This window comes from Streptomyces sp. NPDC017246, from assembly GCF_044331325.1.
Taxonomy (GTDB): domain Bacteria; phylum Actinomycetota; class Actinomycetes; order Streptomycetales; family Streptomycetaceae; genus Streptomyces.
This window is the reverse complement of record NZ_JBIRMW010000006.1, coordinates 168,089-282,078: the sequence shown is the minus strand read 5'-3', so window position 1 is coordinate 282,078 and position 113,990 is coordinate 168,089. Positions and strand designations below refer to the sequence as shown.

Sequence of the window (113,990 nt, the reverse complement as noted above, 5' to 3'; positions counted from 1 at the left end):
GGCGAACGCGGCGGCGTGCGCCCAGGACGCGGGGAAGTTCACCGCGTACCACGACACGCTCTACATGAACCAGCCGCCGGAGACGGACGACGCCTTCGGCGACAACGCCAAGCTGATCGAGCTGGCGGCGAAGGTGCCGGGGCTCGACACCCCCGCCTTCCGCGGCTGTGTCGACGACGGCACCCACGACAGCTGGGTGGTGAAGTCGAACGAGGCCTTCCAGAACGGCGGCTTCCGCGGCACGCCCACCGTCCTCCTCGACGGAGAATCGATCTTCCCGCAGAAGGGGAACGAGCAGATCTCCCCGGAGAACCTGAAGAAGTGGGTCGCCGAGGCCAACAAGGGCAAGAAGCCGGGCACGGCCTCGCCGGCCGTTCCGGCCTCCCCCTCGGCGGGCTGAGCCGCCCACCCGGGCGGAAAGTCCGGGGTTAGTTACCCATACGTTGCCGGGTGGGCTGCCGTCCCGCCCGCCCGGCAGGGTAGCGTCGGTCCTGCCATGGACCTTGCCTATATTCCCAGCCCGTCGACCGGCGTGATCAACCTCGGACCGATCCCGCTGCGCGGCTATGCCTTCTGCATCATCATCGGTGTCTTCGTCGCCGTCTGGTACGGCAACAAGCGCTGGATCGCCCGGGGCGGCACTGCCGGCACCGTGGCCGACATCGCCGTCTGGGCGGTGCCCTTCGGCCTCGTCGGCGGACGCCTGTACCACGTGATCACCGACTACCAGCTGTACTTCAGCGAGGGTGAGAACTGGGTCGACGCCTTCAAGATCTGGGAGGGCGGCCTCGGCATCTGGGGCGCCATCGCGCTCGGCGCGGTGGGTGCCTGGATCGGCTGCCGCCGCCGGGGCGTCCCGCTCCCGGCGTACGCCGACGCCATCGCCCCCGGAATCGCCTTCGCCCAGGCCATCGGCCGCTGGGGCAACTGGTTCAACCAGGAGCTGTACGGCCGGGAGACCGATCTGCCCTGGGCGCTGAAGATCACCGAGAGCGCGAACCGCGAGGCCGGGTACTACCACCCGACCTTCCTGTACGAGTCGCTCTGGTGCGTCGGCGTCGCCTTCCTGGTCATCTGGGCCGACCGCCGCTTCAAGCTCGGCCACGGGCGCGCCTTCGCGCTGTACGTCGCCGCGTACTGCGCGGGCCGGGCCTGGATCGAGTACATGCGCGTCGACGAGGCGCACCACATCCTCGGTCTGCGCCTGAACGTGTGGACGGCGATCATCGTCTTCGTGCTCGCCGTGCTCTACATGGCGATCTCGGCGCGGATCCGTCCGGGCCGCGAGGAGATCGTGGAGCCGAAGGCCGCCAAGGACGCCGTAGCGACGTCCGAGGACGCCGACGGGACGGACGGGCCGGCGGACGCCGACCTCCGGGACGCGGCTCCGGACTCAGACAAGAACACCGCCAAGGACTCCGACACCTCCGACGGGGACGTGGAGCACGGGGCCGACAACGGCGCCGGGTCCGCCGCCAAGAGCTGATCCCCCGCAACCGGTCGAAGGGCCGTCGGGACCGAGAGGTCCCGGCGGCCCTTTCGCATGCGGGGGGGGGTACGGGGGTCAGGCCGTCCGGGCCGCCAGGGCGAGGACCCGGTGGGCGCCCTGCACCACCGCCGCGTCGACGAAACGGCCGTCCGGCAGGGCCAGCGCGCCCGGTTCCGTCCCGGCCGCCTCGACCACCTCCCGGGCCGCGTCGATCTCCTCGGGGGTGGGGAGGTAGGCGCGCTCGATGACCGGGAGCTGGCGGGGGTGGACGGCCGCCCGGCCGAAGAAGCCCAGGGCCCGGCCCCGGGCACAGCCGGCTGCCAGCGCCTCCAGGTCGGCGATGTCCGGGTGGACCGACTGGGCCGGGGGCGGGAGGCCGGCCGCCCGGGCCGCGACCACCACCCGGCCGCGCGGCCAGTCGAGGCCGCTGTCCTCCCGTACCCCCAGGTCGGCGCGGAGGTCCGCCTCGCCGAGCGCGATGCCGCGCACGGCGGGATGGGCGGTGGCGATGGCGTACGCGTGCTCCACGGCGAGGGCGTTCTCCAGGAGCGGGTAGAGGGGGAGGCCCGGGGCGAGCTCGGCGATCCGGTGGATGTCGGTGGCGTCTGTCACCTTGGGAACCCGGAGACCGTGCAGGCCGGGGAGGAGGGCCAGGGCGGGGATGTCGCGCGGGGTGTGGACACGGACGTGGATCGGGACGGGGTGCGGGTCCGCGAGGAGATCGGCCGTGGCGTCGAGGGCGTACGCCTTGCGGTGCGGGGCGACCGCGTCCTCCAGGTCGACGATCACGACGTCGGCGCCGGAGACCAGCGCCTTGCGGACGACCTCGGGACGGTCGCCGGGGGCGTACAGCCAGGTGAGGGGGGAGGCGGCACGGCTCCCGCCGGTCGCGTCCCCGGTGCGGCTCGTCGGGCTCATACCGCTCCCTGCTCGCGGAGGGTGTCGATCTCGGCGGGGGTGAGGCCTAGTTCGGAGAGGACGGCGGTGGTGTCGGCGCCGTGGGGGCGGCCGGCCCAGCGGATGCCTCCGGGTGTCTCGGAGAGGCGGAAGAGGACGTTCTGCATCTTGATCGGGCCGAGCTCGGGGTCCTGCACCTCGGTCACGGTGCCGAGCGCCCGGTACTGGGGGTCCTCCACGACGTCCCGGACGTCGTAGACCGGAGCGATCGCCGCCTCCGCCTTCTCGAAGGCCGTCATAGCCTCCTCGCGGGTGCGGCGGGCGATCCACGCGCCGACCGCCTCGTCGAGGACGTCCGCGTGCTCGGCCCGGCCCGTGCCGTCGGCGAACCACGGCTCGTCGATCAGCTCGGCACGGCCGACCAGGACCATGACCCGTTCGGCGATGGACTGGGCGGAGGTGGAGACGGCGACCCAGGAGCCGTCGGAGGTCCGGTAGGTGTTGCGCGGGGCGTTGTTGCGGGAGCGGTTGCCCGTCCGGGGCTGGACATAACCGAGCTGGTCGAACCAGAGGGCGTGGGGCCCGATGACCGCGAGCATCGGCTCGATGATCGCCATGTCGACGACCTGGCCGCGCCCGGTCGTGGTCCTCGCGGTCAGCGCGGTCATCACCGCGTACGCCGTCGCCAGGGCCGCGATCGAGTCGGCCAGACCGAAGGGGGGCAGGGTGGGCGGACCCTCCGGCTCGCCGGTGATGGCGGCGAAGCCGCTCATCGCCTCGGCCAGGGTGCCGAAGCCGGGGCGATGGGCGTACGGGCCGAACTGGCCGAAGCCGGTCACCCGGGCCAGGACCAGACGCGGGTTGACGGTGGACAGCTCCTCCCAGCCCAGACCCCAGCGCTCCAGGGTCCCCGGGCGGAAGTTCTCCACGATCACGTCGGCGTCGGCGGCCAGCGCGAGAAGGGTGTCCCGGCCGCCGGGCGAGGACAGATCGAGGGTGATCGCCCGCTTGTTGCGGCCCAGGACCTTCCACCAGAGACCGATGCCGTCCTTGGCGGGGCCGTGGCCGCGGGACGGGTCGGGCTTGCGGGGGTGCTCGACCTTGACGACGTCGGCCCCGAAGTCGCCGAGCATCGTCGCGGCGAGCGGGCCGGCGAACAGGGTCGCGAGATCCAGGACGCGCAGACCGTGCAGGGGAGCCTGAGGTGGGGGTGCCGGCGCGGGTGTGGGGAGGGGGGCGGCTGCGGTGGGGGGGCTGTGGCGTGATGGTCATGCGGGGTCGGTCTCCCTCGTGTCGAGGGAGCCGAAGGCCGCCTCGATCTCGGTGCGGAACGGCATCGACGTCGACGCGCCCTCGCGCTGCACGGAGAGGGCGGCGGCGGCCTGCGCCCAGGCGAGAGCCTCCGGGGCCGGGCGGCCCTCGCCGAGGGCCACCGCGAGCGCGCCGACGAAGGTGTCACCGGCCGCGGTGGTGTCCACGGCCCGGACGCGGAGTGCGGGCACCGTGACCGGATCGGCGCCCCGCACCGCGTGGAGGCTGCCCGCCGCCCCCAGGGTGACGACCACCTCGGGGACGTCCCTCAGCAGGGCCAGGGCGGCCTCGCGCGGGTCGGAAAGCCCCGTGAGCGCGGCGGCCTCGTGCTCATTGGGCACCAACAGATCCGTGACGGCGAGGAGTCCGGGAGGCAGTGGCCGGGCGGGAGCGGGGGTGAGGACGGTACGGACGCCCAGCCGGCGGGCGGTCGCGGCGCCCTCCACGACCACGGAGAGGGGCAGTTCGAGCTGCAGGAGCAGGGCGTCGGCGGTGCCGATGAGGGCTTCGTCGCCATGGGTGAGGGAGGTGACGGTGCCGTTCGCGCCGGGGACGACGACGATCGCGTTGCCGCCCTCGTCGTCGACGACGATATGGGCGGTGCCGGAGGCGCCCTCGGAGGTGCGCAGGAGATCGGTGTCCACCGCGCAGTGCTCCAGGTTCGCCCGGAGCCGTTCGCCGAAGTCGTCCGCGCCGACCGCGCCGATGAACGCCACCTCGCCGCCGGCGCGGGCGGCGGCGACCGCCTGGTTGGCACCCTTGCCGCCCGGGATCGTACGGAAGGAACGGCCGGTGACGGTCTCGCCGAGGGCCGGGGCCCTCGGCACATAGGCGACGAGATCCATGTTCGTGCTGCCGAGGACGACGATGCTGGTCATGGGCGTACTGCCTCCAGATGGGTCAGTTCGGCCAGGGAGTCGAAGCCGATGCCGTCGAAGGACGCGACCGAGGTCGCGAGTCGGTTCTTGAGCGGAGAGGTCCAGTGCTCGGGCAGCCGGTCCGGGTGGCCCGCGAGCAGACCGGCGACCGAACCTGCGGTCGCACCGTTGGAGTCCGTGTCCCAGCCGCCGGAGACGGCCGCGCAGACGGAGCGGGAGAAGTCGCCGTCGGCGTGGGTGAGGGCGGCGGCGAGCAGGGCGGCGTTGGGAACGGCATGCACCCAGTGGTACCCGCCGAGTTCGGCGTGCAGCCGGTCGACCACCGTGTCGAAGTCGGCCGTGTCGCGCGCGTACCCGATCCCGCGGCGGACGGCCCGCGCGAGGCGGGAGCGCGGCGGGATCACGGCGAGTCCCCCGGCGAGCGACCGATGGACGTCGGCGGTGCCGGTCGCGGCGACGGCGAGGGTCGCGGCCACGAACATGGCGCCGTACACGCCGTTCGCCGTATGGGTGAGCACCGCGTCCCGGTACGCCTGCCCGGCGGCGCCGACCGGGTCGCCCGGGCGGGTCCAGCCGTGGACGTCGGCCCGGATCTGGGCGCCGATCCACTCCCGGAAGGGATTGCGGTGGACGGCCGTCAGCGGCGGTTCGACGCCGTCGAGGAGATTGCGGTAGGCGACGCGCTCGGCCGTGAAGGTGCGGCCGGCGGGAAGTTCGTCGAGCCAGAGGCGGGCGACGTCCGCGGTGGTGAAGTCGCGGCCGTACCGCTGGAGCAGCAGCAGATTGAGAAGGGGGTAGTTGAGGTCGTCGTCCTCGGGCATCCCGTCGATGTTCTCGGCGAGGGAGGTGGGGGCGGAGCGCCGGTTCCAGGGGTGGGCGGCGAGCAGCTCGGGCGGGACGCCGCGGGAGGTGAACCAGGTGGAGAGCGGCCAGTTGCCGGTGGCGCGGGCGAGGGCGCGGATCGCGGGGAGGGGGAGCTTCTCGACGGGCTTGCCGAGGAGGCAGCCGGCGGCGCGGCCGAGCCAGGCGGCGTGCAGACGGTCGCGGAGGGCGTGTGAGGTGGGGCCGGGTGGCGCGGGTGGGGGCTGGTGGGTGTGGTGCGGGGGCGTCACCGCCCTGATCTCGCTCAGGGCCGTCGGTTCGTGGAGGGACAGCGGGGTCGGGAGGGTCGACAGGGCGTCCAGGAGGGTTTCGGCCAGGGGGCGGAGGTCCGGGCGGGGAGTGGGCGACGCGCCGGCCGTGGGCGGGGCCGGGGGACCGCCCGCCTCCCGCCAACGGGCTTTGACCTCCCGTGCGTCACGGCCGTCCTCGCCCGCCTGGCGGAGCTCGTGGCCCACCAGGTCCTCCGGCTGGACCCAGGTCAGACGGAGGTTCATCGAGGCGCGCTCGTCAGGGCGGCGAAGGCCGACTCATGGGCCCGGCGGCGCTCCCCGTCACGGGCGAAGATCTCCCGGGTCACCTCCGTCAGGGCCCTCGCCGGGGCATGGAGATCCAGGCGGCTCGCCTCCGCCACCTGCTTCGCCCAGTCCGACGGCACCGCCGCCTCCCCGTGCAGCGCGCCCACGATCGCGCCCGCCATCGTGGCGATCGAGTCGCAGTCCCGGCCGTAGTTGACGGCGCCGAGCACCGTACGGCGATAGTCGCCCTCGCCGACGAGCAGCATGCCGAGGGCGATCGGGAGCTCCTCGATCGCATGGAGCCGGGACGGGCGCCGGGCGCCGAGCGAGGGCGAGCGGTAGTCGGGGCCGACCGAGTCGAACGGTGCCACCGCCTTGCGGAGCGGGGTCAGCGCCGACTCGAAGTCCCGGTGCCGCGACGCCACTTCCGCCACCGCCTCGATCGCCGACCGGGTGCCGTCCTTCGCCAGGGCGAGGGCCGTGCCGACCACCGACGAGGCCGTGGCGTCCGGTGCGCACGCCGCCGCCACCGCCGCCGCGAACACGCCCGCCGCCTCACGGCCGTACGAGGACTGGTGCGCTCCCGCGACGTCGAGGGCCTCGGCGTACGCGGCCTCCGGGTGGGCCGCGTTCACGAGCCCGACCGGCGCCATGTACATCGCCGCACCGCAGTTGACGATGTTGCCGTCACCCGCCTCGCGCGGGTCCGCATGACCGTAGTGGAGCCGGGTCACGATCCACTTCTCGGCGAGGAAGATCCGCTGGAGCGGCAGCGCCTCCGCCTCCAGCTCCGGGATCCAGACCGGCGAGCCCATGAGTTCGGGGACGAGGTGGTCCGCGACCGCGTACGCGTCGAGGTGGCCGCGGACCTTCTCGTACACCCGGATCAGGGCGTGGGTCATCAAGGTGTCGTCGGTGACGTGCCCGTCGCCCTTGTGGTACGGGGCGATGGGGCGGGCGGTCCGCCATTCGCCGCCGTTCCAGGGGCCGACGATCCCGGTGACGCGGCCGCCGTGGCGCTCCAGGATCTGTTCGGGGGTGTAGCCCTCGACGGGGCCGCCGAGCGCGTCGCCGACGGCGGCCCCGACGAGACTGCCGGTGATCCGGTCATCCAGTGTGGGTGTCATGTCGGAATTGTCCACCCGGGGTGGCCGGTTCCGTGGCTGCGAGCAGCCCGGCGAGTTCGACCAGATCCGTCCCCGCGAGCCGGGGCAGCGCACACCCCGCCAGCGTGCGGCAGGCCTCGCGCCAGGTCCTCGGCACCGAACGGCCTCCGCCCAGCGCCCCGGTGAGCGCGCCCGCGAGCGCGGGGGCGGAGTCGGCGACCCGGGAGAGACAGGCCGCGGCCGGTACGGCGGCCGTCATCTCGCCCCGGGCGGCGGTCGCGAGGGCGAGCGCGACCGGAACGGTCTCGGCGGCGGCGATGCCGTAGCTGTAGACGTGGTCCACGATCTGGTGCTCCAGGAGCGGGACGAGCTCGAAGGCCGAACCCGCGGTCCGCGCCAGCTTCACCGCGTACCGGGCGTTGCGGCCGATCTCGGTGACGGGCGGGAGTTCGGCGAGCGCCTCCTCGACGGCCTCCTCGGCCGTCGCCCCGCCGAGGGCCGCGGCGACGGCCGCGGCCATCGCGCGGGCACCGTGGACTCCGTCGCCGTCCTGGGTGTACCGGGCGTCGAACTCGGCGAGTCCGGCGGCGGCACGCGGGTCGCCGGGATGGACGACGGCCAGGACCGAGGCCCGGACGCAGGCCGCGTCGTCGAAGAAGTGCGGGTTGTCGTGGCCGGTGGCGGGCGGGCGCAGACCCGTCGCCAGATTGCCGAGGCCCGCGCGGACGGAGATCCGGGCGCGGAGCGGGAGAACGGCGGACTCGACCTCCGGGGCGCGGTCGGCCGCGGCGGCGACCTGCCCCGCGAGGGCGTTCCAGGCGAGGTCGACGGCGGCGCGGAGCCGGCGCTCCGGGGGGAGGCCGGCGAAGACCGGGCCCGCGGCGGTGAGGATCGCCTCGGCGGTGAAGGCTGCCCACTCGGCGTCGTCGGAGGGGCCGAGGCGGAGGGGCTCGGGGGGCTGGTTGAGGGCGATGGGGACGGGGAGGGTGGTCGTGGCGTTCTGCTCGGCGAAGGTGTCGAGCTCACGGGTGAGACGGCGGGTCCACTCGGGCATACGGGCGGCGCGGTGCCGGGCGGCGGGCCAGCCGGCGGCGTCACCCGCGGCGAGGCCGAGGAGAAGCCCCTCGACGGCGTCGCGGCCGGCCCTGCGGGGGGAGTCGGGCGGGGGTAGGGGGCGGGCGGCGCCCCAGGTGCCGGTGCGGTAGGCGGGAGCGGGGTCCAGGGGGTCGGTGGGTGTCTGTGGGGCGAGGTCCAGTGGGGTGGTGCTCGGCACGGGGGTGGTGGTGGGTGCCTGTGGGGCGAGGCCCAGTGGGTCGGTGTCCCGCAGCGGGGTGGGGTCCGGCCGGGCACCGAGCAGGGGACCGGAACCCGGCACCGGGGGTTGTGCCCACCCGTCCCGCCCTGCGGGACGATCGCCCACAACGGTGGGGGAGGGGGCGGCCGCGGTGGGGCCCGCGTCCACAACGGTGGGGCCTGGGGTGGCCGCGGTCGCGCTTGGGCCCGAAGCGGTGGGGGCGGGGGTGTGAGCGGTGGGGGCCGTGCCCACCGTGGTGGGAGTGGGGGTGGCCGTGGTGGGGCTCATGCCCGTGGTGGTGGAGCTTGTGCCCGCAGCGGTGGGGGCCGTGCCCACCGTGGTGGGAGTGGAGGCGGCCGCGGTGGGGCTCATGCCCGCGGTGGTGGAGCTTGTGCCCGCAGCGGTGGGGGCCGTGCCCACCGTGGTGGGGCTCGCGGTCGGAGTCGTGGGGTTCTCGCTCGTGGCGGTGCTTGTCGTCGTGTCTGCGCTCATCAGGACTCTCCGTCCGGGGTCAGAAGGTCTGCCACGTCCAGGACGTGGTAGCCGCGCATGGAGGGGAGGCAGCTGCCGGTGACGGGGGTGATGGCCGAGGCCCACTCCTCGGGGATCGACCGCAGTCCGCCCGCCGCGCCGGCCAGGGCGCCCGCCACCGCCGCCGTGGTGTCGGCGTCGCGGCCCATGTTGACGGCCGTGAGGACCGCCGTACGGAAGTCCCCGCGCGCGGCGGCGAAGGCGCCGAAGGCCAGGCCCACGGCCTCCGGGGCCAGGTCCGTCCACGGGTAGCCGCCGATGACGACGGCCGAGCGGACCTGGCGTTCGCGGGTGAGCGGGTCCGGCTGGACGCGCTGGGCGGCGACGACCGCGCGGCGCAGCGAGCGGGCCGTCCACGAGTCCATCGGGACTGCCGAGAGGGCCGCGGCGATCACCGAGGTCACCCCCGCTCCCGCCATCGCCGCCGCGACGCCCGCCGCGACGGCCTGGCCGCCGTAGATGCCCTCGCCGTCGTGGCTGACGCTGCCGTCGATGGCGACGAGCCGGGCCGCCTCCGCAGGGCGTCCGGCGGCGAACACCCCGAACGGCGCCGCGCGCATGGCGAGACCGTCGCTCCAGGCGTGCCGGTGCTGGGCGGAGATGGGGGCGGCGAGGCCCCGGCGGAGGTTCTCCAGGGTGCCGCGCTCCGAGAAGCCCGCGCCGCGGAACGGGCCTTCGTCGAGGTCGGCGATCCAGTGGTGCCAGGCCCGTTCGACGTGGTGGACGGTGAGGGCCGAGCCGTGCCGGGCGAGGAGCAGTGCCGAGAAGATGGCGTACTCGGTGTCGTCCGTGCCCGCCGGGCTGTCCGTGACGAAGCCCTCGATCCGGCCCCAGCGGCGGCGGATCTCGGAGGGCCGCATGTTCTCGGCGGGCGCGCCGAGCGCGTCGCCGACGGCGAGGCCGAGAAGTGCCCCTCTCGCCCGTTCACGCGTGTCGCGTGCCGTGGTGGTCACCATGGTCGTGGCCCCTTCCTCGGTGGGGGCGCGTCGATGGCGCCCCGATGCCTGGATCTGTGCCACCACGGGCCGCGAACTCGCCGAAGAAACGTCTCTGTCACCCGCCTGACACCTCGCCAGGACCCGCTGCCCGCAGCAAGGTACGCCTTAGTAAGTACGGCCTGCCTTGCTGGCACGCCCCTTACATCACGCGTATTTTCGAGGGTGTTGGGGGCGGCGGGAGCAACCCGGCCCGCCGGATCGAGGGGAGAGTCATGTCCATCATCGAAGCTCAGGCGTCACTGCACGAGGCCCACCGCGACAACCACACGCACCGTGATGTGAACGGCGGTTGGCTGCGCCCGGCGGTGTTCGGCGCGATGGACGGACTCGTCTCCAACCTCGCCCTGATGACCGGCGTCGCCGGTGGCGCGGCCTCCACGCAGACCGTCGTCGTCACCGGCCTCGCCGGACTCGCGGCCGGCGCCTTCTCGATGGCGGCCGGCGAATACACCTCCGTCGCCTCCCAGCGGGAGCTCGTCCAGGCGGAACTGGACGTCGAGCGGCGCCAGTTGCGCAAGCACCCGATCGACGAGATGGAGGAGCTCGCCGCGCTCTACGTCTCCCGCGGTGTCGAGCCCGCGCTCGCCCGCGAGGTCGCGATGCAGCTGTCGCGGGACCCGGAGCAGGCGCTGGAGATCCACGCCCGCGAGGAGCTCGGCATCGACCCGGACGACCTCCCGTCGCCCACCGTCGCCGCCGTCTCCTCCTTCGGCTCCTTCGCGCTCGGCGCGCTGCTCCCCGTGCTGCCGTATCTGCTCGGGGCGACCGCGCTCTGGCCGGCCGTGCTGCTCGCGCTCCTCGGGCTCTTCGCCTGCGGCGCGCTCGTGGCCCGGGTGACCGCCCGCGGCTGGCTCTTCAGCGGGATGCGCCAGCTCGTCCTCGGCGGCGCCGCCGCAGCCGTCACGTACGGGCTCGGCATGCTCCTCGGGGCCGCGCTGTAACGCGTGGGGCCGGTGCGGATTCCGTACCCTCACAGAAGGCCGAGAGGCTCCCGAACCGGGCTTCTCGGCCTTTTCGTGCCCTCATTGCGGGAGATAGGCCGCGAAACGGCTGTGACGTATATCCCTGGTCCGATCCGCCGCGGCGATGAGACACTATGCGGGACGCCACATATGTAGCCGGTTACTCGGCGGTTTCGAACCCGTGACCAACGGGAATGAGGCATGAGCGTCGCTGGGCAATGAAGCCCACACAGTGACGGGTCGCCGCAGACCCGGAGATCCTCCGGATCGCTTCGATCCGTCCCCGCGAGACAGACCTCTGATTTCGCAAACCACAGGTGAACCCGCACCACCGCTCCGTGTCGGTGGTGTCCGCATGCTGGAACGAGCTATCCACTTCGCGAGAAGCCAGCCATCATGTAACCTGCACGAAATTTCGCGGAGGGCCAACGTCGTCCCTCGGCAGCAGCTCCCCCAGACGTGGTCTGGGAGGTGCCCCCAGCCACGACGACGACGGGAGAGCCGATGCGTTCCGACGCCTGGTCGCCCATGGACGGTCGCCCTGCTCCGCAGGGGATGTACGACCCCCGTAACGAACACGACGCCTGCGGTGTCGGGTTCGTGGCCACCCTCACCGGTGTAGCCAGCCACGCGCTGGTCGAGCAGGCGCTGACCGTACTGCGCAACCTCGAGCACCGCGGCGCCACCGGCTCCGAGCCCGACTCCGGTGACGGCGCCGGCATCCTGTTCCAGGTCCCCGACGCCTTCCTCCGCGAGGTCGCCGGATTCGACCTCCCCGAAGCCGGCGCGTACGCCGTCGGCATCGCCTTCCTCCCCGAGGACGGCACCGACGAGACCACCGCGAAGATCGAGGCGATCGCCGCCGAAGAGGGCCTGAACGTCCTCGGCTGGCGTGACGTCCCCGTCGCCCCCGAGCTGCTCGGCGCCTCCGCCCGCGCCACCATGCCGGTCTTCCGCCAGCTCTTCGTCGCCGACGGCGAGACCTCGGGCATCGCGCTCGACCGCAAGGCCTTCGTCCTGCGCAAGCGCGCCGAGCGCGAGGCCGCGACCTACTTCCCGTCGCTCTCCGCCCGCACCATCGTCTACAAGGGCATGCTGACCACCGGCCAGCTGGAGCCCTTCTTCCCGGACCTGTCGGACCGCCGCTGCGCCACCGCCGTGGCCCTGGTCCACTCCCGGTTCTCCACCAACACCTTCCCGAGCTGGCCGCTGGCCCACCCGTACCGCTTCGTCGCCCACAACGGTGAGATCAACACCGTCAAGGGCAACCGGAACTGGATGACCGCCCGCGAGGCGCAGCTCGACTCCGAGATCCTCGGCGGCGAGGGCAAGGACCTCTCCCGGATCTTCCCGATCTGCACCCCGGACGCCTCCGACTCGGCCTCCTTCGACGAGGTCCTGGAGCTGCTCCACCTCGGCGGCCGCTCGCTGCCGCACGCGGTCCTGATGATGGTCCCGGAGGCGTGGGAGAACCACGAGACCATGGACCCGGCCCGCCGCGCCTTCTACCAGTACCACTCCACGATGATGGAGCCCTGGGACGGCCCGGCCTGCGTCACCTTCACCGACGGCGTCCAGGTCGGCGCGGTCCTCGACCGCAACGGTCTGCGCCCCGGCCGCTACTGGGTCACCGACGAGGGCCTCGTCGTCCTCTCCTCCGAGGTCGGCGTCCTCGACATCGACCCCGCCAAGGTCGTCCGCAAGGGCCGCCTCCAGCCCGGCAAGATGTTCCTCGTCGACACCGCCGAGCACCGCATCGTCGAGGACGACGAGATCAAGGCCGGCCTCGCCGCCGAGAACCCGTACGCGGAGTGGCTGGAGACCGGCGAGATCGAGCTCTCCGACCTCCCCGAGCGCGAGCACATCGTGCACACCCACGCCTCGGTCACCCGCCGCCAGCAGACCTTCGGCTACACCGAGGAAGAGCTGCGCGTCATCCTCGCCCCGATGGCCCGCACCGCCGGCGAGCCCCTCGGCTCCATGGGCACGGACTCGCCGATCGCGGCCCTGTCCGCCCGCCCGCGGCTCCTCTTCGACTACTTCACCCAGCTCTTCGCGCAGGTCACCAACCCGCCGCTGGACGCCATCCGCGAAGAGCTCGTGACCTCGCTGCGCTCCTCGCTCGGCCCCCAGGGCAACCTGCTGGAGCCGACCTCCGGATCGTGTCGCAGCGTCACGCTGCCCTTCCCGGTGATCGACAACGACGAGCTGGCCAAGCTCATCCACATCAACGCCGACGGCGACATGCCCGGCATGAAGGCCGCGACCCTCTCCGGCCTCTACCGGGTCTCCGGCGGCGGCGAGGCCCTCGCCGCCCGCATCGAGGCCATCTGCGCCGAGGCCGACACCGCCATCGAGGGCGGCGCCCGCCTGATCGTGCTCTCCGACCGGCACTCCGACGCCGAGCACGCGCCGATCCCCTCGCTGCTGCTCACCGCGGCCGTCCACCACCACCTGATCCGCACCAAGCAGCGCACCAAGGTGGGTCTGCTGGTCGAGGCCGGTGACGTCCGCGAGGTCCACCACGTCGCCCTGCTCATCGGCTACGGCGCCGCGGCGGTCAACCCGTACCTCGCCATGGAGTCCGTCGAGGACCTGGTCCGCGCCGGCACCTTCATCGAGGGCCTGGAGCCCGAGCAGGCCATCCGGAACCTGATCTACGCCCTCGGCAAGGGCGTCCTCAAGGTCATGTCCAAGATGGGCATCTCCACCGTCGCCTCCTACCGCGGTGCCCAGGTCTTCGAGGCCGTCGGCCTCGACGAGACCTTCGTCGCCACGTACTTCAACGGCACGGCCACCAAGATCGGCGGCGCCGGTCTCGACGTCGTCGCCAAGGAGGTCGCCGCCCGCCACGCCAAGGCGTACCCCGTCTCCGGAGTCCCCTCGGCGCACCGCGCCCTGGACATCGGCGGCGAGTACCAGTGGCGCCGCGAGGGCGAGCCGCACCTGTTCGACCCGGAGACCGTCTTCCGCCTGCAGCACGCCACGCGCAACAAGCGGTACGACGTCTTCAAGCAGTACACGGACCGGGTGAACGAGCAGTCGGAGCGCCTCATGACGCTCCGCGGCCTCTTCGGCTTCACCTCGGACCGCCCCGCGATCTCCGTCGACGAGGTCGAGCCGGTCTCCGAGATCGTCAAGCGCTTCTCCACCGGCGCGATGTCGTACGGCTCCATCTCCCTGGAGGCGCACGAGACCCTCGCGGTCGCCATGAACCAGCTGGGTGCCAAGTCCAACACCGGTGAGGGCGGCGAGGACCCGGACCGCCTCTACGACCCGGCCCGCCGCTCCGCGATCAAGCAGGTCGCCTCCGGCCGCTTCGGCGTCACCAGCGAGTACCTGGTCAACGCCGACGACATCCAGATCAAGATGGCCCAGGGCGCCAAGCCCGGCGAGGGCGGCCAGCTGCCCGGCCACAAGGTCTACCCGTGGGTCGCCAAGACGCGTCACTCGACGCCCGGCGTCGGCCTCATCTCGCCGCCGCCGCACCACGACATCTACTCCATCGAGGACCTGGCTCAGCTGATCCACGACCTCAAGAACGCCAACCCGGTCGCCCGCATCCACGTGAAGCTGGTCTCCGAGGTCGGCGTCGGCACGGTCGCCGCCGGTGTCTCCAAGGCCCACGCGGACGTCGTCCTCATCTCCGGCCACGACGGCGGAACGGGCGCCTCGCCGCTCACCTCGCTGAAGCACGCCGGCGGTCCCTGGGAGCTCGGCCTCGCCGAGACCCAGCAGACCCTGCTGCTCAACGGGCTGCGCGACCGGATCGTCGTCCAGACCGACGGCCAGCTCAAGACCGGCCGTGACGTCGTCATCGCCGCGCTGCTCGGCGCCGAGGAGTTCGGTTTCGCGACCGCGCCGCTCGTCGTCTCCGGCTGCGTCATGATGCGCGTCTGCCACCTGGACACCTGCCCGGTCGGCATCGCCACCCAGAACCCGGCCCTGCGCGACCGCTTCGCCGGCAAGCCCGAGTTCGTCGTCAACTTCTTCGAGTTCATCGCCGAGGAGGTCCGTGAGCTCCTCGCCGAGCTGGGCTTCCGCACCATCGAAGAGGCCGTCGGCCACGCGGAGCTGCTCGACACCAGCCGCGCCGTCACGCACTGGAAGGCGCAGGGTCTCGACCTGGAGCCGCTCTTCTACGTGCCCGAGCTGCCCGAGGGCGCGGTCCGCCACGCGCTGATCGAGCAGGACCACGGTCTGGAGAAGGCCCTCGACAACGAGCTGATCCAGCTCGCCGCCGAGGCCCTGAACGCCGCCTCCGCCGAGGAGGCCCAGCCGGTCCGCGCACAGGTCGCCATCCGCAACATCAACCGCACGGTCGGCACCATGCTCGGCCACCAGGTGACGAAGAGGTTCGGTGGCGCCGGCCTCCCGGCCGACACCATCGACATCACCTTCACCGGCTCCGCGGGCCAGTCGTTCGGCGCCTTCCTGCCGAGCGGTGTCACCCTCCGTCTGGAGGGCGACGCCAACGACTACGTCGGCAAGGGCCTCTCCGGCGGCCGGGTCGTCGTCCGCCCCGACCGGGGCGCCGACCACCTCGCCGAGTTCTCGACCATCGCGGGCAACACCATCGGCTACGGCGCGACCGGCGGCGAGCTGTTCCTCCGCGGCCGCACCGGCGAGCGCTTCTGCGTCCGCAACTCCGGCGCCCTGGTCGTCTCGGAGGGCGTGGGCGACCACGGCTGCGAGTACATGACCGGCGGTACGGCGGTCGTCCTCGGCGAGACCGGACGCAACTTCGCGGCCGGCATGTCCGGCGGCGTCGCCTATGTCGTCGACCTCGACCGGGACAACGTCAACTCCGGCAACCTGGGCGCGATCGAGGCCCTGTCGGACACCGACAAGGCGTGGCTGCACGATGTCGTGCGCCGTCACCAGGAGGAGACCGGTTCCACGGTCGCCGAGAAGCTCCTCGCCGACTGGGCCGTGAACGCGGACCGGTTCAGCAAGATCATCCCCACCACGTACAAGGCAGTGCTCGCCGCCAAGGACGCCGCTGAGCTCGCCGGTCTCTCCGAGACCGAGACCACCGAGAAGATGATGGAGGCGGCGACCCATGGCTGACCCCAAGGGCTTCCTGACCACCGGTCGCGAGGTCGCCGAGACCCGCCCCGTGGGCGAGCGCGTCAGGGACTGGAACGAGGTCTACGTTCCCGGCTCCCTGCTGCCGATCATCAGCAAGCAGGCCGGCCGCTGCATGGACTGCGGCATCCCGTTCTGCCACAACGGCTGTCCCCTCGGGAACCTCATCCCCGAGTGGAACGACTACGCGTACCGCGAGGACTGGTCGGCGGCGCAGGAGCGTCTGCACGCCACCAACAACTTCCCGGAGTTCACCGGCCGCCTGTGCCCGGCTCCGTGCGAGTCCGCGTGTGTGCTCGGCATCAACCAGCCGGCCGTCACCATCAAGAACGTCGAAGTCTCCATCATCGACAAGGCCTGGGACGCGAACGACGTCAAGCCGCAGGTGCCCGAGCGCCTCTCCGGCAAGACCGCCGCCGTCATCGGCTCGGGCCCGGCGGGTCTCGCCGCGGCCCAGCAGCTGACCCGGGCCGGCCACACCGTGGTCGTGTACGAGCGCGCCGACCGCATCGGCGGCCTGCTGCGCTACGGCATCCCCGAGTTCAAGATGGAGAAGCGGCACATCAACCGCCGCATCGAGCAGATGCGCGCGGAGGGCACCAAGTTCCGCACCGGCATAGAGATCGGCCGCGACCTGACGTCGACGGACCTGCGCAAGCGGTTCGACGCCGTGGTCATCGCCGCCGGCGCCACCACCGCCCGCGACCTGCCCGTCCCGGGCCGTGAGCTGGCCGGCATCCACCAGGCGATGGAGTACCTGCCGCTCGCCAACAAGGTCGTCGAGGGTGACTTCGTGGCCCCGCCGATCACGGCCGAGGGCAAGCACGTCGTCGTCATCGGCGGCGGCGACACCGGCGCCGACTGCGTCGGTACGGCCCACCGCCAGGGCGCGGCCTCCGTCACCCAGCTGGAGATCATGCCCCGTCCGGGCGAGGAGCGGAACCCGGGCCAGCCCTGGCCGACCTTCCCCATGCTGTACAAGGTCACCTCCGCGCACGAGGAGGGCGGCGAGCGGGTCTACTCCGTCTCGACCACCCACTTCGAGGGCGACGAGGACGGCAACGTGCAGTTCCTCCACCTCGTCGAGGTGGAGTTCGTCGAGGGCAGGCTGACCCAGAAGCCGGGCACGGAGCGCAGGATCCCCGCCCAGCTGGTCACGCTCGCGATGGGCTTCACCGGCACGGACGTGGAGAACGGCCTGGTCGCCCAGTTCGGTCTGGACCTCGACGAGCGCGGTAACATCGCCCGTGACGCGGACTTCGCCACCAATGTCGATGGCGTGTACGTCGCCGGAGACGCCGGCCGCGGCCAGTCGCTCATCGTCTGGGCGATCGCCGAGGGCCGCTCCGCCGCCCGCGGCGTGGACCGCTTCCTGACCGGTGCGAGCTCGCTGCCGGCCCCGATCCGCCCGACGGACCGTTCGCTGATGGTCTGATCCGACCGGATCACCCGATGGACGTCCCGTACAACGACGTACGGAACTGAGCGCGGCGCCCCCCGAATGTCCCCGACCGGACGACTGGGTGGGCGCTGTTGCGCGTCCGGAAGGCGCCGGTGAGCAGCCCGACGGCGCTCCACCGCGGCCCCGGTGTCAGCCGGAGCCGCTCGCCCCCTGATTTCCCGCCCCGTGCTCACGCGGTGCGGGGCGGGACGGATCCGATCGCGGACAGCCAGGCCGCCGCCGCGTCCAGCGCCGCGTCCGCCTCGGGGAGCAGCCCGGCCCCGCCGAGGAAGCCGTGGAACACGCCGGTGTGGAGGTGGACCGCGGTCCGGACGCCCGCGGCGGAGAGGCGACGGGCGTAGGCGAGGCCCTCGTCGCGCAGGGGGTCGCAGTCGGCGAGGACGAGAAGGGCCGGGGCGGTCCGGTGACCTCGGCCGTCAGACCGGGGGAGGCGGCGAGGGGGTCGCCGTCCGGTCCCAGGTACTGCTGCCAGTACCAGCGCATATGGGCCGTGGTGTGGAAGTAGCCTTCCGCGAAGGTCCGGGCCGAGGCCCCCTCCAGGCGGTGGTCCAGGGCCGGATGGGCCAGGAGCTGGCCCGCGAGCGGCGGGCCGCCCCCGTCGCGGGCGCGCAGGGCCGCCGCCGCTGCCAGGCCGCCGCCGCTGGAGTCGCCCGCCAGGACGAGGGGACGGCCCGGATATCTGCCGGCCGCCCACCCCAGGGCCGTCCACACGTCGTCCTCGGCCGCCGGGAAGCGGTGCTCGGGCGCGCGCCGGTAGTCGACGGAGACGACGGTGGCACCGGTACGGGAGGCGAGCGAGCGGCACGTCCGGTCGTGGGTGTCCGGATCGCACAGGACCCAGCCGCCGCCGTGGGCGAAGACGACGACGAGGTCGGCCGTGCCTTCGTACACACGGACCGGGACTCCGTCCGCCGAGGCGGAGGGGGTGGGCGGGATCTCGCCGAGACGGGGCGCGGGCCGCCGCCCGGAGCGCTTCCGCGCCCGCCTCGGGGCCGGGGAAGCCGGCCGCAGGCGGGCCGGGACCCGGGCCTGATCCCGCACGCGGGCCGGGACCCGGGCCTGATCCCGGACGCGGAGCTGTACGACAGGCTCGTCGCCGAGTTCCCGGCCTGGCTCGCGGAGGCGCGGCGGCAGGGCATCGTCCGCTCCTGAGGCCGGCACCGGCCGAACGGCGGTGCGGGAGAAGTCGTTTGTCGCGGCCGTGCGCGGCGGAGATCATGACGGCATGACTTCCCTTGTGCGACACGTGACCATCGACTGCGCCGACGCCTACGCCCTGGCCACCTTCTGGGCGAAGGCCCTGGACTCCAAGGTCTCCGACGACGATCGCCCCGGTGACGAGGAGGCGCTCGTCGAGACGCCCGGCGCCGGACTGCTCTTCATCCAGGTCCCGGAGCCGAAGTCGGTGAAGAACCGCGTCCACCTCGACCTCCAGCCGCAGGACCGGACCCGCGACGAGGAGGTCGAGCGGCTGCTCGGCCTCGGCGCCACCCTCCTCGACGACCGCCGGAACCCGGACGGCACCGGCTGGGCGACCCTGGGGGACCCGGAGGGCAACGAGTTCTGCGTGGAGCGCAGCGCGGCGGAGCGCGCCGCCACCTCCTGACGCCTCCGGAGTAATCCGGACAGTGGATGTCGGGTATCCGGTGTTTCCTGGATCCATGGGAGACACCGGAACCGGAACCACCTGGTCGGCCTTCGAGGCCGCCGAACCCGAACTCGCCGCGACCGTGCGCGAGCGCTTCGGGCAGTACACCCACCACGCCCTCGCCACCGTCCGCGGGGACGGCTCGCCCCGGCTCAGCGGCATCGAGGCCGACTTCCGCTTCGGGGAACTCTGGCTGGGCATGATGCCGAACTCCCGGAAGGCCCTCGACCTCCGCCGCGACCCCCGGTTCGCGCTGCTCGCCAACCCGGGCCCCGGCACGGACATGGGCGGCGGGGACGTCCGCGTGTCGGGGCGGGCGGTCGAGGTCACCGACCCCGCGACCGTGGACCGGTACGCCGCCGAGGCGGGCGCGCCCCGGCCCTTCCACCTCTTCCGCGTGGAGCCGGCCGAGGTCGTACGGACCTGGGTGGACGGCGACGAGCTCGTCGTCCGCACCTGGTCCACCGGGCGCCCGGCCCGGACCATCCGGCGCGGCAACGACGACAGCCCGCCCCGCCGGGAGTCCTGAGCCGGGTCGCCCACGCGTCCCGGCGGCACTCCCTGACGGCTCACGCCGGCACGTTCAGGAGTACGCGGTCAGGACGGCCGCCCGGCAGGCGGCCGGGGTGCCCCAGGCGTCCCGCAGCGGGCGGGCCTTGCGGAGCCACAGGGAGAGGTCAAGCTCCTCCGTGTAGCCGACCGCGCCGTGGATCTGGAGGGCGGTGCGGGCCGCCGCGTACCCCGCCTCGCCGGCCGTCACCTTGGCGGCGGCCACATCTCCGTCCGTCAGTGTCACGGCCGCCCCGAACAGCAGCGGCCGCGCGAACTCCAGGGCGAGCAGCGTGTCGGCCAGCCGGTGTTTGACCGCCTGGAACGCCCCGATCGGGGTGCCGAACTGGGTGCGCTGCCGGGCGTACGCGACCGTCCGGTCGAGCAGCGCCAGACCCACCCCCAGGGACTGCGCCGCCGTCGCCAGCGCCGCCCAGCGCAGGGCCTGCCCGGCCGCGGCCGCCACGGCCGGCCCCTCGGCGAGCAGCTCCCCGCCCGGTGCCGGGCGCGCGAGGCGCCGGGCGGGATCGGCGGACACCCGGACCGGGCCGTGGCCGGGCGCCCGCCACAGCTCCTCGCCCCGTACGACGAGCACGGCCTCCGCCCGGTCGGCGTCGAGGGCGTAGGGAACGGGGTGCCGTACGGCCTCCGTCCCGGCGATCGCCAGCGTCGCCGTCCCCTCGCCCGACGCCAGGCCCGGAAGCAGCCGCTTCGCCGGGCCCGGCTCGCCCCGGCGCGCCAGTTCGCCGAGGAGCGCCGCCGTCGCCACCGTCTCCACCACCGGCCCCGGTACCGCGTGGCGGCCCAGCTCGACGAACGCGTGCGCGAGTTCGACGGGGAGCGGGCCCACCCCCTCGTACGCCTCCGGCACCGCGAGCGCGAACACGCCCGCCTGCGCGAGCCGCCCCCACAGGGCCCGCCCCGGGCCGGGATCGCCGCCCGCCCAGGCCCGTACGGCCGCCGGGGTGTCCGAGGCGGTCAGCATCGCGTCCAGGGAACGGGCGAAGGCCCGCTGTTCACCGGTCGGCAGGAAGCTCATCAGCGGCGCCCCTTCGGGAGGCCGAGCAGCCGCTCGGCGATGATGTCGCGCTGGATCTCGTTGGTGCCCGCGTAGAGGGGACCGGCGAGGGCGAAGACGTATCCCTCGGCCCAGGCGCCGTCCGCGAGTTCGCCCTCCGCGCCGAGGAGGTCGAGCGCCGTCTCGTGCAGGGCCAGGTCGTACTCCGACCAGAACACCTTGTTGAGGCTGGACTCGGCCCCCGACGGCGCCCCCGCCGTCAGCCGGGCCGCCGCGCCCGCCGTGAACAACTGGTAGGCCCGCGCCCCGATCACCGCGTCCGCCACCCGATCCCGCAGGCCCGGGTCCGCCGGGTCGCCCTCCGTCCTCCACAGCCGCACGAGCCGGTCGGCGGCGGCGAGGAAGCGGCCGGGGGAGCGGAGCATCAGACCGCGTTCGTTGCCGGTGGTGGACATCGCGATCCCCCAGCCCCGGCCCGGCTCCCCGATCACGTCCTCGTCGGGGACGAACACCTCGTCGAGGAAGAGCTCGGCGAAGGCCGGCTTGCCGTCGAGCCGGCCGATGGGCCGGACGGTCACGCCCGGTGCCCGCAGGTCGAACATCAGATAGGTGAGCCCCCGGTGGGGCCGGTCCGCCGCCGGGTCGCTGCGGAAGATGCCGAACGCCCGGTCGGCGAAGGCGGCCCGGGAGGACCAGGTCTTCTGCCCGGAGAGCAGCCAGCCCCCGTCCGTACGGACCGCGCGGGAGGTGAGGGACGCCAGGTCGGAGCCGGCCCCGGGTTCGGACCAGGCCTGTGCCCAGACCGTCTCCCCGGTCGCCATCGACGGCAGTATCCGGGCCCGCTGCTCCTCCGTGCCGTGGTCGAAGAGGGTGGGGGCGAGGAGCTGGACGCCGTTCTGCGAGACCCGGCCGGGTGCCCCCGCCACCCAGTACTCCTCCTCGAAGACCAGCCAGCGGGCGAGGTCGACGCCCCGGCCCCCGTACTCCTCGGGCCAGGAGACCACCGACCAGCGGGCGGTGGCCAGTTCGGCCTCCCAGGCGCGGTGGGCGGCGAAGCCCTCTGCCGTCTCCAGGGAGGGCAGCGGCGCGGCGGGGACGCGGTCCCGCAGCCACTCCCGGGCCTCCGCCCGGAAGGCCTCCTCGGTCCGTGTGTACGAGAGATCCATCGGTCACCCCGCCCTCGCCCGTTCCCTAACAAGTGTTTGGTAGGTTAACGTACGGCCATGAGCAGCGTCGAGGAGTTCCGGGCGGAGATACGGGGCTGGCTGAAGACCCACCTCAGCGGCTCCTTCGCCGCCCTCAAAGGACGCGGCGGACCCGGCCGCGAGCACGAGGCCTTCGCCGAACGCCTCGCCTGGGAACGGCACCTGGCCGCCCACGGCTGGACCTGCGTCGGCTGGCCGAAGGAGTACGGCGGACGCGGCGCGACCATCGAGGAACAGATCGCCTTCCACGAGGAGTACGCCCTCGCCGACGCCCCCGCCCGCGTCAACCACATCGGCGAACAGCTCCTCGGCCCCACCCTCATCGACCACGGCACCGAGGAGCAGAAGGCCCGCTTCCTGCCGCCCATCCGCGCCGTCGAGGAACTCTGGTGCCAGGGCTACAGCGAACCCGGCGCCGGCTCCGACCTCGCCGCCGTCCGAACCCGCGCGGCGCGCGAGGGCGACGCGTGGACCGTGACCGGCCAGAAGATCTGGACCTCCCTCGCCCACGAGGCCCAGTGGTGCTTCGTCCTGGCCAGGACGGAACCGGGCTCCCGGCGCCACGCCGGACTCTCCTACCTCCTCGTCCCCCTCGACGGGCCCGGTGTGGACATCCGTCCCATCGTCCAGCTCACCGGCACCAGCGAGTTCAACGAGGTGTTCTTCGACGGCGCCCGCACCGACGCGGCGAACGTCGTCGGCGCCCCCGGCGACGGCTGGCGGATCGCCATGGCCACCCTCGGCCACGAACGCGGCGTCTCCACCCTCGGCCAGCAGGTCGGCTTCCGCCGCGAACTCGACGCCCTCGTCGCCCTCGCCCGCCGCAACGGCGCCGCCGCCGACCCCGACATCCGCGACCGCCTCACCCGCGCCTGGGCCGGCCTCCAGGCCCTGCGCGCGGGCGCCCTGCGCGGCACCGACCCCTCCGCAGCCAAGCTGTACTGGTCCCACTGGCACCGCGACCTCGGCGAACTCGCCCTGGAGGTGTGCGGCCCCGCGGCCACGCTCGCCGCCGCCGCCCCGTACGAGCTCGACGACTGGCAGCGGCTGTTCCTCTTCTCCCGCGCCGACACCGTCTACGCCGGGTCCAGCGAGATCCAGCGGAACATCATCGCCGAGCGGCTGCTCGGCCTCCCGAAGGAGCCGCGACCGTGACACCGCCTCCGTCCCCGCCCCCCTACGTGCCGGGCCACGGACTCCTCCTCGGGCGGACCGCCGTGATCACCGCCGCCGCCGGAGCCGGCATCGGCGGCGCCACCGCCCGCCGCTTCCTGGAGGAGGGCGCCCGCGTCCTCCTCAGCGACGCCCACACCCGGCGCCTCAAGGAGACCGAGACCGCGCTCGCCGCCGAGTTCGGCGCCGACTCCGTCGCCTCCCAGCCCTGCGACGTCACCGACGAGAGCCAGGTCCAGGCGCTGTACGACACCGCCGAACGGCTCCACGGCCGCCTCGACGTCCTCGTCAACAACGCCGGCCTCGGCGGCACCGCCGACCTCGCCGACATGACCGACGAACAGTGGAACCGGGTCCTCGACGTCACCCTCGGCGGCACCTTCCGCTGCACCCGCGCCGCCCTGCGCCGCTTCCGCGACTCCGGCACCGGCGGCGTCGTCGTCAACAACGCCTCCGTCGTCGGCTGGCGCGCCCAGGCCGGACAGGCCCACTACGCCGCCGCCAAGGCCGGGGTCATGGCCCTCACCCGCTGCGCGGCCGTCGAGGCCGCCGCGTACGGCGTCCGCGTCAACGCGGTCTCCCCGTCCCTCGCCATGCACCCCCACCTGGCCAAGGTCACCACCACCGAACTCCTCGGCGAACTCACCGCCCGCGAGGCCTTCGGCCGGTACGCCGAGCCCTGGGAGATCGCCAACGTCATCGTCTTCCTCGCCGGCGACTACTCCTCCTACATGACCGGTGAGACGGTCTCCGTCAGCAGCCAGCACGCGTAGGACCAGAATGGACGCGTGCCGAACACTCCCCAGAGCTCCAGCAAGAAGAAGACCCCGGTGAGCGGCGGGCCCGAGCGGCGCCGCGAGCTCCTCGACACGGCGGCCGAGGTGTTCGCCGCCCAGGGGTACAACGCCACCACCGTCCGCAAGATCGCGGACGCCGCCGGAATGCTCGCCGGCAGCCTCTACTACCACTTCGACTCCAAGGAGTCGATGCTCGACGAGATCCTCTCCACCTTCCTCGGCGAGCTGTGGGAGGGGTACGACGCCGTCCTCGACGCCGGACTCGGGCCCCGCGAGACCATCGAGGCCCTCGTCACCGAGTCCTTCCGCGAGATCGACCGGCACCGCGCCGCCGTCGCCATCTACCAGAAGGAATCCCGGCACCTCACCGACCAGCCCCGCTTCCACTACCTCGCCGACTCGCAGCGCAGGTTCGAGAAGGCCTGGCTCGGCACCCTGGAGCGCGGAGTCGCGGCCGGGGTCTTCCGCGCCGACCTCGACGTCCGCCTCACCTACCGGTTCGTCCGCGACACCGTCTGGGTCGCCGCGTCCTGGTACCGGCCGGGCGGCCTGCACAGTCCCGAGGAGATCGCCCGCCAGTACCTGTCCATGGTCCTGGACGGAATCGCCGTACGCCCCTAGGAAGACACCAGAAGGAGTCGCCGCCATGCCCGAGGCCTACATCGTCGAAGCGGTCCGCACGCCCGTGGGGCGCCGGAAGGGCGGACTCTCGTCCGTCCACCCGGCGGACCTCGGCGCCCATGTGCTGAAGGCCCTCGTCGCCCGCTCCGGGATCGACCCGGCCGCCGTCGACGACGTCGTCCTCGGCTGCCTGGACACCGTCGGCCCGCAGGCCGGCGACATCGCCCGCACGGCATGGCTCGCCGCGGGCCTCCCCGAAGAGGTCCCCGGGGTGACCGTGGACCGGCAGTGCGGCTCCTCCCAGCAGGCCGTGCACTTCGCCGCCCAGGGCGTCATGTCCGGCACCCAGGACCTGGTCGTCGCCGGTGGTGTGCAGAACATGTCGATGATCCCCATCGCCTTCGCCTCCCGGCAGGCCGCCGAACCCCTCGGCCTCACCGGCGGGCCCTTCCACGGCAGCGAGGGCTGGCGCGCCCGCTACGGCGACGCCCCGGTCAACCAGTTCCACGGCGCCGAGCTGATCGCGGAGAAATGGCGGATCACCCGCGCCGACCAGGAGGAATTCGCCCTCCGCTCGCACCGGCGGGCACTGCGGGCGATCGACGAGGGCCGCTTCGGACGGGAGACCGTGGCGTACGGGGAGGTCCGCGTCGACGAGGGTCCGCGCCGCGACACCAGCGCGGAGAAGATGGCCGGGCTCGCGCCGGTCGTCGAGGGCGGCACCATCACCGCCGCCTGCTCCTCCCAGGTCTCCGACGGGGCGGCGGTCCTGCTCCTGGCGAGCGAGCGGGCCGTACGGGAGCACGGGCTCACCCCCAGGGCCCGGATCCACCACCTCTCCGCCCGCGGCGAGGACCCGATCCGGATGCTCTCCGCGCCGATACCCGCGACCGCCCACGCGCTCAAGAAGACCGGCCTGACCATCGACGACATCGACCTCGTCGAGATCAACGAGGCCTTCGCGCCCGTCGTCCTCGCCTGGCTCAAGGAGACCGGCGCCGACCCCTCCCGGGTCAACGTCAACGGCGGCGCGATCGCCCTGGGCCACCCGCTCGGCGCGACCGGCGCGAAGCTGATGACCACCCTCCTCCACGAACTGGAACGCACGGGCGGCCGCTACGGCCTCCAGACCATGTGCGAGGGCGGCGGCCAGGCGAACGTGACGATCATCGAGCGGCTGTGACGCTCACCGAGCGGCCGTGAGCCGCGCGGAGTGGTGTCCGGCGGCCGTGACGATCACCCGCGGGCTGTGAGGTCGCCCACGTCGCAGGCCGCTGGGCTGGTCTGATCCGTCCGGGCATCGGTCGTGCGGGGCGGGAAGGTCCCGAGGCGCACTATTGTTCCGGTAGAGACATCCGGGGCTCGTATCACGCGTTCCGGGAAAACAGCCGGGGCCCGTATCGCGTGTTCCGGGTAGAGCAGCCGGGGCCCGCACCGTGCAGGTGCGGGCCCCCGCTGTGCCGCGAGCACCGGCCAGAAAGGCACGCATGACCCGCTCCGAACGCCCCCACAAGCGCAGCCCCCGCACCGCCCAGGCGAAGTCCACGTCACAGCCGAAGAACTCCCGCGGCGGCCGCCGTCCCACCGCGCCGCCGCCGCCGAGCGAGTTCACGCCGCCGGAGACGGTGACGCCCGCGCTTCCCGCGGTGGACTCCTTCGCCGACCTCGACATGCCCGAGGGCCTGCTGCGGACCCTGGGTGAGCAGGGCGTCACGGAGCCGTTCCCGATCCAGGCCGCGACCCTTCCGAACTCGCTGGCCGGCCGTGACGTGCTCGGCCGGGGGCGTACCGGCTCCGGCAAGACCCTCGCCTTCGGACTCGCGATCCTCGCCCGCTCGGCCGGCCGCCGCGCCGAGCCGGGCGCGCCCCTCGCGCTCGTCCTGGTGCCCACGCGCGAGCTCGCCCAGCAGGTGACCGACGCGCTCACCCCGTACGCCTCCGCGCTGCGGCTGCGGATCACCACGGTCGTCGGCGGTATGTCGATCAGCCGGCAGTCCTCCGCGCTGCGGCGCGGCGCCGAGATCCTCATCGCCACGCCGGGCCGGCTGCACGACCTCATCGACCGGGGCGACTGCCGCCTCGACCAGGTCTCCGTCACCGTCCTCGACGAGGCCGACCAGATGGCCGACATGGGCTTCCTGCCGCAGGTCACCAAGCTGCTGAAGCAGGTCGAGCCGGGCGGGCAGCGCCTGCTGTTCTCGGCCACCCTCGACCGGAACGTCGACCGGCTGGTCAAGATGTTCCTCGACGACCCGGTCGTCCACTCCGTCGACCCGTCGGCCGGCGCGGTCACGACGATGGAGCACCACGTCCTGTACGTGATGGACGAGACCGACAAGAAGGCCGTCACGCTGAAGATCGCGGCCCGCGACGGCCGCACGATCCTCTTCCTGGACACCAAGCGGTCCGTGGACCGGCTGGTCAAGCGGCTCCTCGCCAACGGTGTACGGGCCTCCGGCCTGCACGGCGGCCGCTCGCAGCCGCAGCGCAACCGGACCCTGGACCAGTTCAAGAGCGGTCAGGTCACCGCGCTCGTCGCCACGAACGTGGCCGCCCGGGGCATCCACGTCGACGACCTCGACATGGTCGTCAACGTCGACCCGCCGATGGACCACAAGGACTACCTGCACCGCGGCGGCCGCACCGCCCGCGCCGGTGAGTCCGGCAGCGTCTTCACCCTGGTGCTGCCCGAGCAGAAGCGCGACATGGGCCGTCTGATGTCGCACGCGGGCATCAGCCCCCGCACGGCGCAGATCAAGTCCAGCGACGAGGAGCTGGCGGAGCTGACCGGCGCGAAGGAGCCCTCGGGCGTCCCGATCGTCGTCGAGGCCCCGCAGCCGACGCAGCCGCGCAAGGCGGCCGGCTCCGGTGCCGGCGGTGGCCGTTCCTCCGGCCGTCGCCGCCGTCCGGCCGGGGCCGGTGGCGCCACCGGCACGGGCTCGGGCTCGGGCCGTTCCGGAGCCGCGGGTACGGCCTCGGGCCGCGCCGCGGGCTCCTCGGGCCGTACGTCGGGCTCCGCGGGCCGCACCGCCGGTTCCGCCGGCGGCTCGGGCCGCGCGTCCGGCGGTGGCCGGAGCGCCGGATCGGGCACGGGCGGCGGCCGCGCTGCCGCCGCGGGCGCCGGCGCCGGAGCCGGTGCCGGCCGCACCGGGCGTCAGGCCGCGGGCACCAGCCGTTCGCGAAGCGCCAGCAGCTCGCGGAACTCCAGGCCGAGGCCGACCGACACGTAGCGGAACACGCTCCCGTACGAGGAGCGCACCTGCTCCAGGGCGGTGTCGAGGTACTCCGCCCGCACCTCCTGGAGCGGGATGATCAGGGCCGGGTTCTCCATGAGCCCGGCCTGTTTCAATCCCTCCCGCACCCGGGCGTCGTACGCGGCACGGAAGGTGTTGGAGGCCAGGTAGTCGGCGCGGGCGAGGGTGTCGGGCACGCCGAGCAGGGTGAGCAGGAGCCAGCCGGTCCAGCCGGTGCGGTCCTTGCCCGAGGTGCAGTGCAGGAGCAGCGGCCCCCGGCGGGGGTCGGCCAGGTCCCGCAGGGTCGCCGCGAGGGCGGCCCGGTTCGCGGGGTCGGTGACGAAGGTGCGGTACACCTCGCGCATGAAGGCGGCGGCCCGGCCGCCGCCGAGCATCTCCTCCTGGCGCACCGGGTCGCGTGAGCCGATCGCGGTGAGCAGCTGTCCGAAGAGGCCGTTGTCGGTGACGGGCCGGGGGAGCGGGAGGACGCCGGCCGGAAGCCGGTCGGCTCCGTCGTATCCGACCTCCAGGGGGATCCGCAGGTCGACCACGGTGCCGAGGCCGAGCCCGGCGAGGGTGGTCAGGTCGGCGTCGGTGAGCCTGGCGAGGTGGTCGCCCCGGTAGGCGAGGCCGTACCGGACCCGGCTCCCGTCGTACGTGGGGTATCCGCCGAGGTCGCGGACGTTGACGGCGCCCTGGAGCGGGATCTGCCGGATCGGGGACGCCTGCGGGGACCGGGGGCGGGCGTTCGCCTCCGTGGGCAGGGCGGTGAGCAGGGCGGTGGTGCCGGTGGCGGTGAGCAGAGCGCGTCGGGACAGGTGCACGGCCGGACTCCTTTGCGGCTCAGGGGGGGGTGAGGGTCGGGGCGGGGGTCACGCGTCCGGGGGCGGAAGCGTGCGGAGCACCTGCGCGGCCTCGGACATGATCCGGGTGACGAGTTCCGCGCAGCTGGGGAGGTCCTCGATCACCCCGGCGACCTGGCCGGAGGCCATGACGCCCAGGTCGGTGCGGCCCTCGACCATCGAGGCCCGCAGGAGCATCGGGGTGTTCGCGGCGAGCAGCACCTGGCTCCAGGACAGGTCCTTGCCGTGGCGCATGGCCAGGCCGTCGCGGACCATGGCGGGCCAGGAGAGCCCGGAGAGCTTCCGGAAGCCGGCCGCCCGCCGTACCGCCTGCGCCAGCCCCCGTACCCGGCCCGCCCGTTCGAGCGAGGAGACGAACTCGGTACGGAGCATCCGGTGCGGCAGCCCGTCGACCGCGGTGGTGACGGTGACGTCCTTGACGCCGGCGGCCAGATAGCGGGCCTTGACCGCGTCCGGCACCGTGGAGTCGGAGGTGAGCAGGAAGCGGGTGCCCATGGCGATGCCCGCCGCCCCGTGGGCGAGGGCGGCGACCAGGCCCCGTCCGTCGTGGAAGCCGCCGGCCGCGATCACCGGGATGTCCACGGCGTCCACCACCTGCGGCAGCAGGACGCCGGTCGCGACCTCGCCGGTGTGGCCGCCGCCCTCCCCGCCCTGGACGAGCACGGCGTCCGCGCCCCAGGCGGCGACCTTCTCGGCGTGCCGCCGGGCGCCGACGGAGGGGATCACGACGACCCCGGCGTCCTTGAGCTCGGCGATCAGCTCACGGGAGGGGGCGAGGGCGAAGGAGGCGACCCGTACGCCCTCGTCGACGATGATCCGGACGCGTTCGCGGGCGTCTCCGGCGTCGGCGCGCAGGTTCACCCCGAAGGGCCGGTCGGTGCGGGACCTCACCTCGCGGACGGCGGCGCGCAGTTCGGCCGCGGTCATCGTGGCGGAGGCGAGGATCCCGAGCGCGCCCGCGTTCGCGGTGGCGGAGACGAGCCGGGGGCCGGAGACCCAGCCCATGCCGGTCTGCACGATCGGGTGGCGGACCCCGGTCAGCTCGGTGAGCGGGGTCCTCATCGGGGCGCGACCTCGCGGTCCCGCAGTCCGCGCGGGTCGACGACCTCGCGGATCAGCCGGAGCTCCTCGGCGGTGGGTTCGCGGGTGTACGGCACGTCGTCGCCGGTCACCAGGTCGAAGCCGGTGGCCGCGCGGACCTCGTCGACGGTGACGCCCGGGTGGACCGAGGCGAGCCGCATCGTGTGGCCGGGTGTCTCGAAGTCGAGGACGGCGAGGTCGGTGACGACCCGGGGGAGGCGGTGGTACGGGCCGACGGCATGGTCGTAGCCGACGCCGCTGATCATGTCGACACGCTCGACGAAGACCCGGGTCGAGTGCTTGGGGATCCAGTAACTCACTGGGTTGTTGAGGGTGTTGACGGGCGCCCCGCGGACGCCGAGGAGCTGGCGGGTGGGCCGCTCCCAGTCACCGATGCAGGAGATGTTCTGGTTGCCGTACCGGTCGATCTGGCTGGCGCCCATCATCACGTGCCGTCGGCCGCCGGTGACCATGGCGAGGTGCCTGCGGTAGGGCAGCCAGCCCTCGGGCTCTCCGTCGAGGCCGACGAGCAGGGCCTCGCCGTCGGTGAGGAGGAGGTCGGGGGAGAAGGTGCGTTTGGCCAGGCGGGCGCCGAACGAGGGGATCAGGCCCATGGGGCTGGCGAGCACCTCGCCGTTGTCGCGCCAGGCCTCGGCGCAGGCGATCACGCAGTACTCGGCCCGGCTGGTCACCGCTGTCTTCGCTTCCGTCGTCACGTCCGCTGCTCCTTGTGCCAGGTCTGGACGGCCGTCTGGTAGTCGTCCTCGCTCCTGCCCGACAGGAAGCGCTCGGCGAACTCGGGCCAGGGGGTGGTGGCGTAGAGCTTCTGGAACGGCTCGTCGCGGTCGTGGTCGGGGACGCAGGAGGTGAAGTGGGCCCCGTTCGGGGTCTCGACGACGCCGGTGACGCTGTGGCGGCTGACGAGGAGGGTCTGGGGCACGGTGTCGGGACCGAAGCGGTCGACGACCCGCTCGCAGGAGAGGTACGCCGTGTCGGCCGCCTCGCAGAACAGGTCGTCGAAGTACGGGTCGGGGCCGAGGTACTGGCCGTTGCCGAGCCGGTCGGCGCGGTTGAGGTGGACGAGGGCGGCGTCCATGCGCAGGGCGGGCACGGCGACGAACTCCTCGCCGTCCTCGTAGGGGGAGGTGACGGTCCGCAGGCCCGGGTTGACCCGCATCACGTCGGAGCCGAGGCCGGCCCGCACCGGCAGGAAGGGCAGCCGGTTGGCGGCGGCGTGCAGGCCCCACATGAACATCGCCTCGTCGAGCTCGGTGAGTGCGAGGGCGCCGCGTTCGCGAGCCGCCCGGAAGTGGGGTTCGAGGGGGATGGAGTCCAGGGTCGTGAAGGGGGCGACGAGCCGCCGGATGCGGCCGGCGGCGGCGAGCAGGCCGACGTCGGGGCCGCCGTAGGAGATCACCGTGAGATCGCTGATCTCGGACCGGAGCAGCGCTCTGACCAGGGCCATCGGCTTGCGCCGCGAGCCCCAGCCGCCGATGCCGATCGTCATGCCGGAGCGGAGCCTGCCCACGACGTCCTCGGGGGTCATGGTCTTGTCGGTCACGGCGAGTTCTCCTTTCCGAAGGTGTCCCGGACCCGGTCGGCGACCCCGCTGAGACCGGCCTCGAAGGTGAAGCCCTGCTCGAAGCGGTAGCTGCGCCGGACGTCCACGGGGTCGATGCCGTTGAGGGCGGCCTTGGCGAGGCGGAGGAGGCTGCCGTCCTTGGCGGCGATCTCCCCGGCCAGACCGAGGGTCGCGTCGAGCAGCCCGGCGCGCGGGACCACCGCCCACACCGAGCCGTGGGCGTGGAGTTCGGCGGCGGTCGCGGTCCGCGAGGTGTAGTAGAGCGTCCGCATCAGGTGCTGGGGCACGAGCCGGGCGAGATGGGTGGCGGCGCCGAGCGCGCCGCGGTCCAGCTCGGGGAGTCCGAAGACGGCGTCCTCCGCGGCGACGATCGCGTCGGCGTTGCCGACGAGGCCGATGCCGCCGCCCAGGCAGTGCCCGGCGACCGCGGCGACGACCGGCACCTCGCACTCGTACACCGCGGCGAAGGCCTCGGCGCAGCCGCTGTTGGCGCCGATCAGGGAGGTGTGCCCGGGGTCGCGCTGCAACTCCTTGATGTCGACGCCCGCGTTGAAGCCGCGGCCCTCGGCGGTGAGGACGACACAGCGGATCCCGGGGTCGCGGCCCGCCGCGCGGACGGCGTCGGCGAGCGCGTACCAGCCCTTGACGGGAAGGGCGTTGACGGGTGGGAAGTCGACGGTGACCAGAGCCACGCCCGCGGTGGGGCGGGAGGTGCAGACACCCATGAGCGGATCAGCTACCTTTCCACCAAACGTTTGTTAGGTACCTCTTGAGGGGGAAGGTAGCAGCCCATGGAGCTGGACGGGAGGGTCGTGCTCGTCACCGGCGGAACCCGCGGTGTCGGCGCCGGCATCGCACGCGCCTTTCTGCGGGCCGGCGCCCGGGTCGCCGTCTGCGCCCGCAGACCCCCGGACACACCGGTCGAGGCGGCGGGCCGCACCGCCGAGTTCCACCCCCTCGACCTGCGGGAACCCACCGCCGTACGGGAGTTCTTCCAGGACTTCGCCGAGCGGTACGGACGACTCGACGCCCTCGTCAACAACGCGGGCGGCACGCCGTACCGCCTCCTGGGCGACGAGGAGGGCGGGATCGAGCGCCACGCGCGGGTACTCGCGCTCAACCTCACCGCCCCGCTCACCGTCAGCCTCGCCGCCCACCCGCTGCTCCGGGCCGCGCGCGGCACGGTCGTCATGATCGGCAGCGTCAGCGGCACCCGGCCGTCCCCCGGCACGGCCGCCTACGGCGCGGCCAAGGCCGGCCTGGAGAACCTCGCCCGCTCGATGGCCGTCGAATGGGCCCCCGAGGTGAGGGTCAACACCCTCGTCCTCGGCATGGTGGAGACCGAACTGTCCCACCTCCACTACGGCGACGCGGCCGGGATCGCCGCCGTCGGCCGGACCGTACCGCTGGGCCGGCTCGCCGCACCGGACGAGATCGGGGAGGCGGCCGTCTTCCTCGCCTCCGCCCGGGCGGCCTATGTCTCGGGAGCCTCGCTGCTCGTGCACGGCGGCGGGGAGCGCCCCGCCTTCCTCGACGCCGCGACCGTCAACGGCGCGAACGCCGACGCCGCGACCGTGAACGCCGCGAACGCCGACGCCGTGAACGCCGACGGCCCGACCGCCACCGTCACCACCGCCGACAAGGAGAGCTGACATGGGAATCTGCGAGGGTCGCGTCGTGATCGTGACGGGAGCGGGCCGCGGACTAGGCCGGGCGCACGCGCTCGCCTTCGCCGCCGAGGGGGCCCGGGTCGTCGTCAACGACCTCGGCGTCGGCCTCGACGGGCGGCCCGGGCCCGACAGCCCGGCGGCCGCGGTCGTCGAGGAGATCAGGGCCGCGGGCGGCGAGGCCCTCGCCCACGGCGGTGACATCGCGAGCACCGAGGGCGCTTCCTCGCTGGTCGCGACCGCCCTCGACGCCTACGGCCGGCTCGACACCCTCGTCAGCAACGCGGGCTTCCTGCGCGACCGGATGCTCGTGAACCTCGACGAGAAGGACTGGGACGCGGTCATGCGGGTCCACGGCAAGGGCCACTTCCTGCCCCTGCGGTACGCCGCCGCGCACTGGCGGACCGAGGCGAAGGCCGGGCGCACGCCGGTGGCACGCGTCGTCCACACCACCTCGGGCGCCGGGCTCCTCGGCAGCGTCGGGCAGGGCAACTACGCGGCGGCCAAGGCCGCGATCGTCGGCCTCACCCTCGTCGCCGCCGAGGAACTCGCCCGGTACGGGGTCCAGGTCAACGCGATCGCACCGGCGGCCAGGACCCGGATGACCGAGCAGGTCTTCGGAGGGCTCGACGCCCTGCCCGAGGACGTGTCGCCGCTGGTGGTGTGGCTGGGCTCGGCCGCCTCGGAGGGCGTGACCGGCAGGGTCTTCGAGGCCGAGGGCGGCCGGCTGACCGTCATGGAGGGCTGGCGGCCGGGCCCGACGGCGGACAAGGGCGGGCGGCGGACGCCCTCGGAGGCGGGGGAGACGGCCCGACGGCTCCTCGCGGACGCGGAACCGCCGCACCCGGTGTACGGGGCCTGAGCGGGCCGCTGTTCCGTGCGGCGCTTGGCCGCGGCGCGCCGGTGGTCGGTCGCCCCCGGTCGGGAAGCGGGCGCCGCCGGGGTCCGAAAAAGCCCCTGCGGCGCCGTGCACACGGGATCCCCACGTTCGCGGGCAAGCGGTTAACGTCCGGAGAATTGAAGGCTGTCGGCCTTCCGAGTGGTTTCTACGCGCGTCATCATCCCAGTCATGCGCATCCCCCCTCGATTCACCCTCGCCGGCGGTGTCGCCACCGCCCTCCTCTCCTCCCTCCTCCTCGGTGCCCCCGCCACCGCCGCACCGGCCCCCGCGCCCGCCGCCGTCGTGGCCTCCGCCGCGGCGACCGCCGCCGTCGGGGACATCTGCCTCTCCGACCTCCCCAGCCAGGCGCACACCACCCTGCGTCTGATCGACGCGGGCGGCCCCTTCCCGTACAGCCAGGACGGCGCCGTCTTCCAGAACCGGGAGCGGATCCTGCCCTCCCACTCCCTCGGCTACTACCACGAGTACACGGTCGTGACCCCGGGGTCCTCCACCCGCGGCGCCCGCCGCGTCGTGACCGGCGACTCGGCGCAGGAGGACTACTACACCGCCGACCACTACGCGACCTTCGACCTGATCGACCACGGCTGCTGAGCCCCTCAAGGGCCCGTCCGGAAGGGCCCTTCAGGCGCGGCGCGGGGTGGTCCACTCCAGACGGGTCCTGACCCGCGCGTCGTGGACGTACTCCAGGGCGGCCAGCGCCGTCTCCCGCGCCGCGCCGTCCGGGTCGCCGTCCGCGAGGGCCGACGCCAGCGCGTCGACGGCGCGCGGGTCCTGCCGGATCGCCAGCCCGCGCGCCGCCTCCGCCGCCGTCTCCGGATCGGTGTCGCCGAGCCGCTCGGCGAGCCCCTCCCGTACGAGAGGGGTGTCGTCGGGCAGTTCGGCGAGGGCGAGCGTCGCCCAGTCCCGTACCCGCGCGTCACCGTCCCGGCTCAGCGCGAGCAGCACCCCGAGCGCCTCCGTGTGCCCGGCCGGCACGATCCCGGCCAGGGCGCCCGCGACCGCCCGCCGCACCGCCGCGTCCGGGTGCCCGGCCGCCGCGAGGAGTTCGGGCACGGCCGCCGGGTCCGCGCACTCGCCGAGGGCCCACACCACCGAGAGCACCGGCTCCCGCGCCGACGGTGCGACCTCCGCCGCCAGCCGCCGCAGCACCGGGACCGCGCTCGGGGCGAAGCCGGGCAGGGAGCCGAGCACCCTCGCGCCGAGGGCCCGGCGCAGCGGATCGCGGTAGGCGCACCACGCGGTCGCCGCCACGAAGGTCTCCTCGTCGGCCCGGCCGGCCAGTTCGGCCACCGCCGTCGTCCAGTCGTCGAGTTCCGGATCGCCGCAGCGCAGGGCCCGCGCCGCCAGCTCCTCGTGCGAGGTGCGGAGACCGAGCGCCGCCTCCAGGAGGGTGGCGATCGCCGCGTGCCCGGTCTGGCGGTCGTCGCCGCGCCCGGGGGCGCCGTCCTCCCGCAGCAGTTCGACGACGACCGTCACCCCGCCGTCCTCCCGGACCCGGCGGACCACCGCCTCGTACGTCTGCCCGCCCTCGTTCCCCGCGACGAGCCCTCGCCGCAGCTCGGCCGCCATGTCGACGCCGATCCAGCGCCGCGCCTCCCGCAGTCCGGCCTCCCGCGCCGTCGCCCCGTGGTCGAGGAGTGCCCGGACGGAGCCGGTGGAGCCGCGCCGGGCGGCGGCCACCAGGGGCAGGATCCCGTCGGGTCCGCGCCGGTCGGGGTCGGCCCCGTACTCCAGGAGCACCCGGGCCGTGCCGGCGTGTCCGAGCCGCAGGGCCCAGGCGAGGGCGGTGAAGCCGTACGCCTCCTCCTGGTCCGCCCACGCGCCCGCCGCGAGCAGCGCCCGTGCGACCTCGGTGTGCCCGCCGACGGCAGCTCCGCACAGGGGCAGATCGTCGCCGTCCTCGCCGCTGCCCAGGCCCGGGTCGGCCCCGGCGGCCAGCAACACCCGTACGATTCCGGCCTCGTTGCCGACGGCCGCCCGATACAGAGCGGTCTCTCCGTCCTCCCGGTCCTCGGGGTAGGCCCCGTCCCGCAGGGCCTGTACGGCCCCGTCCTCGTCCCCGTCACGGATGGCGTCGAACAGCGTGCTCATGCGCCGACCCTGACCCGCCGTCCGGTCCTGGCGCAAATCGGATTCCCGCCCCCGGTCCCCGGCGCCCTCTAGGCGTCGCACTCCAGGACGGTGCGGCACACCCCGCAGCGGGCCCGCAGCGCGCGCCCCGCCGGGACCCGCAGGCGCTGCCGGCAGACCGGGCAGAGGAACGAGACACCGGTCGCGGGCGCTCCGCCCCCGAAGACGTACGGGGCGCCCTCGCCGGCCCGGCCCCGGCGCCGCTCCCAGCCGTACCGCCGGCGCTCGGCCCAGCCCGCCCCGGCGAGCGGTGGCGCCGTCCGCTCCCGGCCGGCCTCGGCCCGGCCCCGTACCCATGCCTCGTAGGCCACGGCGCTGGTGAACCACGGTGACGGGTCCTCGCCGAACACCTCGGCCCGTTTGGCGAGGACGTAGCCGAACTCCTCGGGGGTCAGATAGCCCAGTTTCTGGCTCTCCACGCCGTCCTGCCGGAAGGCGTCGAGCAGCAGCCAGCCCGCGCCCAGGTAGGTGGTGACGACGTCGGTGAGGATCTCGTTCTCGGCGGTGCCGGGGAAGCCGAGGCCGAGCCGGTGCAGCAGGACATGGGTGATCTCGTGGGCGAGGGCCGCGCCGATGTCCCGGCGGCGGGTCCTGAACCGGTCGTTGAGCTCCACGAAGTACTCGGGTCCCGCCGTGAGTTCGACGGCCGCGGCGTACTCCATCGGGCGGAAGCCCACCACCATGCGCGCCTCGGGGAGCCGCAGGTGGCGGACGAGGGCGCGGGCCACCCGCTGGGTGCCGAGGTGGAGGTCCTCGTGGTCGTCGAGGGCGACGTCGGAGGGCGGCACGCTCGCCGGGTAGCGGTGCACGCCGTCGGGGGAGAGGCGCCGGTAGAGCGCCGTGAGCGAGGCTCCGACCGCCGCCCGGTGCGGGAAGCCGTGGGCGACGCGGTCGCCCTCGTGTCCGTGTGGCATACCGGATCCCCCTTCCCGCCCACTGTACGGTCCCGTCGTCGGGTATGGCCGAAAAGGCTTCCTTGTGGGGGCAGTTGAGCGTTGTCCATACTCCGGACATGACTTGACGGGCGCATGTCATGCCCTGTCGAGGCAACCCCCCATGAGAGAAGGCAGACACGTGAAGCAGAACCGCATGGTCCGCGCACTCCAGAAGCTGGCCGCCGCCGGCGCCGTCGTCCTGGCGGCCGTCAGCCTCCAGCCCACCACCTCGGCCTCCGCCGCCCCCGCCCCCGTCGTCGGCGGCACCCGCGCCGCCCAGGGAGAGTTCCCCTGGATGGTCCGGCTCTCCATGGGCTGCGGCGGCTCGCTGATCACCCCGCAGGTCGTCCTCACCGCGGCCCACTGTGTGAGCGGCTCCGGCAACAACACCAGCATCACCGCCACCGCCGGAGTCGTGGACCTGCAGAGCAGCAGCGCCATCAAGGTCAAGTCCACCAAGGTCCTCCAGGCCCCCGGCTACAACGGCAAGGGCAAGGACTGGGCGCTGATCAAGCTCGCCAGCCCGATCAACTCGCTGCCCACCCTGAAGATCGCCGAGACCACCGCGTACAACAGCGGCACCTTCACGATCGCCGGCTGGGGCGCCGCCCGTGAGGGCGGGGGCCAGCAGCGCTACATGCTCAAGGCGAACGTGCCGTTCGTCTCGGACGCCTCCTGCCAGAACTCCTACGGCAGCGACCTCGTCCCGAGCGAGGAGATCTGCGCCGGCTACAGCCAGGGCGGGGTCGACACCTGCCAGGGTGACTCCGGCGGCCCCATGTTCCGCAAGGACAACGCCGGAGCGTGGACCCAGGTCGGCATCGTGAGCTGGGGCGAGGGCTGCGCCCGCGCCGGCTACCCCGGTGTCTACACGGAGGTCTCGACCTTCGCCGCCGCGATCAAGTCCGCCGCGGCCACGCTGTAGAGCACTTCCCGTACGGGTGCCCCGGAGCGGCCTCGGCTCCGGGGCACCGCCATGCCCGATCGCCGTCCGGCGCGCGGGCTCAGAGGACACCGAGCTCGACGCCCGGCCTCCCTTCCCCCTCCAGCTCCAGCACCCACACCTCGTTCGCGCCCTCCCGGAGCACCGGACCCGGCACGAACAGCGCGTCCTGCGGGCCGGCCGTCCAGTACCGGCCGAGACAGAAACCGTTCACCCACACGAAGCCCCGGGTCGCGCCCGGCAGCCGCAGCATCGCGTCCCCGGCACCCGCGACCTCCAGGACGCCCCGGTACAGGCCCGGGCCGATCCCCTCCGTCCCCGCGCCGAACGGCACCCTGCCCACCGCCGCCGCCTCGAAGGCGTCCAGGCGCAGGCCCCGCGCCCGCACCCCGTGCAGATACTGCCGCTCGTGCCGGACCCCGCCGGTGATCCCCTTCGGCTCCGCCTGCCGCGGCCCGTAGTTGACCCGCCCGAGCGACTCCACCCACAGATCCACCACCGCCGGACCCGCCACCGGGACGGCGAGCACGGGATCCTCCCCCTCCGCCGTGTCGAGCACCCCCGCCAGGACCCCGTCGACGTACACCACCGCCCGGTCCCGCAGCCCCGTCACACCCAGCGGATACGGCTGCCGGGGACCCGGCACCGCCACCCGGTAGCGGACCAGGCCCCGGTCCACGCCGAGCTCCTCGAAGGTCGGCGGCACCGGACCAGCCGCCTCCTCGTCCCCGAGCACCTCCAGGACCGTCTCCAGCGGCGCCCAGCCGTCGAAGCCGCCCCGCACCGGAGCCGCGAGCCGCGCCGGGGCCTCCGGCGGCTCCGGCAGCGGCCCCTCCGCGTACTCCGCGAACACCTCTCGGAAGAGCCGGAACTTCTCCGTCGGCCGCCCCGCCTCGTCCACCGGAGCGTCGTAGTCGTACGAGGTCACCGTCGCCCGCAGCGGCCCGTCGTGCAGCTCACCGGCCCGGTTCGCACCCGCCCAGCCCCCGAAGTTCGTGCCCCCGTGCGCCATGTACACATTGACCGAGGCCCCGCACTCCAGGATCTCCCGCAGCGCCCGGGCCGCGTCCTCCGCGTCCCGCACCGCGTGCTCCGTGCCCCAGTGGTCGAACCAGCCGCACCAGAACTCCATGCACATCAAAGGCCCCGAGGGCTGATGGCGCCGCAGCGTCGCGAAGCCCTCCCGCGCCCCCGAACCGAAGTTCGCCGTGGCCAGCACCCCCGGCACCGAACCACCCGTCAGCATGTGGTCCTCGGGACCGTCCGAGGTGAACAGCGGAACGCTCACCCCACAACGCCGCAACAGCCCCGCCAGCCACTCCAGATACGCCCGGTCGCTGCCATAGCTCCCGTACTCGTTCTCCACCTGCACCATCAGCACCGGGCCGCCCCGGTCGACCTGCCGCTCCACCACCTGCGGAAGCAGCCGCCGGAACCAGTCCGCCACCGGCGCCAGGAACTCCGGATCGAGGGTCCGCACCCGGCGCCCGAGCGGCCCCGTCAGCCAGTGGGGCAGGCCGCCGTTCTCCCACTCGGCGCAGATGTACGGCCCCGGGCGCACGATCGCCCACATCCCGGCCCGCTCCACCGCGTCCAGGAACCGGCCGAGCGCCTCCACGTCCCCGTACCGGCCCGGCTCCGGCGCGTACAGATTCCAGGGGACGTACGTCTCGACGCAGTTGAGGCCCATCGCGCGCAGCATCCCGAGCCGGTGCTCCCACTGCCCCTCGTGCACCCGGAAGTAGTGCAGCGCCCCCGACAGGAGCCGCACCGGCCGCCCGTCGAGCAGAAAGTCCTCGTCACCCACAGCGAACGTGCTCATGGCCTCACCCTCACCCTCTGGCGGTGAGCCGGTCCATGGACAAAGATCGTTGCAGTTTGGACGTTAGGACGCCAGGGAAGGGCCCCGCCGCATGTACCACACCTGGATGCGCTACTTCACGCCCAGCCCCGTCCACCACCGCCTCGGCCTCGTCTGCCTCGGCGTCGGACTCCAGCACGGCACCCTGCCCACCGTCGGCCCCCGCACGCTCGACCACCACGTGGCCGTCGTCGTCTCCGCGGGCAGCGGCTGGTACCGGGGCGCCGACGGGCGCCGCACCACCGTCACCGCCCCCGCCCTGCTCTGGCTGACCCCCGGCACCCCCCACCACTACGGCGCCGACCCCGGCACCGGTTGGGACGAGGCCTTCGTCGACTTCTCCGGACCCGCCACCGCCACGTACACCGAACTCGGCTACATCGAACCCGACCGGCCCGTCGTCCCCCTCTCCGACGCAGCCCCCGCCCGCACGGCCATCGGCCGGATCGCCCGCGCCGCCCGCGCCGGCAACCCCCTCCTCGAGGTCGAGACCGGCGCCGCCGTCCACGAGCTGCTCGTCGCCCTGCGCCGGGCCCGCGCCGACACCAACGCCGACGGCGACCCCGTCCTCGCCGCCCTCGCCCGCGACGCCTTCCAGCCGCTCTCCGTCGCCGAGCACGCCGCCCGGCACGGCATGACCGCCGCCGAACTGCGCACCGCCGTCCGCCGCGCCGCCGGATGCAGCCCCAAGGACTACCTGCTCACCGTCCGCCTCGGCCGCGCCAAGGAACTCCTCGCCGCCACCGAGCTGCCCGTCGCCGCCGTCGCCCGCCGCGTCGGATACGACGACCCCGCCTACTTCTCCCGGCTGTTCACCCGCCGGGTCGGCACCGCCCCCATCCGCTTCCGCGAACAGCAGGGACGGTCCGTGCACGGAGGCTGGAGCAACCGCGTTCCGGATCCCGAACACCCGCCCACGATCCTCCCGAGATCCGTCTAAGCTCGCAGATCATGAGTGACTCCACCGGCCCCCACCAGCCCACCCCGCCCCCGTCGGCCGACACCTCAGGACAGGTCGACGAATCCGCACGGGCCGAACTGACCCGGCTGCGCGAAAGCATCGACAACATCGACGCGGCGGTCGTGCACATGCTCGCCGAGCGCTTCAAGTGCACCCAGCAGGTCGGCGTCCTCAAGGCCCGGCACCAGCTGCCGCCCGCCGACCCCGACCGCGAGGCCCGCCAGATCGCCCGGCTGCGGGAACTCGCCGGGAGCGCGAAACTGGACCCGGCCTTCGCGGAGAAACTCCTGAACTTCATCATCGCCGAGGTCATCCGCCACCACGAGACGATTGCGGACGGAGCACGCTGATGGCCCGCGTCACGGTCTTCACCCTCGGAGGGACCATCTCCGCCCGCGGCGGTGACGCCGCCCGCATGACCGGCCAGGAGGTCCTCGCCGAACTCGGCGGGGACCACGACGTCGTCCTGAACGACTTCCGCCGCGTCCCCAGCTCCACCCTCACCCACGAGGACCTCGCCGCGCTCGCCGCCGAGGTCCGCGCCACCGTCGCCGCCGGCTCCGGCGTGGTCGTCGTCCAGGGCACCGACACCCTGGAGGAGACCGCCTTCCTCCTCGACCTGCTCTGCACCACCGAGCAGCCGATCGCCGTCACCGGCGCCATGCGCCGCCCCGACCTGCCCGGCGCCGACGGCCCCGGCAACCTGGCCGCCGCACTCGCCGTCGCCGGCGACCCGGCCTGCCGGAACCTCGGCGTCCTCGTCGTCCTCGCCGACGAGATCCACGCCGCCCGGCTCGCCCGCAAGACCCACACCACCTCGGTCGCCACCTTCGCCTCACCCGGCGCCGGGCCGCTCGGCACCGTCGTCGAGGGCGAGCCCCGCATCCTGCTCCGGCCCGCCGTCCCGGCCGCGGTCTGCCCGCTGACACTCGACCCCGAGGTGCGGGTGGCCCTGGTGACCCTCTCCCTGGGCGACCGCGGCGAACTCCTCGAAGCCGTCGACGACCGCTTCCAGGGCCTCGTCGTCGCCGCCTTCGGCGCCGGTCACGCCCCCGCCCGGCTCGTCGAGCCGCTTGCCGCGCTGGCCCGCCGCATCCCGGTCGTCCTCGCCTCCCGCACCGGCGGCGGAACGACCCTCTCGCACACCTACCGGGGCCCCGGCTCCGAGTACGACCTGCTGCACCACGGACTGATCCCGGCCGGCCCCCTCGACCCCGCCAAGGCCCGGATCCTGCTCCACACCCTGCTGTCCAGCGGCGCGGCGGGCCCGGCCGGCTACGACCGCCCGCGGATCACCGCCGCCTTCGCCCACCTGAACGGCTCCGGACTGGCCTGAGCCCGGCGGGGCGCCCGACCGGACGCGACCGGCAGGAGGCGGCGGCAGGAGCCCCCCGAAGGAGGGCGTTCCCGCCCTCACCAGGGGTGTCCCGCCCCACCACCCCTGCCAGGTCCGGAAAGCATCGGGCAGCATAGGGCCATGTCCGTACTGACGCGCGACGAAGCGCAGACCCGTGCCCAGCTCCTCGATGTCCAGCACTACACCGTGGACCTCGACCTCACCACCGGCGACGAGACCTTCGAGTCCACCAGCCTCATCAGGTTCACCGCCCGCACCGCCGGGGACACCTTCGTCGAGCTGAAGCCCGAAACCCTGCACTCCGCCCTCCTGGACGACGAGCCCCTCGACCTCACCACCCTCCAGGGAAACCGGCTCCCGCTGCACCTCGGCGAGGGCGAGCACGTCCTGCGGATCGCCGCGACCATGGGGTACTCCCGTACCGGCGAGGGCATGCACCGGTTCACGGACCCCAGCGACGGCGAGTCGTACGTCTACACCCAGCTCTTCATGGAGGACGTCCAGCGCGTCTTCGCCGGCTTCGACCAGCCCGACCTGAAGGCCGTCTTCGAACTGTCCGTCAAGGCACCCGAAGGCTGGACCGTCCTCGCCAACGGCATCACCGAGCAGCAGCCCGACGGACGATGGAAGGCCGCCGCGACCCCGCCGCTCTCCACCTACTTCGTCTGCGTCGCCGCCGGACCCTGGCACTCGGTCCGCACCGAGCACGCCGGGCTCCCGTTCGGCATCCACTGCCGCCGCTCCCTCGCCGCCCACCTCGACGCCGACGCCGACGAGATCCTCGCCGTCACCAGGGCCTGCTACGACCGCTTCCACGAGAAGTTCGAGGAGCCCTACCCCTTCGACTCCTACGACCAGGCCTTCGTCCCCGAGTTCAACGCCGGCGCCATGGAGAACCCCGGCCTCGTCACCTTCCGCGACGAGTTCGTCTTCCGCTCCGCCGTCACCGTCACCGAGCGGCAGACCCGCGCCATGGTCATCGCCCACGAGATGGCCCACATGTGGTTCGGCGACCTCGTCACCCTGCGCTGGTGGGACGACATCTGGCTGAACGAGTCCTTCGCCGAGTACATGGGCTTCCAGACCGTCAACGAGGCCTGCGCCGACCTCTTCCCCGACACCTGGGTCGACTTCGGCGTCACCCGCAAGGCCTGGGGATACGAGGCCGACCAGCGGCCCTCCACCCACCCCGTCGCCCCCGACCCGGAGTCCGTCCCCGACACCGCCTCCGCGCTCCTCAACTTCGACGGCATCTCCTACGCCAAGGGCGCCTCCGCCCTGCGCCAGCTCGTCACCTGGCTCGGCGAGAAGGACTTCCTCGCCGGCATCAACATCCACTTCAAGCGCCACAAGTTCGGCAACGCCACCCTCGCCGACTTCATCGACAACCTCGCCGCCGCCACCGACCGCGACGTCCACGGCTGGGCCGAGCAGTGGCTCCGCACCACCGGCGTCGACACCCTCACCCCCGCCCTCACCGGCGAAGGCCTCCACTGGAAGCTCGCGATCGACCGCGACGGCAGCCGACCGCACCGCATCGCCGCCGGCCTCTACGACCGCGACCCCTCCGGCGACCTCGTCCTGCGCGAACGCCGCGAGCTCGACGTCCCCCAGACCGAGCCCGCCGAGCTCACCGGCCCGCGCCCCGCCCTCGTCGTCCTCAACGACGAGGACCTCACCTACGCCAAGCTCCGCTTCGACGCGGTGTCCGCGGAGTCCGCCCTGCGCGGCCTCTCCCGCATCCCCGACCCGCTGACCCGAGCCGTGATCTGGAACGCGCTCCGCGACATGGTCCGCGACGGCGACCTCGCCCCCCGCGAATACCTGGAGATCGCCCTCGCACACCTCACCGAGGAGACCGAACTCGCCCTCGTCCAAGGCGTCCTCGGCTTCGCCCGCGCGCAGATCGCCGACCGGTACGTCACCGCCGACGAACGCCCCACCGCCCTCGCCACCATCAGCGAGATCACCCGCGCCCTGCTGCGCCGCACCGAGGACGGCGAGGCACCCGGCCTGCGCCTGACCGCCGTCCGCGCGTTCATCGACAGCGCCACCACCCCCGACAAGATCGCCTCCTGGCTCGACGAGGGCACCGTCCACGGCGGCCCGGAACTCGACCCCGAACTGCGCTGGCGCATCCTGGCCCGCCTCGCCGTCCTCGGCGCCACCGACGAACCCGCCATCGCCGCCGAACTGGAACGGGACCCGAGCGCCACGGGCCAGGAGGGCGCGGCCCGCTGCCGTGCCTCCCTCCCCACGACGGCCGCGAAGGAGGCCGCCTGGTCCGCCCTCTTCGACACGGACGACCTCTCCAACTACCTCTTCACCGCCACCGCCCAGGGCTTCTGGCAGCCGGAGCAGGCCGATCTCGTACGCGCCCACGTCCCCCGCTTCTACCCCGCGGCCATCGCCCTCGCCGACCGCAGGGGCGCCGCGATGGCCGAGGCCGCCGGCCGCTACGCCTTCCCGGCATACGCCATCGACCAGGAGTCCCTGACCCTGGGCGAGCACCACCTCCAGGACGACCGGATGACCCCGGCCCTCCACCGCAAGCTCGTCGACCAGCTCGACGACCTCGCCCGAGCCCTGCGGGCCCGCGAGGCCTGACGGAACGGGCCCCACCGCCCACCCCGCATCCCACGGACGGCGCCCCGAAACCAGGGCGCCGTCCCCCGTTCGGGTCACAACCACCGACTCCCCGGACATACCCCGACAACCCCCGGCACCCTGTCGTCCATGCGTGCCGCACCCCCACCCCTCGCCGGAGGCGCCCTCGGCCCCGACGCCCTCGACCCCCTGCTCCGCACCGTCCTCGACGCGCTCCGCACCGGGGCGGAGGAACGCGGCGGCCCCCTGCCCGCCGGCGGCCCGGAAACGACGGCCCGCCACATCGGCGCCCTCGGCCCCGCCCTCCCCGAGACCGGCACCGGCGCCGACGAGGCCCTGTCCACACTCGTCCGCGCACTCGCCGCCGGCGCCGCCGACCCCGCCCACCCCCTCTGCGCGGCCCACCTCCACACCCCGCCCCTCGCCCTCGCCGCCGCCGCCGATCTGGCGGCCTCCGCACTGAACCCGTCCATGGACTCCTGGGACCAGGCCCCCGCCGCCTCCGCCCTCGAAACCCTGGTCACAGCGGCCCTCGCCGACGAGATCTTCCCGGACGCCACCCGCCCCGACGCGCTCGTCACCACCGGCGGCACCGAGTCCAACCAGCTCGCCCTGCTCCTCGCGAGAGAGCGCCTCGGCCCGGTCCGCACCGTCGTCGGCGCGAACGCCCACCACTCCTTCCGGCGCGCCACCTGGCTCCTCGGTCTCCCCGAACCGGTCGTCGTGCCCACCCCCCGGGGCACGATCGACCCCGCCGCCCTCCACGAGGCACTCACCCCCCTCACCGGCCCCGTCCTCGTCGCGGCCACCGCCGGAACCACCGGCGAGGGCCTCATCGACCCGATGCCCGAGCTCGCCGACACCTGCGCGGCCCACCACGCCGCATTCCACGTCGACGCCGCCTACGGAGGCCCCGCCCTCTTCAGCCGCACCCACCGCCGTCTCCTCGACGGCCTGGCCCGCGCCCGTACCGTCACCGTCGACCTGCACAAACTGGGCTGGCAGCCGGCCGCCGCCGGGCTCCTCGCCGTCCAGGACGCCGCCGACCTCACCGTCCTCGGCCACACCGCCGACTACCTCAACGCCGACGACGACACCGAGGCCGGACTCCCCGACCTCCTCGGCCGCTCCCTGCGCACCACCCGCCGCCCCGACGTCCTGAAGACCGCCGTCACCCTCCGGGCCCTCGGCCGGACCGGACTCGGCGCCCTCGTCGACGCCTGCATGGAGCGGGCACAGGACCTCGCCGACCTGGTGGAGAAGGCGCCGGGACTCGACCTGCGGGCCCGGCCCGTCCTCACCACCGTCCTCTTCCGGCCGCACGGCGCCGACGACAGGTCCGTCGCCGCGATCCGCCGCACCCTCCTCACCGAGGGCCACGCCGTGCTCGGCCGGGCCGAGGCGGACGGCCGCCTCTGGCTCAAGGCCACCCTGCTCAACCCCCACGCCACCCCCGGCGACCTGGCTCAGCTCATCACCCTCGCGGAAGGCAGCACGCACCGATGACCGGCAGCACCCCCAAGGACGAACTGGACCGCCCCCACGATCTGGTGGGCGTCGGCATCGGCCCCTTCAACCTCTCACTCGCCGCCCTCGCCCACGGCGTCCCCGGCGGTCTCTCCACGGTCTTCTTCGAGCAGAAGCCGGCCTTCCACTGGCACCCGGGCCTCCTCATCGAAGGCGCCACCCTCCAGGTCCCGTTCCTCGCCGATCTGGTGACCCTGGCCGACCCCGCCAGCCCGTGGACCTTCCTCAACTACCTGAAGAGCCGGGAACGCCTCTTCCCCTTCTACCTGGCCGAGAAGTTCCACATCCAGCGCGCCGAGTACGACGCCTACTGCCGCTGGGTCAGCGACCGCCTTCCCGGCCTGCACTTCGGCCACCAGGTCGACTCGGTCCGCTGGAACCCCGAACGGCGCCTCTTCGAGGTCGACTTCACCCAGATCGACCCGGCGGGAGAGGCCGAGGCCCTGGGCCGCGCCTACACCCGGAACGTCGTCCTCGGAGTGGGCACGGAACCGTACGTCCCCGAACCGCTGAAGCCACTCGCCGACGCCCCCGGCGTCCCCGTCTTCCACTCGGCCGACTACCTCACGCACCGCGAGACGCTCCTCGCCGCCGGGCACGTCACCGTCGTCGGCTCCGGACAGTCCGGAGCCGAGGTCTTCCTCGACCTGCTCAGGTCCCGCCCCGCCCGTGCCGAGCGGATCACATGGCTGGCCCGCACCGAGGCCTTCGCCCCGATGGAGTACTCCAAACTGGGCCTGGAGCACTTCACCCCCGACTACACCCGCTACTTCCACTCCCTGCCCGAATCGGTACGCGGCGACCTCGTGCCCCGCCAGTGGCAGTTGCACAAGGGCATCGACGCGGAAACGATCGCGGCCATCCACGACGAGCTCTACCGCCGGACCCTGCACGGCGGCTGGCCCGACGCCGTGCTCACCCCCGGCGTCCGGGTCCGCACGGCCGGCCGGGTCGCCACCACCCAGGTCGAACTGCACCTGGAACACCTCCAGCAGGGCACCCGCTCCCGGCTCACCACCGACGCCGTCGTCCTCGCGACCGGCTACCGCGAGCGCCCGGTGGAACGAATGCTGGCCGGCCTCGACCCCTATCTGCGCCACGACTCCGCCGGGCGCGCCCGGGTCGACGAGCGGTACCGCCTCGTCCTCGACCCGTCCGTCACCGGCGCCGTCCACGTACAGAACGCCGAGAAGCACACGCACGGCGTCGGCGCCCCCGACCTGGGCCTCGCCGCCTGGCGGAGCGCGACCATCCTCAACTCGGTCACCGGCAGGGAGCCGTACCCGCTGCCGCGCCGGACGGCCTTCACCAGCTTCGGCCTGGAGACGCGAGAGGCGCCGAGCATTCCGGCCCAGGGCCAGAAGCTGACGCCTCTCACACAGATCGTCTAGCGGGACCTAGAACACCGGCACGCCGTCCCGGGTCAGCTTCCAGTCCACGGAGGCGAACAGGCCCGGGTCGACCGTTCCCTTCGCCTTCACCCACTGGATGATGGTGTTGCGGATCTCGTCCGAGTTCGCCCACAACTGCTGGGCGTTCGCGACGTGCGGGAACGCGCCGCCGCCGCTCGCCCGGTAGTTGTTGACCGCGAGGACGAACGTCGCCGCCGGGTCGAGCGGCCCGCCCTCGAAGGACAGGTTCACGATCCGGGAGCCGGCCGGCCTCGCGATGTCGATCTCGTAGGTGAGCCCGGACACGGCGTCGTAGTTGTAGTCCGGGATGCTGTCCGCGTTGGTCAGCTTCGCGGTGTCGACCGGGGCGCCCGCCGGGGTCTGGACGTAGTACCGCGCCGAGTACTCCAGGTAGTCCTTCAGCTGGGCGCCCGTCATCAGCCGGGCCTCCAGGGTGTTCTCGAAGGGGTACAGACCGGCGGCGTCCTTGATGGAGACCTGCCCGGCCGGGATGTGGGCCGTCCGGGAGAAGCAGGACGCCTGCGACAGCACCGGCAGAGCCGCGTACGCGCCGCCGGCGAGGGCCGCCTTCACCGTCTCGGCCTGGACGACGTTGATCAGGTCGATGATCGGCTCGTCCTTCCACGGCGCGTCGGCCGTCGTCATGGCGGCGGTGGACGTGCCGATGATCTGGTTGACGTACGCGACGACCTTCTTGTGCTCGTCCCCGAGCAGCCCGGTGATCTCCGGGTCCTCCGCCACCGTGTTGGAGTTGAGGACCTGCGCGGCGACCTTCTCGACGGTCCAGCGGCCCTTCTCCCACACCAGGTCGAAGTCGAAGAGGGTGAGGCGCTGGCCCCACTTCAGCGGCTCCGAGAGGACGACGTCCTTGCCGGTCTCCTTGTTCTTCACCCGGTACTCGGGGATCTCGGTGTGCGCGTGACCGACGAGGATCGCGTCGATGCCCGGCACCTGCTCGGCGACCAGCCCGGCCGCGTTCTCGACATGGGGGAGCTGGTCACCGTACGAAGAGGTGCCGCTGGAGTCGGAGTGCGCCGAGACGACGACCACGTCCGCGCCCATCGAGCGCAGCTTCGGCACCCACTTCGCGGCCTGCTCCTCAAGACCGGGGAAGACCATCTTCCCGCTGACGTTGGCCTTGTCCCAGATGGCGATGCCCGGGTTGGTCAGGCCGAGTACCGCGACCCTGACGTCCTTGCCGTGCGGGGTGCGCAGCCGGTGGATGCTGTACGGCGCGAAGGCCGGGCGCAGGGTCTTCGCGTCGAGCGCGTTCGCACCGAGGAGCGGGAAGTCGCACTGCTCCTCGAACTTCCGCAGCACCGGGATGCCGTAGTTGAACTCGTGGTTGCCGAGCGCGGCGGCGTCGTAGCCGATGGCGTTCATGGCCTGGGCCATCGGGTGGACCGGGCCGCGACGGGCGGTGATCGGGTCGATCTTGGCGTAGTAGTACGACAGCTGGGTGCCCTGGATCGTGTCACCGGCGTCGATGAGGAGGGTGTTGCGGCGGCCCTTCTCCTTCCGGACCTGGTCGACCAGGGTGGAGATCTTGGCGAGACCGACGTCGTTGTGCGCCTTGTCGTCGAACTCCTTGTCCGTGAAGTAGTCCCAGTTGAAGACGTTGCCGTGCAGGTCGGTGGTGCCCATCACGGTGAAGGAGTACCGCTTCCGCGGACGCGGGCGGCCGGGACCGTGGGCCTCGGCGGGAACGGCGACGGCTCCGGCGACGGCCACTCCGGCCCCGGCGGCGGCGGTGCGCTCCAGGAACGTCCTGCGGTTCAGCGGCATGTGCGATCTCCCCTTTGGTTCTGTGACGCAGGCGCCGACCATGGCGCACAACGCGCGTAGATTCTGGCTCAGACCGCACGTCGGCAACAGACCTTTCGGGTTACGGAGTGGGAAAGTGTTCGGAGGACGATCGTGACCGAACACGGAGGAGTCAGGACGTGACGCAGGACCACGTAACCCCGGACGCACCCCAGGTGACGGTCCGTGGCGAAGGACGCCTGGAGGTCGACCCCGAGCTCGCCCGGATCTGGGTGACCGTCTCCGCACGGGGGACCGACCGCTCGGCGGCGCTGGCCGACCTGACCCGGCGCAACGGACAGGTGCTCGAACTGGTCAAGGCACAGGGCTCCGCGATCGAGAGGCTGGAGACCGGCAGCTTCTCGATCTCCCCCGAGCTCACCCGCAAGGGACGAGGGGAGCGGGTGCACGCCTTCCGCGGGCGGGTGCGGATCACGGCCGAACTGACCGACTTCACCGTGCTCGGCGAGCTGGTGACCCGCCTCGCCGACCTCGAACTGACGAGCGTGGACGGACCGTGGTGGTCGCTGCGCCCGGCCTCCCCCGTGTACGCGGAGGCACGCCGGCTCGCGGTGACGGAGGCGGTCGAGCGGGCGCGGGCCTACGCGGACGCACTCGGCACCTCGCTCGCCTCACTCCTCGAACTGTCGGACGCGGGCCTCGCGGAACCCCTGATGCCGAGGCGCGCCGCCTTCGGCTCGGCGGCCGTGGCCTACTCGGCGGAGGCGGCCGGGGAGGCACCGCCGCTGGACCTCGAACCGCAGCGGCAGACGGTGACCGCCGAGGTCGTGGCGCGCTTCACGATGCGACCGCCCGCACTCTGAGACGAGCGGCGCCGGGGCGCGAAAATCGCTCATCGGAGCACCCCGGCGCACAGATTCAAGACTTGTCAACAGCCTTTCATGGAAAGGTTGTTGAGTAGTCATGTCCCGCCAACTCGCTACTGGTGGGTAAGCCCTAGTCTCGACTCATGCGCCGAGCGAAAATCGTTTGTACCCTTGGGCCCGCCACCGAAACATACGACCAGATCAAGGCGTTGATCGAGGCCGGAATGGACGTGGCCCGCTTCAACCTCAGCCACGGCTCGTACGTCGAGCACGAGGAGCGCTACCAGCACGTACGCAAAGCCTCCGACGAGACCGGCCGCAGCATCGGGGTCCTCGCCGACCTTCAAGGCCCGAAGATCCGCCTCGGCCGCTTCCGCGAAGGCCCCGTACTCCTTGAACGCGGCGACGAGTTCACCATCACCGTCGAACCGATGGAAGGCGACCGCCACAGCTGCGGGACGACCTACTCCGGCCTCGCCGACGACGTGACCGCGGGTGAGCGCATCCTCGTCGACGACGGCCGCGTCACCCTGGAGGTCACCTCCGTCGAAGGACCCCGGGTGCACACCCTCGTCATCGAGGGCGGCATGGTCTCCGACCACAAGGGGCTGAACCTGCCCGGCGTCGCCGTCTCCGTCCCCGCCCTCTCCGAGAAGGACATCGAGGACCTCCGCTGGGCGCTGCGCATCGGCGCCGACGTCATCGCCCTCTCCTTCGTCCGCAGCGCCCGGGACATCGAGGACGTCCACCGCATCATGGACGAGGAGGGGCGCCGGCTGCCCGTCATCGCCAAGATCGAGAAGCCGCAGGCCGTCGAGAACATCGAGGAGATCGTCGCGGCCTTCGACGGCATCATGGTCGCCCGCGGCGACCTGGGCGTCGAGATGCCGCTGGAGCAGGTGCCGATCGTCCAGAAGCGCGCCGTCAAGCTCGCCAAGCGGAACGCCAAGCCGGTCATCGTCGCCACCCAGATGCTCGACTCGATGATCGACAACTCCCGGCCCACCCGCGCGGAGGCCTCCGACGTCGCCAACGCCGTCATCGACGGCACCGACGCCGTCATGCTCTCCGGCGAGACCAGCGTCGGCCGCTACCCGATCGAGACCGTCCGCACCATGAGCCGGATCGTCGAGGCCGCGGAGGAGGACGTCCTCGCCAAGGGCCTGCCGCCGCTGACCGAACGGAACAAGCCCCGCACCCAGGGCGGCGCCGTGGCCCGCGCGGCCGCCGAGATGGGCGACTTCCTCGGCGCCAAGTTCCTCGTCGCCTTCACGCAGTCCGGCGACACGGTCAAGCGTCTCTCCCGCTACCGCTCGCCGATCCCGCTCCTCGCCTTCACCCCGGACCCGGCGACGCGCTCCCAGCTCAACCTCACCTGGGGCGTCGAGACCTTCCTCGGCCCGCACGTGGACTCGACGGACGCGATGGTGGCCCAGGTCGACGAGGAACTGCTCCGGATCGGCCGCTGCCGGCCCGGCGACATCGTGGTCATCACGGCCGGCTCCCCGCCGGGGGTCGCGGGCTCGACGAACCTGGTACGGGTCCACCACATCGGTGACGCGCTGAACTAGTCAGTACTTGGGCCCCACATGCCGGTCCAGCAGGGCGACGGCATCACGCCGCGCCACGGAGACATCGTGCGCCCCGGTCGCTCGGCGCCTGCTCCGCCAGGCCACACCGACACGTTCCAGCGTGTCGGTGTACAGCCGCACGATGTCGTCCGAGGTGTTGGTGAAGAAGTGGCGGGGGTACTCGTACCGCTTCCTGCGGCCGTCGATCGTCTTCTCCGTCCAGTTGACGATGCGCGATCCGTCGGAATGGATCAGCCCTCGGACGAACGACCACGGGTGGGCGTCGACGATGTCCCGCTGCCACTGTCCGAGGACGATGGCCCGCTCGTGCTTCCTGCCGGGTCCGTGCTGCGGGAAGAGGCAGGTGAGGTGCTTGGAGTACACCTTGGCGTCGCGGCACCCGGTCTTCCGTGCCCAGGAGGCCGTGTTGTCGGGGAACACCGTACGCATGGCTGTTATGGCCTCCCGCTGTACTCCCGGCCAGGCGTCGTCGAGTGTGATCCGCAGGCTCGCCACCCGGTGCTGTCGCGGGTGACTGATGCGCCCGTCGCCGAGGTACAACCCGAGAAGATACGCGTACGCGGCCTCATCGAGCTCGCGTCCGTCGCACCGTGGGCAGAGGGGGCGGTTGCTCCTGCCCGGGCACTCGCCACGCTTCGCGCGGTCCTCGTGCTTCCAGGAGCTGATCGTGCCGGGCGGGATGTTCAGTGTACGGGCGACAGACGCGTTCGTTGCGCCGCTTCGCAGCAGAGTGAGTGCCCGTTGACGCGTTCCGATGTCGTACACACGGTCGACGGTGACCGATGCGACCGCGGAGCCGCGTGCGGATCGGCAGGGTTCACGCGTGTGGGTGACGATCATCTGTCGACCGCTCGGCCATGGAATCGAAGGAAAAGTGCCCCAGGTGGGATTCGAACCCACACTGTCCGCTGTTTGAGAGCGGCCTCTCTGACCAGTTGGAGTACTGGGGCCTTAGAAAGCGAGGGCGCTGCCGCCCCTGCGGGGCACCACATTACAGGAGCTAGGTAGGCTCAGGGGAGCAGTACTTGCCCCGCAACGAGGAGCCCCCGTGACCGCCCCCGAGTCGCCCCAGCCCGCCGACGACGCCGACGCGTCGCACGTCCCGCCGCTGACGACCCGCGTCGTCATCGCCGAGGACGAGGCCCTCATCCGCCTCGACCTCAAAGAGATGCTGGAGGAAGAGGGCTACACGGTCGTCGGCGAGGCCGGCGACGGCGCCACGGCCGTCGAGCTCGCCCGCGAGCACCGCCCCGACCTCGTCATCCTCGACGTGAAGATGCCCGTCCTCGACGGCATCTCGGCGGCCGAGAAGATCGCCGGCGAGTCCATCGCCCCGGTCCTGATGCTCACCGCCTTCTCCCAGCGCGAGCTCGTCGAGCGGGCCCGGGACGCCGGCGCCATGGCGTACCTGGTGAAGCCGTTCAGCAAGAGCGACGTGGTGCCGGCCATCGAGATGGCCGTCTCCCGCTTCTCCGAACTGCGCGCCCTGGAACAGGAGGTCGCCGACCTCTCCCAGCGCCTGGAGACCCGCAAGCTGGTCGACCGCGCCAAGTCGATCCTGCAGACCCAGTACGGGCTGACGGAGCCGGCCGCGTTCCGCTGGATCCAGAAGACCTCGATGGACCGACGCATGTCGATGCAGCAGGTCGCCGAGGCCGTCATCGAGGACGCCGAGGAGAAGAAGGCGGCCAAGGGCCAGTAGCCCCGCCCGCCCCCGTACGCGTACGGAGAAGGCCCGCCCCACGACTTTGTGGGGCGGGCCTTCTGTCCGTGGTGCCGACCGGGTGGGTCAGTCCTCGCCGAGGTACGCCTTGCGGACGGACTCGTCGTGGAGCAGGTTCTGGCCGGTGCCCGAGAGCACGACCTTGCCGATCTCCATCACGTGACCGTGGTCCGCGAGGGCGAGCGCGGCCTGGGCGTTCTGCTCGACGAGCAGGATCGTGGTGCCCTGGGCCTTCAGCTCGGCGATGGTCGCCATGATCTTCTGCATCATGATCGGCGAGAGACCCATGGAGGGCTCGTCGAGCATGAGCAGCTTCGGCTGGGACATCAGCGCCCGGCCCATGGCGAGCATCTGCTGCTCACCGCCGGAGAGCGTGCCGGCCGCCTGCTTGCGACGCTCGCCCAGGATCGGGAAGAGGTCGTAGGCGCGCTGGACGTCCTTGGCGATGCCCGCGGTGTCCTTCCGGAGGAAGGCGCCGAGGAGGAGGTTCTCCTCGATGGTCATGCGGGGGAAGATGTGGCGGCCCTCGGGGGAGTGGGCCAGACCCAGCGAGACGATCTTGTGCGCGGGGATCTTGCGGAGGGACTTGCCCTCGAACTTGATCTGGCCGCCGATCGGCTTGAGGAGCCCGGAGAGGGTCCGCAGGGTGGTGGTCTTCCCGGCGCCGTTGGTGCCGATGAGGGTGACGACCTCACCGGCGTCGACGGAGAAGGAGATGCCCTTGACGGCCTCGATCTTTCCGTAGGCGACGCGCAGGTCCTCGACTTCGAGCAGTGCGGTCATGCGTCGTTCTCCTTGCCCGAACCGGGGTCCTGCGTGGTGTCCTCCGAGGTCTCCTCGGCGGCCGGCGCCTCGTCGGCGGGGGCCTCGGGAGTCTCCGGGGCGTCGTCCGAAGGCGCGTCCTCGGAAGCCTCGTCGTCGGAGGCCTCGTCGGCCTCGTCGGTCTCGTCCTCGGCCGGAGCCTTCTTCGCCGGCGCGTCCTCGGCCGGGGCCGCCTCGGCGGGCGCGTCCTTGGAGGGCGCGTCCGTGGCGGGAGCCTCCGCGGGGGCCTCCGCCGCCGGGGTGTCCTCCGCGACGGGCTCGCCCAGGTACGCGGCGATGACCCGCTCGTCGCTCTGGACGGTCTGGCTGTCGCCCTCGATCAGCTTCTGTCCCTGGACGAGCACGGCGACCCGGTCGCAGAGGTTGAAGATGAACCGCATGTCGTGCTCGATGACGAGCACGGCGACGCCCATGTCCCGGATGGCGAAGATGAGCTCCTCCGCCGCCCGCGTCTCCTGCGGGTTCATGCCGGCGGTGGGCTCGTCGAGCAGGATCAGTCCGGGGTCGCTCGCGAGGGCGCGGGCGATCTCCAGCTTGCGCTGCTCTCCGTACGGGAGGTTCTTGGCGAGGTGCTGCGCCTTGTCCTGGAGGCCGATGAACTCCAGGAGTTCCATGGCCCGCTCCGAGGCCTCCGCCTCGGCCTTCCTGAACCCGGGAAGACGGAGCAGCGCCGACCAGAGGCCCTGCTTCATCCGGGTGTGGCGTCCGACGAGGACGTTCTCCAGGACGGTCATGTTGTGGAAGAGACGGATGTTCTGGAAGGTGCGGGCGATGCCGGCGTCGGTGACCTTGTAGGACGTGGGCGGCAGGACCTTGCCCTTGTACCGGACCTCACCCTCGGTGGGGACGTAGAGGCCGGTGAGGCAGTTGAAGAAGGTGGTCTTGCCGGCGCCGTTGGGGCCGATGAGACCGACGATCTCGCCGCTGTTGACGGTCAGGTTCACATCGCGCACGGCGGTGAGGCCGCCGAAGCGCATGGTGACCCCGCGCGCGTCGAGCACGGTCTCTCCGGCGGCCGGCGCGGTGGTGGCGTCGGCGGTCTTCGTGGTGGTCGTCATGGTTCAGGCACCTGCCTTGGCGAGCGTGGCGGGCGTCTCGTCCTTCTCGTGGAACTCCAGCTGGTTGCGCCGGTTGGCGATCATGCCCTCCGGGCGGAAGCGCATGAGCAGGATCAGCGCGACGCCGAAGGCGAGGAGCTGGTACTCGCCCATGAACTGGAGCTTGTTCGGGATGAGGAAGAGCAGCGAGGCACCGACCAGGGGTCCGCTCATCGTGCCCATGCCGCCGAGGACGACGGCCGCGAGCAGGAAGGCGGAGTTGGGCGGGATCGGTCCGGCGAAGAGGTACTGCTCCGGGGTCACCGTGTAGGTGACGTGGGCCTGCACGGTGCCGGCGAGGCCGGCGAGCGAGGCACCGAGCGCGAAGGCGATGAGCTTGACCCGGAAGCCGTTGATGCCCATGGCGAGCGCGGCGGTCTCGTCCTCGCGGATGGCGACCCAGGCGCGGCCGATGCGGGAGTCGCCGCTGCGCCGGAAGACCAGCACGACGACCGCCATGATCAGCAGCATCAGGAAGAAGTAGTTCGCGAAGCGGCCGATCGTGAACCCGGCGATGGCGTGCTCGGCGCCGAAGTCGAAGCCGAAGATGCTCAGGTTCGGAATGGACGCGATGCCGTTCGAACCGTTGGTGATGTCGGGGCCGGAGGTGCCGTCGGTGTTGTTCACCGCGATGCGGAAGATCTCACCGAAACCGAGGGTGACGATGGCGAGGTAGTCGCCGCGCAGCCGCAGGGTCGGGGCGCCGATGAGGACACCGAACACCAGGGAGGCCGCCGCGCCGACCAGGACCGCGGCCCAGAAGGGGAAGTGCACGCCGAACGGGGAGGTCGGGGCGCCCGAGACGAGGGCGGCCGCGTAGGCGCCGACGCCGAGGAAGGCGACGTAGCCGAGGTCGAGGAGACCGGCGAGGCCGACGACGATGTTCAGGCCCAGGGCGACCGTGGCGAAGATCAGGATGTAGACGCCGAGCGTCGCGTACTGGTCGTCGCTCTGGGTGAAGGGGAAGAGCGCCGCGGCGGTGAACGCGCCCGCGATGGTGAGGTTCTGGTGCTTCCCGGTGAGCTGCGTGGCCTGCGCGACGAGGCCCGACTTGTTGAGCGCGGCGAAACCGAGGCCGGCCGTGATCAGGAAGCCGAGGAACAGCTCGTCGTACTCCGTGCCGACACCGTAGGTGAAGACTCCGAGCGCCACGGCGAGGACGCCGGTGATGATCAGGATCTCGACGGAGGAGTGCATCGCGGGCAGCTTGCGCGCCGGGCCGGTGGCGAAGGCGGCCTTGAAGGAGGCCCAGCCGTTGCCGGCGTTGTGCTTGAACTGGTCCCAGCCGGTGTCCTCCGGGTCCACGGGCAGCACCTTCGGCCGCTCGAAGGGGAGGGCGAGGGCGCCGAGGAGGGCGAGGAGCGTGGCGAGCGCGACGATCGCGCCGCCCGGCTCCAGGTTGACCGGGCCGCCGAGGGAGACGCTGATCGCGCCGACGGTGAACCAGGCGGTGGCGAAGGAGGCGATCGCGGCGACCTTGAGGGCCGCGTCGCCGCCGGCCGGGGTGAGCCAGCGGGTGCCCTTGACGCCGTACGAGGAGAGGGCGAAGAGGGTGGTGAGCAGGCCCAGGACCAGGACCTGGAGCTGGAGGCCGCCGGGAGAGCCGTAGAACGTGAGGTCGCCCGGGAAGCGGGGGGTCCAGGTCCAGGCGAGGAAGGTGCTGGCGACGGTGAGGACGCCGCCGCCCAGGGTGAGGGCGCGGGCGATTCCGACCGGCACGAAGCCGATGAGACCGGTCGCCACGGCCGGCTCGGGCGCCACGGGCGCCGTCGAGTTCTCGGAGATGGTGGTCATGGTGCTCACGCCCTGTCCGCGACGCGCTCGCCGAGGAGGCCTTGTGGCCGGGCGAGGAGTACGACGATGAGGAGTACGAAGGCCCAGACGTCGGCCCAGGACTGGCCGCCGAGCTGCTCCATACCGGGGATGTGGCTGATGTACGCCGTCGCCATGGTCTCGGCGATACCGAGGACGACTCCGCCGATCATGGCTCCGTAGATGTTGCCGATACCGCCGAGGACGGCGGCCGTGAAGGCCTTGAGTCCGAGGAGGAAGCCCATCTTGTAGTCGACGACGCCGTACTTGAGGCCGTAGGCGACGGCGCCGACGGCGGCCATCGCGGCACCGAGGGCGAACGCGATCACGATGATCCGGTCGGTGTTGACGCCCATGAGCTTCGCGGTGTCCGGGTCCTGCGCCGTGGCCTGCATGCCGCGACCGGTGCGGGTGCGCATGACGAAGAAGGCGAGGAAGGCCATGCAGATCGGGGCGGCGATCAGGAGGAAGACGTCGCCGGTCTGGATGGTGACCGGGCCGAGCTCGATCGGGCCGCCGGGGATCTGCGGGAAGGTCCGGGCGGACTTCGCCTCCGGGTACAGGGACCAGACGGCCTGCTGGAGGGCGAGCGAGAGACCGATGGCGGTGATGAGGGGGGCGAGGCGTGGGCCGCCGCGGAGCGGACGGTACGCGAGCCGTTCCGCGCCGACGGCTATCGTCGTCGCGACGAGAATGGCACCGATGATCATGAGGGGCAGTGCGACCCACATGGTGGTGCCGGCGGGCAGGATGAGCCAGACCGTGAGCGCCCCGAAGCCGCCGGTCATGAAGATCTCGCCATGGGCGAAGTTGATGAGCTGGACGATGCCGTAGACCATCGTGTAGCCGACGGCGACGAGCCCGTACATGGATCCCAGTAGCAGGCCGTTGACCAGCTGCTGCGGCAGTTCGTTCACCGCATTGTCCTCCGAGACTTTCGACGGATGTGACACCGCGCGGGGAGCCAGGTGCGGCCCCCCGCGCGGTGAAGGTGGTGCTGAGTGGTGGGGTTGATCAGCCGCCGAAGGTGCCGGACTTGACCGGCTTGAAGGCGCCGCCCTCGACCTGGTAGACGGTCAGCTGCTTGTTGGTGGTGTCACCGAACTCGTCGAAGGCGACCGAACCGGTCACGCCCTCGAAGGAGACGCCCTGCATGGCCTCGACGACCTTGGCGCGCTCGGGGACCTTGCCGCCGTTGGCCTCGGTGGCCTTCTTGACGGCCTCGATGATCGCCCAGGTCGAGTCGTAGGAGTAGCCGCCGTAGGCCTCGTAGGCCTCCTTGTAGCCACCGGTCTTGTAGTCGGCCAGGAACTCCTTGGCCGAGGCGAGGGACTCGATCGGCGCGCCGACGGAGGTGGCGATGTCGCCGTTGGTCGCGGCCGCGCCACCGAGCTTCACGTACTCGGGGCTGTAGATCGCGTCGCCACCGACGACGACGACCTTCGCACCGGCTTCCTTGATCTGCTTGGCCAGCGGGCCGGCGGCCGGGTACTCGCCACCGTAGTAGACGACGTCGGCGCCGGAGCTCTTCACCTTGGTCGCGACCGCGGAGAAGTCCTTGGTGTCCGGGTTGATGTGCTCGGTGCCGAGGACCTTGCCGCCGAGCTTCTCGAACTCGCCCTTGAAGGTGCCCGCGAGGCCGGCGCCGTAGGTCTTCTTGTCGTCGATGATGAAGGCCTTGGTCTTCTTGGCCTCCTTGAAGACGTACTGGGCGGCGAACGGGCCCTGGATGGCGTCCGTGGTGGCGGTACGGAAGTACGACTTGTAGCCGCGCTTCTTCTCGCCGGTGCTCCAGTTGACGCCCTGGCTCAGGGACGGGTTGGTGTTGGCCGGGGAGACCTGCACCAGCTTCGCGTCGTCGAAGACCTTCTGCATCGACTCGGAGACCGAGGAGTTCAGCGGGCCGACGACGCCGATGACGCTCTTGTCGGCGACGAACTTGGTCGCGTTCTGCTGACCCGCGGAGGGCTGGGCCTGGTCGTCCAGGGACTCCAGCTTGAAGGTGACGCCCTTGACGTAGGCCTTCTTGTTGGCCGTCTTGACCGCGAGGTCGGCGGAGTTCTTGATGCCGAGGCCGAGGGCGGACAGCTCACCCGTGAGGGGCGCGTCGAGACCGATGGTCACGGTGACGTTGCCGCCGTCACCGTTCTCGGCGGCGCCGCCCTTGTCGTCGCGCGAACCACAGGCGGTGAGGGTGAGTGCTCCCGCGGTGACAGCGGTGGTGAGTATGAGCAACGAACGGTTTCGCACGAAGGGTCCTTTCCCTGGCGCGGCCCCCTCGGATGAGGCGGTGCCGTGAAGCTGCGGAGCGAGGGGTGCCGTTTTGGAACGCCGGGCCGTACTGGAGTTGGTACAGGGCCGTGCAGTAGAACGCGCCCGGCGGCGCGGTGACTGGCGGTGACTCTAAGCGCAGGTGGGGAGGGTCGGGGAGCGCCGAGGACAGGATGTGACTGTCTTGTTATGCCGAGGAGGAAAGAGTGTGCGCGTCGCCTGGGAAAACCAGGACATAGGGGCCTGTAATGCGGTGTTCACATAGTGAGAACATGCAGTTCCGCTAAGGGGCTTGAGCGATTCTTGGTACTGACGGTCCGCTCAGCGGACTCTCCGGATATCGGACAACGGCAGAAACCTGAGCGGACGAACCGGCCCGTCCGCTTCGGTCGCCGCAACCCCTTGTGTATGTGACACAGCGTGACGAAACCAGGGGCGGGAGTGGTCCGGGAACGCCGGAGGGGCGGCACCCGCAGGTGCCGCCCCTCGGTCGTACGTCGCTGGTCAGGCGCCCCGTGTCACCGCTCAGGCGCTCGACGCGTCCGGAATGCTGGACGCGTCCTTGGCGGTGACCTCGCGCAGCAGACAGGTCAGCCGCGCCGAGCAGACCCGTTTGTCCTGCTCGTCGGTGATCACGATCTCGTACGTGGCGGTCGACCGCCCGCGGTGCACCGGCGTCGCCACACCGGTCACCAGACCGCTGCGCACCCCGCGGTGATGGGTGCAGTTCAGATCGACGCCCACCGCGATCTTCGACACCCCGCCGTGCAGCATCGAACCGATGGAGCCCAGCGTCTCCGCCAGCACCGCCGAGGCGCCGCCGTGCAGCAGACCGTACGGCTGGGTGTTGCCCTCCACCGGCATGGTGCCGACGACCCGCTCGGCGGACGCCTCCAGGATCTGGACGCCCATCCGGTTCCCGAGGTGCCCGGCCGAGAAGAGCGCCGGGAGGTCGACGCCCAGCGCCGCGTACTCGTCGACGACCTCCTGCGGGAACTTCACGTGCTGCTGCTCACCCATGGCCCGGCTCCGTTCGTTTCGTACGTCTTCGTACGGCTGGTCTTCCTGAGCTGCCTGAGCAAACGCTTAGGCGGAGGCGGATTCTTCCAGACGGACGATCACGGACTTGCTCGCGGGGGTGTTGCTGACGTCCGCCGTCGACTCCAGCGGCACGAGCACGTTCGTCTCCGGGTAGTAGGCCGCCGCGCACCCCCGGGACGTCGGATAGTGCACCACCCGGAAGCCGGGCGCCCGCCGCTCGCTGCCGTCCGTCCACTCGCTCACCAGATCCGCGTACGCCCCGTCGGCGAAGCCGAGCGCCGCCCCGTCCTCGGGATGGATCAGGACGACCCGGCGACCCCCCTTGATGCCCCGGTAGCGGTCGTCCAGACCGTAGATCGTGGTGTTGTACTGGTCGTGCGAGCGCAGCGTCTGGAGCAGCAGCCGGCCCTCCGGCACCCTCGGGTACTCGACCGGCGCCGCCGTGAAGTTGGCCCTGCCCGTCTTCGTCGGGAAGCGGCGCTCGTCGCGCGGGCCGTGCGGCAGCCGGAAGCCGCCCGCGTTCGCCGCGAGACGCGCGTTGAAGTCCTCGAAACCGGGCACCACGCGCGCGATCCGGTCCCGGATCGTGGCGTAGTCGGCCTCGAACTCCTCCCAGGGCGTGGCCGATCCGTCGCCCAGGGTGGCCCGCGCCAGCCGTGCCACGATCGCCGGCTCGGACAGCAGGTGGGGGCTCGCGGGCGGCAGATTGCCCCGCGAGGCGTGCACCTGGCTCATCGAGTCCTCCACCGTCACGAACTGCTTCCCGCTCCGCTGCACGTCCTTGTCGGTGCGTCCCAGCGTGGGCAGGATCAACGCGCGCGTGCCCGTCACCGCGTGCGAGCGGTTCAGCTTCGTCGACACGTGGACGGTCAGCCGGGCCCGGCGCATCGCCGCCTCCGTCACCTCCGTGTCGGGCGTCGCCCCCACGAAGTTGCCGCCCATCGCGAAGAACACCTTCGCCTCGCCGTCGCGCAGCGCCTGGATCGAACGGACCACGTCGAAGCCGTGGTGGCGCGGGGAGACGATCCCGAACTCCTTGTCCAGGGCGTCGAGGAAGGCCGGCGCCGGGCGCTCGAAGATCCCCATCGTGCGGTCGCCCTGCACGTTCGAATGACCGCGCACCGGGCACACCCCGGCACCCGGCCGGCCGATGTTGCCTCGCAGCAGCAGGAAGTTGACCACCTCACGGATGGTCGGCACGGAGTGCTTGTGCTGGGTGAGGCCCATCGCCCAGCACACGACGGTCCGCTCCGAGGCGAGCACCATCTCCAGGGTCCGCTCGATCTCGGCGCGGTCGAGGCCGGTCGCCGCGAGCGTCTCGTCCCAGTCGGCCTCCTTAGCCGCCGCGACGAACTCCTCGTACCCGTGGGTGTGTTCGCGGACGAACTCCTCGTCGACCGCCCCGGCCGTCTCCAGGACCAGCTTGTTCAGCAGCCGGAAGAGGGCCTGGTCGCCGCCGATCCGGATCTGCAGGAAGAGGTCGTTGAGCGCGGCGCCCCTGAACATGCCCTGCGGGGTCTGCGGGTTCTTGAACCGCTCCAGGCCCGCCTCGGGCAGCGGATTGACCGAGATGATCCGCGCGCCGCCGGCCTTGGCCTTCTCCAGGGCCGAGAGCATGCGGGGATGGTTCGTCCCCGGGTTCTGCCCGGCCACGATGATCAGGTCGGCCTGGTGCAGGTCCTCCAGGGAGACGCTGCCCTTGCCGATGCCGATGGTCTCCGTCAGCGCCGAGCCCGAGGACTCGTGACACATGTTGGAACAGTCCGGCAGGTTGTTCGTACCGAACTCGCGGGCGAAGAGCTGGAGCAGGAACGCCGCCTCGTTGCTCGTCCGCCCCGAGGTGTAGAAGAGCGCCTCGTCGGGGGAGCCCAGCGCCCGGAGCTCCTCGGCGACGATCGCGAAGGCCCGCTCCCAGGTCACCGGCTCGTACCGCTCCTCGCCCTCCGCCGCGCCCCCCTTCTCCAGGAGCATCGGCTGGGTGATGCGGCCCTGCTGGCCCAGCCAGTACCCGCTGCGCGTCGCGAGGTCCGCCACCGGGTGCGCGGCGAAGAACTCCGGGGTCACCCGGCGCAGCGTCGCCTCCTCGGCGACCGCCTTCGCGCCGTTCTCGCAGAACTCCGCCACATGGCGCTCGTCCCCCTCGGGCCAGGCGCAGCCGGGACAGTCGAAGCCGTCCTTCTGGTTGACCTTGAGCAGGGTCCGCGCGGTGCGCCGCAGCCCCATCTGCTCCTGGGCGATCCGCAGGGTGTGCCCGATGGCGGGCAGCCCGGCGGCGGCGTGCGGCGGCGGCGTGACCTGCGGTGCGTCCTGGACCGGGTCGCCGACCGGCGGCTTGCTGACCATCGCGCTCTCCCTTGAGCGGTAATCCTGCGGCGTACGTCTCCGATCCTGTCACGCGGCGCCGAGGCACCGGCACCCCGCCGGTGCGGACGGGATCGGTGGGCGGGATTGTCAGTCGTCCGTGGCAGGATCGTCATGTGGCCGAGACAGCATCGAAGAACCCCGCAGACACCCGCCCCCGCCTGCTCCTCATGGACGGGCACTCCCTCGCGTACCGGGCGTTCTTCGCGCTGCCCGCGGAGAACTTCACCACCGCGACGGGGCAGCCGACGAACGCGATCTACGGATTCGCCTCGATGCTGGCGAACACGCTCCGCGACGAGGCCCCCACGCACTTCGCGGTCGCCTTCGACGTGTCCCGCAAGACCTGGCGGTCCGAGGAGTTCCCGGAGTACAAGGCGAACCGCTCCAAGACCCCCGACGAGTTCAAGGGACAGGTCGAGCTGATCGGCGAGCTGCTCGACGCGATGAACGCGCCGCGGTTCGCCGTCGACGGCTTCGAGGCGGACGACGTCATCGCGACCCTCGCCACCCAGGCCGAGGCCGCCGGCTTCGAGGTCCTCATCGTCACCGGCGACCGGGACTCCTTCCAGCTGGTCTCCGACCACACCACCGTGCTCTACCCGACCAAGGGCGTCTCCGAGCTCACCCGCTTCACCCCGGAGAAGGTCCAGGAGAAGTACGGCCTCACGCCCTCGCAGTACCCCGACTTCGCCGCCCTGCGCGGCGACCCGTCGGACAACCTGCCCGGCATCCCCGGCGTCGGCGAGAAGACCGCCGCCAAGTGGATCAACCAGTTCGGCTCCTTCGACGAGCTCGTCGAGCGCGCCGAGGAGGTCAAGGGCAAGGCCGGCCAGAACTTCCGCGACCACCTGGAGTCGGTCAAGCTCAACCGCCGCCTGACCGCGATGGTCACGGACGTCGCGCTCCCGAAGGGCGTCACCGAGCTCGCCCGCGAGCCGTACGACCGCGGGGCCGTCGCCCTCGTCCTCGACACCCTGGAGATCCGCAACCCCTCGCTGCGCGAGCGGCTCCTCGCCGTCGACCCGGGCTCCGCGGAGGAGGCCGCCCCGGCCCCCGCCGAGGGCGTCGAGATCGACGGCACCGTCCTCGGCGCCGGTGAGCTCGCCCCCTGGCTCGCCGAGCACGGCACCGCCCCCCTCGGCATCGCCACCGTCGACAGCTGGGCCCTCGGCACGGGCAGCGTCGGCGAGATCGCCCTCGCCGCCGGCGACGGCGCCGCCGCCTGGTTCGAGCCCAGCGCGCTCGACGAGGCCGACGACCGGGCCTGGGCCGCCTGGATCGCCGACCCCGACCGGCCGAAGGTCATGCACAACGCCAAGGGCGCCATGCGGGTCTTCCCCGAGCACGGCTGGAGCATCGCGGGCGTCACCATGGACACCGCTCTCGCCGCCTACCTCGTCAAGCCCGGCCGGCGCTCCTTCGCGCTCGACGCGCTCTCCGTCGAGTACCTCCACCGCGAGCTGGCCCCCGCGGCCGCCGCCGACGGGCAGCTCGCCTTCGGCGCCGACGACACCGCCGAGGCCGAGGCCCTCATGACCCAGGCGCGGGCCGTCCTCGACCTCGCCGGGGCCTTCGAGGAGAAGCTCGGCGAGGTCGGCGCCCGCGAGCTCCTCCACGACGTCGAGCTGCCCACCTCCGCCCTCCTCGCCCGCCTGGAGCGGCACGGCATCGCCGCCGACCGCGACCATCTGGAGGCCATGGAGCAGCAGTTCGCCGGCGCCGTGCAGCAGGCCGTGAAGGAGGCGCACGCCTCCGTCGGCCACGAGTTCAACCTCGGCTCGCCCAAGCAGCTCCAGGAGGTCTTCTTCGGCGAGCTGAACCTGCCGAAGACCAAGAAGACCAAGACCGGCTACACCACCGACGCCGACGCGCTCGCCTGGCTGGCCGGCCAGACCGAGCACGACCTGCCGGTGATCATGCTCCGCCACCGCGAGCAGGCCCGGCTGCGCTCCACCGTCGAGGGCCTGATCAAGACGATCGCGGCCGACGGACGCATCCACACCACCTTCAGCCAGACGGTGGCCGCGACCGGCCGCCTCTCCTCCACCGACCCGAACCTGCAGAACGTGCCGGTGCGGACGGACGAGGGCCGCGCCATCCGGCACGGCTTCGTCGTCGGCGAGGGCTTCGAAGCCCTCATGACCGCCGACTACAGCCAGATCGAGCTGCGCGTCATGGCCCACCTCTCCGAGGACGAGGGCCTCCTGGAGGCCTTCACCTCCGGCGAGGACCTCCACACCACCGTCGCCTCCCAGGTCTTCGGCGTCGAGCGGTCCGCCGTCGACGCCGAGATGCGCCGCAAGATCAAGGCCATGTCGTACGGCCTGGCCTACGGACTGTCCGCCTTCGGCCTCTCGCAGCAGCTGAACATCGACCCGGGCGAGGCCCGCGGCCTGATGGACACCTACTTCGAGCGCTTCGGCGGCGTGCGGGACTACCTGCGCCGCGTCGTCGACGAGGCCCGCGCCACCGGATACACCGAGACGATGCTGGGCCGCCGCCGCTACCTGCCCGACCTCAACAGCGACAACCGGCAGCGCCGCGAGGCCGCCGAGCGGATGGCGCTCAACGCCCCGATCCAGGGCACGGCCGCCGACATCGTGAAGGTCGCCATGCTGGGCGTCGACCGGGCGCTGACCGAGGCGGGCCTCGCCTCCCGGATGCTCCTCCAGGTCCACGACGAAATCGTGCTCGAACTCGCCCCCGGCGAGCGCGAGCAGGTCGAGGCCCTGGTGCGCGGGCAGATGTCCGCCGCCGCCGACCTCCGCGCCCCCCTCGACGTCTCCGTCGGTGTGGGCCACGACTGGGACTCCGCGGCGCACTGACGAGCAGCCCCGCCCGGGCTCCCGCACCTGAACCCGCACCACGCGCACGTGGTGCGGGTGGTGCGGGGCCCGGTCCGTTTCCGGTCCACCCGCCGGAGAGGATCAGCGAGATCCCTGACGGGAGCGCTCCGCCCGAGGCACCGGGCGGTCCCCTCCTTCCGGCGCCGGGTGAGGAGCGGCCGGAGCCGGGGGAGGAGCGGCCGGAGCCCCGGGCTCCGGAGCGGGCGACGAGCCCAGCAGCCGTACCCCCGTCCCGTACAGCACGAGGCCGACGGCGAGCCCCGCGCCGGCCCCGAAGCAGGCCGTCGGAATGACGTCCAGGGGCGTCTCGATCCTGTCCCAGCCCCAGTACGCGGCCCAGCGCAGCACCCGGTGGGCGATCCCGGCGAGGACACAGCCGCCGATCAGCCCGGCCGCGAGCAGCCGGCCGCGCCGCCCGGGGACCCGCACCCGGGCCGGCAGCTCAGCACCGGGGCCCGCGGTGCGCAGCGCCCGCGCGGTGAACCAGCCCAGGAACCCCAGGGCCAGCGCCGAACCCCCGTACTGCGCATAGAGATAGACGGGGAAGCCGGCCACGACGTCACCGAGGAACGGGATCGCCCGGGTCCCCCAGCGGTCGAGGTGGGTGAAGGAGTCCCACACCACATGGGTCGTCGCGCCGAGGACCGCGGAGAGGGCGAACCACCCCGCGAGCACGGCCGGACGGCGTTCGCTCCAGACGCGGCCCCGGACCAGCCCGTACACCCGCCCGCGCCACCTCGCGGGCAGCAGCGCCACGAGCGGCTCACGAACGGTCAGCCAGAGGGCCACCAGCACGGCGGCGATCAGGACATCGGCCGTGACGATCCCCAGGGGGGAGTGGGTGACGTCCCCGAGGACCATCGCGCCGGGGAACGCGGTAGCGGCGAAATAGGTCATGTCGGGCGCGAACGAACCCGCCACGAGAGCGGAGGCGACCAGCGGTCCGCGCGCGGTCCCGTTCCGGCGCAGTCCGGGCAGCACGGCGGCGGCATGGCTCAGGGTGAACGGCAACGGGACTTCCCCCAGGTTCCGGTGGTGACGGCCGGAGTACATCGTCGGCCGCAGTACAAGAGGGGTCCGGCCCTCCGCCCGGTTCCCGCCCCGTACCCTTCCGGAAGCTCCCGACCTGCCGCGCGGCGGTCGTCGGGAGGCCGCCGGCCTCCCGTCCGGCCGTCGGCGCCGCCGCGTTCCGCGAGCGGCCGAGAGGTGACGAAAGCGTGAAACACGGTCAGGCGCCGGTGCCCGGCGGACCGGAGTTGGCATAGGGTCGCCGGAGGTCTCGCGCGGGGAGCGCGGGACCCCAGTCGAGGGGGAAGGGACCACGGACATGTCAGCGCACTTGGGCCGCAGGCTGCGCAAGGGGGCCACCAGCGGTGCGGTGATGGCGGCGGCGGTCGCCGCGCTCGCCGCCTCACAGGCGCCGGAGATGATCCCGCCGCCCGCCGACAACGCCGGCGGTGACCGGGCCATCGGCGCGGGGGACACCGCGCCGCCGTCCGGCGACGGCTCGGCCACCGGCGATTCGCCGTACTACACGGTCCTGCCGCCGCTGAACACGCCGAACAAGCCCGGCGCGACCACCAACCTGCCGGTGATCACCGGCCCCGCCGAGGCCGGCATACCCGCGTCCGTGCTCTCCGCCTACAAGCGTGCCGAGCAGTCCATACGCTCGACCGACCCCGGATGCAACCTGCCCTGGCAGCTGCTCGCGGGCATCGGCAAGGTCGAGTCCGGACAGGCGCGCGGCGGCAAGGTCGACGCCAACGGCACGACCCTCTCGCCGATCCTCGGCCCCGTCCTCAACGGCGTCGGCTTCGCCGACATCTCCGACACCGACCGCGGCGCCTACGACGGCGACGCCACGCACGACCGCGCCGTCGGCCCGATGCAGTTCATCCCGTCCACCTGGGCCACCTGGGGCCAGGACGCGAACAGCGACGGGAAGAAGGACCCGAACAACATCTACGACGCCGCGCAGGCCGCCGGTCTCTACCTCTGCGCCAACGGCCGCAATCTCGCGCTCAAGGCCGATCTCGACCGGGCGATCCTCAGCTACAACCGCTCGACGGAGTACCTGAACACGGTCACGTCCTGGTTCGAGTACTACAAGCGCGGCACCCACCAGGTCCCGGACGGCACGGGAGTGTTCCCGATCGACCGCAGCGACGACCGGGGCCGCGGCAACCGGCCCACCTCGCCGCTCTCGCCCTCCCCGACGTCCCCCGCTCCGAAGCCGTCCGGCACGGGCGCCCCGAAGCCGAAGCCGACGCGGCCGGGCGAGCCCTCGGAGGTCACGCCGCCGTCGACGAAGCCGACCACGCCGACCAAGCCCCCGGTCACCCCGCCGACGAAGCCGCCCACCGTCCCGCCCGCCCTCAGGGTCGACCGGCTGACGACCGTCTCCACCGGGCAGCTGACCGCGACCACCGAGAGCGCCTTCGCCAAGGCGCCGACGGTCGCGGCGCTCGACGCGTCGGGCACGCCGGTCGTCGGCGTGAGCATCCGCTTCGAGATCACCGGCACCACCGACGCCCGCTTCGCCGGCGGCGCGACGACCGCCACCGTCACCAGCGGTTCCGCCGGTATCGCCGCCGCCCCCGCGCTGCGGGCCGGCGAGAAGACCGGCGCGTTCACGGTCAGGGCCACCGTCGTGGGCAACAGCGCGAAGGCCGCCGAGTTCACCGCGACCGTCACCGACCGGCGGGCGGACGCCCTCGCCCGGGTCGCCGGTGACCCGCTGTCGTCCACCACCGGTACCGCCTTCACCCAGCAGGTGCAGGTGAAGGCCACCGACAAGGACGCGCTCGCCCCCGGTGTGCTCGTCACGGCCGTGGTCGTCGCCTCCGCGGCGGAGACCGAGGAGAGCACCGAGGGCCCGTACTTCAAGAACGTGGCGGGCGACACCGTCCGCAGGATCGTCCTGAAGACCGACGCCGACGGCCTGATCTCCCTGCCGGAGCTCCTGGCGGGCGACAAGGCCGGCGAGTACGTGCTGCGCCTGACCGCGCCCGGCGGCGGCAGCACGGAGATCAAGCTGACGGTCACCGCGCCCACCCCGACGCCGACCCCGACGCCGGATCCGACTCCCTCCGGGACCGGTTCGCCCGAGACCTCGCCCTCGGCCTGACCCACCCGCGCCCTCGCGCCGCGTCCCTCCGCGCCGTTCCTCCGCCCCCACCGGGCGGAGGGGCGGCGCTTCGCGTTCCCCGGGCGCGAGGACGCCGACGGTGCAACGTGTTCTCATCTCGCGATCGCGTTGCTACGGTGCCCCCGCCCTGACGACCTATCAGATCGCACCCCCGGGAGGCCGACCATGCGCGCCCTCGTCGCCGCCGCCATCGGACTCGCCCCAGTCCTCCTCTTCGTCCTCCTCGTCTCCGTGGTCGATCTGCCGCCCGACGGGCCCACCTCGCCCAAGCCCCTGCTGACCGCCGATCCCGGCCCCAAGAAGTAGGGAGCGACCGTGCGCCGCCGAGCCAGCCTCGTCCTCCTCGCCCTCGCCGTCTTCTGCGTCGCGCTGGCCCCGACCCTGCGCTGGTACGCCTTCCCCCGCCTGGCGAAGATCCCGCCGAACCAGTACCAGGAGACCGTCCTGGAGGCGAAGCCCGCGACCCTCCTCAACTACTCCACGCTCCAGGCGGAGAAGGTCGACAAGATCACGATCATCCAGACCCTCAAGGGCAACGTGGAGGAGTCCCGGCGCATCGAACGCGACGCCGGACGCGATGTCGTCGTCTGGGACGCCCTCGCCTACGTCACCGGCCCCGACGGCAAGATGGTCTCCCAGGTCCCCGAGCGGTACATCTTCGACGCCCACAGCCAGGAGCCCGTCCACGCCACCGGCGAGTCCGTCGACGGTGACCCGGTCCGCCGCGAGGGCATCGAGTTCAAGTGGCCCTTCCTCACCGAGAAGCGGGACTACCAGTACTTCGACGCCCAGACCCGCACCTCGGCCCCCATCCACTACAAGGGCACCCGCACCTACCGCGGCATGGAGGTCTACTACTTCGAGCAGACCATCCCCTGGACCAAGGTCCCCATGCCGAAGACCATGCCGGTCAAGGGCATCACCCCGAAGCTCCTCGCCGACTCCGGCCTCACCCGCTGGTACACGACCAAGCGGATGTTCTGGATCGAGCCGGTCACCGGCGCCCCCGTCAACGGCGAGGAGATCCACAAGGAGGAGCTCCGCAACGCCAAGGCGCTGATGGGCCGGGACACCCTCACCGTCTTCGAGGGGCACGTGAAGATGCGCGAGGACTACATCGAGAGCGTCGGCGAGATGGTCGCCTCCAACCGCCTGACGGTTCTCCTGCTCGTCTCCTACCTCCCCTGGAGCCTCACGCTCGCGGCGCTGCTCCTCCTCGCCCTCGCCCTCTGGCTGGAGGCCCGCTCCCGCCGCCCGGGCCCGCGGGCCGCCACCGCCCCGGTCACCCCTCCCGTCTGAGCCGCGCACTCGTGTACCGGGTCGGCTCCGCCGCCGACGGGTCCTCCGGCCACGGGTGCTTCGGATACCGGCCCCGCAGCTCCGCCCGCACGGACCGGTAGCCGTCCCGCCAGAACGACGCCAGGTCGGCGGTCACCGCCGCCGGCCGCCCGGCGGGGGAGAGGAGATGGACGAGCACCGGGACACCCGCCACCCGGGGCGTCTCGGCCAGGCCGAACATCTCCTGGAGCTTCACCGAGAGCACCGGCCGCTCGCCCCCGTACTCGACCCGGATCCGTGAACCGCTCGGCACCTCGATCCGCTCGGGGGCCAGCTCTCCCAGCCGGCCCGCCTCGCCCGACGCCCAGGGCAGCAGCCGTCGCAGCGCCTCACCGGCGTCGATCCGCCCCAGATCGGCGCGGCGCGCCGCCCGGGACAGCTCCGGCTCCAGCCACTCCCCGGCCCGGTCGACCAGCGTCCCGTCCGTCATGTCCGGCCAGGGTTCCCCCGCCACCCGGTGCAGGAACGCGAGCCGCTCACGCAGCTCTCCCGCCTCCCGGCTCCACCGCAACAGCCCGAGCCCCTCGCGCCGCAGACCGTCGAGCAGCGCCTCCCGCACCAGCGCGGGCTCCGCCTTCGCCCCGAGCGGCCGGACCGTCAGCTCGACCGCGCCGAGCCGGTCCACCGAGCGCGCGACCACGTCCCCGTCCTCCCAGCGGACCTCCTCGCCGGTGGACCGCAGATGCCCGGCCGCCCGCCGCGCCATGTCCTCGTCCACCACCGCCGCCAGCCGCACCCGCGCCGTGGCGTCCCGCGCCGTACGGTCCGCCACCGCCACGGCCAGCCACGGCGTCGCACGCAGCCCGGACCCCTCGGCGAGCCGGGCCCCGCTCCCCGACACCATCAGATAGCCCCCCTGCTCCCGGGCCCTCGCCACCCGCTCGGGGAAGGCCAGCGCCGTCACGAGACCGGCCACCGCGTCGTCACCGGTCGCGGGGATCGCGGGCGTCGTGGGGGTCGCGGGAGTCGCGGGGGACCCGACGGCGCCGGGGGTGCCGCCGGATCCCGCGGCCTCCCCGTTCCCCGCCCCGGCCGCCGACCGCTCCAGGCGGCGCGCCTCCGTCTTCCAGCGGGCGCCGTACCCGTCGGAGCCCCGGCGGGCGGCGCGCCAGGCCGCCGCCAGATCGTCCCCGTAGTCGCGCGGCGGTTCCTCGCTGAGCAGCGCCACCACCTCCGCGGCCCGCCGTGCCCCGACCTCCCTCGCACCGTCCAGGAGGGCGCGGCCGAGCCGGGGGTGGAGCCCGAGCCGGGACATCCGTACCCCTCGTTCGGTGGCCCGGCCGGACGCGTCCACCGCGCCGATCGACCCCAGCACCGCGCGGGCCGCCGTCATCGCCCCGGCGGGCGGCGGGTCGAGCAGGGCGAGCCCCTCCGCCGTCGGGTCGCCCCAGCAGGCGGCCCGCAGCGCGAAGTCCGCCAGATCGGCGACCTTGATCTCCGGGGACGGGAAGCGGGGCCTGCCCCCGTCGTTCGCCTCCGCCCAGCAGCGGTAGACGATCCCGAAGGCCTCACGGCCGGCGCGGCCGAGACGCTGGGTCGCCGTCGCCTCGGAGACCGTCACCGTCGCCAGCGAGCCCAGCCCCCGGGCCTGGTCCGTGCGCGGCTCCCGGGCGAGACCCGAGTCCACGACGATCCGCACCCCCGGCACCGTCAGGCTGGACTCCGCCACCGAGGTCGCGAGCACCACTCTGCGCCGCCCACCGGGCTCCGTACCGCGCAGCACCGCGTCCTGCACCGCCGCAGGGGCCCGCCCGTGCAGCTGGAGCACCTCGGCGTCGACGTCGCCCAGCATCCCGGCCGTCCGGGCGATCTCCCCCGTACCCGGAAGGAAGCAGAGGACGTCCCCCTCGTGCCGCTCCATCGCGAGCCGGACCGTCGCGGCGACGTGCCGGAGCAGCGCCGGGTCCACCCAGGTGCCGTGCGCCGGCCGGATGCCCGAGGGCGGAGCCGCGAAGAAGACCCGGCAGCCGTGCCCCTCGCCCTTGCTCCACACCACCGGCGCGGGCCCGCCCCCGTCCAGGACCGTGAGGAGATCGGCCCAGGCCGCCGCGTCGCTCGTCGCCGACGCGGCGATCAGCTTCAGCTCCGGCCGCAGGGTGGCCCGCACGTCCACCAGGAACGCCATCGCCGTGTCGGCGTCCAGGTGCCGCTCATGACACTCGTCGAGCAGGACCACGTCCACGCCCGCCAGCTCGGGGTCGCGCTGGAGCCGCTGGAGCAGGATGCCCGTGGTCACCACCTCGACCCGGGTCGAGGGGCCGGTGCGCCGCTCGCCGCGCACGGAGAAGCCGACCGTGCCCCCGGTCTCCTCGCCGAGCAGCCACGCCATCCGTCGGGCCGCCGCCCGCACCGCCATCCGGCGGGGCTCGGCCACCAGGACCCTCCGACGCCGTCCGTCCCCTATGAGTCCCGCGAGCGCGAGCGGTACCAGCGTCGTCTTGCCCGTGCCGGGAGGCGCGGACAGCACGGCCGTACCGCGCCGGTCGAGCGCGGCCAGCAGCTCGGGGACGGCATGGCGGACGGGAAGACGGTCGAGAGCGTCATGTCGGATCACGCACTCAGTCTCGTACGCGACGCGAAAAGGTGGGCCCCGTTGTCCACAGGGCCCACCTATAAGTACGACGAACGCGCGCCGGTACGACGAACGCGAGTCGGTGCGACGAACGGGAGGCCTCGGCCGGCTACTCCGAGCGCTCGCAGACGAAGATCGCCGTGCCCGGGATCAGATTCCCCCGCAGCGGGGACCAGCCACCCCACTCCTGGTTGTTCCACGCCGGCCACTCGGGCTCGACCAGGTCCAGCAGGCGGAACCCGCCGGCCACCACGTCCCGCACCCGGTCGCCGACCGTCCGGTGGTGCTCCACGTACACGGCCCGGCCCTGCTCGTCCTGCTCCACATAAGGGGTGCGGTCGAAATAGGAGGCCGAGAGCGACAGGCCCTCGGGGCCGGGCTCGTCGGGGAACGCCCAGCGGATCGGGTGCGTCACCGAGAAGACCCACCGGCCACCGGGCCGCAGCACCCGTCGTACCTCCCGGAACACCTTCACCGGGTCCGCCACGAACGGCACCGCGCCGTACGCCGAGCACGCCAGGTCGAAGGCGCCGTCCGCGAAGGGCAGGGCCCCCGCGTCGGCCTCCACCAGCGGCACGTCCCCGCCGATCCGCAGCGCGTGCTGCAGCTGCCGGTGCGAGAGGTCGAGGGCCACGGGCCGGGCGCCCTGCGCCGCCAGCCACCGCGAGCACTGTGCCGCGCCCGCGCCGATCTCCAGGACGTCGAGGCCCTTCAGTGAGGAGGCGGGTCCGAGGAGACCGGCCTCGGCCTCGTCGAGCCCCTCCGGCCCCCACACGAACCGGTCGTCCCCGAGGAAGGAGCCGTGATCGCTCTGGTACTCGTCGGCGTTCCTGTCCCACCAGCCACGGCTGGCCCGGCTGCTCTCCGCGTCCCCCGCGTCACGCCGGGTCGCCTCCGCCTCGTCCTCGCCCGAGTCGTGGGGGACTTCGTGTTCGTACTCTTGGTTCATGTCGCCCGCCGATGTAGTTTGCGCTCAGTGCCGCCGTGGGGCGCACCCCGCCGTTGCGGCGTGGAAAGGCACAAGTGGTGCCGGAGTTGAGTAGATCTGCCCCGGGTGCGCGCTTCGCGCATTGACCCTGTCCGGTCGCCCCCGTATGCTAAAGGTTGCGCTGCGGGCCTGCGCGCCTCAGACGGAGCAGGCCGCGCTCGTACCTGTTGTATGTCCCCTCGGTTTTCGAGGCTCGTCCCGTTCGCGGGAAGGCTTCATTGGCTGTCCGGCTTCTTGGTGCGATACGGGCTCTCGGCGTAGCAGTACCTACGACTTTCTGTCCGTAACCGGAGCCCTTTCCCACATGACGAGCAGCACCGAGACCACCGCCACCAGCACCACCCCGCAGGTTGCGGTCAACGACATCGGTAACGAGGAAGCCTTCCTCGCCGCGATCGACGAGACGATCAAGTACTTCAACGACGGCGACATCGTCGACGGCGTCATCGTGAAGGTCGACCGGGACGAGGTCCTGCTCGACATCGGTTACAAGACCGAAGGCGTGATCCCGAGCCGTGAGCTCTCGATCAAGCACGATGTCGACCCGAACGAGGTCGTCAAGGTCGGCGACGAGATCGAGGCCCTGGTTCTCCAGAAGGAGGACAAGGAAGGCCGCCTGATCCTGTCCAAGAAGCGCGCTCAGTACGAGCGTGCCTGGGGCACGATCGAGAAGATCAAGGAAGAAGACGGCATCGTCACCGGTACCGTCATCGAGGTCGTCAAGGGTGGTCTCATCCTCGACATCGGCCTCCGTGGCTTCCTGCCGGCCTCCCTCGTCGAGATGCGTCGCGTCCGCGACCTCCAGCCCTACGTGGGCAAGGAGCTCGAGGCGAAGATCATCGAGCTGGACAAGAACCGCAACAACGTGGTCCTGTCCCGCCGTGCCTGGCTCGAGCAGACCCAGTCCGAGGTTCGCCAGACGTTCCTCACCACCCTCCAGAAGGGTCAGGTCCGCTCCGGCGTCGTTTCCTCGATCGTCAACTTCGGTGCCTTCGTGGACCTGGGTGGCGTCGACGGTCTCGTGCACGTCTCCGAGCTGTCCTGGAAGCACATCGACCACCCCTCCGAGGTTGTCGAGGTCGGCCAGGAGGTCACCGTCGAGGTTCTCGACGTCGACATGGACCGCGAGCGTGTCTCCCTGTCGCTGAAGGCGACGCAGGAGGACCCGTGGCAGCAGTTCGCCCGGACGCACCAGATCGGTCAGGTCGTCCCGGGTAAGGTCACCAAGCTGGTTCCGTTCGGTGCGTTCGTCCGCGTGGACGAGGGCATCGAGGGTCTGGTCCACATCTCCGAGCTGGCCGAGCGCCACGTGGAGATCCCGGAGCAGGTCGTCCAGGTCAACGACGAGATCTTCGTCAAGGTCATCGACATCGACCTCGAGCGTCGTCGCATCAGCCTCTCGCTGAAGCAGGCCAACGAGTCCTTCGGTGCCGACCCGGCCTCGGTCGAGTTCGACCCGACCCTGTACGGCATGGCCGCGTCCTACGACGACCAGGGCAACTACATCTACCCCGAGGGCTTCGACCCCGAGACCAACGACTGGCTCGAGGGCTTCGAGACCCAGCGCGAGGCCTGGGAGACCCAGTACGCCGAGGCGCAGACTCGTTTCGAGCAGCACCAGGCTCAGGTCATCAAGTCTCGCGAGGCCGACGAGGCCGCTGCTGCCGAGGGCGCTGCCGCCCCGGCCGCCGGTGGCAACGCCGGTGCGGGCATCTCGGGTGGTTCGTACTCCTCGGAGTCGGACGACAACTCTGGCGCCCTGGCGTCGGACGAGGCGCTTGCCGCCCTGCGCGAGAAGCTGGCCGGCGGCCAGAGCTGAACAGGCTCTCCGCTGAGCGCTAGCCGCTAGCGAATCGAGGCCCGCTCCCCTTCGGGGGAGCGGGCCTCGGTCATTTTCCGGCCCTGTTCCCGCCGGGGCGGCTCAGGGGGTGACGGGAATGTTCGTCAGACCGTTGCCGCCGGTCACCGTGTTCGAGGCGTACACCGTGGTCGGGCAGGAGCCGCTCCGGTTGGTGACGTTGATCGCGAGCCGCTGGGAGCCGGTCGCGCCCGTCAGGTCCGAACGGTTGCCCCGGAAGACGGTCCCGCAGCCCCAGCCGCTCTGCTGGGTGTGGGTCTCGAAGCCGTTGTTCGTCGTGTTCACCCCGGTGTTGTCCTCCACGAGGACACCGTTGCCCTTGACGTCGACCCAGGAGTCGTCGAAGTTGGCGCCGGTGAGTCCGCGCCCGTCGAAGGTGTTGCCGACGATCCGCGCCCCGGTGGTGCCCTCCTTGATGTCGACGCTCTCGCCGCCGACGTCCGGCCCGATGACGTTGTTCAGGATCTCCGCGTTGTCGCTGCGGTCGGAGAGGTTTCCGGCGCTCCCGACGTACACCCCCTCGCCCATGCCCCGGCCGTCGTTCCCCGTGTCGTAGATCCGCGAGTTCTTGATGACGCCGTTCTTGCTGGAGTTACGGAAGTGCACGCCCTCCATGTCCAGGTCGTGCACGGTCACCCCGTCGATCACCACGCTGTTCGCGGTGTCGGCCATGATCCCCTTCTGGCCGCCGGTGAGGGTGATGCCCTTGACCGTCCAGTACGAGGCGCCGTTGAGGTGCAGTCCGTAGCCGCCGCCGGCGGTCAGCACCGCGCGCGAGGATCCGGTCAGGGTGATCCGCGCCGAGGAGGTGCCGGGGGTCGTGGCCTTGAAGTTCCCGGTGTACGTGCCGTCCGCGAGGTGGATCGTGTCGCCGGGCCGGGCGTTGGTGAGCGCCGTCTTCAGCTGGGCCGCGGTCGAGACCTCGACGGTCGCCGCGGCGGCGGGCGTGGTGACGAGGGGGACGGCGAGGAGCGCGGGGAGCAGGGGGAGGAGCAGCGTTCGGGTGCGCATGGGGTGCCTTCCGTACGGGGGCGAGGGGGGTGTTCCTGTATGTGCACGATGGTCGAGGTGCTGAACGCGATGCTGTCCCGAGACGGTAGGGAGCGGTGATGGTCATGTCAAGGTCTGGACCAGTGGCCGGAGTTCGCGCCCCGTCCCGGCGTACCCACCCACGGGGAACACCCACGGGGAACCCCCAGAGGGAACGCCCAGGGGGAACGCCGACGGGAGCGCCCGCGAGGGCCACCCGCGGCGGATCGCCCGCCGGAAGATCGCGCGGCACGGGAATGGCGGTGCGACGCGAGACGTTCCCAGAGAGAACACGAGGAGGAGCGGTAATCGTGCTTGATCCCCAGGATTTGTACGAATGGGACCCGAAGGGCCTGGCCGTCGTCGACCTGGCTCTGGCGCAGGAGTCGGCCGGGCTGGTCATGCTGTACCACTTCGAGGGCTACATCGACGCGGGCGAGACCGGTGAGCAGATCGTCGAGCGCCTGCTCGACACGCTGCCCCACCAGCTCGTGGCCCGCTTCGACCACGACCGGCTCGTGGACTACCGGGCCCGCCGCCCGCTGCTGACCTTCCGGCGCGACCGCTGGACCGCGTACGAGACGCCGTCCATCGAGGTCCGCCTCGTCCAGGACGCCACCGGCGCGCCCTTCCTCGTCCTCTCCGGCCCGGAGCCGGACGTGGAGTGGGAGCGGTTCGCCGCCGCCGTCCGGCAGATCATCGAGCGCCTCGGCGTGCGCCTCTCCGTCAACTTCCACGGCATCCCCATGGGCGTGCCGCACACCCGCCCTGTCGGGCTCACCCCGCACGGCAGCCGTACCGACCTCATGCCGGGCCACCGCAGCCCCTTCGACGAGGCCCAGGTTCCGGGCAGCGCCGAGGCCCTCGTCGAGTACCGGCTCACCGAGTCCGGCCACGACACCCTCGGTGTCGCCGCGCACGTCCCGCACTATGTCGCCCGCTCCCCGTACCCGGACGCGGCGCTGACCGCCCTCGAGGCCGTCACGGCCGCCACCGGCCTCGTCCTCCCCGGCGTCGCCCACTCCCTGCGGACCGAGGCCCGGCGCACCCAGACGGAGATCGACCGCCAGATCGGCGAGGGCGACGAGGAGCTGGTCGCGCTCGTGCAGGGCCTTGAGCACCAGTACGACGCGGCGGCCGGTGCCGAGACCCGGGGCAGCCTGGTCGCCGAGCCCGTCGACCTGCCGTCGGCGGACGAGCTCGGCCGCGAGTTCGAGCGCTTCCTCGCCGAGCGGGAGGGCGACGCCTGAGCCGCCCGGGGCAGGCCCTAAGCTGCCGCTCATGCTGAAGGTGGGCCTGACCGGCGGGATCGGCGCCGGCAAGAGCGAAGTGTCACGGCTGCTCGTCTCGTACGGGGCCGTGCTGATCGACGCGGACCGGATCGCCCGTGAGGTCGTCGAGCCCGGCACGCCGGGGCTCGCGGCCGTCGTCGAGGCCTTCGGTGACGGCATCCTCACCGAGGAGGGGACGCTCGACCGGCCGAGGCTCGGCTCGATCGTGTTCGCCGACGCCGACCGCCTGGCCACGCTCAACGCCCTCGTCCACCCTCTCGTCGGGGCCCGGTCGGCGGAGCTGGAGAGCCGTGCGGGCGCGGGCGACGTGGTCGTCCACGACGTACCCCTGCTCACCGAGAACGGGCTCGCGCCGCTGTACGACCTGGTCGTGGTCGTGGACGCGTCCCCGGAGACCCAGCTCGACCGGCTCGTACGGCTCCGCGGCATGGCCGAGTCCGAGGCGCGGGCCCGGATGGCGGCCCAGGCCACGCGCGAGCAGCGGCTGGCCGTCGCGGATCTCGTGATCGACAACGACGGACCGCTCGACGCGCTCGAACCGCAGGTGCGGAAGGTCTGGGACGAGCTGCGCCGCAGGGCGGCGGACACGGTGTAGCGCCCGGCCCGCCGGGCATCGCGTGGAATGCGGGTGCCGGGTCCGGTGTTCAACCACCGGATCGAGGGGAAGGATTCCATGGTGGCCGACAGAAACCCGGAAACGCACGTCATCGACTTCCGCGCCGCCGAACATCTGCTGGCCGCACGGGACCCTCGGGGCGCCGTGAAGCTGCTGGACTCGGTGATCGCCGCCCATCCGGAGAACACGGCGGCGCGCCTGCTGCGGGCCCGGGCGTTCTTCGCGGCCGCGCAGCTGCGCCCGGCGCAGCTGGAGTTCGAGCTGGTCCTGGAGCGCGAGCCGGACAACGCGTTCGCGCACTTCGCGCTGGCCCGCACCTTCGAGCGCTCCGGTCAGACCGCCCAGGCCACCCGCCACTTCCGCCTCGCCGCCGCGCTCGACCCGAAGCCGGAGTACCTCCGGGCGGCCGGCTTCGACACGGAGCAGTAGGGCCGGTGCGGCGGGGCGCTCAGCGCCGCCTGTCGCCGTGATCGGGTTCGTACGGCGGGATGTCGCGGCCCGGCTGCCAGTGCGCGCCCTGATGGATGTGGCGCAGCACCATCGCCAGGTCGCAGACGACCACCAGGAACAGCACCCCGCACGCCGCGGCCCAACCGGGGCGGCCCACCAGCGAGAACACGGTCGTGCCGAAGGCGGCCCAGAGCAGCCCCCACATGCCCAGCCAGAACCGCATGCGCAGGGGGCTGCGCGCGGTCGCCGGTTCGTTCCCGGAACGCATGACGGTCACCGTCTCCCGTCGGGTCCCCTCGGGGACACTTCCAGGATGGACCCGGTGGCGGGGCGGAGGGAACCGGTCAGTGGATGACGCTGTAGCTGCGCCACGGCAGGGCGCCCGGCGCGATCTCGTTGTTGGTGTTGGTGGGGAGGTAGATGTTGTGCTTCCCCGTGCAGTCGCGCGTCGGGTACAGCCGGATGTCGACCAGGGTGTTGTTCTCGACCCTGGTCACCCCGCTCGGGGCGAGGAGGCGGTGGCAGCCGTTCACCGAGGGACTCGTCACGGTCACCAGGACCTCGCGCTCCGTCTCGTACGAGAGTGTCCCGACCATGGTGCGGCCCAGGCTCGAACAGCCGGCGACGGCGAAAGTGAGCAGCACGGCCCCGGTGGCGGTCGTGAGACGCCGGCGAACGGACATGGCGGTTCCTCTTCTGTCGGAGTTCGGGTCCGCGGTGCGGCGGCACCTCGGGTACACCCGTCCAGGCCACCATCGCGCCCCCGGCACCCGGTGTCATCCGCTGCTGGGCCGCCCGGGCGAACCCGCCTGACGGCCGTTGTCAGACCCCGGTCGTAAGGTCGGAGGTCCGGTCGGCATTCGTCATCCGGCGGAGAGGAGCGCGGAGCCGTGGCACACACCTGGATCACCAGCGCCGCCGTCTTCCTGCCCGCCGCCCTGCCCCGCGAGGGCCGGGTCGCCTTCTGGGCCCCCGACGGAGGCGCGCTTCCGGACCCGGTGGAGAGCGGCGCTGAGAGCGTCGAGCTGACCGTCGCCCGGCGCCACGGCAGCGGCGCCCGGGGCCGGGCCGTCCCCGCCCTGACCCTTCCGGTCGACGCCGCCCTGCCCCATCTCGTCGCGGCCCGCCACCACCCGGCCGCCCACCCCGCCACGGCCGGCTGGGGCGCCGCCGCCCTGCACGCCCTGCACCTGGCGGCCCGCGGCCGCATGCTGCCGGGTCTCACCGCCGACGACCTGGACGCCTGGCGGGCCGGACCCCTGGACGCCGACGACATCGCCCATCTGAGGGCGGTCGCCGCCGCCCTGCCGTACGAGGCGCACGCCGTGCCCGTCCCCGGGCGCGGACCGCTGCGGCTGCCCGATCCCGAGGCCCTCGTCCGCGCCTTCCTCGACGCGGTCGCCGACACCCTGCCCCGGACCCCGGCCGCCGCGCACGCGGTGGGGGCGCCTTTCGCGGCCCGCGCGCCCCAGCACCTGCCCCGTGCGCGCGCCTGGGCCGCCGAGGCGGCAGCCGGGATGGACGCGGGGGTCCGTGTCTCGCTCCGCCTGGACCTCTCGCCGTACGAACTCTTCGACACGGCGGACAGCGCCGACGACGGCGAGAGGGCCGATGACGGAGAGGGCACCGAGGGCACCACGGCCGTCCGGATTCCCCGGGGCGAGCGCCACGCCGCCGCCGCGCTCCTCCAGATCCACAGCCTCGCCGACCCCACCCTCGTCATCGACGCCACGGCCCTCTGGGCGGGAGGCGGCGAGCACTTCGGGCCCCGGGCCCGGATCGACGCCGTCCTCGCCCTGCGCAGGGCCGCCCGCGTCTGGTCCCCGCTCGCCCGGCTCCTGGAGCGGGACGTGCCCGATGTCCTCGCCGTCACCGAGGACGAGCTGTACGAGCTGCTCGGCCCGGCCGCCGCCCGCCTCGCCGACGCCGGGGTCGCCGTCCACTGGCCGCGTGAGCTCGCCCGCTCGCTCGGCGCCTCCGCCGTCGTCCGGGCCGCGCCCGGTTCCGCGACCGACGGCACCGCCTTCTTCGACAGCGAGGAACTCCTCCGGTTCAACTGGCAGCTGGCACTCGACGGCGATCCGCTCACCGAGCGCGAGATGGACCACCTGGCCGAGGCCCATCGACCCATCGTGCGGCTCCGGGACCAGTGGGTCGTCGTCGACCCCGATCTCGTGCGCAAGGCCCGCAAGCGGGAACTCGGCCTGCTCGAACCGGTCGACGCCCTCGCCGTCGCCCTCACCGGCACCGCGGAGGTGGACGGCGAGACCGTGCCCGCGGTCCCCGTCGGGGCGCTCGCCGCGCTCCGCGACCGGCTCCTGGCCGGCCCCGAGGACGTGCAGGCCCCGCCCGGCCTCACGGCCACCCTCCGCGACTACCAGCTGCGCGGCCTCGCCTGGCTTGACCTGATGACCTCCCTCGGGCTCGGCGGCTGCCTCGCCGACGACATGGGCCTGGGCAAGACCGTCACCCTCATCGCCCTCCATCTGCGGCGCGCCCGCCGCGCCCCCACCCTCGTCGTCTGCCCGGCGTCCCTGCTCGGCAACTGGCAGCGGGAGGTGGGGAAGTTCGCCCCCGGCGTTCCCGTACGGCGCTTCCACGGCGCCGACCGCGACCTCGACGGCATCGAGGGAGGGTTCGTCCTCACGACCTACGGCACTCTGCGGACCAGCGCCGCCCGACTGGCCCTGCGCGAGTGGGGGATGGTCGTCGCCGACGAGGCCCAGCACGTCAAGAACCCGTTCTCCGCGACCGCGAAGGCACTGCGCGAGATCCCCGCACCCGCCAGGGTCGCCCTCACCGGCACCCCCGTGGAGAACAACCTCTCCGAACTCTGGGCACTCCTCGACTGGACCACCCCCGGTCTCCTCGGCCCGCTCAAGGCCTTCCGCTCCCGGCACGCCCGCGCCGTCGAGAACCACGAGGAGATCGAGCACGAGGAGGCCGTCGAGCGGCTCGCCCGCCTCGTGCGGCCCTTCCTGCTGCGCCGGCGGAAGTCCGACCCGGGCATCGTCCCCGAGCTGCCGCCCAAGACGGAGTCCGACCATCCCGTCTCCCTCACCCGGGAACAGGCCTCGCTCTACGAGGCGGTCGTCCGCGAGACCATGGCGCGGATCGAGGAGGCCGAGGGGATGGCCCGCCGGGGTCTCGTCATGAAGCTGCTGACCTCCCTCAAGCAGATCTGCAACCACCCCGCGCAGTATCTGAAGGAGGAGGCACCGCGCGGCAGCGGCACCGCTCGGCTCGCCGGACGCTCGGGGAAGCTCGCCCTGCTCGACGAGCTCCTCGACACGATCCTCGCCGAGGACGGCTCGGTGCTCGTCTTCACCCAGTACGTGTCGATGGCGCGGCTCCTCGCCGACCATCTGGCGGCGCGCGGCATCCAGGCCCAACTCCTCCACGGCGGCACCCCGGTGGCCGAGCGGGAGCGGATGGTCGACCGCTTCCAGGCCGGCGAGATCCCCGTCTTCCTGCTGTCCCTCAAGGCCGCGGGCACCGGTCTCAACCTCACCCGGGCCGGCCATGTCGTCCACTACGACCGCTGGTGGAACCCGGCCGTGGAGGAACAGGCCACCGACCGGGCCTACCGCATCGGCCAGACCCAGCCGGTGCAGGTGCACCGGCTCGTCGCCGAGGGCACTGTCGAGGACCGGATCGCCGAGATGCTCCTCGCCAAGCGTGCGCTGGCCGACGCCGTCCTCGGCTCCGGCGAGGCGGCCCTCACCGAACTGACCGACCGGGAGCTCGCCGACCTGGTGTCCCTGAGGAGGACCTCGTGACCGTGCCGCGCGGTGCGCGGGGAGCAGCCCCCCGCCACGACGACCGCCGCCGCAGCTTTCCGCAGGTCGCACCGCGTGAGGCCCCCGACGGAGGGTTCGCCGCCACCTGGTGGGGCAACGCCTGGGTGGAGGCCCTGGAGGACACCGCCCTCGACCCCGCCCGCCTCGCCCGGGGCAAGGCGTACGCGGGCCGCGGCCATGTCGACGCGATCACCGTCACCCCCGGCCGGGTCGTCGCCTACGTCCACGGCAGCCGGCCCCGCCCGTACCGCACCGAGATCAGGATGCGGACCCTCGGCGACGACGGCTGGGAGCGGTTCCTCGACGAGGCCACCGCACGCCCCGACCACATCGCCGCCCTGCTCGACAAGGACGTGCCCCACGCCCTGGAGGCGGTCACCGGGCTGCTGCCCGCGCCGGGCGACCTCGTCCCCGACTGCTCCTGCCCGGACGACGGTTATCCCTGCAAGCATGCCGCCGCCCTCTGTTACCAGGCCGCCAGGCTCCTCGACGAGGACCCGTTCGTCCTCTTCCTGATGCGCGGTCGCGGCGAGCAGGAGCTCCTCGCCGAGCTCACCCGGCGCAACGCCGCCCTGTCCGCCGCCGAGACGACCGCCGCCGCGCCCCCGATGCCCACCGTCCCCGCCCGTGCGGTGATCGCCGCGGCGGAACGGGCCGGGCTGCCGCTGCCCCCTCCGCTGCCGCTCCCGGACCGGCCCGGCCGCCCCGCCGTGTTCCCGCCGGACCCCGACGCCCCCGACCCGCTCGCCCTCGACCTCCTCGCCTCCGAAGCCGCCGCCCGCGCCCATGCGTTCCTCGTCACGGGGCACGATCCGGTCGCCGCGCTCACCCCGTGGCAGGACGCCGTCCGGCTGGCCGCCGCGCACCCCGGGTCCGGTCTCACCGCCTCGACCCGCGCCCTCTACCGCGACCTGGCGTACGCGCTGGACCGCACCCCCACGGACCTCGCCCGGGCCGTCGCCGCCTGGCGCCAGGGCGGCGCCGCCGGCCTCGCCGTACTCGAGGAGCCCTGGGATCCGCCCGCGGGTCCGTTCGACCGGGCCCGGCCCGCCCTGATCGCCGCGGACTTCCCCGCCTTCCGCCCCTGGCGCAACCGGCTCTCCACCGAGTCGTTGCAGCTCCGCCTCGGCCGGGACGGCCTCTGGTACGGCTACGAGTCGGACGCCGGCCGCGAGGACTGGTGGCCGCGCGGCGCCCCCGACCAGGACCCGGTCGGCGCCCTCACCGACCTTCTGGGGCACTGACCGACACTCGAACGGACCCCACTCGATGGAGTGAAACCGGTCAACGGCCGGATCCGGCACGTGCGTTTGTCGCGTTGATTCCGGTACGGGCACTTGCCCGCACACCTCCGGAAGGCAGGAAGCCATGAGGCAGATTCGCCGAAGTGGTCTGGCCACACTGTTGGTCACGGGTGGGGCGCTCGCCCTCTCGGCCGGCGCCGCGCACGCCGACTCCGGCGCGCAGGGCGCCGCGGTCGGTTCGCCGGGCGTCGGCTCCGGCAACACGGTTCAGCTGCCGGTGCACGTGCCGGTGAACGTCTGCGGGAACACGGTCAACGTCGTCGGCCTGCTCAACCCGGCCTTCGGCAACAGCTGTTCCAACCGATCCGCCGAGAAGGAGCCCGACGGCTACGGATCGGAGGACGGCGGCGGCCGGTCCCACAAGGACGAGCCCGGCACCCCGCGCGGCGGAGAGCAGGCCGGCGGCCAGCACGGCGGTGGCTCCTCCGACGGCGGTTCCTCCAACGGCGGCGGCTCCACGGCCGAGACCCACGTCGCGGGATCTCCCGGCGTCCTCTCCGGGAACGGCCTCCAGCTCCCCGTCGACCTCCCCGTGAACATCAGCGGGAACTCGGTCAACGTGGTCGGCATCGCCAACCCGGTCTTCGGCAACACGTCGGTGAACGGCCCCTCGAAGCCCGAGCAGCCGATCGAGACGCCGACCCCGCGCCCGCAGACCCCCGTCCGGAACGTGCCGGTCCCGCAGACCGAGACCGAGACGGAGAAGCCGGCCCCCGCGCCGCAGGGTGAGACGAGCACGGTCGCGCTGGCCTCCACCGGTTCGGACACCGTCGGCTACGCCGGATCCGCGAGCGCCGCGCTGCTGCTCGGCGGCGCCCTGCTGTACCGTCGCGCGCGCCGCGCCGGAGACCAGGCCTGAGGGTCCCGTCCTCGCGGCCCGGCCGACGTGCGCTGACACCCGAGCCGTCAGCCGTGTCCCCGGCCGGGGGCGCTCTCGCCGCCGCGACGCCAGGCCCGGAGCACCGCCTCGATGGCGGAGGCGACCCTCGTCCGGGCCTGGTGTCGAGGAACCCCTCGCATCAGCAGCGAGTCGTACGGTGTGTCGACATGCCGTACGGAGGCGCGCACCGCGGCCGTGACGGCGCCGCGGTCGAGCGAGCGGCCCGCCGCGGTGCGCCCCACCCGCCCAGTGCCCTTCGCGGAGGAGTGGACGGCGATCTCCGTGGCCCGGTCCGCCGGGCAGGACGGGAAGAGCCGCAGGATCTCCGTCCGGAGGACCTCGGTGATCTCGGCGTCGAGCGCCGCACGCCGCTCCGCGTCCCTCGCCCGGCGCCTGGCCCGGGCCTCCGCGTCCGCCAGGCAGGCCAGTTCCGCCTCGGCCAGCGCGGCCTCCTCGACGAGCAGGCCCTGGCGCTCGTACCGCGTACGGCGCCGGTTGTGACGTACCACCACGGCCCAGAGCGTGCTGCCCTCGCGGGCCCGGCGGGTGAGCGCCGTGTCGCCGCGGCGCAGGAAGACGAGATGTCCGAGGTCGGCGCAGTCCAGACAGACCGGGGCGTTGAACTCGACGATCATCCGCTCCAGCGGCCCCCGCAGGCACTCGGAGCAGCGGCGGCGCCGCAGCGGCTCGACGACGACGGGGGCGACGAGGTCCATGTCCGCGCCCCGTTCAGCGGAGGCCGGGCGCGGCGGCGGAGATGAACACGGCGAGTGCCTCCTTGGCCTCCGCGGAGCGGCGGGCGCGCTCCGCCTCGCCCTCCGCCTCGTGCATGCAGTGGGTCTCCTCGAAGGCGCGCTCGGCCAGCCGGCGGACGTCCGGGTCGTCGCACACCAACTGGACGCGGAACAGGGCCTGCCGGGCGGCGGTGCGCTGTCGGTAGGAGGCGTGGCGGGATTCCTCGGCCTCCTCCGATCCGGGCTCCTTGAAGGTCCGGAACCAGCGGTCGTTCTGACTGTGCCGGTAGTCGACGACGGCGCCCGCGTACGCGCTGTAGGTCGCGATCCGCTCCTGGCGCAGCTGTTCGGTCCGGGCCAGCGAGGCGGTGCGCTCGGTGACCCGCCCCTGGAACCAGTACGTGGCGATGACGCCCAACAGGGTTCCCGCCACAGCTATCAGCGCCACATCCATGACCGACCGCCCCTCCCGTCTCCCGCGGACCCTCCGGCCCGTGGATCCCCAGTGCTCTAGATCATGACAGGAGGGAGGGAGGACGTCACTGCCGGTAGCCGCTGAGGAAGCGGCCGATGCGGCTGATCGCGGCGTCGAGGTCGTCGGCGTACGGCAGGGTCAGGATGCGGAAGTGGTCCGGGCGGGGCCAGTTGAAGCCGGTGCCCTGGACGACCTGGATCTTCTCCCGCAGGAGCAGGTCGAGGACGAACTTCTCGTCGTCGTGGATCCGGTGCACCTTCGGGTCGAGGCGCGGGAAGGCGTACAGCGCTCCCTTCGGCTTCACGCAGGAGACGCCCGGGATCTCGTTGAGCTTCTCCCAGGCCCGGTCGCGCTGTTCGCGCAGCCGGCCGCCCGGGGCGGTGAGCTCGTGGATCGACTGCCGGCCGCCGAGCGCGGCCTGGATGGCGTACTGGGCGGGGGCGTTGGGGCAGAGTCGCATGGAGGCCAGCATGGTGAGGCCCTCCAGGTAGTTCCTGGCGTGCTGCTTCGGGCCGGTGACGACCAGCCAGCCGGAGCGGAAGCCCGCGACCCGATAGGTCTTGGAGAGCCCGCCGAAGGTCAGGACGACCAGGTCGGAGGCGAGGGAGGCGGCCGGGTAGTGGACTGCCTCGTCGTAGACGATCTGGTCGTAGATCTCGTCGGCGAACACCAACAGGCCGTGGCGGCGGGCGAGGTCGAGGATGCCCTCGACGATCTCCTTCGGATAGACCGCGCCGGTGGGGTTGTTGGGGTTGATGATCACCACGGCCCGGGTCCGGTCGGTGATCTTCGACGCCATGTCGTCGAGGTCCGGGTACCAGTCGGCCGACTCGTCGCAGAGGTAGTGCACGGCCTTGCCGCCGGCGAGGGTGGTGACCGCCGTCCACAGCGGGAAGTCGGGGGCGGGGATGAGGACTTCGTCGCCGTCCTCCAGGAGCGCCTGTACGGCCATGGACACGAGCTCCGAGACGCCGTTGCCGAGGAAGACGTCGTCGACGTCGACCTCGGGGAGGCCCATGGCCTGGTAGCGCTGGGCCACGGCGCGGCGGGCGGAGAGGATGCCCCGGGAATCGGTGTAGCCGTGGGCCTTCGGGAGCATCCGGATCATGTCCTGGACGATCTCCTCGGGCGCCTCGAAGCCGAAGAGCGCCGGGTTGCCGGTGTTGAGGCGCAGGACGCTGTGGCCGGCCTCCTCCAGCGCGTTGGCGTGCTCGATGACCGGTCCCCGGATCTCGTAACAGACCTCGCTCAGCTTGCTCGACTGCCGGAACTCCATGTCCGACCTCCCCAGGTCCCCGGAATCAGTGTTGCTTGGTTTTACCAAGTAAGAGCTTGGAAAGTCCAACAACATGTCTAGACTGCGTCGCATGCCACGTCAGCCACGCCGCCGCAGCTACGACCAGCACTGCGCCGCCGCGCGCGCCCTCGACCTCGTCGGCGACCGCTGGACCCTGCTCGTCGTCCGCGAACTCCTCGCCGGGCCGCGCCGCTACACCGACCTCCACGCCGACCTCCCGGGCGTCAGCACCGACATGCTCGCCGGCCGTCTCAAGGACATGGAGAGCGCCGAGCTCGTCACCCGCCGCCGACTGCCCCCGCCCGCCTCGGCGTCCGTCTACGAACTCACCCCGCGCGGCCGCGACCTGCTGCCCGTGCTGCGCACCCTCGCCGCCTGGGGCGCGCCCGACCTGGGCGAGCCGCGCCCCACCGACGCCGTCCGCGCGCACTGGTACGCCATCCCCCTCCTGGGGGCGATCGCCGAGCTGGGCGCCGGAGTCGTCCAGGTGACCCTGGACGAGGGCGAGTTCCACGTACGGGTCGGGGACGACGGAGCCGTGTCCTACGGGGACGGGGTGTTCGGGGCCGGTACGACGGAGGTGCCGGACGCCCGGCTGAGGACCGACACGCCGACCTGCCGGGCGCTCGCGGGCGGGGAACTGACGCTGGCCGAGGCGATCGAGGCGGGGCACGCGGCTCTCGAACGACCCGTGCGGGCCGCCTCGGCGTAGACGGACGCGGGCTCCGCCCGGCTCAGTGGCGGCCGGGCTCCACCGCCAGGCTCCGGGCCAGCCGGTCCCGGGCCTCGGTCTGCGCCGCGATCCGCGCGTCGAGCACGGCCAGCCGCTCACGGGCGATCTCCAGACCGCGGGCGGACGGCGGAGCCGAGGACACATCGCCGTCGAGGCAGGCACGGAACGCGGACACATCGTCCAGAGTGAGCCCCGCGCCCAGCAGGTACCGGATGTTCGCCACGCGGGTGACGGCGTCTTCCCCGTACACCCGGTAGCCGTTGGCCGCACGCTCCGACGTGATCAGCCCCGCCGTCTCGTAGTGGCGCAGGGCGCGCGGCGACGCGCCCGTCCGCCGGGCCAGTTCACCGATGCGCACGGGCGCCACCTCCGCGCCCAGTCGTATCACGCGACCAGCGCGCCCCCGTCGACAGGCAGCACCGTCCCCGTCAGGAAGGCGGCGTCCGGCGCCGCGAGCGAGGTGATCGCCCAGGCGACCTCCTCGGGCCTGCCGATCCGGCCCAGCGGGGTGTGTGCGAGCTGCCACGCCCGCAGCGCCTCCAGCTTCTCGGGGGAGAGGCCCATGTGGTCCGCGATCGGGGTCTCGATCGCGCCGGGCGCGACCGCCACCACCCGCACCCCGTCGGGCGCGAGCTCCACCGCCCAGCAGCGGGTCAGCGTCTCCAGGGCGCTCTTCGTCGCCGGATACACGGAGTTGGCCGGCCAGCCGCGCTGCCCGATCGTCGTCGTCACGTTCACCACGACACCCCGGGACTCCCGGAGCGCGGGCACGGCGGCCTGGGTGAGCAGGACCGGGGCCACGAGATTGGTCTCCAGGAGCGGGGCGATCACGGAGCGGCCGAGGGTGCCGAGCGGGCCGCCCGCGGAGATCCCGGCGTTGTTGACGAGGACGTCGAGGCGGCCGTGGGCGGTCAGAGCCGCTTCGACGATCTCCCCGGGGGCGCCCTCCGCGGTGATGTCGGCGACGAACGGGTGGATCCCGGCGTGCCCCTCGGCGGTCTCCCGCAGCGGCTCCTCCCTGCGGCCGACGGCGACGACGGTCGCCCCCTGCGCGGCGAAGGCGCGAGCGGTGGCCCGGCCGATGCCGGTGCCCGCGCCGGTGACGACGACGACCCTGGTGGGTGTGATGGTGTCCATGAATCCGGTGGTCATGAATCCGATGGTCGGACCATGACGCCAGTGACAAGGTCAAGCCGTGACGTACGACGTGGCACACGGACTCCGGAAGGGCAGGGCGGACGGGATGCGATACGAGGCGATCACCTGGGAACGGCTGGCGGAGACGCTCGCCGGGCGCCTCGACGCGTCGGCGCACGGCCCGGACGGCGGATGGCTCAAGGTCGGCATCGACGGGCCGCCCGCCGCACCCGGGGGCGAGCTCGCGGGGCTCCTCGCCGAGGCGCTGCGGACGCGAGGGCGCGCCGTCCATGTCGTCGGAACGGCCGGCTTCCTGCGGCCCGCCTCCCTGCGGTACGAGTACGGGAAGAAGGACCCGGACGCGTACTACGACGGGTGGACCGACACCGGGGCCCTGTGGCGGGAGGTCTTCGGGCCGCTGGAGCCCGGCGGCACCGGGCGCGTCCTGCCCGACCTGTGGGACCCGGTGAAGGACCGCGCGACCCGCAGCCCGTACGTGACGCTGCCGCCCGGCGGGGTGCTCGTGCTCCACGGACCCTTCCTGCTCGGTCACTGGTTCCCCTTCGACCTCACCGTGCACCTGCGGCTCTCGCCCGCCGCTCTCGCCCGGCGCACGGAGGAGTCCTGGACCCTGCCCGCCTTCGCCCGGTACGAGACGGAGGTCGGGCCCGCCGAGGCCGCGGACGTCGTCGTCCGTGCGGACGACCCGCGCCACCCGGCCTGGACGGGACTCGACACCTAGGGAGTCCTGCCCGGACGCGATACCTCCGGGATCCCGCCCCCTCCGTCAGTCACCGACCTCCCGGTCCCGCTGCCGGTCCGGGGGTCTGCCGCCCACCACCGTGACGGCCTCCGCGCCCGCGCGGCAGCCTGCCTCGGCGGCCTTCGCCGGGTCCGCGCCGGCGAGCCGGGCCGCCAGGAACGCGCCGGTGAACGCGTCGCCCGCACCCGTCGAGTCCACCGGCCGCACCCGGGGCGCGGACACCCGGGCGGTGACCTCGCCGCCCTCGGCGACCAGCGCGCCCGCCGCGCCGAGAGTGACCACGACCAGCGGGAAACGCCGGCTCAACTCGGCCGCCGCCGACTCCGGTTCCCGGTGTCCGGTGAGCGATCCGGCCTCGTCGGCGTTGGGCAGCAGGGCCTCGGCGCCCTCCGCCACCGCCAGGAACCTCTCCACCCCCAACTCCGCCAGGAACCCCGCCGAAGCCGGGTCGACGCTCACCGGAACGCCCGCGTCCCGCGCGTCCCGCAGGGCCCGCCGCACCGTTTCGCGGCTCGGAGCGGCGAAGAACAGGTAACCGGAGAGATGCAGCCGGGCCACGCCGTCGAGCAGGTCGGCCGACCAGTCGCCGGGGGAGAGGCGCAGCGCGGCGCCGCTGTCGGTCAGGAAGGTGCGCTCCGCCGAGGAGTCCACGAGCGCGATCACGGTGGCCGTCGCCGCCTCCGCGTCGGGGACGAGCAGGGGGCGCACGCCCGCCTGCCGCAGCGCCCGCTCGTGCCAGCCGGCCGCGTCCGTCCCCACCCGGCCGAGGAGCCGCACGTCGCCGCACCCGGAACGCGCCGCCCAGCAGGCCGCGTTGGCCCCGGCGCCGCCCGGGAGGGTCCGGATCTCCGCCGCCGTGTCCGTGGCGGGGGCGAGCGGGGTCCGGTGCCGGGCGACGACGTCCGTGACCACGTCCCCGACCACGAGCAGCGCACCCGCCGCCGGGCTCACCGGCCGCCCGCGCCGTGCGTCTCCGGGCCAAGCGCGTCCGTGGTGTGAGTACCCGGGTCACGCGACTCCGCGCCGCGCGTTCCCGCGCCGCGCGTGTCCATGCCGCGCGCCCCGGCGTACGCTCCCGCGATCCGCGCCGCGAGCCGCACATTGCCCCGTACCGCCGCGAGGTTGGCCTCCAGGGACGCCCCCTCCGTGTGCACCGTCAGATATTCGAGGAGGAACGGTGTCACCGCCTGCCCGGTGATCCTCTTCTCCCTCGCCGCCGCCAGGCCCCCCGCGAGCACCCGGTCGTGCAGCGCGGGGTCCAGCTGCTCCGCCACCGGAACCGGATTCGCCACGACGAGCGCGGCCCGCGGCCCGCCGAGCCGGTCCTGCGCCCGTATCACCCCGGCCACCTCCTCCGGGGTCCGCAGGGTCCAGTCGACGGGCTCCCCCGAGGAGGCGAGGTAGAAGCCGGGAAAGTGCTCCGTCCCGTACCCCACGACCGTCACCCCCAGCGTCTCCAGGCGCTGGAGCGTCGCGGGCACGTCGAGGATCGACTTGACCCCGGCGCACACCACGGTGATCCCGACCCCGGCGAGCAGGCGCAGGTCGGCGGACTCGTCCTGCGTCTCGGCCCACTCGCGGTGCACCCCGCCGAGACCGCCGGTCGCGAACACCCGTATGCCGGCCGAGTCCGCCAGCCAGGCCGTCGCCGACACCGTCGTCGCCCCGGTCACCCCGGTCGCCAGGGCGGGGGCCAGATCGCGGTGCCCCAGCTTCCGTACCGCCGGGTCCTCGGCGATCCGGGTCAGGGCCGCCCGGTCCAGTCCGACCCTGGCCGCCCCGTCGACGACGGCCACGGTGGCGGGGACGGCGCCCCCGGCCCGTACGAGCTCCTCCAGTTCCAGGGCCACGGCGAGGTTGCGCGGGCGCGGCAGGCCGTGGGCGATGATCGTCGATTCCAGCGCGACGACGGGACGCCCCTCGTGGAGGGCTTCCCGTACCTCTTCGGACACCTGTGTGGACATGTCCCATTCCTGGCGCGACCTCGGGCCCCGCAAACCTCGCCGGCGAGCTCCGGCCACACGGCGGGGGCGCCTTCGGATTCCGTCACGGAGCGCCCGGCGCGGTCGCCCGAGGGGGCCGCGCCACCCGTCCGGCGCTGCGCCGAAGGGGTCGTGCGGATTTCGTCGTCGCAGCCGGATCCGGGCATCGCACCTGGTGGGAGGCGAAGCGGAGGGCTTTCGTCCAGCCGGTCCCGGCCTCGGAGCGGCCCCGGACCCCCGCTACAGTCACCGCCCATGACGACACATGACCAGCCCTCCTTCGCCGTGCACATTCCCGACGCGGAGCTCGAGGCGGAGCCGCTCGACCCCACCCAGATCGTCTCCGGCACGCCCGAGGTGACGGGCAAGGTGCTGTGGGAGTCGGCCGACGGCAAGCAGCTGCGCGGCATCTGGCAGATCACGCCCGGCGTCGTCACCGACACCGAGGCCAACGAGCTCTTCGTGGTGGTCTCCGGCCGGGCGACCGTCGCCGTGGAGGGCGGGGCCACCCTGGAGATCGGACCCGGCGACGCCTGCGTGCTGCGCGAGGGCGACAGGACGACCTGGACCGTGCACGAGACCCTGCGCAAGGCGTACCACATCAGTCTCTGAGGCCCCTGGGGACCCTGAAGTCGCAAGGGTCAGAACCGAGTTGAAAGTCTGGTAGGAAACCTTCCTATCGGCTAGCATCCCTGGCAGCGGCTCGGCGCGGCGCCCCACCCCAAGGACGTGACGCGCTCAGTGAGAGCTCTGACCCGGCCGCCGAGCACCACCCCGCCGTGTGGCGCCCCGAATCGCCACCCGGCCGGTCGCCCGTGTCCGTACCCACGGCACGGGCGCCCCGGCCCGCTGCCGCGCGGCCGGTCCGTGGTGCGCCGCACCGGTGTCCAGCTCTCGCCGACCCCACAGGCCAGGGAGCCCAGGTATGCGCCTGAACGCCTCCGCCCCACCCCACGGCACCACCCGCCGACTGCCCCTCGTCCTCACCGCCGTCCTGCTGCTCGTCGGCGGACTCCTCCTCGCCCTCCCCGAACGGGCCGGAGCCGCCGCCGACGTCCTGATCTCCCAGGGCCGCCCGGCCACGTCCTCCTCCGTCGAGGACAGCTCGTTCGGCCCGGAGAAGGCCTTCGACGGCGTCTCCACCACCCGCTGGGCCAGCGCCGAAGGCGTCGACCCCCAGTGGATCCGGGTCGACCTCGGCCCCTCGGCCACCGTCTCCCGCGTCAAGCTCGTCTGGGAGGCCGCGTACGCCAAGGCCTACCGCGTCGAGATCTCCACCGACGGCACCACCTGGACCCGCCTCGCCAACGAGACCGCGGGGAACGGCGGCACCGACGACTGGACCGGACTCACCGGCCAGGGCCGCCACCTGCGCGTCTACGGGACCGCGCGCGGCACCTCGTACGGCTATTCGCTCTTCTCGGTGGAGGTCTACGGCACCGCCGACACCACGACCCCGCCCACCGGCTCCTTCACCGTCGTCGCGGCCGGTGACATCGCCGCCCAGTGCACGGCCTCCAGCAGCTCCTGCGCCCACCCCAAGACCGCCGCCCTGGCCCAGCGGATCGCGCCGTCCTTCTATCTGACGATGGGCGACAACCAGTACGACGACGCCCTGCTCTCCGACTTCCGCGCCTACTACGACAAGACCTGGGGCGCCTTCAAGGCCAAGACGCGGCCCGTGCCCGGCAACCACGAGACCTACGACCCGGCCGGCCCGCTCGCCGGCTACAAGTCGTACTTCGGCGCGATCGCCTACCCGCAGGGCAAGCCGTACTACAGCTACGACCAGGGCAACTGGCACTTCGTCGCCCTCGACTCCAACTCCTTCGACGACGCCGCGCAGATCCAGTGGCTCAAGGACGACCTCGCGCGGAACACCAAGGGCTGCCTCGCGGCCTACTTCCACCACCCGCTGTACTCCTCCGGCGGCCACGGCAACGACCCGGTCTCCAAGCCGGTCTGGCAGATCCTCTACGGGGCCAAGGCCGACCTGGTGCTCAACGGACACGACCACCACTACGAGCGGTTCGCCCCGCAGGACCCCGACGGGCGGGCCACCGCCGACGGCATCGTCGAGATCGTCGGCGGCATGGGCGGCGCCGAGCCCTACGACATCGAGACCGTCCAGCCCAACAGCCAGAAGCGGATCAGCGGACCGTACGGCGTCCTGAAGCTGGACCTCACCGACACCACCTACACCTGGCAGTACGTCGGCACCGACAACCAGGTGAAGGACTCCGGCCCGACCTACACCTGCCACTGATGTACCTCGCGACCACCGGTCGCCCGGACGCGCCGCCCACCCCCACGGGGGTCCGGCGGCGCGTCCCCGGCACCGTCCTCGCCCTCGGCGCGGTCAGCCTGGTCACCGACATCTCCTCGGAGATGGTGACCGCCGTCCTGCCGCTCTACCTGGTCCTCGGACTCGGCCTCTCCCCACTCCAGTTCGGGCTGCTCGACGGCCTCTCCACCGGCGCCACCGCGCTCGTACGGCTCCTCGGCGGAGCCACCGCCGACCGCGGCGGGCGCCACAAACAGGTCGGCGGACTCGGCTACGCCCTCTCCGCCTGCTCCCGGCTCGGCCTCCTCCTCGCGGGCGGCGCGACCGGCTGGATCGCGACCGCCCTCGCCGCCGACCGGCTCGGCAAAGGCGTCCGCACCGCCCCGCGCGACGCCCTCATCACCCTGCACAGCCCGCCCGAGGACCTGGGACGGGCCTTCGGCACTCACCGCGCCATGGACACCACCGGCGCCCTCCTCGGCCCCCTGGCCGCCTTCGCCCTGCTGTGGGCGACGGCCGACGCGTACGACGCCGTCTTCGCCGTCAGCTTCTGCGTCGGGGCGTTCGGCGTCCTGCTCTGGCTGCTCCTCGTCCCCGGGCGGACCCCCGGCGACAAGAAGCGGACCCCCGGCGGCAAGAAGAGGCCGGCCCCTCCGCCGCCGCCACGCGCGCGTGGCGGACTCCTCGCCGGGCCGCGCTCGCCCGGGTACCGCCGCATCGTGCTCTGCGCCGGGCTCCTCGGAGCCGCCACCGTCGGCGACTCCTTCCTCTACCTGCTGCTCCAGCGACGGCTCGCGTTCGACGCGACCTGGTTCCCGTTCCTGCCGCTCGGCGCGGCCGCCGTCTATCTGGTGCTCGCGGTCCCCGCCGGACGCCTCGCCGACCGCCTCGGACGGCGCGGCCCCCTCCTGTACGGCCACGGAGCCCTGCTCCTCGCCTACGGGCTGCTCCTCACCCCCCTGCCCGGCACAGCGGTCCTCCTCGGCGTGCTGCTCCTGCTCGGGGTCTTCTACGCCACCACGGACGGGGTCCTGATGGCCCTGACCGGCCCCTTCCTGACCGAGGGCCGGCAGGCGGGCGGCCTCGCGGTCGTCCAGACCGCGCAGGCCCTCGCCCGGGTCGGAGCGGCCGTCGCGTTCGGCGCCGTCTGGACCGCGAGCGGGCCCGGGACGGCGCTCGTCGCGGCGATGCTCGCCCTCACGGCCGCCCTCTGCTGCGCCGCCCGCCTGCTGCCCACCTGCCCCTCGGGCAACGGCGTCCCCAAGCCGTCCGGGAGCGTCGTCCCCGAGCCCTCCGAGAGGACCGACTGACCCATGTCTGCCCCGACCGGCGCCCGCCCGTCCACCCGCACGCGCGTGTGGATCCTCGTACTCGCCCTGCTGCTGCTCGGCGGCGGAGCCACCGCCTACACCCTGCGGGCGGCCTCGGGGCGCGAGGCCGCGGCCACCGGGACCGCCGACCCCGGCTTCACCCTCGACGGCGGCACCGGCGCGCTCTACGCCCGGGACACCGCGAGCGGGCGCGTCGCGCGCGTGGACCCGTCCGCGCCCGGCGGCCGGGTGGTGGGCGGCCCCTCCTGCGACCGCTTCCACGCGGCCGGTTCCACCGCCCTCTGCCTCCAGCGCCGGCCGGGCGTCCCGGCCCGCTCGTACGTCCTCGTGCTCGACCGGCGGCTGCGCGAGGTGCGCCGCATCGGCCTGCCGGGCATTCCCAGCCGGGCCCGGGTCTCGGCCTCGGGAAACATGCTCTCCTGGACGATGTTCGCCACCGGCGACTCCTACGCGCGCTCGTCCTTCTCCACCCGCACCTCGATCCTGGACCTGCGCACCGGCTACCTGGTGAAGAACATCGAGCAGATCCCCCTCACCCTCGGCGGCCGCCGCCACCACGCCCCCGACGTCAACTACTGGGGTGTCAGCTTCGCCGCCGACGACAACCGCTTCTACGCCACCGTCTCCACGGCCGGCCGCACCCATCTCGTCGAGGGCGACATGAGGAACTGGTCGGCCCGGGCCCTGCGCGAGAACGTCGAATGCCCGTCGCTCTCCCCGGACGGCACCCGGCTGGCCTTCAAGAAGCGGGTGTCCGACGGCCCGCGCGAGCCGTGGCGGCTGTACGTGTACGAGCTGGCCACCGGGCGGGAACACGCGGTCGCCGAACGGCGCGGCATCGACGACCAGGCCCTGTGGACCGACCGGCGGACCCTGGCGTACGGATACGGCGGAGAGGTCTGGGCCGTGCCGGCCGACGGCACGGGCGCGCCGCGCCGACTGGCGCGCGGGGCCTCCTCCCCGGCGGTGCCGCACTGACGGCCCGCCGTGGGAAGGCTCGGGAGGCCCGAGGGCCGGGGCGCACGAGGTGACGCCTCCCGAGCCGGCGGTGACGCCCCCGGAGCCGGCGGTGACGCCCCCGGGGTCATGCCTTCCGGAGCGAGCCGCGGATCGCGAGCGCCGCCATCGGCAGCAGCAGGCACGCGGCGATCGCGTTCAGCGGGCCGTAGCCCGCCTCCGCGACGATCAGACCCGCCGTGAGCCCGCCGACGCCGGCGGCGGTGTTCATGACGAAGTCGGAGAGCCCCTGGACCGCCGCCCGCGCGGCCTGCGGCACCGAGTCCGTGAGCAGCGCCGAACCGGACACCAGCCCCGCCGACCAGCCCAGACCGAGGACGAAGAGACCGACCGCGGTCCGGCCGTGACTGGCGCCCGCGGTGCCCGCGACGAGCGCCGCCACACCGATGAGCCCGACCGCGAGTCCGATCACCGACAGCCTTCCCAGCCGGTCGGACAGCCAGCCCATCAACGGCGAGAAGGCGTACATGCCCGCGATGTGCCCGCTGATCACCAGCCCGATCAGCTGGATGTCCGCACCGTGGTGGGTGAGCGCCACCGGGGTCATCGACATGATCGACACCATCGCCGTGTGCGAGACGGCGACGGTGACCAGCGCGAGCCGGGCCCTGGGGGAGTCCCGTACCGCCCGCATCCCGGCGCGCAGCGAACGCCCCTCCGCCGCCTTGTCCGCCTCGGTGTCGGTCAGCGCGCGGGCGGTGAGGAGCGGGTCCGGGCGCAACAGCACGGCCACCACGACCGCCGCCAGCACGAAGACCCCGCCGGCCCACACGAAGGGGCCCGCGGTGGCCGGAATCCCCAGGCCCGCGACGCTCTTCCCGGCCGGCGCGGCGATGTTCGGACCGAGCACCGCCCCGATCGTGGTCGCCCACACGACCGTCGAGATGGCTCGCGCCCTGCGGCCCGGCTCGGCCAGGTCCGCCGCGGCGAACTGGGCCGCCAGGTTCGCCGAGGCGCCGGCGCCGAAGCCGACGAGCCCGACGAGCAGCAGCGGGAAGCTGTCGACGACCGCCCCGAGCACCGCCACCCCGGCACCGGCCGCTCCGATGAGGTACGCGAGGACGAGCCCGGCCCGGCGCCCGCGCGAGGCCATCAGGGCGGCCAGCGGCATGGCGAGGAGTGCGGGACCCGCCACGGTCGACGCCGAGGCCAGACCGGAGAGGGCCTCGGAGCCGCTGACGTCCCTGGCCAGGACGGTGGAGAGCGCGACGCCGGTGGCGATGCCGAGGCCACCGAGGATCTGGGTGAGGATCAGCACGGACTGGACGCGGCGGCGTACGGCCGGGAGCTCGGCTTCGGTGACGGGGGCGGGTATGCGCTCGGGCAGGGTGGCGTCAGGGGCACCGGGGGTCTGGGTCACTTACGTGAGTGTGCCAGCCGTCCCAACCGATGGGAACGGCCCGTACCCCGGAGGGGAAACCCCTGCTCAGAACAGCGGCGCGGGCAGCACGCCCTCCAGCGCCAGCAGCTGTCGCTTGGTCTCCAGACCGCCCCCGAAGCCGCCGAGTCCGCCGTCGCTCTCCACCACGCGGTGGCACGGCACCACCACCGGCAGCGGATTGGAGCCCATCGCCGCCCCGACCGCCTGCGCCGCCCCCGGCTGCCCCACGCGCCTGGCCAGCTCCCCGTACCCGACGACCGTCCCGTACGGCACACCGCTCGCCAGCTCGCGCAGCACCTGCCGGTTGAAGCCGGCCGTCAGGCTCCAGTCCAGGGGCAGGTCGACATCGCCCGGCTCGCCCGCGAAATACCGGTCGAGGCGGCCTATCGCGCCCGCGAGCAGCCCCGAGGCGCGCTCCACCGGAGCCGCGCCGAGCTGGCTCGCCAGCCGGTCCAGCATGTGCTCCCGCCGCGCCGCGTCGGCGTGGAACTCGACCCGCACGAGCCCCCGCCCGGTCGCGGCGAGGAAGAGCGGCCCGATGGCGCTCTCCATGACCGTCCACTCCGCCGGGACGGCCCGCCCGTCACCCGTGGGCCCCGCTTCGATGTCCATGCCGCCCACGGTACGACCCGCCACCGACAGCGGGGGCGGAAACGGCCCCGCCCCGTCCACGGGCCCCTCCGGTCGGGCCGGGGAACCGTCGCCAAGATCACGGACCGGTCTCGCTCAGGTCTCACGACCGGAAATTCCCCGGTCACGTGGTCGCGAGGCGCGCGGCGCGCCATAATCTCGCCCCGGTAGTACTACCCAGCGGTACCGACTGTTTTCGGACGACGTGGCACCAGGGGTGGAGGACATACGCTCATGCAGGGCACGGTCGACGGATTCAGCTACGGGCTCGTCACGCCGGTGGCCGCCTTTCTCATGGCGTGCCTGGGTGGGGCCCTCGGCCTTCGGTGCACCACGAGATCGCTCCGCCACCGCGACAGCTTCAAGGCGGGCTGGCTCGCCCTCGGCGCCACCTCCATCGGCACCGGCATCTGGACCATGCACTTCATCGCCATGATGGGCTTCTCGGTCCGTCAGGCGCCCATCAACTACGACCTCCCCATCACCTTCGCCAGCCTGGGCGTCGCCGTCCTCATGGTCGGCATCGGGATCTTCATCGTCGGATACCGGGGGGCGACCGCGCTCACCCTGGTCACCGGCGGCACCATCACCGGCCTCGGCGTGGCCACCATGCACTACCTGGGCATGGCCGGGATGCGTCTGCAGGGGCGTATCGAGTACGACACCCTCACCGTCGCGATGTCGGTGGTCATCGCCGTCGTGGCCGCCACCACGGCCCTCTGGGCGGCCGTCTCCGTCCATGGATTTCTGGCCAGCCTCGGTGCGAGCCTGGTGATGGGCGTCGCCGTCAGTGGTATGCACTACACCGCCATGTCCGCCGTCAGCGTCCACCTGCACGGCACCGAGCCCGCCGCGGGCACCGGCGACGCCACCTCGCTGCTGCTGCCGATGCTGATCGGCCCGGCGGTCTTCCTCATCCTCGCCGCGGTCGTCGTGATGTTCGACCCGCTGCTCGTCATGGGCGACCCGGACTGGCAGGGGCCCGCGGCGCGGGCCCCGCACCGTCCCGGCGTGCCCGCCCCGCGCCATGTGCCGTCCTACGGCGAGCCCGCCAACTGGACGGCCCGGCCGGCCGGCCGCGGCGCCCGCAGGAGCGTCCCCCGGGGCGGCCACCGGTCCCAGGACTGGTGACGGGACGCCCCCGCGACCGCTGACCGGACCGGCCGCCGGGCCGGGTCGGCGGACTTCGGGACCGGGCGTCGAGCCGATCGGCGCCCGACTGTCGGTGCCGGGTCGTACGGTGGGTGCATGCGGCCCGTTTCCAAGATCGAACGTTCGGTGGCGCCCTTCGAGGTCGTCAGCTCCTACCAGCCCAGCGGCGACCAGCCGACGGCCATCGCCGACCTGGAGCGGCGTATCCGCGCGGGCGAGAAGGACGTCGTGCTCCTCGGTGCCACCGGCACCGGAAAGTCGGCCACCACCGCCTGGATGATCGAGAAACTCCAGCGCCCCACCCTGGTGATGGCGCCGAACAAGACGCTGGCCGCCCAGCTGGCGAACGAGTTCCGCGAGCTCCTGCCGAACAACGCGGTCGAGTACTTCGTCTCGTACTACGACTACTACCAGCCCGAGGCGTACGTCCCGCAGTCGGACACGTACATCGAGAAGGACTCCTCCATCAACGAGGAGGTGGAGCGGCTCCGCCACTCCGCGACGAACTCCCTGCTCACCCGCAGGGACGTCATCGTCGTCGCCTCCGTCTCCTGCATCTACGGTCTGGGCACGCCCCAGGAGTACGTGGACCGGATGGTCCCGCTCAAGGTCGGCGAGGAGCTCGACCGCGACCAGCTGCTGCGCCGCTTCGTCGACATCCAGTACACGCGCAACGACCTGGCGTTCACCCGCGGCACCTTCCGGGTCCGCGGCGACACCATCGAGATCTTCCCGGTGTACGAGGAGCTCGCCGTCCGCATCGAGATGTTCGGCGACGAGATCGAGGCCCTCTCCACCCTCCACCCGCTGACCGGCGAGGTCATCAGCGAGGACCGCGAGCTGTACGTGTTCCCCGCCAGCCACTACGTCGCGGGCCCCGAGCGCATGGAGCGCGCGGTCAACGACATCGAGCGCGAGCTGGAGGGCCGGCTCGCCGAACTCGACAAGCAGGGCAAGCACCTGGAGTCCCAGCGCCTGCGCATGCGGACCACGTACGACCTCGAGATGATGCGCCAGATCGGCTCCTGCTCCGGCATCGAGAACTACTCGATGCACTTCGACGGACGCGACCCCGGCTCGGCGCCCAACACCCTCATCGACTACTTCCCCGAGGACTTCCTGCTCGTCATCGACGAGTCGCACGTCACCGTGCCGCAGATCGGCGCCATGTACGAGGGCGACGCCTCCCGCAAGCGGACCCTGGTCGACCACGGCTTCAGGCTCCCGTCCGCCCTCGACAACCGCCCGCTGAAGTGGGAGGAGTTCCAGGAGCGGATCGGCCAGACCGTCTACCTCTCCGCGACCCCCGGGACGTACGAGCTCTCGCGCGGCGACGGCTTCGTCGAGCAGATCATCCGCCCCACCGGACTCATCGACCCCGAGGTCGTCGTCAAGCCCACCGAGGGGCAGATCGACGACCTGGTCCACGAGATCCGGCTGCGCACCGAGCGCGACGAGCGGGTCCTCGTCACCACCCTCACCAAGAAGATGGCCGAGGACCTCACCGACTACTTCCTGGAGCTCGGCATCCAGGTGCGCTATCTGCACAGCGACGTCGACACCCTGCGCCGGATCGAGCTGCTCCGCGAGCTGCGCGCCGGCGAGTACGACGTCCTCGTCGGCATCAACCTGCTCCGCGAGGGCCTCGACCTGCCCGAGGTGTCCCTCGTCGCCATCCTCGACGCGGACAAGCAGGGCTTCCTGCGCTCCGGTACGTCCCTGATCCAGACGATCGGCCGCGCCGCGCGCAACGTCTCGGGCCAGGTCCACATGTACGCGGACCGGGTCACCCCGGCGATGGAGAAGGCCATCGACGAGACCAACCGCCGCCGCGAGAAGCAGATCGCGTACAACACGGAGCACGGCATCGACCCGCAGCCGCTCCGCAAGAAGATCAACGACATCGTCGCGACCATCGCGCGCGAGGAGATCGACACCGAGGAGCTCCTCGGCAGCGGCTACCGCCAGGGGAAGGAGGGCAAGGGCGCCAAGGCCCCCGTCCCCTCGCTCGCCGCGCACGGCGTCAAGGGCCGGGGCGGGACGTCGGGCTCGACGGTCCAGCTCGGCGACCGGCCCGCCACCGAACTGGCCGCGATCATCGAGGAGATGACCGACCGGATGCGCGCCGCCGCCGCCGAGCTGCAGTTCGAGGTGGCCGCCCGGCTCCGCGACGAAGTGGGAGAGCTGAAGAAGGAGTTGCGCCAGATGAAGGAGGCGGGACTCGCCTGACGGAAGGCGGTCCGATGTGTTGCAAGACCGACACAAATCCGGACCGCCGCTCTGCGGTGTCCATACCTCTGCGTAGGGTGCTGGACAACCGCACGCACCGACAGCGGGCGCGGGGAACGCTAACGAGAGGGGCACACGCGTGACGGTCAACATGACCAAGGGTCAGGCCATCAGCCTGGAGAAGCAGGGCGGAGGCAGCCTCAGCCAGGTACGGATGGGGCTCGGCTGGCAGGCGGCGCCGCGCCGCGGTCTCTTCGGCAAGCGCACGCAGGAGATCGACCTGGACGCCTCGGCGGTCCTCTTCGCGGACAAGCAGCCGGTCGACGTGGTCTTCTTCCGTCACCTGGTCAGCGACGACGGCTCGGTCAAGCACACCGGCGACAACCTCGTCGGCGGAGCGGGCCAGGGCGGGGACGACGAGGCGATCCTCGTCGACCTCCAGCGCGTCCCCGTGCACATCGACCAGATCGTCTTCACGGTGAACTCCTTCACCGGTCAGACGTTCCAGGAGGTGCAGAACGCCTTCTGCCGGATCGTCGACGAGGCGAACGGCCAGGAGCTCGCGCGCTACACCCTCGACGGCGGCGGCAACTACACCGCGCAGATCATGGCGAAGGTGCACCGGGTCGGCTCCGGCTGGCAGATGACGGCCCTCGGAAACCCGGCCAACGGCCGCACCTTCCAGGACCTGATGCCCGCGATCCTGCCGCACCTGTAGGCGGCCCGCACAGCAGGCACCCACAGCTCCCGGAGGCGGCAGGCCACCGGGAGCTGTCCCGCATGAGTCAGACCGTGCACGGAACCGCTTGAGTGCCCGCACCGCACGAACCGCCTGCACCGCACGAACCGCCCGCACCGCTTGCGGCGCACGAACCGCTCGCACCGCACGTACTGCTTGAACTGCTTGAACTGCTTGAACCGCGCCGGGAAACGCTGAGGGGACAGAGTCGATGACGGCCGAGCTGGTCCGGGGGCAGAACCACCCCCTGCCCGACACCCGACTGGAGATCCGGGTGTCGACCGGTCACCCTGTTCTCGCCGGAGCCACGCTCTGCGACGAGCAGGGCAGAGTGCCGGGCGTGGAGTGGCTCGCCCACCCCGGCTCGCCCTCCCTCCCCGGTGTCGACGTCCCCGGGCAGGCGGCCGCCGACCACCGTCTCACCGTCGACCTGGAGGCCGTGCCCGGCGCCGTCCACCGCGTCTCGGTCCTCCTCGCGCTGCCCGCCGCGCACGCCGGCGGAACCGCCCGCTTCGGCACGGTCGCCGCCCCCTTCGTCGCCGTCGCCGGCCTCGACGGCACCGAGATCGCCAGCTACACGATCACCGGCCTCGACAGCGAGTCCGCCGTCATCGCCCTGGAGCTGTACCGACGCCAGGGCAGCTGGAAGGTGCGGGCCGTGGGCCAGGGTTACGAGGGCGGGCTCGCCGCCCTCCTCGGCGACCAGGGCCTTGAGCGCCCGGCCGACCTGGCCGCGTCGATCCTGGAGACGGTCGCTCCGGGGCCCGCCCCGGTCGCCCTGCCGCTGCACGTCCCCGACGCGGAGCGCGTACGCGAGGCGGCGCCGGTGACCGCGTCGGAGCCGTCCCCGACCGCTCCGGTGTCCCCGCCGCCCACCCCGGTGACGGGCACGGGCGCGCCCACGCACGCGACGGGCACGGGTACGCCCACCCCGGTGACGGGTACCTCCACCTCCGGCGGCACCGGGGGCGGCCCCGTCGACTACGCCCACCCCCGCCGCCGGGCGACGCCCGCGCCGGAGCCCCGGCAGGCTCCGCCCACCCCGGTCGCGGGGGACGCGTCGGGATGGTCCATGGACGAGCGCCTGTACAACCAGGTGTGGGGCATGTTCGAGGACCTGGCCCGTACCGCCGCCGCCTACCGCAGCGCCTGCGACTTCGCCGAGTCCCGGCTCGACCGTGAGCTCGACGAGACGCTCTCCGACTACCGCGCCCGGGGCGGGGGCGCGAACGACGCCGCGCGGGCCGCCGCCCGCGCCCGGCACGACGAGCTGGTGGAGCGGGCGCGGGAGGTCCTGGACCGCGATCTCGCCCAGCTCGCGGCCGAGTCCGAGGTGGTGGAGCCCGCCCTGCCGGTGGCCTTCGCCCGCTGGGACAACCCCGTCTGGCACGCCTACCGCCTTCCGGCCGAGGACCCGATGGCCGTCCGCCTCGGTGATCTCCACCTCCCCGAGCGGACCGATCTGCGGATCCCCATGCTCGTCCGGCTGCCGCTGGAGCGCGGCCTCTGGGTGGACAGCGGCCGAGGCCGCTCCGAGGCCGCCGGTCTCCTCGACGAGGTCGAACTGCGGCGGCTCGCCCTGGACAGCGCGGTCGCGCACGCGGCGCGGCTGCTCGCGGCGCACCCGGCGGGACAGTTCACCGTCCATGTCGTCGACCCGGCCGGCGCGGGCGCCGCCGCGCTCGCGCCGCTCGTGGAGTCGGGTGTCCTCGCGGCCCCGCCGGCCCGGGGCGCGGCCGGGGTCTCGGCGGTCCTCGAGCAGCTCACCGAGCGGGTCGACCTGCTGCAGATGGCGCTGCGGGGCGGGGCGTCCGACGCCCTGCCGCCCGGTCTGGACACGGCCCGGCAGCTGCTGCTCGTGCATGACTTCCCGCACGGCTTCGACGACCGGGCGGTCACCCGGTTGCGGTACCTCGCCGACGAGGGCCCCTCGGTCGGCGTCCATCTGCTGATGGTCGCGGACCGCGAGGACGCGTCCGCGTACGGGCCGCTGCTCGATCCGCTGTGGCGCTCGCTGCTGAGGCTCACGCCCGTCGCCGACGACCACCTCGCCGATCCCTGGGTCGGCCATGCCTGGTCGTACGAGCCCCCGATCCTCCCGCCGGGCAGCGGGGTCCTCCGCCAGGTCCTCGCGCAGGTGGCGGCGGCCCGCCACGGGAAGCGTTTCTGACCTGGTCTTTTGAGGGCTCTTTGCCCTCTCCTTTACCTCCTCTTGGTCTTTCGGGTAATGTTCTCGGTGCGGAGGGGAGTACTCCCCATGCGCGGCGTACCCGTCAATACGGACGGATCCTCATGGGTCCGATCCCGGGGCGTCGGCCCGGCGGCGATCGCCTCGTCTCGGGTGGAAGAGACCTCCGGCAGCGACGACGCTGATCAGTAGCCGTACGACGCCGGAGGCGCAGTGGACGTTTCAATGACCATGTGGGTGCTGACCATTCTCGGTCTGTGTGCCCTGATCGGTGCCGACTTCCTCATCGGGCGCAAGCCCCATGACGTGTCGGTGAAGGAAGCCGGCATCTGGACGGCCGTCTGGATCGTCCTCGCCGGACTCTTCGGGCTCGGCCTGTGGTTCTTCGGTGAGAGCCAGGCCGCCGGGGAGTTCTTCGCCGGGTACATCACCGAGAAGTCGCTCAGTGTCGACAACCTGTTCGTCTTCGTCCTGATCATGGCGAAGTTCGCGGTGCCCTCGCATCTCCAGCAGCGGGTGCTGCTGGTGGGCGTGGTGATCGCCCTGGTGCTCCGTACGATCTTCATCGCCGCGGGCGCGGCGATCATCGCGAACTTCTCCTGGATCTTCTACTTCTTCGGCGCGTTCCTGATCTACACCGCCTGGAAGCTCATCCAGGAGGCGCGGGCCGACGAAGAGGACGAGATCCCGGACAACCGTGTCCTCAAGATGGCCGAGAAGCGGTTCGGCGTCGCCGACCGGTACCACGGCACCAAGCTGTTCATCCGGGTCAACGGCAAGCGGGTGATGACCCCGCTGATGGTCGTCATGATCGCCATCGGCACCACGGACATCCTCTTCGCCCTCGACTCCATCCCGGCGATCTTCGGCCTCACCCAGGACCCGTACATCGTCTTCACCGCCAACGCTTTCGCCCTGATGGGTCTGCGGCAGCTGTACTTCCTGATCGGCGGTCTGCTCAAGAAGCTGGTCCACCTCAGCTACGGGCTGTCGGTGATCCTCGGCTTCATCGGTGTGAAGCTCCTGCTGCACGCCCTGCACGAGTCCGGACTGGACGTCCCGGAGATCTCCATCCCGTTCTCGCTCGCGTTCATCTGTCTGGTCCTGGTCGTCACCACGATCACCAGCCTCATCGCCTCCAAGCGGCAGTCGGAGCGGGAGGCCGCCGAAAGCGTGGCCGACGCCGACGGCACCGAGAAGGACAGCATCGGCGCCTGACGCGGCACACACGGCGACGGCCGGCCGGGGTTCTCCCCGGCCGGCCGTCGCCGTTTCGCCGTTTCGGCGTCTCAGGTCGAGGCGGGCTCCGGCTCCGGCGCGGGCCGCTGTTCGGCCCTGGCCGGGAGGGTCTCCGGGAGGCGGGCGAAGCAGGCCAGGCTGACGAGCGCGACCAGCGTCAGATAGGCCGCCACGCCCCAGGGCGGGCCGGAGCCGCCACCGGAGAGGGCGGTGGCCACGAGCGGGGTGAGGGCGCCGCCGAGGACGCCGGCGAGGTTGTAGCCGACGGCCGCGCCCGTGCACCGGACGCGGGGCTCGTACAGCTCCGGGAGGTACGCGGCGACCACCGCGAACACGGTGATGAAGGCGAGCAGCGAACCCAGGAAACCGAGGAACATCAGCAACGGGCGCGCGGTGTGCAGCAGGGCCACCATCGGGAACATCCACAGCGCGGAGGCGGCGCACCCGGCGAGACAGAGCGGCCGGCGGCCCCAGCGGTCGGCGAGGAGGGCCACGAAGGGCGTGGCCGCGCCCTCGATCGCGACGGCCGCCATGACGCAGGTCAGCATCACGGTGCTGCTCACCCCGAGCCGCTCGGTGCCGTAGGCGAGGGCCCAGGTGGAGACCGCGTAGAAGGTGGCGTACCCGACCGCGAGCGCCCCGGCCGTCAGCAGGACGAGCCGCCAGTGGTCCCGGGCGACCTCGGCCAGCGGGGCGCCCGCGCGCTTCCCGGCCGCGGACAGCTCCTCGAACTGAGGGGTCTCCGCCAGGGAGGAGCGCAGCAGCAGGCCCGCCGCCGCGAGCACCCCGGCGGCCCAGAACGGAACCCGCCAGCCCCAGGAGCGGAACTCCGCCTCGCTCAGGCCGGCCGAGAGCGCCAGCATCACCCCGTTCGCCAGGAGGAAGCCGACCGACGGACCGATCTGGGGGAAGCTCGCCCACAGCGCGCGCCGGTGCGCGGGGGCGTGCTCGGCGGTGAGCAGGACGGCCCCGCCCCATTCGCCGCCGAGGCCCAGGCCCTGGAGGAAACGGAGGACGAGAAGCAACACCGGGGCGGCGATGCCGAGCGTCGCGTACGTGGGGACGCAGCCGACCGCGACGGTGGCGCAGCCGGTCAGGAGCAGCGAGGCGAAGAGGACGGGGCGCCGTCCGTACCGGTCTCCGACGTGTCCGAAGAGGATCGAGCCCAGCGGGCGGGACAGAAAGCCGACGGCGAAGGTGCCGAAGGCGGCGAGGGTCCCGGCGAGCGGGGAGAAGGTCGGGAAGAAGAGCGGCCCCAGGACGAGGGCGGCGGCGGTCCCGTAGACGAAGAAGTCGAAGAACTCGATGGCGGTGCCGACGAGCGAGGCGGCGGCGACCCGCCCCATCGACGGCGGGGCGGGGGGAGCGGGCGGAGGGGGTGGAACACGGGGAGCGGGGAGCGACGGAGAGTGACTGGGGTGCATGTCGCGCCAACTACCCCGCCGCCGTCCGGGTTACGGGGGCGTACGGAAGCGCGCGGCTGCTCAGCCGCGCGCTCTCGATCGCCGGCGGATCACCAGCCGCGCTCGCGCCACTCCGCCAGGGACGGCCGCTCGTCACCGAGCGTGGTGTCCTTGCCGTGGCCCGGGTAGATCCAGGACTCGTCGGGGAGGACCGCGAAGAGCTTGGTCTCCACGTCGTGGAGCAGGCTCGCGAAGGCCTCCGGGTCCTTCCGTGTGTTGCCCACGCCGCCGGGGAAGAGGCAGTCGCCGGTGAACACATGGGGGTGGCCGTGCTGGTCGTCGTAGACCAGGGCGATCGAGCCGGGGGTGTGCCCGACCAGCCGGCGCGCGGTCAGCTCGACCCGGCCCACCCGGATCGTGTCGCCGTCCTCGACGGGCACGTCGGTCGCGACGGGGATGCCCTCCGCGTCGTACGCCCCCGCGTAGGTCGCGGCGCCGGTCGCGGCGACCACCTCGGCGAGAGCCTGCCAGTGGTCGCCGTGCCGATGGGTGGTGACGACGGACGTGATGCCGTCGTCACCGATCAGCGTGAGGAGCGTGTCGGCGTCGTTCGCCGCGTCGATCAGCAACTGCTCGCCGGTCGCCCGGCAGCGCAGCAGATACGCGTTGTTGTCCATCGGACCGACCGCGACCTTGGAGATCATCAGGTCCGTCAGCTCGTGCACGTCCGCCGGTCCGCCGACCTTCACCACTCCGCTGTACGTCATGCGTTCAGACTAGCTCCGCCCACCGACGGCGGCGGGCCGCCGCTACAGCGCCGGGAGCTCCGGGAGGCCGTCGCCCTCGAGGACGGCGAGGTGGGCGCCCTTGAGGCCGCGGCCGGAGAGCCAGCCGAGCAGGTCGGCGGCGGTGCCGCCCAGGACGACGGGGGCGCCTTCGGTGCCGCCGGTCCGCCAGCTGGGGCTGTCCTCCTCGAACCCGTGGCGGAGGGTCACGGGCGGGACCTCGGGGCGGCCGGACCACCTGTCCGCCAGGAAGTCGATCTCCCGCAGCACGAACTCCTCGGGGAGGTCCTCCAGGCCGTAGTCGACCCCCAGGTCGACATGGTGCAGGGCCACCTCGACCCAGCGGCGGAAGGGGATGCGCGCGGCCCGGTCCTTGACGCCGTTGCGGAGCTCGACGGTCCGGTCCCAGTCGGCTGGCTCGGCGCACACGGCCCGGAAGCGCTCGGCGCTCTCGCGCAGGTCGGCGACCTGGACGTCCGGGGGGCGGGGGGCGTCGCGCTCGATGTCGGCGTCGCGGGTCGCGGCGTCGGGGTACATGGGCAGGCCCTGGAGGACGTTCACCAGGGCGTCGGCGTTACGGGCGACGTGGGCGAGCACGTGGCCGCGGGTCCAGCCGGGCAGCCGTGACGGCTCGGCCATCGCCGCGTTGTCCAGGGAGGCGGCCGCGGTCAGCAGCCTTTCGGTCGCTTCGCGGACGTGAGCGAGGTCGCGTTCGTGGTCGATCATGGCGCCGACCCTAGTGGCAGCGGGGGTGCCGCCACTCGTTCGGGTGAAGAGGTCTCCGAGAGACCGGAAATCGAATGTGCGTGCTATAAGCTCGAGGGAAGCATCCGGCATCCTTGAGGTGTTGGGTGTTCAGGCACATCCGCTCTCTGAAGAAAGGTGCGGACCGGCGTGACCGACCGTCTCATCGTTCGTGGCGCTCGCGAGCACAACCTCAAGAACGTCTCGCTCGACCTCCCGCGTGACTCCCTCATCGTCTTCACCGGGCTGTCCGGGTCGGGCAAGTCCTCCCTCGCGTTCGACACGATCTTCGCCGAGGGGCAGCGCCGGTACGTCGAGTCGCTCTCTTCGTACGCACGGCAGTTCCTCGGCCAGATGGACAAGCCGGACGTCGACTTCATCGAGGGTCTGTCGCCCGCCGTCTCCATCGACCAGAAGTCGACCTCGCGCAACCCGCGCTCGACGGTCGGCACCATCACGGAGGTCTACGACTACCTCCGCCTGCTCTTCGCCCGCATCGGCAAGCCGCACTGTCCCGAGTGCCGGCGGCCGATCTCCCGCCAGTCCCCGCAGGCGATCGTCGACAGGGTCCTGGAGCTCCCCGAGGGCAGCCGCTTCCAGGTGCTCTCCCCGCTCGTGCGCGAGCGCAAGGGCGAGTTCGTGGACCTCTTCGCCGACCTCCAGACCAAGGGCTACAGCCGCGCCCGCGTCGACGGCGTGACCGTACAGCTGAGCGAACCGCCGACGCTGAAGAAGCAGGAAAAGCACACGATCGAGGTAGTCGTCGACCGCCTCACCGTGAAGGACGGCGCCAAGCGTCGCCTCACCGACTCCGTCGAGACCGCGCTCGGACTCTCCGGCGGCATGGTCGTGCTCGACTTCGTCGACCTCCCCGAGGACGACCCCGAGCGCGAGCGGATGTACTCGGAGCACCTGTACTGCCCGTACGACGACCTGTCCTTCGAGGAGCTGGAGCCGCGCTCCTTCTCCTTCAACTCGCCCTTCGGCGCCTGCCCCGACTGCACGGGCATCGGCACCCGCATGGAGGTCGACGCGGAGCTGATCGTCCCGGACGAGGACAAGTCCCTCGACGAGGGCGCCATCCACCCCTGGTCGCACGGCCACACCAAGGAGTACTTCGGCCGGCTCATCGGCGGGCTCTCGCAGGCCCTCGGCTTCCGCACGGACCTGCCGTACGCGGCACTGCCGCAGCGTGCCAAGAAGGCCCTGATGCACGGCCACAAGACCCAGGTCGAGGTCCGCTACCGCAACCGGTACGGGCGGGAGCGGGCGTACACCACCCCGGCCTTCGAAGGTGCCGTCTCCTTCGTCAAGCGGCGTCACACCGAGGCCGAGAGCGACTCCAGCCGCGAGCGCTTCGAGGGCTACATGCGCGAGGTGCCCTGCCCCACCTGCGAGGGCACCCGTCTGAAGCCGATCGTCCTCGCGGTCACGGTCATGGAGAAGTCCATCGCCGAGGTCTCCGCGATGTCGATCAGCGACTGCGCCGAGTTCCTCTCCCGCCTCACGCTGAACGCCCGGGACAAGAAGATCGCCGAGCGGGTCCTCAAGGAGGTCAACGAGCGGCTGCGCTTCCTGGTCGACGTCGGCCTCGACTACCTCTCGCTCAACCGCGCCGCGGGCACCCTCTCCGGCGGCGAGGCCCAGCGCATCCGGCTCGCCACCCAGATCGGCTCCGGCCTGGTCGGTGTGCTGTACGTGCTCGACGAGCCGTCCATCGGTCTCCACCAGCGCGACAACCACCGGCTCATCGAGACCCTCGTACGCCTCCGCGACATGGGCAACACGCTCATCGTCGTCGAGCACGACGAGGACACCATCAAGGTCGCGGACTGGGTCGTCGACATCGGCCCCGGCGCCGGTGAGCACGGCGGCAAGGTCGTCCACTCCGGCACCATGAAGGAGCTCCTCGCCAACGAGGAGTCGATCACCGGGCAGTACCTGTCCGGCCGCAGGGCGATCCCCACCCCGGACATCCGCCGCCCGGTGGACCCCGGGCGCCGGCTCACCGTGCACGGCGCCCGCGAGAACAACCTGCGGGACATCGACGTCTCCTTCCCGCTGGGCGTCCTCACCGCCGTCACCGGCGTCTCCGGCTCCGGAAAGTCGACCCTGGTCAACGACATCCTCTACACCCACCTGGCGCGCGAGCTGAACGGCGCCAAGTCGGTGCCCGGACGGCACACGCGCGTGGACGGCGACGACCTCGTCGACAAGGTCGTGCACGTCGACCAGTCCCCGATCGGCCGCACCCCGCGGTCGAACCCGGCGACCTACACCGGCGTCTTCGACCATGTCCGCAAGCTCTTCGCCGAGACGATGGAGGCCAAGGTCCGGGGCTACCTGCCCGGCCGCTTCTCCTTCAACGTCAAGGGCGGCCGCTGCGAGAACTGCTCCGGCGACGGCACGATCAAGATCGAGATGAACTTCCTCCCGGACGTCTACGTCCCGTGCGAGGTCTGCCACGGCGACCGGTACAACCGGGAGACCCTGGAGGTCCACTACAAGGGCAAGTCCATCGCCGAAGTCCTGAACATGCCGATCGAGGAGGCCCTCGACTTCTTCGAGGCCGTCCCGACCATCGCCCGCCATCTGCGCACGCTCAACGAGGTCGGCCTCGGGTACGTCCGGCTCGGCCAGTCCGCGCCGACGCTCTCCGGCGGCGAGGCGCAGCGCGTGAAGCTCGCCTCCGAGCTCCAGAAGCGCTCGACGGGCCGCACGGTCTACGTCCTGGACGAGCCGACCACCGGTCTGCACTTCGAGGACATCTCGAAGCTGATCACGGTCCTCTCCGGCCTGGTCGACAAGGGCAACTCGGTGATCGTCATCGAGCACAACCTCGATGTCATCAAGACCGCCGACTGGCTCATCGACATGGGCCCCGAGGGCGGCAACGGCGGTGGCGTGGTCGTCGCCGAGGGCACGCCGGAGGAGGTCGCCTCGGTCCCGGAGAGCCACACCGGCAAGTTCCTGCGCGAGATCCTCGGCGCGGACCGGATCAGCGACGCCGGGGTGAAGGTCCCGGCGGCCCGGGGGACGAAGAAGGCGGCGGCGAAGAAGGCTCCCGCCAAGGCCCCCGCCAAGAAGGCCGCGGCGACCAGGGCCACGGCCGCCAAGACGGCCACCAAGGCCGCCGCTCCGGCGAAGAAGACGGCCACGAAGGCGACCGCCACGAAGGCCGCCGCCAAGAAGGCGACGACCCGGGCGCGCAAGGCCTGACGTCGATGTGGGGCCCCCGTCCCGGGGGCCCCACATCGGTCCGGGCCCGCACCCCGGGCCCGGACGTCGGTGCCGGACACCACGCCGGTATCGTCGGTTCGGTCACGCCTTGCCCCGATCCACCGTGGAGCGCCCATGTCCGGCCAGTCCAGCCGCCGCACCGTCCTGAAGGGCGCCGCTCTCGCCGGTGCCGCCGGGCTGGGAGTCGCCGCCTGCTCCACCGAATCCAAGCTCGGCCACGCCGGCGTCCCGACCCCGACCGCCCCGGTCGCGCTCGGCACCCCGGACGAGGTCCCGGTCGGCGGCGCCAAGCTCTACCGCGAGCAGAAGGTCGTGGTGAGCTGCCCGGCCAAGGGCCAGTACAAGGCGTTCAGCGCCCAGTGCACCCACGCCGGCTGCGTCCTCGACAAGATCGAGAACAACGAGGGCAACTGCCCCTGCCACGGCAGCCGCTTCGACGTCACGACCGGCAAGGCGGTCAAGGGCCCGGCCACCGTCCCGCTCCCCGAGGTCCCGGTCCGCGTCGAGAACGGCAAGCTGGTCGCCGGGCCCGAGGCCTGAGGCCTGAAGCCGGAGCCCTGAAGCTCCGGAGCCCGAGGCCTGAAACCGGAGGCCCGGGGGCCGAAGCCGGCTGCCCGAGCCTCGGGGCTGGGGCAGCCGAGTCAGGCCCAGTCCCAGTCGACCCCCAGGATCCCCGGGCGTACGCCCTGCTCCACGACATGCACCGTGCGGTGCCGGCCGCTCAGCGTCAGCTCCGCACGGCCCCCGCGCGGCGCACCCGTCGAGGCCTGCGCGAACCTCCGGCACCGCACCGGCAGCGCCGCCTCGTCGAAGCGCACCTGGAGCACGTACTGCCCGCCCGCGAAGCTGAACCCGCGCACGTACTCCCCGCTCGGCCCCGCCGTACCGTCCTCGAAGCCGTACGAGAACAGGTACGTGTCCCCGGCCCGCAGCCGCGCGTCGAAGAGCAGCTCCGCGATCAGCACCCCGGTCCCCGCGTGCCACCGCACCCGCCCGGTCCGGCAGTTCTCCACCGCCCGCACGGCCACCCGGGACGGGTCGCAGCCGGGGTCCCCGTGGTGGATGGCCAGATAGCGGTCCACCCCGTCCCGGTGCGCCCGCACCACATGCTGCGACTCGCGCCCCACCAGCTCCCGCCCGGCCCCGATCCGTACCCGCTCGTGGTGACCCACCGTGTGCAGCCCGCCGTCCGTGGGTGACTCCAGCTCCGCGAGCAGCTCCTCGACCGAACCGGACGCCTCCACCAGGGAACGGTACGAACGGGCCGCCGGACGCTCCACCTCGGACCGCGCGGTCGCGTCCTCCGTGAGCAGCCGCAGCAGTGAGTTCCCCGGCAGCTGGAGCACCTCCTCAAGGGCGCGGACCGCCTTCAGGGACTCCGGCCGCTGCGGACGGCGGGCGCCCTGCTGCCAGTAGCTCAGACTCGTCACCCCGACCTTGACGCCCCGGTGCGCGAGATGGTGCTGGACCCGCTGGAGCGGCAGCCCGCGCACGGCCAGCGCGGTGCGCAGCGCCAGATGGAAGGGGCCGGTGCGCAGTATCTGCACC

General features: G+C 72.6%; 94 protein-coding genes, 1 tRNA gene and 2 pseudogenes (2 of these 97 running past the window's edge). 50 read left to right on the top strand and 47 right to left on the bottom strand.

Annotation, left to right across the window (positions count from 1 at the left end; all coding sequences use genetic code 11):
• On the top strand, positions 1 to 400 hold the 3' portion of the coding sequence (locus ACH4MY_RS16560) for a thioredoxin domain-containing protein (RefSeq protein ID WP_398003357.1). It extends 443 nt beyond the left edge of the window; 400 of the gene's 843 nt are visible here — the last part of the coding sequence; its start codon lies beyond the left edge, outside the window; it ends in the stop codon at positions 398 to 400.
• 96 nt (positions 401 to 496) lie between these two features.
• On the top strand, positions 497 to 1,486 hold the full coding sequence (gene lgt / locus ACH4MY_RS16555; protein ID WP_398003354.1) for a prolipoprotein diacylglyceryl transferase: 990 nt from the start codon (positions 497 to 499) through the stop codon (positions 1,484 to 1,486).
• A gap of 78 nt (positions 1,487 to 1,564) precedes the next feature.
• Here the strand turns inward: lgt and ACH4MY_RS16550 are convergent, their stop codons facing one another.
• The 7 genes from ACH4MY_RS16550 to ACH4MY_RS16520 form a co-directional block, all read right to left on the bottom strand.
• Positions 1,565 to 2,407, bottom strand: coding sequence for an HpcH/HpaI aldolase/citrate lyase family protein (locus tag ACH4MY_RS16550; protein ID WP_398003351.1), 843 nt, complete (start codon positions 2,405 to 2,407; stop codon positions 1,565 to 1,567).
• Complete coding sequence (locus ACH4MY_RS16545) at positions 2,404 to 3,579, bottom strand: CaiB/BaiF CoA transferase family protein (protein ID WP_398003873.1); 1,176 nt, start codon at positions 3,577 to 3,579, stop codon at positions 2,404 to 2,406. The genes ACH4MY_RS16550 and ACH4MY_RS16545 overlap by 4 nt, the downstream gene beginning before the upstream one ends.
• 75 nt (positions 3,580 to 3,654) lie before the next feature.
• The gene (rbsK, locus tag ACH4MY_RS16540) at positions 3,655 to 4,575 is read right to left on the bottom strand and encodes a ribokinase (RefSeq protein WP_398003348.1); all 921 of its coding nucleotides are present in this window, start codon (positions 4,573 to 4,575) and stop codon (positions 3,655 to 3,657) included.
• Positions 4,572 to 5,951 carry an ADP-ribosylglycohydrolase family protein gene (locus tag ACH4MY_RS16535; protein WP_398003345.1) on the bottom strand — a complete coding sequence of 460 codons (1,380 nt, stop codon included), beginning with the start codon at positions 5,949 to 5,951 and terminating at the stop codon, positions 4,572 to 4,574. Before ACH4MY_RS16535 ends, rbsK begins: the two co-directional genes overlap by 4 nt.
• Positions 5,948 to 7,099, bottom strand: coding sequence for an ADP-ribosylglycohydrolase family protein (locus ACH4MY_RS16530; protein WP_398003342.1), 1,152 nt, complete (start codon positions 7,097 to 7,099; stop codon positions 5,948 to 5,950). The genes ACH4MY_RS16535 and ACH4MY_RS16530 overlap by 4 nt, the downstream gene beginning before the upstream one ends.
• On the bottom strand, positions 7,080 to 8,387 hold the full coding sequence (locus ACH4MY_RS16525; RefSeq protein WP_398003871.1) for an ADP-ribosylglycohydrolase family protein: 1,308 nt from the start codon (positions 8,385 to 8,387) through the stop codon (positions 7,080 to 7,082). The genes ACH4MY_RS16530 and ACH4MY_RS16525 overlap by 20 nt, the downstream gene beginning before the upstream one ends.
• A 476-nt stretch (positions 8,388 to 8,863) precedes the next feature.
• Positions 8,864 to 9,859, bottom strand: coding sequence for an ADP-ribosylglycohydrolase family protein (locus ACH4MY_RS16520; RefSeq protein WP_398003339.1), 996 nt, complete (start codon positions 9,857 to 9,859; stop codon positions 8,864 to 8,866).
• Between the two features lie 254 nt (positions 9,860 to 10,113).
• Here ACH4MY_RS16520 and ACH4MY_RS16515 point away from each other — a divergent pair, with 254 nt between their 5' ends.
• The 3 genes from ACH4MY_RS16515 to ACH4MY_RS16505 all read left to right on the top strand — a co-directional run bounded on the left by ACH4MY_RS16515 (position 10,114) and on the right by ACH4MY_RS16505 (position 17,386).
• A complete protein-coding gene (locus ACH4MY_RS16515) occupies positions 10,114 to 10,842 on the top strand; it encodes a VIT1/CCC1 transporter family protein (protein ID WP_398003336.1) in 729 nt (242 codons plus the stop codon).
• A gap of 525 nt (positions 10,843 to 11,367) precedes the next feature.
• A complete protein-coding gene (gltB, locus tag ACH4MY_RS16510) occupies positions 11,368 to 15,933 on the top strand; it encodes a glutamate synthase large subunit (RefSeq protein ID WP_398003333.1) in 4,566 nt (1,521 codons plus the stop codon).
• Positions 15,926 to 17,386 carry a glutamate synthase subunit beta gene (locus ACH4MY_RS16505; protein WP_398003330.1) on the top strand — a complete coding sequence of 487 codons (1,461 nt, stop codon included), beginning with the start codon at positions 15,926 to 15,928 and terminating at the stop codon, positions 17,384 to 17,386. The genes gltB and ACH4MY_RS16505 overlap by 8 nt, the downstream gene beginning before the upstream one ends.
• 196 nt (positions 17,387 to 17,582) lie before the next feature.
• Here ACH4MY_RS16505 and ACH4MY_RS16500 read toward each other — a convergent pair.
• Positions 17,583 to 18,304 (bottom strand): annotated as a pseudogene (locus tag ACH4MY_RS16500) (alpha/beta hydrolase).
• Between the two features lie 147 nt (positions 18,305 to 18,451).
• Here ACH4MY_RS16500 and ACH4MY_RS16495 point away from each other — a divergent pair.
• The 3 genes and pseudogenes from ACH4MY_RS16495 to ACH4MY_RS16485 all read left to right on the top strand — a co-directional run.
• Positions 18,452 to 18,565: pseudogene (locus ACH4MY_RS16495) on the top strand (VWA domain-containing protein); the annotation flags it as partial.
• Positions 18,566 to 18,638: 73 nt separating this feature from the next.
• Positions 18,639 to 19,019, top strand: coding sequence for a VOC family protein (locus tag ACH4MY_RS16490; protein WP_398003327.1), 381 nt, complete (start codon positions 18,639 to 18,641; stop codon positions 19,017 to 19,019).
• Between the two features lie 55 nt (positions 19,020 to 19,074).
• Positions 19,075 to 19,590: a pyridoxamine 5'-phosphate oxidase family protein gene (locus tag ACH4MY_RS16485; protein ID WP_398003324.1), complete on the top strand. Its 516-nt coding sequence runs from the start codon at positions 19,075 to 19,077 to the stop codon at positions 19,588 to 19,590.
• A 54-nt stretch (positions 19,591 to 19,644) separates the two neighbouring features.
• On the opposite strand, the gene ACH4MY_RS16480 is transcribed toward ACH4MY_RS16485, so the two are convergent.
• Positions 19,645 to 20,649, bottom strand: a complete 1,005-nt coding sequence (locus tag ACH4MY_RS16480) for an acyl-CoA dehydrogenase family protein (protein ID WP_398003321.1) — start codon at positions 20,647 to 20,649, stop codon at positions 19,645 to 19,647.
• Positions 20,649 to 21,794, bottom strand: coding sequence for an acyl-CoA dehydrogenase family protein (locus ACH4MY_RS16475; RefSeq protein ID WP_398003318.1), 1,146 nt, complete (start codon positions 21,792 to 21,794; stop codon positions 20,649 to 20,651). Before ACH4MY_RS16475 ends, ACH4MY_RS16480 begins: the two co-directional genes overlap by 1 nt.
• Before the next feature lie 57 nt (positions 21,795 to 21,851).
• Between ACH4MY_RS16475 and ACH4MY_RS16470 the strand changes: the two genes are divergently transcribed.
• The 5 genes from ACH4MY_RS16470 to ACH4MY_RS16450 all read left to right on the top strand — a co-directional run bounded on the left by ACH4MY_RS16470 (position 21,852) and on the right by ACH4MY_RS16450 (position 27,654).
• Positions 21,852 to 22,988 carry an acyl-CoA dehydrogenase family protein gene (locus ACH4MY_RS16470; RefSeq protein ID WP_398003315.1) on the top strand — a complete coding sequence of 379 codons (1,137 nt, stop codon included), beginning with the start codon at positions 21,852 to 21,854 and terminating at the stop codon, positions 22,986 to 22,988.
• Positions 22,985 to 23,779 (top strand): SDR family oxidoreductase, encoded by a 795-nt coding sequence (locus tag ACH4MY_RS16465; RefSeq protein ID WP_398003312.1) that lies wholly within the window; start codon positions 22,985 to 22,987, stop codon positions 23,777 to 23,779. The genes ACH4MY_RS16470 and ACH4MY_RS16465 overlap by 4 nt, the downstream gene beginning before the upstream one ends.
• Positions 23,780 to 23,794: 15 nt before the next feature.
• Complete coding sequence (locus ACH4MY_RS16460; RefSeq protein ID WP_398003309.1) at positions 23,795 to 24,424, top strand: TetR/AcrR family transcriptional regulator; 630 nt, start codon at positions 23,795 to 23,797, stop codon at positions 24,422 to 24,424.
• 25 nt (positions 24,425 to 24,449) lie between these two features.
• Positions 24,450 to 25,607, top strand: a complete 1,158-nt coding sequence (locus tag ACH4MY_RS16455; protein ID WP_398003306.1) for an acetyl-CoA C-acetyltransferase — start codon at positions 24,450 to 24,452, stop codon at positions 25,605 to 25,607.
• Between the two features lie 304 nt (positions 25,608 to 25,911).
• Positions 25,912 to 27,654 carry a DEAD/DEAH box helicase gene (locus ACH4MY_RS16450; RefSeq protein ID WP_398003303.1) on the top strand — a complete coding sequence of 581 codons (1,743 nt, stop codon included), beginning with the start codon at positions 25,912 to 25,914 and terminating at the stop codon, positions 27,652 to 27,654.
• Here ACH4MY_RS16450 and ACH4MY_RS16445 read toward each other — a convergent pair.
• The 5 genes from ACH4MY_RS16445 to ACH4MY_RS16425 are packed head-to-tail and all read right to left on the bottom strand — an operon-like array spanning position 27,579 to position 31,907.
• Positions 27,579 to 28,481 (bottom strand): tyrosine-protein phosphatase, encoded by a 903-nt coding sequence (locus ACH4MY_RS16445; protein WP_398003300.1) that lies wholly within the window; start codon positions 28,479 to 28,481, stop codon positions 27,579 to 27,581. The two genes, ACH4MY_RS16450 and ACH4MY_RS16445, sit on opposite strands and share 76 nt — an antisense overlap.
• A gap of 48 nt (positions 28,482 to 28,529) precedes the next feature.
• A complete protein-coding gene (locus ACH4MY_RS16440; protein ID WP_398003298.1) occupies positions 28,530 to 29,582 on the bottom strand; it encodes an NAD(P)H-dependent flavin oxidoreductase in 1,053 nt (350 codons plus the stop codon).
• Complete coding sequence (locus ACH4MY_RS16435; RefSeq protein WP_398003295.1) at positions 29,579 to 30,316, bottom strand: CoA-transferase subunit beta; 738 nt, start codon at positions 30,314 to 30,316, stop codon at positions 29,579 to 29,581. The genes ACH4MY_RS16440 and ACH4MY_RS16435 overlap by 4 nt, the downstream gene beginning before the upstream one ends.
• On the bottom strand, positions 30,313 to 31,161 hold the full coding sequence (locus ACH4MY_RS16430; RefSeq protein WP_398003292.1) for a CoA transferase subunit A: 849 nt from the start codon (positions 31,159 to 31,161) through the stop codon (positions 30,313 to 30,315). The genes ACH4MY_RS16435 and ACH4MY_RS16430 overlap by 4 nt, the downstream gene beginning before the upstream one ends.
• Complete coding sequence (locus tag ACH4MY_RS16425) at positions 31,158 to 31,907, bottom strand: enoyl-CoA hydratase family protein (RefSeq protein WP_398003289.1); 750 nt, start codon at positions 31,905 to 31,907, stop codon at positions 31,158 to 31,160. The genes ACH4MY_RS16430 and ACH4MY_RS16425 overlap by 4 nt, the downstream gene beginning before the upstream one ends.
• Positions 31,908 to 31,973: 66 nt before the next feature.
• Here ACH4MY_RS16425 and ACH4MY_RS16420 point away from each other — a divergent pair, with 66 nt between their 5' ends.
• The 3 genes from ACH4MY_RS16420 (at position 31,974) to ACH4MY_RS16410 (ending at position 34,344) form a co-directional block, all read left to right on the top strand.
• Entirely contained in the window at positions 31,974 to 32,834 is an 861-nt protein-coding gene (locus ACH4MY_RS16420) for an SDR family oxidoreductase (RefSeq protein ID WP_398003286.1), read from the top strand.
• A 1-nt stretch (position 32,835) separates the two neighbouring features.
• A complete protein-coding gene (locus ACH4MY_RS16415) occupies positions 32,836 to 33,711 on the top strand; it encodes an SDR family oxidoreductase (RefSeq protein ID WP_398003283.1) in 876 nt (291 codons plus the stop codon).
• Positions 33,712 to 33,918: 207 nt separating this feature from the next.
• A complete protein-coding gene (locus ACH4MY_RS16410; RefSeq protein ID WP_398003280.1) occupies positions 33,919 to 34,344 on the top strand; it encodes a ribonuclease in 426 nt (141 codons plus the stop codon).
• Positions 34,345 to 34,374: 30 nt separating this feature from the next.
• Here the strand turns inward: ACH4MY_RS16410 and ACH4MY_RS16405 are convergent, their stop codons facing one another.
• Both ACH4MY_RS16405 and ACH4MY_RS16400 read right to left on the bottom strand, forming a co-directional pair.
• Entirely contained in the window at positions 34,375 to 35,844 is a 1,470-nt protein-coding gene (locus ACH4MY_RS16405) for an ankyrin repeat domain-containing protein (protein WP_398003277.1), read from the bottom strand.
• Positions 35,845 to 35,912: 68 nt separating this feature from the next.
• Positions 35,913 to 36,797 (bottom strand): hypothetical protein, encoded by an 885-nt coding sequence (locus tag ACH4MY_RS16400; RefSeq protein WP_398003275.1) that lies wholly within the window; start codon positions 36,795 to 36,797, stop codon positions 35,913 to 35,915.
• A gap of 175 nt (positions 36,798 to 36,972) precedes the next feature.
• Here ACH4MY_RS16400 and ACH4MY_RS16395 point away from each other — a divergent pair, with 175 nt between their 5' ends.
• Positions 36,973 to 37,743 carry a S1 family peptidase gene (locus ACH4MY_RS16395; protein WP_398003868.1) on the top strand — a complete coding sequence of 257 codons (771 nt, stop codon included), beginning with the start codon at positions 36,973 to 36,975 and terminating at the stop codon, positions 37,741 to 37,743.
• Between the two features lie 79 nt (positions 37,744 to 37,822).
• On the opposite strand, the gene ACH4MY_RS16390 is transcribed toward ACH4MY_RS16395, so the two are convergent.
• Entirely contained in the window at positions 37,823 to 39,583 is a 1,761-nt protein-coding gene (locus ACH4MY_RS16390; protein ID WP_398003272.1) for a beta-galactosidase family protein, read from the bottom strand.
• Positions 39,584 to 39,674: 91 nt separating this feature from the next.
• On the opposite strand from ACH4MY_RS16390, the gene ACH4MY_RS16385 reads away from it, so the two are divergent.
• From ACH4MY_RS16385 to ACH4MY_RS16360, 6 genes are all read left to right on the top strand, one after another.
• On the top strand, positions 39,675 to 40,562 hold the full coding sequence (locus ACH4MY_RS16385) for a helix-turn-helix domain-containing protein (protein ID WP_398003269.1): 888 nt from the start codon (positions 39,675 to 39,677) through the stop codon (positions 40,560 to 40,562).
• Positions 40,563 to 40,573: 11 nt separating this feature from the next.
• A complete protein-coding gene (locus tag ACH4MY_RS16380) occupies positions 40,574 to 40,933 on the top strand; it encodes a chorismate mutase (protein ID WP_398003266.1) in 360 nt (119 codons plus the stop codon).
• Positions 40,933 to 41,919, top strand: a complete 987-nt coding sequence (locus ACH4MY_RS16375) for an asparaginase (protein ID WP_398003263.1) — start codon at positions 40,933 to 40,935, stop codon at positions 41,917 to 41,919. The genes ACH4MY_RS16380 and ACH4MY_RS16375 overlap by 1 nt, the downstream gene beginning before the upstream one ends.
• Positions 41,920 to 42,060: 141 nt before the next feature.
• A complete protein-coding gene (gene pepN, locus ACH4MY_RS16370) occupies positions 42,061 to 44,547 on the top strand; it encodes an aminopeptidase N (protein WP_398003260.1) in 2,487 nt (828 codons plus the stop codon).
• Positions 44,548 to 44,676: 129 nt separating this feature from the next.
• Positions 44,677 to 46,053, top strand: a complete 1,377-nt coding sequence (locus ACH4MY_RS16365) for a pyridoxal phosphate-dependent decarboxylase family protein (protein ID WP_398003257.1) — start codon at positions 44,677 to 44,679, stop codon at positions 46,051 to 46,053.
• On the top strand, positions 46,050 to 47,465 hold the full coding sequence (locus ACH4MY_RS16360; RefSeq protein WP_398003254.1) for a lysine N(6)-hydroxylase/L-ornithine N(5)-oxygenase family protein: 1,416 nt from the start codon (positions 46,050 to 46,052) through the stop codon (positions 47,463 to 47,465). Before ACH4MY_RS16365 ends, ACH4MY_RS16360 begins: the two co-directional genes overlap by 4 nt.
• 6 nt (positions 47,466 to 47,471) lie before the next feature.
• Here ACH4MY_RS16360 and ACH4MY_RS16355 read toward each other — a convergent pair whose 3' ends face one another.
• Positions 47,472 to 49,271 (bottom strand): bifunctional metallophosphatase/5'-nucleotidase, encoded by a 1,800-nt coding sequence (locus ACH4MY_RS16355; protein ID WP_398003251.1) that lies wholly within the window; start codon positions 49,269 to 49,271, stop codon positions 47,472 to 47,474.
• A gap of 158 nt (positions 49,272 to 49,429) precedes the next feature.
• Between ACH4MY_RS16355 and ACH4MY_RS16350 the strand changes: the two genes are divergently transcribed.
• A complete protein-coding gene (locus tag ACH4MY_RS16350; protein WP_398003248.1) occupies positions 49,430 to 50,113 on the top strand; it encodes an SIMPL domain-containing protein in 684 nt (227 codons plus the stop codon).
• A gap of 146 nt (positions 50,114 to 50,259) precedes the next feature.
• On the top strand, positions 50,260 to 51,687 hold the full coding sequence (gene pyk / locus ACH4MY_RS16345; protein ID WP_398003244.1) for a pyruvate kinase: 1,428 nt from the start codon (positions 50,260 to 50,262) through the stop codon (positions 51,685 to 51,687).
• Here the strand turns inward: pyk and ACH4MY_RS16340 are convergent, their stop codons facing one another.
• A complete protein-coding gene (locus ACH4MY_RS16340; protein ID WP_398003241.1) occupies positions 51,688 to 52,473 on the bottom strand; it encodes a helix-turn-helix domain-containing protein in 786 nt (261 codons plus the stop codon).
• A gap of 110 nt (positions 52,474 to 52,583) precedes the next feature.
• Positions 52,584 to 52,658 (bottom strand) — tRNA-Leu (locus ACH4MY_RS16335).
• A gap of 98 nt (positions 52,659 to 52,756) precedes the next feature.
• Here ACH4MY_RS16335 and ACH4MY_RS16330 point away from each other — a divergent pair.
• Positions 52,757 to 53,410 carry an ANTAR domain-containing response regulator gene (locus ACH4MY_RS16330; protein ID WP_187623954.1) on the top strand — a complete coding sequence of 218 codons (654 nt, stop codon included), beginning with the start codon at positions 52,757 to 52,759 and terminating at the stop codon, positions 53,408 to 53,410.
• Between the two features lie 87 nt (positions 53,411 to 53,497).
• Here the strand turns inward: ACH4MY_RS16330 and ACH4MY_RS16325 are convergent, their stop codons facing one another.
• The 7 genes from ACH4MY_RS16325 to ACH4MY_RS16295 all read right to left on the bottom strand — a co-directional run bounded on the left by ACH4MY_RS16325 (position 53,498) and on the right by ACH4MY_RS16295 (position 62,817).
• A complete protein-coding gene (locus ACH4MY_RS16325; protein WP_398003238.1) occupies positions 53,498 to 54,214 on the bottom strand; it encodes an ABC transporter ATP-binding protein in 717 nt (238 codons plus the stop codon).
• The gene (locus ACH4MY_RS16320; protein ID WP_398003235.1) at positions 54,211 to 55,311 is read right to left on the bottom strand and encodes an ATP-binding cassette domain-containing protein; all 1,101 of its coding nucleotides are present in this window, start codon (positions 55,309 to 55,311) and stop codon (positions 54,211 to 54,213) included. Before ACH4MY_RS16320 ends, ACH4MY_RS16325 begins: the two co-directional genes overlap by 4 nt.
• Before the next feature lie 3 nt (positions 55,312 to 55,314).
• Entirely contained in the window at positions 55,315 to 57,144 is a 1,830-nt protein-coding gene (locus ACH4MY_RS16315; protein WP_398003232.1) for a branched-chain amino acid ABC transporter permease, read from the bottom strand.
• A 5-nt stretch (positions 57,145 to 57,149) separates the two neighbouring features.
• The gene (locus tag ACH4MY_RS16310; RefSeq protein WP_266890680.1) at positions 57,150 to 58,079 is read right to left on the bottom strand and encodes a branched-chain amino acid ABC transporter permease; all 930 of its coding nucleotides are present in this window, start codon (positions 58,077 to 58,079) and stop codon (positions 57,150 to 57,152) included.
• Positions 58,080 to 58,176: 97 nt separating this feature from the next.
• Entirely contained in the window at positions 58,177 to 59,412 is a 1,236-nt protein-coding gene (locus tag ACH4MY_RS16305; RefSeq protein ID WP_398003230.1) for a branched-chain amino acid ABC transporter substrate-binding protein, read from the bottom strand.
• 546 nt (positions 59,413 to 59,958) lie between these two features.
• Positions 59,959 to 60,453, bottom strand: coding sequence for a PaaI family thioesterase (locus ACH4MY_RS16300; protein WP_398003227.1), 495 nt, complete (start codon positions 60,451 to 60,453; stop codon positions 59,959 to 59,961).
• Between the two features lie 66 nt (positions 60,454 to 60,519).
• Positions 60,520 to 62,817 carry an FdhF/YdeP family oxidoreductase gene (locus ACH4MY_RS16295; RefSeq protein WP_398003224.1) on the bottom strand — a complete coding sequence of 766 codons (2,298 nt, stop codon included), beginning with the start codon at positions 62,815 to 62,817 and terminating at the stop codon, positions 60,520 to 60,522.
• Between the two features lie 134 nt (positions 62,818 to 62,951).
• On the opposite strand from ACH4MY_RS16295, the gene polA reads away from it, so the two are divergent.
• Positions 62,952 to 65,663, top strand: a complete 2,712-nt coding sequence (polA, locus tag ACH4MY_RS16290) for a DNA polymerase I (RefSeq protein WP_398003221.1) — start codon at positions 62,952 to 62,954, stop codon at positions 65,661 to 65,663.
• A gap of 102 nt (positions 65,664 to 65,765) precedes the next feature.
• Here polA and ACH4MY_RS16285 read toward each other — a convergent pair whose 3' ends face one another.
• Positions 65,766 to 66,695, bottom strand: a complete 930-nt coding sequence (locus tag ACH4MY_RS16285) for a DUF4184 family protein (protein WP_398003219.1) — start codon at positions 66,693 to 66,695, stop codon at positions 65,766 to 65,768.
• A 316-nt stretch (positions 66,696 to 67,011) separates the two neighbouring features.
• On the opposite strand from ACH4MY_RS16285, the gene ACH4MY_RS16280 reads away from it, so the two are divergent.
• The 3 genes from ACH4MY_RS16280 (at position 67,012) to ACH4MY_RS16270 (ending at position 70,131) form a co-directional block, all read left to right on the top strand.
• On the top strand, positions 67,012 to 68,811 hold the full coding sequence (locus ACH4MY_RS16280) for a lytic transglycosylase domain-containing protein (RefSeq protein ID WP_398003216.1): 1,800 nt from the start codon (positions 67,012 to 67,014) through the stop codon (positions 68,809 to 68,811).
• Positions 68,812 to 68,997: 186 nt separating this feature from the next.
• Positions 68,998 to 69,138: an SPW_0924 family protein gene (locus tag ACH4MY_RS16275; protein ID WP_106975990.1), complete on the top strand. Its 141-nt coding sequence runs from the start codon at positions 68,998 to 69,000 to the stop codon at positions 69,136 to 69,138.
• Positions 69,139 to 69,147: 9 nt separating this feature from the next.
• Positions 69,148 to 70,131, top strand: a complete 984-nt coding sequence (locus ACH4MY_RS16270; protein ID WP_398003212.1) for a DUF3068 domain-containing protein — start codon at positions 69,148 to 69,150, stop codon at positions 70,129 to 70,131.
• Here ACH4MY_RS16270 and hrpB read toward each other — a convergent pair.
• A complete protein-coding gene (hrpB, locus tag ACH4MY_RS16265; protein ID WP_398003209.1) occupies positions 70,115 to 72,724 on the bottom strand; it encodes an ATP-dependent helicase HrpB in 2,610 nt (869 codons plus the stop codon). The genes ACH4MY_RS16270 and hrpB overlap by 17 nt on opposite strands.
• Before the next feature lie 127 nt (positions 72,725 to 72,851).
• The gene (locus tag ACH4MY_RS16260) at positions 72,852 to 73,691 is read right to left on the bottom strand and encodes a class I SAM-dependent methyltransferase (protein WP_398003206.1); all 840 of its coding nucleotides are present in this window, start codon (positions 73,689 to 73,691) and stop codon (positions 72,852 to 72,854) included.
• 343 nt (positions 73,692 to 74,034) lie between these two features.
• On the opposite strand from ACH4MY_RS16260, the gene rpsA reads away from it, so the two are divergent.
• A complete protein-coding gene (gene rpsA, locus ACH4MY_RS16255) occupies positions 74,035 to 75,549 on the top strand; it encodes a 30S ribosomal protein S1 (protein ID WP_148004571.1) in 1,515 nt (504 codons plus the stop codon).
• A gap of 102 nt (positions 75,550 to 75,651) precedes the next feature.
• Here rpsA and ACH4MY_RS16250 read toward each other — a convergent pair whose 3' ends face one another.
• Positions 75,652 to 76,599, bottom strand: coding sequence for a right-handed parallel beta-helix repeat-containing protein (locus tag ACH4MY_RS16250; protein ID WP_398003203.1), 948 nt, complete (start codon positions 76,597 to 76,599; stop codon positions 75,652 to 75,654).
• A 329-nt stretch (positions 76,600 to 76,928) separates the two neighbouring features.
• On the opposite strand from ACH4MY_RS16250, the gene ACH4MY_RS16245 reads away from it, so the two are divergent.
• The 3 genes from ACH4MY_RS16245 (at position 76,929) to ACH4MY_RS16235 (ending at position 78,954) form a co-directional block, all read left to right on the top strand.
• A complete protein-coding gene (locus ACH4MY_RS16245; RefSeq protein ID WP_398003201.1) occupies positions 76,929 to 77,867 on the top strand; it encodes a PAC2 family protein in 939 nt (312 codons plus the stop codon).
• A 31-nt stretch (positions 77,868 to 77,898) separates the two neighbouring features.
• On the top strand, positions 77,899 to 78,504 hold the full coding sequence (coaE, locus tag ACH4MY_RS16240; protein ID WP_398003198.1) for a dephospho-CoA kinase: 606 nt from the start codon (positions 77,899 to 77,901) through the stop codon (positions 78,502 to 78,504).
• Positions 78,505 to 78,585: 81 nt separating this feature from the next.
• Positions 78,586 to 78,954 carry a tetratricopeptide repeat protein gene (locus ACH4MY_RS16235; RefSeq protein ID WP_398003865.1) on the top strand — a complete coding sequence of 123 codons (369 nt, stop codon included), beginning with the start codon at positions 78,586 to 78,588 and terminating at the stop codon, positions 78,952 to 78,954.
• A gap of 19 nt (positions 78,955 to 78,973) precedes the next feature.
• Here the strand turns inward: ACH4MY_RS16235 and ACH4MY_RS16230 are convergent, their stop codons facing one another.
• Complete coding sequence (locus ACH4MY_RS16230; RefSeq protein WP_398003195.1) at positions 78,974 to 79,243, bottom strand: DUF6343 family protein; 270 nt, start codon at positions 79,241 to 79,243, stop codon at positions 78,974 to 78,976.
• A 76-nt stretch (positions 79,244 to 79,319) separates the two neighbouring features.
• Positions 79,320 to 79,658, bottom strand: a complete 339-nt coding sequence (locus ACH4MY_RS16225; RefSeq protein WP_398003192.1) for a hypothetical protein — start codon at positions 79,656 to 79,658, stop codon at positions 79,320 to 79,322.
• A gap of 207 nt (positions 79,659 to 79,865) precedes the next feature.
• Between ACH4MY_RS16225 and ACH4MY_RS16220 the strand changes: the two genes are divergently transcribed.
• The 3 genes from ACH4MY_RS16220 (at position 79,866) to ACH4MY_RS16210 (ending at position 84,938) form a co-directional block, all read left to right on the top strand.
• A complete protein-coding gene (locus ACH4MY_RS16220) occupies positions 79,866 to 82,754 on the top strand; it encodes a DEAD/DEAH box helicase (RefSeq protein WP_398003189.1) in 2,889 nt (962 codons plus the stop codon).
• On the top strand, positions 82,751 to 84,019 hold the full coding sequence (locus tag ACH4MY_RS16215; protein ID WP_398003186.1) for an SWIM zinc finger family protein: 1,269 nt from the start codon (positions 82,751 to 82,753) through the stop codon (positions 84,017 to 84,019). The genes ACH4MY_RS16220 and ACH4MY_RS16215 overlap by 4 nt, the downstream gene beginning before the upstream one ends.
• Before the next feature lie 124 nt (positions 84,020 to 84,143).
• The gene (locus tag ACH4MY_RS16210; protein ID WP_398003184.1) at positions 84,144 to 84,938 is read left to right on the top strand and encodes a chaplin; all 795 of its coding nucleotides are present in this window, start codon (positions 84,144 to 84,146) and stop codon (positions 84,936 to 84,938) included.
• 47 nt (positions 84,939 to 84,985) lie between these two features.
• On the opposite strand, the gene ACH4MY_RS16205 is transcribed toward ACH4MY_RS16210, so the two are convergent.
• From ACH4MY_RS16205 to ACH4MY_RS16195, 3 genes are all read right to left on the bottom strand, one after another.
• Positions 84,986 to 85,675, bottom strand: a complete 690-nt coding sequence (locus tag ACH4MY_RS16205) for a DUF2293 domain-containing protein (RefSeq protein WP_398003181.1) — start codon at positions 85,673 to 85,675, stop codon at positions 84,986 to 84,988.
• A 13-nt stretch (positions 85,676 to 85,688) separates the two neighbouring features.
• The gene (locus ACH4MY_RS16200; protein ID WP_398003178.1) at positions 85,689 to 86,147 is read right to left on the bottom strand and encodes a hypothetical protein; all 459 of its coding nucleotides are present in this window, start codon (positions 86,145 to 86,147) and stop codon (positions 85,689 to 85,691) included.
• A gap of 85 nt (positions 86,148 to 86,232) precedes the next feature.
• Entirely contained in the window at positions 86,233 to 87,444 is a 1,212-nt protein-coding gene (locus tag ACH4MY_RS16195) for a pyridoxal phosphate-dependent aminotransferase (RefSeq protein ID WP_398003176.1), read from the bottom strand.
• 91 nt (positions 87,445 to 87,535) lie between these two features.
• Here ACH4MY_RS16195 and ACH4MY_RS16190 point away from each other — a divergent pair, with 91 nt between their 5' ends.
• On the top strand, positions 87,536 to 88,177 hold the full coding sequence (locus tag ACH4MY_RS16190) for a winged helix-turn-helix transcriptional regulator (RefSeq protein WP_398003173.1): 642 nt from the start codon (positions 87,536 to 87,538) through the stop codon (positions 88,175 to 88,177).
• Positions 88,178 to 88,199: 22 nt separating this feature from the next.
• Here the strand turns inward: ACH4MY_RS16190 and ACH4MY_RS16185 are convergent, their stop codons facing one another.
• Together ACH4MY_RS16185 and ACH4MY_RS16180 are read right to left on the bottom strand one after the other, a co-directional pair.
• Positions 88,200 to 88,556: a MerR family transcriptional regulator gene (locus tag ACH4MY_RS16185; RefSeq protein WP_398003170.1), complete on the bottom strand. Its 357-nt coding sequence runs from the start codon at positions 88,554 to 88,556 to the stop codon at positions 88,200 to 88,202.
• 26 nt (positions 88,557 to 88,582) lie between these two features.
• Entirely contained in the window at positions 88,583 to 89,350 is a 768-nt protein-coding gene (locus ACH4MY_RS16180; RefSeq protein WP_398003168.1) for an SDR family NAD(P)-dependent oxidoreductase, read from the bottom strand.
• A 91-nt stretch (positions 89,351 to 89,441) separates the two neighbouring features.
• Between ACH4MY_RS16180 and ACH4MY_RS16175 the strand changes: the two genes are divergently transcribed.
• Positions 89,442 to 90,077, top strand: coding sequence for a uridine kinase (locus ACH4MY_RS16175; RefSeq protein ID WP_398003863.1), 636 nt, complete (start codon positions 89,442 to 89,444; stop codon positions 90,075 to 90,077).
• Positions 90,078 to 90,122: 45 nt separating this feature from the next.
• Here the strand turns inward: ACH4MY_RS16175 and ACH4MY_RS16170 are convergent, their stop codons facing one another.
• Entirely contained in the window at positions 90,123 to 91,049 is a 927-nt protein-coding gene (locus ACH4MY_RS16170; protein ID WP_398003165.1) for a carbohydrate kinase family protein, read from the bottom strand.
• The gene (locus ACH4MY_RS16165; RefSeq protein ID WP_398003162.1) at positions 91,046 to 92,062 is read right to left on the bottom strand and encodes a pseudouridine-5'-phosphate glycosidase; all 1,017 of its coding nucleotides are present in this window, start codon (positions 92,060 to 92,062) and stop codon (positions 91,046 to 91,048) included. Before ACH4MY_RS16165 ends, ACH4MY_RS16170 begins: the two co-directional genes overlap by 4 nt.
• 273 nt (positions 92,063 to 92,335) lie before the next feature.
• Between ACH4MY_RS16165 and ACH4MY_RS16160 the strand changes: the two genes are divergently transcribed.
• The 4 genes from ACH4MY_RS16160 (at position 92,336) to ACH4MY_RS16145 (ending at position 96,673) form a co-directional block, all read left to right on the top strand.
• Positions 92,336 to 92,692 (top strand): cupin domain-containing protein, encoded by a 357-nt coding sequence (locus ACH4MY_RS16160; RefSeq protein ID WP_398003160.1) that lies wholly within the window; start codon positions 92,336 to 92,338, stop codon positions 92,690 to 92,692.
• A 313-nt stretch (positions 92,693 to 93,005) separates the two neighbouring features.
• Complete coding sequence (locus tag ACH4MY_RS16155) at positions 93,006 to 94,346, top strand: discoidin domain-containing protein (protein ID WP_398003157.1); 1,341 nt, start codon at positions 93,006 to 93,008, stop codon at positions 94,344 to 94,346.
• Entirely contained in the window at positions 94,346 to 95,674 is a 1,329-nt protein-coding gene (locus ACH4MY_RS16150; protein ID WP_398003154.1) for an MFS transporter, read from the top strand. The genes ACH4MY_RS16155 and ACH4MY_RS16150 overlap by 1 nt, the downstream gene beginning before the upstream one ends.
• Before the next feature lie 3 nt (positions 95,675 to 95,677).
• Positions 95,678 to 96,673 (top strand): TolB family protein, encoded by a 996-nt coding sequence (locus ACH4MY_RS16145; protein WP_398003151.1) that lies wholly within the window; start codon positions 95,678 to 95,680, stop codon positions 96,671 to 96,673.
• A 106-nt stretch (positions 96,674 to 96,779) separates the two neighbouring features.
• On the opposite strand, the gene ACH4MY_RS16140 is transcribed toward ACH4MY_RS16145, so the two are convergent.
• Both ACH4MY_RS16140 and ACH4MY_RS16135 read right to left on the bottom strand, forming a co-directional pair.
• A complete protein-coding gene (locus tag ACH4MY_RS16140) occupies positions 96,780 to 98,072 on the bottom strand; it encodes an MFS transporter (RefSeq protein WP_398003149.1) in 1,293 nt (430 codons plus the stop codon).
• Positions 98,073 to 98,138: 66 nt separating this feature from the next.
• On the bottom strand, positions 98,139 to 98,705 hold the full coding sequence (locus ACH4MY_RS16135) for a methylated-DNA--[protein]-cysteine S-methyltransferase (RefSeq protein ID WP_398003146.1): 567 nt from the start codon (positions 98,703 to 98,705) through the stop codon (positions 98,139 to 98,141).
• A gap of 252 nt (positions 98,706 to 98,957) precedes the next feature.
• On the opposite strand from ACH4MY_RS16135, the gene ACH4MY_RS16130 reads away from it, so the two are divergent.
• The 5 genes from ACH4MY_RS16130 (at position 98,958) to ACH4MY_RS16110 (ending at position 106,249) form a co-directional block, all read left to right on the top strand.
• On the top strand, positions 98,958 to 99,854 hold the full coding sequence (locus ACH4MY_RS16130; RefSeq protein WP_398003143.1) for an MHYT domain-containing protein: 897 nt from the start codon (positions 98,958 to 98,960) through the stop codon (positions 99,852 to 99,854).
• A 117-nt stretch (positions 99,855 to 99,971) separates the two neighbouring features.
• A complete protein-coding gene (gene uvrB, locus ACH4MY_RS16125; protein WP_398003140.1) occupies positions 99,972 to 102,104 on the top strand; it encodes an excinuclease ABC subunit UvrB in 2,133 nt (710 codons plus the stop codon).
• 139 nt (positions 102,105 to 102,243) lie between these two features.
• The gene (locus ACH4MY_RS16120; protein ID WP_189830500.1) at positions 102,244 to 102,822 is read left to right on the top strand and encodes a TerD family protein; all 579 of its coding nucleotides are present in this window, start codon (positions 102,244 to 102,246) and stop codon (positions 102,820 to 102,822) included.
• 232 nt (positions 102,823 to 103,054) lie between these two features.
• A complete protein-coding gene (locus tag ACH4MY_RS16115) occupies positions 103,055 to 105,013 on the top strand; it encodes a TerD family protein (RefSeq protein ID WP_398003137.1) in 1,959 nt (652 codons plus the stop codon).
• Between the two features lie 231 nt (positions 105,014 to 105,244).
• Positions 105,245 to 106,249 (top strand): TerC family protein, encoded by a 1,005-nt coding sequence (locus tag ACH4MY_RS16110; protein ID WP_398003134.1) that lies wholly within the window; start codon positions 105,245 to 105,247, stop codon positions 106,247 to 106,249.
• A gap of 71 nt (positions 106,250 to 106,320) precedes the next feature.
• Here ACH4MY_RS16110 and ACH4MY_RS16105 read toward each other — a convergent pair whose 3' ends face one another.
• From ACH4MY_RS16105 to ACH4MY_RS16095, 3 genes are all read right to left on the bottom strand, one after another.
• On the bottom strand, positions 106,321 to 107,616 hold the full coding sequence (locus tag ACH4MY_RS16105; protein WP_398003131.1) for an MFS transporter: 1,296 nt from the start codon (positions 107,614 to 107,616) through the stop codon (positions 106,321 to 106,323).
• A 167-nt stretch (positions 107,617 to 107,783) separates the two neighbouring features.
• Positions 107,784 to 108,440 (bottom strand): MBL fold metallo-hydrolase, encoded by a 657-nt coding sequence (locus ACH4MY_RS16100; RefSeq protein ID WP_398003129.1) that lies wholly within the window; start codon positions 108,438 to 108,440, stop codon positions 107,784 to 107,786.
• Between the two features lie 42 nt (positions 108,441 to 108,482).
• Positions 108,483 to 109,184, bottom strand: a complete 702-nt coding sequence (locus ACH4MY_RS16095; RefSeq protein ID WP_398003126.1) for a maleylpyruvate isomerase family mycothiol-dependent enzyme — start codon at positions 109,182 to 109,184, stop codon at positions 108,483 to 108,485.
• Between the two features lie 168 nt (positions 109,185 to 109,352).
• On the opposite strand from ACH4MY_RS16095, the gene uvrA reads away from it, so the two are divergent.
• Complete coding sequence (gene uvrA / locus ACH4MY_RS16090) at positions 109,353 to 112,421, top strand: excinuclease ABC subunit UvrA (RefSeq protein ID WP_398003123.1); 3,069 nt, start codon at positions 109,353 to 109,355, stop codon at positions 112,419 to 112,421.
• A 135-nt stretch (positions 112,422 to 112,556) separates the two neighbouring features.
• Positions 112,557 to 112,982 (top strand): Rieske (2Fe-2S) protein, encoded by a 426-nt coding sequence (locus tag ACH4MY_RS16085; protein WP_398003122.1) that lies wholly within the window; start codon positions 112,557 to 112,559, stop codon positions 112,980 to 112,982.
• Between the two features lie 101 nt (positions 112,983 to 113,083).
• On the opposite strand, the gene ACH4MY_RS16080 is transcribed toward ACH4MY_RS16085, so the two are convergent.
• On the bottom strand, positions 113,084 to 113,990 hold the 3' portion of the coding sequence (locus tag ACH4MY_RS16080; protein ID WP_398003119.1) for a hypothetical protein. 23 nt of this gene lie beyond the right edge of the window; the window shows 907 of its 930 coding nt (coding positions 24-930); its start codon lies beyond the right edge, outside the window; it ends in the stop codon at positions 113,084 to 113,086.

What these genes read in the sequence shown, in the direction of transcription:
- ACH4MY_RS16490 (WP_398003327.1), top strand. Translation starts at nt 18,639, where the DNA reads ATGACTTCCCTTGTGCGACACGTGACCATCGACTGCGCCGACGCCTAC.
- ACH4MY_RS16320 (WP_398003235.1), bottom strand. Translation starts at nt 55,311, where the DNA reads ATGACGACCACCACGAAGACCGCCGACGCCACCACCGCGCCGGCCGCC.
- ACH4MY_RS16105 (WP_398003131.1), bottom strand. Translation starts at nt 107,616, where the DNA reads ATGGGGCGGGTCGCCGCCGCCTCGCTCGTCGGCACCGCCATCGAGTTC.
- ACH4MY_RS16250 (WP_398003203.1), bottom strand. Translation starts at nt 76,599, where the DNA reads ATGCGCACCCGAACGCTGCTCCTCCCCCTGCTCCCCGCGCTCCTCGCC.
- ACH4MY_RS16385 (WP_398003269.1), top strand. Translation starts at nt 39,675, where the DNA reads ATGTACCACACCTGGATGCGCTACTTCACGCCCAGCCCCGTCCACCAC.
- ACH4MY_RS16155 (WP_398003157.1), top strand. Translation starts at nt 93,006, where the DNA reads ATGCGCCTGAACGCCTCCGCCCCACCCCACGGCACCACCCGCCGACTG.
- ACH4MY_RS16100 (WP_398003129.1), bottom strand. Translation starts at nt 108,440, where the DNA reads ATGACGTACAGCGGAGTGGTGAAGGTCGGCGGACCGGCGGACGTGCAC.
- ACH4MY_RS16315 (WP_398003232.1), bottom strand. Translation starts at nt 57,144, where the DNA reads ATGACCACCATCTCCGAGAACTCGACGGCGCCCGTGGCGCCCGAGCCG.
- ACH4MY_RS16210 (WP_398003184.1), top strand. Translation starts at nt 84,144, where the DNA reads ATGAGGCAGATTCGCCGAAGTGGTCTGGCCACACTGTTGGTCACGGGT.
- ACH4MY_RS16475 (WP_398003318.1), bottom strand. Translation starts at nt 21,794, where the DNA reads ATGGATCTCTCGTACACACGGACCGAGGAGGCCTTCCGGGCGGAGGCC.
- ACH4MY_RS16440 (WP_398003298.1), bottom strand. Translation starts at nt 29,582, where the DNA reads ATGAGGACCCCGCTCACCGAGCTGACCGGGGTCCGCCACCCGATCGTG.
- ACH4MY_RS16450 (WP_398003303.1), top strand. Translation starts at nt 25,912, where the DNA reads ATGACCCGCTCCGAACGCCCCCACAAGCGCAGCCCCCGCACCGCCCAG.
- ACH4MY_RS16355 (WP_398003251.1), bottom strand. Translation starts at nt 49,271, where the DNA reads ATGCCGCTGAACCGCAGGACGTTCCTGGAGCGCACCGCCGCCGCCGGG.
- ACH4MY_RS16515 (WP_398003336.1), top strand. Translation starts at nt 10,114, where the DNA reads ATGTCCATCATCGAAGCTCAGGCGTCACTGCACGAGGCCCACCGCGAC.
- ACH4MY_RS16480 (WP_398003321.1), bottom strand. Translation starts at nt 20,649, where the DNA reads ATGAGCTTCCTGCCGACCGGTGAACAGCGGGCCTTCGCCCGTTCCCTG.
- ACH4MY_RS16260 (WP_398003206.1), bottom strand. Translation starts at nt 73,691, where the DNA reads ATGAACCAAGAGTACGAACACGAAGTCCCCCACGACTCGGGCGAGGAC.
- ACH4MY_RS16415 (WP_398003283.1), top strand. Translation starts at nt 32,836, where the DNA reads ATGGGAATCTGCGAGGGTCGCGTCGTGATCGTGACGGGAGCGGGCCGC.
- ACH4MY_RS16085 (WP_398003122.1), top strand. Translation starts at nt 112,557, where the DNA reads ATGTCCGGCCAGTCCAGCCGCCGCACCGTCCTGAAGGGCGCCGCTCTC.
- ACH4MY_RS16180 (WP_398003168.1), bottom strand. Translation starts at nt 89,350, where the DNA reads ATGACCACCGGATTCATGGACACCATCACACCCACCAGGGTCGTCGTC.
- lgt (WP_398003354.1), top strand. Translation starts at nt 497, where the DNA reads ATGGACCTTGCCTATATTCCCAGCCCGTCGACCGGCGTGATCAACCTC.
- coaE (WP_398003198.1), top strand. Translation starts at nt 77,899, where the DNA reads ATGCTGAAGGTGGGCCTGACCGGCGGGATCGGCGCCGGCAAGAGCGAA.
- ACH4MY_RS16360 (WP_398003254.1), top strand. Translation starts at nt 46,050, where the DNA reads ATGACCGGCAGCACCCCCAAGGACGAACTGGACCGCCCCCACGATCTG.
- ACH4MY_RS16550 (WP_398003351.1), bottom strand. Translation starts at nt 2,407, where the DNA reads ATGAGCCCGACGAGCCGCACCGGGGACGCGACCGGCGGGAGCCGTGCC.
- ACH4MY_RS16405 (WP_398003277.1), bottom strand. Translation starts at nt 35,844, where the DNA reads ATGAGCACGCTGTTCGACGCCATCCGTGACGGGGACGAGGACGGGGCC.
- ACH4MY_RS16380 (WP_398003266.1), top strand. Translation starts at nt 40,574, where the DNA reads ATGAGTGACTCCACCGGCCCCCACCAGCCCACCCCGCCCCCGTCGGCC.
- ACH4MY_RS16420 (WP_398003286.1), top strand. Translation starts at nt 31,974, where the DNA reads ATGGAGCTGGACGGGAGGGTCGTGCTCGTCACCGGCGGAACCCGCGGT.
- ACH4MY_RS16365 (WP_398003257.1), top strand. Translation starts at nt 44,677, where the DNA reads ATGCGTGCCGCACCCCCACCCCTCGCCGGAGGCGCCCTCGGCCCCGAC.
- ACH4MY_RS16300 (WP_398003227.1), bottom strand. Translation starts at nt 60,453, where the DNA reads ATGGGTGAGCAGCAGCACGTGAAGTTCCCGCAGGAGGTCGTCGACGAG.
- ACH4MY_RS16280 (WP_398003216.1), top strand. Translation starts at nt 67,012, where the DNA reads ATGTCAGCGCACTTGGGCCGCAGGCTGCGCAAGGGGGCCACCAGCGGT.
- ACH4MY_RS16400 (WP_398003275.1), bottom strand. Translation starts at nt 36,797, where the DNA reads ATGCCACACGGACACGAGGGCGACCGCGTCGCCCACGGCTTCCCGCAC.
- ACH4MY_RS16410 (WP_398003280.1), top strand. Translation starts at nt 33,919, where the DNA reads ATGCGCATCCCCCCTCGATTCACCCTCGCCGGCGGTGTCGCCACCGCC.
- ACH4MY_RS16325 (WP_398003238.1), bottom strand. Translation starts at nt 54,214, where the DNA reads ATGACCGCACTGCTCGAAGTCGAGGACCTGCGCGTCGCCTACGGAAAG.
- ACH4MY_RS16395 (WP_398003868.1), top strand. Translation starts at nt 36,973, where the DNA reads ATGGTCCGCGCACTCCAGAAGCTGGCCGCCGCCGGCGCCGTCGTCCTG.
- rpsA (WP_148004571.1), top strand. Translation starts at nt 74,035, where the DNA reads ATGACGAGCAGCACCGAGACCACCGCCACCAGCACCACCCCGCAGGTT.
- ACH4MY_RS16520 (WP_398003339.1), bottom strand. Translation starts at nt 9,859, where the DNA reads ATGGTGACCACCACGGCACGCGACACGCGTGAACGGGCGAGAGGGGCA.
- uvrB (WP_398003140.1), top strand. Translation starts at nt 99,972, where the DNA reads ATGCGGCCCGTTTCCAAGATCGAACGTTCGGTGGCGCCCTTCGAGGTC.
- pepN (WP_398003260.1), top strand. Translation starts at nt 42,061, where the DNA reads ATGTCCGTACTGACGCGCGACGAAGCGCAGACCCGTGCCCAGCTCCTC.
- ACH4MY_RS16160 (WP_398003160.1), top strand. Translation starts at nt 92,336, where the DNA reads ATGACGACACATGACCAGCCCTCCTTCGCCGTGCACATTCCCGACGCG.
- ACH4MY_RS16225 (WP_398003192.1), bottom strand. Translation starts at nt 79,658, where the DNA reads ATGTCCGTTCGCCGGCGTCTCACGACCGCCACCGGGGCCGTGCTGCTC.
- ACH4MY_RS16150 (WP_398003154.1), top strand. Translation starts at nt 94,346, where the DNA reads ATGTACCTCGCGACCACCGGTCGCCCGGACGCGCCGCCCACCCCCACG.
- ACH4MY_RS16190 (WP_398003173.1), top strand. Translation starts at nt 87,536, where the DNA reads ATGCCACGTCAGCCACGCCGCCGCAGCTACGACCAGCACTGCGCCGCC.
- ACH4MY_RS16390 (WP_398003272.1), bottom strand. Translation starts at nt 39,583, where the DNA reads ATGAGCACGTTCGCTGTGGGTGACGAGGACTTTCTGCTCGACGGGCGG.
- ACH4MY_RS16135 (WP_398003146.1), bottom strand. Translation starts at nt 98,705, where the DNA reads ATGGACATCGAAGCGGGGCCCACGGGTGACGGGCGGGCCGTCCCGGCG.
- ACH4MY_RS16295 (WP_398003224.1), bottom strand. Translation starts at nt 62,817, where the DNA reads ATGGTCAGCAAGCCGCCGGTCGGCGACCCGGTCCAGGACGCACCGCAG.
- pyk (WP_398003244.1), top strand. Translation starts at nt 50,260, where the DNA reads ATGCGCCGAGCGAAAATCGTTTGTACCCTTGGGCCCGCCACCGAAACA.
- ACH4MY_RS16455 (WP_398003306.1), top strand. Translation starts at nt 24,450, where the DNA reads ATGCCCGAGGCCTACATCGTCGAAGCGGTCCGCACGCCCGTGGGGCGC.
- ACH4MY_RS16165 (WP_398003162.1), bottom strand. Translation starts at nt 92,062, where the DNA reads ATGTCCACACAGGTGTCCGAAGAGGTACGGGAAGCCCTCCACGAGGGG.
- ACH4MY_RS16145 (WP_398003151.1), top strand. Translation starts at nt 95,678, where the DNA reads ATGTCTGCCCCGACCGGCGCCCGCCCGTCCACCCGCACGCGCGTGTGG.
- ACH4MY_RS16095 (WP_398003126.1), bottom strand. Translation starts at nt 109,184, where the DNA reads ATGATCGACCACGAACGCGACCTCGCTCACGTCCGCGAAGCGACCGAA.
- gltB (WP_398003333.1), top strand. Translation starts at nt 11,368, where the DNA reads ATGCGTTCCGACGCCTGGTCGCCCATGGACGGTCGCCCTGCTCCGCAG.
- ACH4MY_RS16115 (WP_398003137.1), top strand. Translation starts at nt 103,055, where the DNA reads ATGACGGCCGAGCTGGTCCGGGGGCAGAACCACCCCCTGCCCGACACC.
- ACH4MY_RS16505 (WP_398003330.1), top strand. Translation starts at nt 15,926, where the DNA reads ATGGCTGACCCCAAGGGCTTCCTGACCACCGGTCGCGAGGTCGCCGAG.
- ACH4MY_RS16425 (WP_398003289.1), bottom strand. Translation starts at nt 31,907, where the DNA reads ATGGGTGTCTGCACCTCCCGCCCCACCGCGGGCGTGGCTCTGGTCACC.
- rbsK (WP_398003348.1), bottom strand. Translation starts at nt 4,575, where the DNA reads ATGACCAGCATCGTCGTCCTCGGCAGCACGAACATGGATCTCGTCGCC.
- ACH4MY_RS16535 (WP_398003345.1), bottom strand. Translation starts at nt 5,951, where the DNA reads ATGAACCTCCGTCTGACCTGGGTCCAGCCGGAGGACCTGGTGGGCCAC.
- ACH4MY_RS16195 (WP_398003176.1), bottom strand. Translation starts at nt 87,444, where the DNA reads ATGGAGTTCCGGCAGTCGAGCAAGCTGAGCGAGGTCTGTTACGAGATC.
- ACH4MY_RS16130 (WP_398003143.1), top strand. Translation starts at nt 98,958, where the DNA reads ATGCAGGGCACGGTCGACGGATTCAGCTACGGGCTCGTCACGCCGGTG.
- ACH4MY_RS16200 (WP_398003178.1), bottom strand. Translation starts at nt 86,147, where the DNA reads ATGGATGTGGCGCTGATAGCTGTGGCGGGAACCCTGTTGGGCGTCATC.
- ACH4MY_RS16470 (WP_398003315.1), top strand. Translation starts at nt 21,852, where the DNA reads ATGAGCAGCGTCGAGGAGTTCCGGGCGGAGATACGGGGCTGGCTGAAG.
- ACH4MY_RS16375 (WP_398003263.1), top strand. Translation starts at nt 40,933, where the DNA reads ATGGCCCGCGTCACGGTCTTCACCCTCGGAGGGACCATCTCCGCCCGC.
- ACH4MY_RS16175 (WP_398003863.1), top strand. Translation starts at nt 89,442, where the DNA reads ATGCGATACGAGGCGATCACCTGGGAACGGCTGGCGGAGACGCTCGCC.
- ACH4MY_RS16230 (WP_398003195.1), bottom strand. Translation starts at nt 79,243, where the DNA reads ATGCGTTCCGGGAACGAACCGGCGACCGCGCGCAGCCCCCTGCGCATG.
- ACH4MY_RS16530 (WP_398003342.1), bottom strand. Translation starts at nt 7,099, where the DNA reads ATGACACCCACACTGGATGACCGGATCACCGGCAGTCTCGTCGGGGCC.
- ACH4MY_RS16275 (WP_106975990.1), top strand. Translation starts at nt 68,998, where the DNA reads ATGCGCGCCCTCGTCGCCGCCGCCATCGGACTCGCCCCAGTCCTCCTC.
- ACH4MY_RS16205 (WP_398003181.1), bottom strand. Translation starts at nt 85,675, where the DNA reads ATGGACCTCGTCGCCCCCGTCGTCGTCGAGCCGCTGCGGCGCCGCCGC.
- ACH4MY_RS16485 (WP_398003324.1), top strand. Translation starts at nt 19,075, where the DNA reads ATGGGAGACACCGGAACCGGAACCACCTGGTCGGCCTTCGAGGCCGCC.